Source organism: Pirellula sp. SH-Sr6A (assembly GCF_001610875.1).
Classification (GTDB): Bacteria; Planctomycetota; Planctomycetia; order Pirellulales; family Pirellulaceae; genus JBKCUI01.
Genome location: NZ_CP011272.1, coordinates 3,621,575 through 3,736,917, shown reverse-complemented (window position 1 = coordinate 3,736,917; position 115,343 = coordinate 3,621,575). Strand labels below are relative to the sequence as shown.

Below are 115,343 nucleotides of genomic sequence, written 5' to 3'. Positions count from 1 at the left end.
GAGTTCGCGGTTCGTATTCGCTGAGCTGCCCTAGCAGTTCATCGATGCTCGCTTTGTCCTGCAACACCGGCTTGAGCAGCGGCTTGTTCTTGTACACCAAGCGGTAAAGGCGACCGTGAACGTGATCTCGATTCGGGTCCCGTTGCGAATACTGCATGTGCCCGATCAAGGCGTTGCACCAATCTCCGAACCACAGGGCCCCATCCGGACCGATCTGAGGATCCACAGGCCGGAAGAAGTTGTCGGTGGAAGCGATCAAGTCATCGACGCGTTCGCCCGTGAAACCCGCTCCTTCCGATTCATCGCGAACGTTGAAGCGAGGAAGTCCGTGCAGATTGATCACACATGCGTAAATAAATTGCCCCTGGACTTCATCCGGAAACTGTCGTGTGAACAAGAAATCGTTCCCGACTGCGGGACGAATGCCTTGATTGTCGAAATTGGGACGAAGCGTCTTGCGGGAATTGACGGCGAATCCAGAAAGAGGGCTGGTCCAATGCTGCTGCGCATTGGTTCCGTCCCCGATCGTTCCCATCCCCCATTTATCAAACACCATGCACCATGGATTTCCATAACCGGGCGTACGGAAATGCCGAACTTTCCACGACTTGGGATCGACAACATATGCCCCGGACGGTCCTTTGTTTCGGAAAGGTCCCCAAGGTGTCTCCATCGTGGTGGACATGGAAACGCCCTCGAGCATGTACAACAACCCACCGTGAGACCATTCCCAAGCACCCACGGTGTGGTGGGTGTCATCGGTCGCAATTCCATCGATGACTTGCGTGGCCTCGTCCGCTTTGTCGTCACCATCGGTGTCGCGCAGAAGAATGATGCGAGGTTGATCGACCACGAGCACTCCGTCTTCATGGAATTCAAATCCGGTCGGACAGATGAGTTTGTCGTAGAAGGTCTTGCAGACGTCCGCTTTTCCATCTTTATCGGTATCTTCAAAGATAAGAATCTTATCGCCTGGCTTCGCAGATCCTGGTAGCCATTGCGGATAGTTGATCATGCACGAAACCCAGAGCCGACCCTTTTTGTCGAACATCATCTGCGTTGGATTGGCCAACTCGGGGAAATCTTTTTCGGAAGCAAAGAGTTGCACCTCGAACCCTTCAGGCACCTTCATCTGCTTGATCGACTCTTCCGGAGTCGGATAAACCAAAGTCTTAGGTTCTCGCATCTGACGGAAACCGTCATCTCGGGTTCCGAACATGGTCTCGGGGATAAAGACCTCGCCCGTCTTCGAATCGTCTGGTTGCTCGGCCACTTTCTTGCCAGCGACGATATCCCAGATGTATTGGTCGCGAACTCCCACCATCTTGCGGATCTTCTGGAATTCTTTGGGGAAGGTCTCAGTGTCCCAGGTGCGACGACCTCCATACACATACCAACCGTTGAGCATTCGGTAGTCTTGGAGGTGAAGCCATGACTTGTCGTTCACCCATTTTCGCGTGTTGTGGAATTCCGACACATCGGTGCCCGTGGGATGTGGGGTCGCGAAGAGTTGAGAGTCTATTTCCTTGGCCAACAATCGGTCGCCACGTTCGTTGACGTGCAGCGTGTTGATGGTGTACTGCAGATCTGGCTCTTCTCCAAAGGCCTTCAAACTAGGGGTATAAACGTCGACGAACGGCAGGCCCAGCTCCTTAGCAACCTGTTGCACCGCCGTGGCATACTTCGCCAATACAGGATTGTTCTTGCTCGAATCGGGTAAATGGACATTCTTCGATTGCTCCATCGCGATCGGCGAAACCAATACAAATCTCGCTTCACGATCCTTCTTCGAGAACTTGCTCTTCGTCTTTGCGATCCATTCGCGGTATTTATCCTTGAAGCTCTCGAGCTGTGGATCCGATCCTCCCACAAAATGTTCGTTCATTCCAAAGAAGCAAATGAAGAGTTCAGGACCAAACTCTTCCATCGGATCGTCGACCTTCGTGTAGTCATCGGGGCGTTGCTGTAGCCCTACTTCATCTCCAGGCCAAGAGAAATTGCGAACCACCAGTTGCTTGTGGGGAAATCGAGTATGCAACAACGTCTCGAAGTATCCGAACAAATTCATACGTTCGCCGAGCGAACTGCCGACAAACGCAATCCGTTCTCCTTGCCGCGGCTCGAAGGAAGCAGGTGACTGAGACGATGGGGCCGTGTTGGTCGATGTCAATCGGAACTTCCATTCGGGAGATCCTGGAGGATCTTTCTGTGTCGGCGATTTACCCAGCCCGTAATCTTCGGCGTTCCGGTTCAAGGATTGCCAATACGTCTTATCGTTGATGAATCCATAAAAAGTCGGTTGGAACGGATCGACAAAGTCCACGTTCGTCTTCTCGGGTACATCTTTTCCCGTCAAAAAGAGCGAGGCATTGATGACGAGCCGGCGCAGATCTTCGTTCAAGAAATCGATCGATGCCCCTCCGGTGGTGCAGAACGCTTTTCCAGTCCCGGCGCCGTTCGGCCGCTGATATTCACGAACCCATGCGAAGGGTTGCATCGGATCGTTGATAGAGCCCGCCACATTTGAAGACGATGGATCGAGTGACTCGGTAACCGCGGCTCGCATCAGAATCTCGTCGGTGTTTTGCAAATGGATCACACCATAGACGTCCGAAGGGCAAAAGATATTCTGCACGGATCGCAAAATGGGGTGCGATTTCTGCTCGGGAACCACGACACCCCGCGCCCCCTGCACTTTGTGCTTGCCATGGTGGCTAACCCAAGTTTCCCCGAGAATCTTCAGTCCGAAGTCATTGTATGCCAAGCCTCCAAAGTCACCTTTGCCTTGGAACGCATGCGTTGCCGTTCGAAAACCGATGACAGGCTTGCCGGCGTTCAAATAATGGGTGATGTGTTTCGCCTGCTCACTATCAGGATTGCGAAATCGCGTCCCAATAATCATCAGGTCGGCATCGGCCAAGGCGTCGAGCCCTCGGAGACCGCGCGGATTATTAGCATCGATATAGTTCGCCCCATCCGGTCCCCATGCAAAGAGGATCGTGCATCGGTAACCGTACCGCTGGCTGAGGATTTTCCCCAACATCGGCATCGATTCCTCGGTTCGATACTCTTCGTCGCCTGCGATCAAGACGACATGTTTGCCATTGGCTTTACCATCGGCTGGCTCGAGGACCAGTTTGTCGGCCGCTTGCAGCAAACCCGTTGCATAAAGACTTGGGATTAGCCCGACCAAGGCGACCCAAAGGAACGAAAGAAGCTGTTTCATGGACTCTTCAGCGTGGTAGAGAGGTTGTGAGGCTTAAACGGAGGGGGGCCCGGTTCGCGGACCGCGTCTCAAGTATAGTCCAAAAGCGGGGGAAGGTTGAACGGTTCATCTCGACAAATTCATAGGGAGATCTTCCCCCCAAAAAAGCGAACGCCTCGCAAGGATTGCTCCCTGCGAGGCGTTTTCAACGCTGCAGTGGGGAAACGATCACTGAGCGTTTCGCTTACTCGGTCGTCTGAACCGTAATCGCCATAACGATCGGTGCAGAGACGTCATTCCCTTTGATCAACTCCAATTTGGCCAGCGGATCTTTCGAACGCGGCTTGATCGAGAGGTACCGAAGCTGCCGCCCATTCAAATTGAAGGCGAACTCGCTCTGGGGAACGTCGACCCGCTGGATATAGTCGGCAAAGTGCTCACCGTTGATCAGTTCGTGATCCTCGGTCTTTCCATCTTCGTAAGTCAGCCGAACGATCAGCGATTTGCTCCCCTTGGCGGAGGCAGGGTAGGACCATCCGCCGATGCCGCTGAGCATATGGATGGCGACTGCAGACGTCTTGCACGGAAGCTCCACTCGCTTGGGCATCTTCGGCGCCATGTTGCCATAAGGGCCGTAGAGCATGATCGCATTCGGTTTGGTACCGCGCTGGGGATCAACCAGCGTGAATGGAATATCTTTAAACGTCTTCACTCCCCAATCTCGGAAGACCAGACGTTCGGACATACCCGATTCGTCGAAGAACATCCCCTTGGTCGTGATGGAGGTCGCTACCGTATCGATTCCGAGTGGAACGTACTTGCCTTTGCTCGTGAGGAACTCGAGCAAGTCTCGCATCTCCACCTTGGTCATCTGATTCTCAAATCCCTCGGGCATCAAGCTCTTTTGAGAGGCGATGAGCTGATCGATGTCTTCGCGGAGGACAACTTCCTTCTTCGCCTGCGAGTTGATGATCTCGAGTGACGTCTTGCTTTCACCTGCCAACATCCCGGTGACGATCGTGTCATCCACCGTTCGAATGCTGTAGGTTCGGAAGTTTCCTTCGACGCTCCGACTGGGGTCGAGAATATGAACAAGCAATTCTTCTTTCGGATGGACTGCCATCCCGGTCAAGTTGGGACCGATCTGAACGCCCATGGTTCCATGAACATGGCACAGCGCGCAATGCTTGGCATACATCGCCTTGCCGTTCTCCAAATCTCCTTGCTCATGGGTGATCTCCATCCAAGATTCGACGACCTTCTGGCGATCGGCATTCATCGCCAGTCCCTTCGACTTGAGAAGCTCGTTCGCACGCGTTCGAATCGATTCGGTGGGATGGTCTCGAAGCGCCTGCTTCTGATCCAATTGAAAATCATTCCACGAAAGGGAACCAGTATCGATCAGATCGAGCAGTTCATTGGTGGTCTGCGGGCGAGCCAAGAGCAATCGAATCGCATTGCGGCGAAACTCGGGAGGCATCCCATTGCTCTTGGTCATCAGTAGCTTGGCGAGCCCATCGACCTTCACCGTCGCAAAACTCTGCATGATGCCTTCGACCAAATCCGGGCTGCTCTGGGCAGAAAGGGCCTCCAGCAACTTCGTCACCAACTCGGTGCTGTCGGATTGAAGCACCATGGCTTGTTTCGCAGCCGCGATCCGCGCTGGGATAGGACGTTCCGAATCGATTGCCGCGGTCGCCAGCTCTCCTACGATCTGAGCGAGGGCATCGGCGATCTCTTGAATCCCCGCGTTATTGGCCAACATCAGGACTTGGCTCTTCACTTCCACAGGAACCTCGGACTTAAGCCATACGCCGGCAATCTTGTCTCCCAGTCCTGCTGGCGCTTTGAATTCGTACTCGCGTGGCCACCCCTTGGCAATTCCCGACACGATCGCGCCGGCAACCTCCATTTGCGATGGGGATTCACCCAGAATGGCAAAAGCCTCTGGGGACATGCGGGATCGGGACGCGTGTTCCGCGACGATGGATATCCGTGCCAGAGCTTCCGCGGATTGCGGCTCCTTGGTCGCCAACAACTTCGGAAGAACTTCTTTCCAGTGAACGCTCGCTGCGCTGGTCCAGGCGTCCAGGAGCCACGTATCGGCTCGTTGGGAGCCCGAAAGCGATGCGAGTCGACTCGGGTTCGCGAGCGCGGCGATGACACGAGGCTCGGTCGCGTCGCTATCTGCTACTTTCAACAACGCGGTCAGGCGGACTTGTGGATCCTCATCGAACAACAAATTCTTGTCCGCAATCGTCTTCAACGAGGCCAACGAATCTTGAGCCGTTTGCACGCCATTGCGACGGACCGCGGGGCTCGGATGCTCGACAGCGGCCGCCGTTGGCAGCGCGCTCCCGATGCCTTGCAATACCCATAACGCGTGGATCGCCCCCACATTCAAACCCACGGAATCGATCGATTTGTCTTGGATCAACCCGTTGAGAGCTTGAAGAGTCGTATCACTCAAAGAACCCTTTTCGATGAGCAGTCGCTGTGCGGCGCGCCGCCAAAGAAAATTGGGATGCTTCAATGCCGCGACCAACTGCGATTCATTGTTGGGATCCAACCCATCGCGCACCAGTGCATCGGATTGTTCCAGCAACGCTTTGTCCAATCCATCCTTCCCTTCGTAAACCACGCGGTAGATACGAGCATGTTTCTTGTCTCGCAATTCGCTTTCGTAGGCATTTCCACGCCCCGTCTTGAATCCTTGCGGGGTAGGGTTGTGTTGAACGATGAAGTTATACCAATCGATGACCCAAACGTTTCCATCGGGACCGATCTCTGCCATGGTGGGAGAAGCCCATTCGTCCACGCTCGCGACGAGATTGAACGGGCTGGTGCTCTTGTACCCCGCACCGTCCCTATTCAGAACGAAGGAGCCGACAAGGTGTCCGGTCGGTTCGCATACGAACGCCAAACGATTCCACCATTCCTTTGGATAATTGCGAGCGGTGTAAAGCGAGTGCCCCGCACCGGCGGTGTAACCGTCGAAGTAGTCGACCTGTCGTACCTTGGGGGTGATCGCTTGGAATTTAAAAGTATCCGCAATGGTCTTGAGGACCTCTGGAGACCATCCATTGACTCGCTCGTAATAGCGATTAGAGATGGGCATGAAGTTGCTAGGATTGCCGTTGGCCGTAGAGCCAAAAATCAGCCCTTCTTCGCTGATTCCAATCCCCCAGGTGTTGTTGTTCGTCGAGCGAACGAACTCCAATTTGGAGACGCGAATGCTGTGCTGATCGAATCGACTGGATCGTTCGAGCGTGTTCTTACCCTCTTTCATGGCGAAGACAGGAGCGGTGTCGTCCGATGCACCTGCCTTGACAGCGAATCGCCAGAACCCTTGACGGAATCCTTGCTGGCGCTCTCCGTTGATCACAGGACGCGAGTCGTTGTAACCCTGCATGCCCCAGATCCAGTTATCGAGTCCATATTGAAAATTGCTGACACCCCCGTGGGTATCTCCCATCGCCCAACCGGTGATCAGTTCTTGTCGGAAGTCGGCCACATCATCCCCATCGGTATCCTTGAGGTACACCGTCGTCGTTCCGTCTTGGACAATCGCCCCTCCTCGATAGCAGACGATGGCGGTCGGGATGCTAAGGCCCGATGCGAAGACCGTGAACTTGTCCGCCACCCCATCGCGGTCGGTATCCTCGCAGATGCGAATGCGATCCCGTCCCTTGCCTACCGGCTGAAGCTCATTGGGGTAATCGATCGTTTCACAAAGCCACAATCGTCCACGGTGATCCCAGTTCATGGCCAACGCTTTTCCGGCGAGCCCCGCAAAGCTCGATCGCTTGCTACCACCCAACGAATCGTCCTCGCAAGCCCACAAACGGAGCGAGAAGTCGACAGGCGTCGAATAACGCTTGACCGATTCCACTGCTAGGAGCGGGTTCTGCATTTCGCTGAGGATGGTATCCCCCTCGCCTGATCGCTGGCGACCTCGGTAGTTGGGAATCGCATTCCCGACATTCGAATAGGTGAAGGGTGGCAGATCCTTCGAGATCTCGGTCATCTTGGGAACGGTGAATCGACTCGCATCTCGGAACGGAGCGACCTTCTCAGGCGACTTCTTGGCCGCCCATCGGATTCCCCTTTCCAAGAGATTGACGAATCCTGGTTGGCTCCAAGTGTCCATATTGTGGCCCCAAGCGGTGTAGAAAACCCGCCCTTTGCCTTGGGTGCGAACCCATGTCCAAGGTTCTTCGGTGGTGCCGGGAGCCAATCGTCCCTGCCGCCGTGCTTCCAGTACGACACGCCCCTCGGGATTGTGTTTGTGGTGGACGTAGGTCTCATCCCAACTTTCGAACCCGTCGTACCCCTTCATCAGTTCATGATCGGGTGCAACCATGACGGTTCGGAACCGTTCGCCACCGTGCTCTTTGAATTGAGCTCCGGTCAAGGCAATCAATTTGGGCGAGTTCAAAAAACAGTAGGAAGCGCAGTGGACAGGGACATACGCACCACCGTTCTCGACGTACTCGAGCAGTGCAGCCTCTTGTTCCGGCGACACTTCGTTGATATTGGCATACACCATCAACGCATCCAAACCACTCAGTTTTTCTTTCGAAAGAGCACTGGACACATCCTCCGTGTACTCGATCGCAATCCCGTTCTTTTGAAGGGGCTCTTTTATGGCTCGGTAGAAATCAGAAGGACGGTGGTGCCCCCGATCGCCCAACAACAGGACTCGGACCGACTCCTGCGAAAAGAGGGGAGCCTTCAGTCCAACGAGGATGCAAAGAGATAACAATCCGTTCAGGACCGTTCTCCATGCGATAACCCCTTGCTGCGGGGCCATGCCGTATGGTTTTTGAATGATAGAACTCATAGTTCTCGATAGGGCTGCGGTGATAGATGGGAAGGAAGGAAAGGTTCTAGAGCAAACGAACGGTCGTTTGCCAGATGCTGGCTACTGGAGGGTGAACGCGGGGAGCCGGACGATTTGCCCGCCCGCTACGGCGCTTTCGTGGGCGCAGATGCCGACGCAGGTCCAGTTGGCACTGGTGACTGCGTTGGGCCATGGGTCCCGATTTTCTACCAATGAGCTGATAAATTCGTGGACCAAATGGGGGTGAGAACCGCCATGCCCTCCCCCTTGAATAAACGACAAGTGGTCTGCGTCTTGAATCGATTTGGTAAAGGCTCGGATCGGTTCGGGGAGCAAGTGCGCATAGTCGGGCACCACGACTTCGCTCGCAATCTCGTGCTCCGGAAGCTTCGCCGTGTGGAGAATGTGATTCTTCCCTTCCACGAGCGACCACTCGAAACTCTTTTTGGTACCGTAGACGTCGAAGCTTTCGCGGTACTGCCGCGCGGTATCAAACAGGAATCGCCAAATGTGGGCGGCGATGTCGGAATCCTTGATCTTGATATGGCAGGTTTCGACGGCGAACTTGTTGCCGGACTTCTTTGCCAACTCGTCTCGAATCGTTCCGGAACCGAAACAGGAAACATACTCTGCACGACCGTTGACCAATCCTAGAACCGGCGAGACGACGTGCGTCGCATAGTGCATGGGGATCATCCGCTCCCAGTACTCCGGCCAACCCTCCATGTCCTGCGGATGACTTGCCGACATATACTGAATCTTTCCAAGCTCCCCTTTCTGGAACATTTCTTTGATGAACAAGAACTCGCGGCTGTAGACGACCGTTTCGGCCATCATGTATTTCTTACCTGTGTCTGCGACCAATTGGCAGATCTTGTCGCAATCTTCGATGTTGGTTGCCATGGGGACGGTGCACATCACATGCTTCCCCGCCTGAAGCGCCCGCATGCTCATCCATGCGTGATCGGGAATCGGAGAATTGATGTGTACGAAATCGATCTCGGGATCTTCCAGGACTTTGTCGAAGTCGGTGTAGCGCTTAGCGATTCCAAACTTGTCCCCCGCCTCGTGCAGTTCGTGCTCGTTTCGGCGGCAAATCGCAGCGACATTCGCATGGGGATGACGCTGGTAGATAGGAATGAACTCGGAGCCAAATCCGAGACCAACCATGGCGACATTGAACTTCTTAGACACGTCTTTTACCTGAGATGCTTGGAAAGGAACGAGGGGGAACAACAACCCCCTACGGCAGCGAGAATTCCATTAACGCGACCCAAGCGCGCCCAGTTTCCCGCTGTAGAGTTCTAAATCTTGGATCAAACCCGGACTTTGGACTATGATAAAATGCGCAAAAAAATTGAGGTATTTTACAAATGGCCAAACGGCGAAAAACGGTAGCGCTCCTGATCGAGACGTCGAATGCGTACGCGCGGGGGATCCTGGAAGGCATTGTCGAGTACCAGCGGACGCGGGATCAGTGGTCGGTCTACCTCCCCGAACTGGAGCGAGGGGCCAGCCCGCCGGATTGGCTGAGCGATTGGAAAGGAGACGGGGTGATCGCGCGCATCGAGACCGAGGCGATCGCGGCGGCGGTCTCGCAATTGCAAGTCCCGACGATCGATGTGAGCGCTGCTCGACGCGTGCCGAACATCCCTTGGGTTGAAACCGACGACGTTCGCGTTGCCGATCTCGCGTTCGAGCATTTGCGAGAACGGGGATTCCGGCACTTCGCATTCTGCGGACCCAGGGGCTTCAATTGGGCTCTGTGGCGCGGCGAGCAATTCGAACGGCGTTGTATCGATGCTGGTCTGGATATCTCGGTTCACTGGACGGAATTCCGATCGCAATCGCAGTTCGCGAAGTCTGTTTCTCGCAAATCACCCGAGTCCCCGATGGACCACTGGCTCGATTCCCTTCCCAAACCGGTTGGTCTCTTTTGCGCATTCGACATCCAAGCCCAAATCGTATTAGACCATTGTCGCAATCTGGGGATTCAAGTCCCCGAACAAATTGCCGTGATCGGAGTGGACAACGATCCGATCGTCTGCAATCTGGCTCACCCGTCTATTACCAGTGTCATCCCCGACGCGCGCGGCGCAGGGCAACGAGCCGCCGAACTCCTCGATGCTTGGATGCAACGCTGCCCACGCCGAAACACCAAAGGCCCTCCGAAATCGCTCCCCGAATCGATCTTGCTCAAACCTCTCGGTATCGAATCTAGACAATCCACCGATGCGACGGCCGTATCGAGCCCGGACATCGCCGCAGCAGTTCGGTTCATCCGAGACCATGCCTGCGATGGAATCGATGTCAGCCATGTCCTCCAACACATTCCGCTGTCCCGCCGAAAACTGGAATACCAATTTGTCGAAGCAACCGGGACCACTCCCCACGAAATGATCGCGCGCGTTCGCATGGAACGGGCGCGACGTTTGCTTCAAGAAACCGATCTACCCTTAGAGGAAATCGCAAATCGCTGCGGGTTCGAACACCCGGAGTACATGAACGTCGTCTTCAAACGACGTTACCAAATCACCCCGGGACGCTTTCGTAAACAACAAATGACCTAGGCATGCAAACTTGCCAATGCCCACGAACGACCACCCGCTATCGAATGTCGTAACACCAGAGTGAACCGGCGTCAAAGACGAGCAGCTTGCCATCGGAAATGGCTGGATAGGTCCAAGCCTTCGATTGCCCACGCTCGGGTGCATTGGGTGGCGTGGCCTTTCCGAGCAATTTGTAAGAGGTGGGGTTGGCTTCCACGACGGCGATGTCGTTGTTCTCTCCATGCAAGTAAAGCTTTCCATCTGCGTAGCAAATCGAACTCGCTCCAATGCTGCGCTCCTGCCATTGAATCTCGCCCGTCGAATACTTCACACAAAGAATCGTGGGACCTGAAGTTCCATAGAGATAGTCCCCCACCAGGACCGCCCCCCCCATGCCGGTCGGCAAGGTCTTGCTGAAGTAAACCTCCTTGGCTTCCGTCGCGCCACGGGTGATCGCAGCGACCGAACCGCCCACTCGACTGGCGCCGGTATAAACAAAATTGCCGCTGACTACCGGGGTCTGAACATTGGCCGCTTGATCGGCCGTTTTCTTATAACGCCAGAGGAACTTCCCCGTCTTCGCGTCGATGCCCGCCACCCCCTTGGAAAGGAACAAAACATATTGCGGAACTCCGTCGATTTCCGCTCGGATCGGAGAGGAGTAACTGGCTTCGTCCCCTTCCTCGGTCGCGCACTTCCAAATCAACTCCCCTGTCCCTTTATTCAGTGCAACGACTGTTGCATCCGGGCCACCGGGCGAACAGATAAGCTGATCGCCGTCGATGAGAGGGGATTCCGTATAAGCCCACGATCCAGGCTTGCCACCCAAATCCCGTTGGAGGTTCTTGGTCCAAAGAACCGTGCCCCGCTTGGCATCCAAACAAGCGAGGTCTCCGTCGGATCCCAGTGCATAGATGCGATCCCCATCGATGGTCGGAGTCGAGCGGCTCCCTGGATATTGCGGACCGCGATTGGGTCCGACCTTACCCAGCTTGGTTTTCCATTGCACCTTCCCATCCGCCATGGAGATTGCAATCGCCTCTTCTGCTTCCAAGCCCTGATTGGTGATCAGATAGGCGAGCCCACCCGCAATCGAAGGAGAGGAGTAGCCGCTCCCCAGTTGGGTCGCCTGCCACAGCAGCTTCGGACCCTCTGCTGGCCATTGATTCGCGAGCCCCTTCTCATTCGATTTACCGTCTCGATGGTTACCCCGAAACTGAGTCCAATCGGCAGCCGTAGCCATCGACCCGTTTGCAATGGCAAGTAGCGTTCCAACGGCAATTGTCCGTGCAAGCATTGATTTCATCAATCCATCCTCATCAGAGAAGTTCGAAGCGGCGGTCGCCCCCCATCTTATCAAATCTTCGCGATCGATACGCGAACATCCGGCTATTGGGTGGCAGAGGCTCATGCACCTGTCTAAACTCAAGAAACGAGCGCCCCCATCCCTCCCCTCTCTACAAACCATCCCCCCATGCTCCACCGCCGAATCTTGCTGGGCGCTGCCCCCCTTACCGCCTTCGCTCTCTCCACCGATTGCTTGCTCCGTGCCCAAGACCAACAGCCAGCCGCGGGCAATCCCACGCAGAACTCAGGTCCGGTGATCGCGAGCCCGCCTGTGGTACAGCATCGAACCCCAACCGGATTCACGGTGGTCTTTCAAGTCAAAGCGTTGGCGACAGGTTGGGTGGAGTGGGGCACCACACCGGACAAATTGGATCGCCGTGCCATTGGACAACATCACGGACTGAAGACCGCATCTGACCTCGCGCTTGCCATCCATGTTAACCATGGTTCAGAACTTGCTGATGCACCGATCTACTATCGCCTGCACGCGGTCCCTTTGCGAGTGGTGGATCGAAACGTGCAATACGGGGAAGAGGACATCGGTACAGTTCATTGTTTAAGAGCGTTCCCCAACAATCCGGATCGTGTCCACATTGCGGTGGTAAACGATACGCATGAGAACGCGAAGACAATTGCAAAACTTTGCGAGAGGATCGAATCGCATGATCCCGATTGGTTGATCTGGAATGGCGACACCTGCAACGATTTCCACCCGGGTAAGGATGTAGCTTCCATCCTGCTAGGGCCGGGGAAAACGGGTGATAAGGACGGCGGTGGCTGGGCCTCATCCCGCCCGCTGATCTTTGTCCCCGGCAATCACGATGTCCGAGGGAGACTCGCCCACCAATTGCAGACTTGTTTGCCCGGATGGCCCTATGGAGCCGGTGGGAGCACGCTTCACACACCCTATTGTTCGCTCCATCGGATCGGCCCGATGGCCATGGTGACGCTCGATACAGGGGAAGATAAACCGGATGCGCATCCAACGTTCCAAGGAACAGCGGCCTACGAACCGTACCGCGATCAGCAAGGGGCTTGGCTCGCCAATGCAGTGAAGGAGAAGGAATTCGCGACGGCTCCCTACCGTTTGGCGATCTGCCATATCCCGCTGCGCGGGCTTCCGGGCCAAAACGATGGCACTTCGATGGAAGGCTATGCGTACTACTCTGGATTCGGTGCGAAAGCTTGGATGCCAACGCTGGTCGATGCCAAGGTGCAGGCTATCGTCAGCGGGCATATGCATAGCACCCGCCTCGATGTCGCCGTCGATGGACTGCCCTCACAAATCGTGATGGGAGGGCCACAAATGGAAATCGCAACGCTGACGCGCATCGTAGGGGACAAGAACTCCCTGTCGATCATTGTCGAGAACTTGGACGGAAAAGAAATGGTCCGCCAGGATCTCAAGCCCGCTTTGAGTTAGAAGGACGGGCTGAATGAAAAAAGAAAAGAGTATGCCGCTTCGAGAACGGCATACTCTGATTTGGTGAGAACGCCGTTTGGAAAACGGCCACAGCGGAAGATTACTTGATCTTGCTGGCGTTGCCGGCTTGGCCGAAGGCGATCATGCGGTCCATGCAGACTTGCTTCATCGCCGTGCGTGCTGGCTTCAAGTAATCGCGAGGATCGAATTTATCGGGATGCTCTGCGAGAACCTTGCGAATCGCACCGGTTATGGCCATTCGGCAGTCGGTGTCGACGTTGATTTTGCGGACGCCGCTCTTGATCCCCCGTTGGATTTCCTCGACGGGAACACCCCACGTTTGCTTCATCGATCCACCGTACTTGTTGATGATGTCCTGCAGTTCTTGAGGAACGCTGCTGGAACCGTGCATGACCAAATGGGTATTCGGAATCTTGGCATGGATCGCCTCGATGCGGGACATCGCCAACACTTCGCCGTCCGGTTTGCGGGTGAACTTGTATGCACCATGGCTGGTACCGATCGCAACAGCGAGGGCATCGACATTGGTTTCTGCAACGAAGCGGGCTGCTTCATCTGGATCGGTGAGTAGTTGGTCATGGCTAAGAACCCCTTCGGCGCCGTGTCCATCCTCGGCTTCGCCACCTCCTGTTTCCAAGGAACCGAGACAACCCAACTCACCTTCTACCGAAACGTTGCGAGCATGCGCCATCTTGACCACTTCTTTGGTCACGTTGACGTTGTACTCATAGGAAGCAGGAGTCTTGCCGTCTTCCATCAGCGAGCCATCCATCATCACGGAGGTGAATCCGTTTTCGATCGCGGAGAGACAGGTCGCTGGAGAATTGCCGTGATCTTGGTGCATGACAATCGGAATCTCTGGGTAGAGCTCGACTGCCGCGAGCATCAAATGTCGCAGGAACGCATCTTGTGAGTACGACCGTGCACCGCGCGACGCTTGGATGATGACTGGGGAGTTCGTTTCCTTGGCCGCTTCCATGATGGATTGGATCTGTTCCATGTTGTTCACATTGAAAGCAGCGACGCCGTATCCATTCTCGGCTGCGTGATCGAGGACTTTGCGAAGGGGAACGAGAGCCATACCAGTGTCTCCGAGAGGAATACCAGAAAAATACGGATGCTTGCAGCCTGTAAGCCGCCGAAACGACCGATGTGTCCTGCAAACGGGAGGTGAAATCCTCCATTCAATGGCGTAGGATTATGCGTTCGATCATCGGGTCCGACAATCCATATTTCCTTTGAAATCCCGTATCCCTCATGGACAACGACTTCCGTCAACCGATCCGCAGCGTTACCAAAATGCAGCCGCTCGATAGTTATTTGAGCGGTAGCTGGGAAGCGCTCGGTGCAGGTGCGCCGGTACTAGTCGCCTTATCACAACTTAGCAGCGAGTCTATGGTGAAATTATCTTCCGCAGAGTTACCATCAGTGGATTCTCTATTGCCGGAAGCGAAAGCCATCCTCGTCGCAGCTCGGGATCGCGGGGTGATCGAACTCAAGGCGCTGAATACGGCTTTCGAAGCTCCTTCGCGTCTCTTGGCGGTCTACATCGAAGTGGATGAAACGCAAACCATCGCTTTTCGCGACCCAAATGTCCCTGAAGTAACTGTCCGTTTCCTGGAAGGATTCCGCCAGCTCTGCGCATTAGGGCTGGTCATGCACCATATTTACCGCGATTTTTCTCTGACGAGTCGCGGATTCGACCTATCACGTACCATCAACCAGGAAGAGGTTCAGCCATGGATCGACAAAGGGACCGAGTTCGGTCTTCACGATTAGGCTTGCTGCTGGCCGGATTCACGCTCTTCCTCTCGACAACCCTATTCCTAGGCTGGCGCTGGTGGAAACAGGCGACGACCGGCGACGTGGTCACATCCATTCCCTCCGATACGCCGTCCAGCCACCAGACCCAAATAATCCATTCAGGGCGCGACACGATCGTCTCTCCCATCGTGGCAGATGTCGATAACGCGGGACACCAAACACTCTCCAACGAGCGCCCCGTGGAGAATCACGCCCTAGACGAAGTCCTCGAACTGGCGCGCACCGCACTGGCTCGCCATCGCGAGAAACACCACGACTACACTGCTAACTTGATCAAGACGGAGCGGATCGGCAAGAACCTCGCTCCAACCACCAAGATGTCGATGAAACTGAGATACCGCGAACTCATTCCGGAACGGAATCTCCGCGGTGTCGATGTCTACTTTCGATTCTTGGAACCCAAAGCCCAAGCGGGGCGAGAGGTGATCTATGCGCCCAACAAGTACAACGGGATGCTCAAAGCCCACGAGTCGGGTCTTCTCGGCCTCCTGACAGTCGAACTCTCCCCGAATAGTCAGCTCGCGATGCGAGGCAATCGTTACCCCATCACGGAAGTGGGGATCGAAAAACTGATCATCAAACTGGTCGAGAAAGGGGAACGAGATCGACTGCGAGGAGAATGCGAAGTCCGGCGCTCCGTCGATCAGCAAGTCGAAGGGCGCCCGTGCGAACTGATCGAAGTAATCCATCCCGAACGACGCTTCATGCAGAACGGTCGAGCGGAAGATCACGAATTCTACAAAGCGAAAATCTGGTTCGATCAAGACGAATTGGTACCGATCAAATACGCCAGCTATCTGTGGCCCCGCGAAGAAGGAGGCGATCCCCTGCTAGAAGAGGAGTACACTTACTCCGAACTTCAGTTCAATGTCGGCCTCTCCGATTTGGATTTTGATATCGAAAACCCAGACTACCGCTTTCCTTGATCGAATAGCCCACCGCCGGCATCCTCGCTATACGTGCGGATGTATTTCTTGACGGAGTACTTGCTCGCGGTCGATTCGCTGGTCATGTACCGAACCTTTCCAAAAATCGGTCGCTCGGGCCCCCATGCTCGATCGTAACGCCCGAGCACCCAAAAGATTCCACTATAGGAGTTCGGGTTTCGGCCATCCAACGCGTACTTGTTGTTGAGCTCAATCATGATGCGAAGCGCCTCCTGCGGTGACTCGCTCCAGTGGAGAATCTTTTTGCCCCAGAGCATGCGCAAGTAATTGTGGATGCGTCCCTCCCGGACCAATTGCCTCTGGGCTGCATTCCAAAGAGGATCATGAGTCGCTCCCTTTTCGAATTGCTCCAAATCGTAGACGTTCTCACGTCGATCGCTCGCGTGATCGGCCAAAGTTGCGAGAGCCCACTCCGGTAGCGATTCGTAACGCATGTAATGAGGTTCGCGCACACACATGTTGAAACCTATCTCGCGCCAAGTCATCAACTGATCCATAAACGCTTCGGCATCCGTCCCCATATTCCAAAAGCCCTCCATCTTCCCGTTCGGTTTGGAAAGCTTGCTGGTCGACCAATCCGTCTGCTTGGCAATTGCCAAAAAGACTTCATGAGGGCTGATGTTCCCGAAGTGCAAATAGGGCGATAGCCAGCTCGATCCCGCCTTCTCCGGTTCGTTGCGATCTTCTGCGTACGTCGAAAGCCGCCTGCGCACAAACCGATCCAACACCTTGCGAGCCTCGACTTCACCTCCAGGTTCGCCAGTCGGGGCAACAGCATGATCGATTGGAAGTCCTCCCACGTCGATCCGTTCCAAATCTTCCAGCGAACCGCGATCCAACTTCAACCCATACCGCTCGGCCCATGAACGAGGAAGTTCCGGTAACTTCGCCGATTCCAAATAACGCAGCGGATCTTCAAGCGGAAAAACGGGAAATGTCTCCGACACCACTTTTTGCATCGCGCGACGATAGGAGTGGGCCACCGTGAAAGTCCGATCCATCTCCCGCATCGGAACAATCGTGTTCGAATCGACAATCTCCATCAAACAAGGAACTCGCGGAGCGACCATCCGAAACATAGTCGGATGGAAGAAGCACGGAAAATCATCGCTGACCAGAACACATGCTCGCTTCGACAATGCTTCGATGAGCCCGCGACCCTGATTGGCCACGGGCTCGACATAAGAACAGTAGGATGCGTTCGACGCGATGACTGCGCGAGCGGTATCCCGCATGCTATCGACGATAAAACGATGAAACCGATCGCTGGCCCAACGGTAATGGCATCGCAGGGCATCGAAGACCAGCAATGGTTTTCCCAACCGATTGGCCCACTCGACTCCCCGTTGGAGCGCAAAATTGTACCGGGTTCTTCGAAACGCGGTCATCCAATAAAGAACGTAGTCCCCCTCAGACGGGACGTCCGATGCGAGGACCGGATTCCGATTAGCGGGGAAAATGCGAATCGCAGGAATGGTGTCGGATAACGGCATAACTAAGAAGGAGTGGGAGGTAATGCACCGGGTCAGCTATTAGAATAATGACCGGTCGTCAATGATACTCCCGCCAACTACCATCTATGCCATCGCTCCTTCGACTCATTGTCTGTTTCGCCCTCTTCTCCATTCCCGTTCCTGCTTTGGCACAATCCCCGGATCGGGCCGCGAAAACACCTTTGCGAAGGGCTCACGAATTAACCGGTTGGAAAGTGAAAACCAAGGGAACGGAAGTTTGGCATTCCATCGATACAAATAATTCGTGGGAAGCGACCCTCGGGGATTCGTTCGATGGCATGGCAACCTACGAAATCCAGCTACCTGCCCTAGAGCCTCTTCACCAGACCGGTCGCCTGCTCCTGCACTTCGAAACGGTCGCCACCCATGCAGTTATTCGGCTGAACGGCGAGCCTATCGGTGAACACCTCGGGGGCTGGACACCCTTCCGGATCGATATCACCGAACGTTACCAACCCAACGCCGTTCTAACCGTCGAGGTCGATGAAAAAGTAGGACATAACACGCAGGGCTTCCTACCAATCTTCATTCCACATTTCGGTGGGATCTGGAAACCGGTCTCGCTCATTCAAACCACGGGTCCTGCTTTCCTGGATGACCTCACTCTTTTCGCTGGCGGATGGACCGACGAGTCGCTGACCGTGAGAACTTCGGTGCAAGGCATTGATAATAACGCTGCGATCTGGGAGGTCGGACTGAAGGAATTGGGCTACGACGACGAACAGACTGAGTGGCAGGATCTCTCGTCGCAAGAAATGCAGGTGGAGTTTCGACGAACGCGGCCGGCTTCGGATCCGTGGACGAAGTGGTCACCGCAAACGCCCGTTCAATATCCCTTTGAAGTGCTCCTAAGAGAAAAAAAATCGCAACGCATGATCGATCGCTATCGCTTTCAGAGCGCGATCCGGCGTGTCGAAACGAGAGGGAGAGAGATTTACCTCAACGGTGAGCCCATGATCCTGCGCGGCGTTTTGAACTGGGGATATGCCCCACCTCGCCTCTGCCCCACATCGGATGAAACATGGATGCGACGGGAGCTTCAGTTCGCGAAGGAACGAGGATTCAACATGATGAAGTTTTGCCTTTGGGTACCACCCAAGCGTTACTTCGAGCTATGCGATGAGATGGGCATGTTGGCTTGGATGGAATACCCTACCTGGCATCCAAAACTCACCAAAGAGTTTCTGACTCCGCTGGTCCAGGAATATGAAGAGTTTTTCGCCTACGATCGCAATCATCCGTCGGTCATCCTCCGAAGCTTGACCTGCGAGACGGGTCATTCGGCGGATATCGATGTTGTGCGGGAGTTATACGATTCCGCGCACCGCGCGATCCCCAGCGCGATCATCGAAGACGATAGCAGCTGGATCGGTTGGCACCGCGTACACGACATTTACGATGACCATCCCTACGGAAACAACCATACGTGGAAACAGACCCTGCAGCGATTGGAAGATCACATCGCGCAGCGCGACCCCAAACCGCTGGTTCTCGGAGAAGCGATCGCGGCCGACACGTGGTTTTCAAAACCAAAGTCTGCACCGATGCCTGAAATGCCACACCTACTTTTGTCCGCCGGCCAGCTCGAACCCGCCATCCAACGCATGGAGAACTATCTCGGGGAGAGATTCGACCCGACCTCCTCCTTTTCCTATGCGATGGAGATGCGGAAATTTCAAATCGAGCGGTACCGCTTTCAAATGCCGCGCCAAGGATATACCGTCAGCGTGATTCGCGATTTCCCGTTCGCCTCCATGGGCTTGATCGACTTCTTCGATCGGCCCAAATCCACTCCGGACGATTGGAGTTGGCACCGCGATCGCGCCATCGCGTGGGAAACCGAGCAAGACCGAAGAAGCTTTCGAACCTCTGGGCCCATTTCCGGCAAGGTGCATTTTCTAGAAACGCGAGGCGAAACCGGCGTGGCGACGATGGAGTTTGGAGAGAAGACATTCCAACTACCCATCGTTCCGGAGCCTGAACGGCCGGAAACCACACCCATCACCTCCGCCGATGCGCTTCGCCAGGCAGGGATGACGACGATTGCGTGGTCCATCGATCCCAACGCGGTTCCCGACGATCGGCGGGAACCGATTTCCAAAAAAGCCTTTTCGGTTCGCTGGGTCGCGGGACCTCGTTCCGATCGTCCCATTGCGTCCAACACTTGGAATCTGTGGCTCATCGATAGCGAATCGATCATCCCCTCGTCCGCGCGGGGGTATCGACACCGCAGTGCTAACGGTGTACGGCTTGGAGATCGGCTCGATACGTTCTTCGCAGGTGCATGGAGTTCGGACACTCCTACCGCCGGGGTCACGGTCGCTCGACGGCTCGATAGGGAGTTGCTGGCTTGGGTTCGCAACGGTGGCAAACTGGTGTTGCTCCCCGATGGTGGAGTCGGTTCGTTGATCACATCCGATCACTGGTTCCTGCGAGGAGCACCCGCGGTCAGTCGCACGCATGTGGGGGACGAATCGCTCGCGCGCATGGCTGCCGACTTGCAGTCGATGGATCTGGGTGGCCCCGTTCTCCGCACTCCCGATTACTTGGACGAAGTCGAGTCTTGGGCATTGCTGTGGGATAACCACGACATCGCTGAAGTGCGGATCCACGCCCAATGTTGGGGAGCGAAGGTCGGCCAAGGCCAGATGTGGGTAAGTACGATGGCCTATTCTCCTGAACGAGGTGCTGCTTGCGAACGTTGGATCGAGCAAGGAGTGAAGGCGTTGATCGAAAGCAGGTTCGAGCGCGCCTTGTCGGCGGAAACCATCGCCCGGTTCGAGTTCGACTTGGAAAACCCTCAAGTCGAGTTGAAGCGAAAGGGCTGGACCTTTAAACCGGACCCTAAGAACGAGGGGCTCGCAAAGCGTTGGCACATCGACATCGATGCCAATGCGGCACCGGAGAAGATCGAAATTGCTAAGCAATGGGACTCACAAGGCTATGGAGGCCTCGATGGGTGGGCTTGGTACGTCCAGCGATTGGCGATCCCCGAGGATGCACGATACGTCGTCTTCACCGGAGTCGACGATCTTTTTGAGGTCTATGTCGATGGCGTTCTTTGCGGTGGCGGTGGAGATCGCGAGACCAAACAAACCGCCTTCGAGCAAACCATCGCCGTCCCGTTACCTCCCGAGCGCAAGGAGACAGTTACCATGGCGATTCGCGTGGAAGACTGGCAAGGAGCTGGGGGTGTCTTCCGCCCCGTTTACCTTACCAAACAACCTCCTCCATCCAAGCCCTCGCTGTTGCGCCGCGAAGTTGCCAGCGAGGCTGTCCAGAGGGCCGATTGATCCAAGGCTTACGGTTTCTGGCGATAGATCACAGCATTCTTGGTAGCGCGACCCACAGCGACGATTTCCAGTTTGCGATCCCCGTCCAGATCGGCCAGGACCAAATCCTCGACGGCCACCTGCCCTGGCTCGATCGCTTGGCGAACCCATTGGCCATTGACGGCGCGATCGTAGACGCGGACACCGCATCGGTGGGGCAAGTCCTCGTCGCGCACCCCGATGACAATTTCTTCTTCAGGATCGTTATCGAAATTACCGCATGCGACCGCATGTCCCCACTTCAGCTCCCGATCGATGACTTGGCGCGGCCAGGGAGCATGGGTTGAGGATTCCTTCCACTGAAAGGAGGCTGGCTGTTCGTACACGACGACTTGATTGCCATGCCAAGGCTCAATGGTGGCGATGAAGTGACGATTCTCGGGACCGCTACCTAGCCGAACCTCGCTCGCACCGCGGGCAGGGGCGGCAGCTTCATGACCCGCGCCGAGTCGCACGCTGGACAGTGAACCATCGGAGTGTTGGGAAAGCCAATGCACGCCTTCGAAGCTCGCGGTGAGAAGATCTTCTTTGGCCGCGTCCCATGGGCTTGGGAAGGGATGAATATTGTGCATCACCGTGAAGGATTTGGTCAGGATGGATGAGGACCATGCGACCGCGCTGTTCGAACGCTTGACGTAGAATCGAGTCAACTCGACTCCTTGGTCGTCGAATCCAGGTGGTTGGGAGTTTCGACCTTTGAGAGGTGCGACGACCAGTTCGGCTGCAGCATCCCCATCCAGGTCGAGCCATTGCATCCGATGGATGGTGGGAAACGTGGACTCAATCGGGTGATGTTTCCAGGGAGCGCGCGGATCGGCGGGAGATTCCAACCATCCCACTGCTCCGCCTGAACGCGTGTTGTTCGGTTGCCAATCGGTGCCCACGGCGAAGTCGATGTCGCCATCCCCATCGATATCGTGAGGGGCGAAACAAACGTTGTCCGCTTTGGCTTGCGGGGTCGCGTGGATCACATGCACGCGCCAGTCGGGTGCTTCCAGCCAAAGGAACCGTTTGGAGTCGGCAATCGCGATATCGAGCTTCCCGTCACCGGAAATGTCGAGACAGCGGACGGCATAACCGACGGTGAGTTCCACCGGGAGGACTTTCGCCTCCCAATCCGCTGCCTGAAGGAGCGTGACGGGAGAAATCGCCGCCGGAAACATCATCAGTGCGAGGAAGCGAGACAGGGTTCGAACGCGGGGAAGTAGATCGCTCATAGGATGCTGCTCCGATCATTGGGTGGTTAAATCACATTGAGAGACACTTAAAGGCGACCCAATGCTGATTGTGAGGAAAGGGAGAGACGCGGACCGTCGGGGAGGGGTCATTGTAAAGTCTAATGCTAACAAGTTGTTACAAGACAAAGATGATGCAAACACCCCGTCTTAACACCCTCAAAGCGCGTCGAAGCCTTCGAGAGCGCTGGAAAAAAAGCGACTGAATTTCACGTAGATTTCAATAGAATTCAACATCCGAGTTGCTCCAAAGGGGGAGTCTTTTATATTTGAAGAGATAGCGTGATGGAACTTGGCTAGGGTCGAGCAGCAAACCCTTTCGACGAAATGTTGGAGGTTGGGGTGGCAAAAATCAGCGTAGCAGGCGTTGCTGCCGAGGACATATTGAACTGTCTCCCGGAAGGGGTCGCGATGATCGGCTCGGACATGTCGATCTTATGGGCGAACCAGTGCTTTGAGCAGTGGACCGGGGGTGTCAGTCGCACGGGCGAGAACTTCTACTCGGCGCTCGCGAACCCCGAGTTGATGGGGACCGAGGCGTGTCCGCTTCAAACCTGTTTCTTGAGCGGCAATCAAGCCACTTCGACATTCCAAACCCAGACCGGTCATTACTACCATGTGCACGCGGCCCCTTTGCACAATACCGCGGCCGGGGCATCGAAGACCGAAAAGGTGGTGGTAACTCTCAGCGATGTCACCGAAGAGATCTTGCAAGAGCAGAAGCTTGCCGCGATCCACCAAGCCGGGGCAAAGCTTACCGATTTGAAACCGGACGAAATCTTTTTGATGGATGTCGATCAGCGCATCGAGCTCTTGAAAGACAATATCCGCCACTACACGCAGGACTTGCTCAATGTCGAAGTGATCGAGATCCGATTGCTGGAACAGACCACAGGGGACTTGATTCCTCTTCTATCGGTGGGGATCGATCAGATCGCCGCAGACCGTCGGTTGATGGCGAGCCCTCAAGGGAACGGCGTAACCGGTTACGTGGCTGCGAGTGGCCACAGCTATCTTTGCCGGGACACGACGAAAGACCCGATGTACTTGGAGGCATTCAAAGGGGCCCGAAGCTCGCTGACCGTGCCTATTCTGTTGCACGACACTGTCATCGGAACGATCAATGTCGAGAGCCCAAAACTCGACTCCTTCTCCTTGAGCGATCAACAGTTCTTGGAGATCTTCGCACGCGATGTCGCCGTAGCGTTGAATACACTCGAGCTCCTTGTCGCCCAGCGAAACGACGCCGCCCATCAGAGCTTTGAAGCGATCCATGCGGCGATTGCGTTGCCGATCGATGCGCTACTACTCGATGCAGTCCACTTGATGGAGAAGTATATCGGGCACGACCCCGATACCGTCCTGCGGTTGCGAAGTGTATTGTCCAAGGCGCGCTCGGTTCGAAAGTCGATCCAGTCGATTGGCCAATCGATGGCACCTGCCGATGTGAGCCCCGTCGGAGGACCCACGATCGAGGGATACGCCAAATTGCGTGGCAAGCGAATTCTCGTTGTCGATGCCGACGAGCAAGTCCTACTGCAGGCTCACGCGTTGCTGGAACGGTATGGTTGCGTAGTTGAAACAGCCCACTGCGGCGATGAAGCGGTCGCCATGGTCAAAGCCGGACTCGACGAACCCTATCAGCTCATCATCGCCGACATCAAGCTTCCGGACTACTCCGGCTACCAGCTCATGATCCGATTGCAAAAGCTCATGGAGCATGTGCCGATGGCACTCATGACGGGATTTGGTTACGATCCTGGTCATTCCATCGTCAAAGCGAGACAGGCCGGATTGCATCCGAAAGCCATTCTGTATAAACCGTTCCGCTTGGAACAGTTGTTGTTTGTCACGGAAACTCTCATCGATTATCGGCCGGAACCTAGCAGCGCTCCTACGGAACCACCCGCAGAGAGTGCTTAAGCAGGTGGTAGTGGCCGGAGCATCGGTGGTGGAGCCTCCAGCCTTCTGCAGGAATAGGTCGCATCACGGATGATGGGATTGCTCGCAACACTCATGCTACTGGCGATTGCGGCAATCGGACATGCCGGTTTGGTGGTGACCTCCTACAACGTCTTGAACTCCACCGGACTCCGACGCGTGACGATCAAGCGGTTGGAGAAAGGAATCTTGCTTCTCGGAATCGCCATTCCCGCAGCCATCCTCGCATGGGAAATCTACTGCGGTGACTTTCTGATTCGATGGTACGATTTCGGATCGTGGCAGGGTATCAGCAAGGTTTACGCTGGGCTCGTTGCCGTCTTCGCATTAGTGATGGCCCCCTTTTGGTTAGAAGCGAGACCGCAATTCGCGCAGGCCCACCATCGTGAATCGACCCAGGAACGAGTCCTTTGGAAAGATCGCGATCCCCATGGCAAGCTGATACGGGGACGGAAGTTTGCGAGGATGGCAAAGCTCCCTCGCAACGAGATCGCATGGACGGAAGCCAACGTCAAGAGACTGCAGCTCGAGGGATTGCCACCGGACTTGATTGGACTTCGTATCGCTCACTTGTCCGACATTCACCTCACCGGGCAGATGACCCATCGCTACTACCACCGCGCGTTCGATTGGATTCAATCCAAGCGTCCTGAGTTGATCGTCATCGCCGGAGATATCGTCGATTACGCGCACGCTCTCGACGACATGGAGGGCGTTTTGGGAGGTCTCGAGGCACCTTTGGGGAAACTGTTTGTTTTGGGTAACCACGACAAACGCTTGGCGGATCCATCGCAGGTCTGCGAGAGAATGGACCGATTGGGATGGATCGATGTAGGCTGCAGAATCCATCGAGTCCAGCGAGGCAACACGACCTTGCGACTGGTGGGAAACGAGCGCCCATGGTTTCAAAGAACCGACCCAAGGCACCGAGATTCCGAGGCGAGGGGAACATCGCCCACTGAGAACGAATGGGTCATCGGGGTCTCCCACTCACCAGATCAATTTCAATGGGGCGTCCAGATGGGGTGCCGATTGTTGTTATGCGGTCATACCCACGGTGGCCAAATTCGATTCCCTGCCATCGGACCTGTGGTCGCACCAAGTTGGTATGGGAGTCGATATGCGTCCGGCGTTTTTGAGATCTCCGAGACGCTCATGCACGTCAGTCGAGGGCTTTCGGGTGTCCACCCTTACCGGTGGGGATGCCCCCCCGAAGTGAGTATCCTCGAGCTTCATCGCGATTCATCCGCTCACGGCAACGTGGCGGGATCTTAACAATCGTTCTCGATTACCAAATCCGCAGATTCCGACCTAGTCCGTTCTGAACCGGTACGCACGTAGTGGGTGTATCGGTTGATAGGAATCCCATTCACGCGATGCGGTAAATCGCCATGGAAAATAGTATCGCGAGATGAAGAACTCCAGAATCAGATCGCGATATACTCAGCTAGCGTGCCGCTTCGAACACGGATAACCCATGACGAAAAGTATGCGTACTCAACCAATGTGAAAAAAAGCCATGAGTGATCAGACTTGGGTGATACAAACGGAAGATCTTCAAATCGGGACCGTATTGAGCTTCGATTTGCTAGACTCCAACGGCAACGTATTGCACAAGTCGGGAATGCCGATCAGCGAGAGGCTCAAAGAAAGATTGGCCGCGATCGGGATCACCTCGGTGACGATCAAAGGGGCGTCCGAAGCGACGCCATCGCGCGTGGAGTCCGTGCTCAACAACGCGTTTGATCCAGCCATCTTGCAAGCGGTTCACGAATCCATCTCGAAAGCCGAGCTCGCGGTCGTCAACGCGATTGAAAAACTGGCGAGGAAAGAATCGGTCGATGCGGACGAGGTCGCGCAGGGTGTCGAATCCTTCATCGACACAGCCGGGAAAGACTTGGCCGCTGCATTATCGACCTTGACTACCCATCGACCTGTGGAGAATGCGGAATCCATCCAACGCCTTGCCGATCGGAGTGCCAAACTTTCGCTCCTCGGGGTCGTCACCTGCCTGAGCCAAGGTCAGTCGAGCCAATTCGCACTGGAAGTGGGTATGACCGGCCTGTTGCACGACTGCAGCTTGATCTTTTATCCGAAACTGCTCAACCACAACGGTCTCGATGCCCTCGAAGGAGAGGATCTCGAGTCCTATCGACGCCACCCGATCGAGTCGGCGGAATTGCTTCAAAATTCCCCAGGGATCCCCGAACGTGTCCTCAAAGCCATCGCGCAAGTGCACGAGCAGGCCGACGGCTCCGGATTTCCAAACGGTCTTCGACTCAACGAAACGTTGTACCAAGCCGTGATCTTGAACATCGCCGACGCCTATTTGTCGCTCACCGATTCCTCAGCAGCCCGCCGATTCGTCCAATCCGACGCCATCGTCTATCTGATCAACCATTCGGCCAAGGGAAAATTCTGTCCCAAAACCATCCAGTCCATGATGCGAGGGATGTCGATTTACCCGATCGGCACAATTGTCTTGCTGGATGACCAGACCAGAGCCGTCGTCGTCCGGAGCAACGTCGAAAGCCCAATGAAACCGATAGTCCGGACGCTCAACGCGGCCCAGCAACGGATTGACCTTCTTCAGAGCAATCGTTCCATCAGCGGACCGTACGTCGACGACACAACCGGCTTTCAACGGGTTCGAAAAACCGAGTTGAACAAAATCTTCTGGCGGCTCGATACCCTTCCAGCTACCGCCTGATCGCCCGTTCGGCACCACCCGATTCCATTCTCAACACGCGGTCCCATTCTCGTCCACCTCTGGGATTCTCCGCGAAACCCGCCCCATTGGGGGGGGACGCAGCCCTACCGGATCGGCGGACTTTTGCAATAATAGGACGGTTTCCAAGATCCCAAAACCTTTGATCCAGGAAACGCTATGGAAGACAAGCTCGCTTACAAAGGCATTACCTTTGACGACGTTCTGCTGGAGCCCCGCTTCTCGGAAGTGCTCCCCTCGGGTGTCGATGTAAGCACGCAGCTGACCGCCCGCATCCGGCTGCAAATCCCATTTCTTTCCTCCCCGATGGATACCGTCACCGAAAGCGAGATGGCAATCGCGCTTGGCAAAGTAGGTGGCTTGGGGGTTATCCACAAGAACATGAGCATCGAGGCTCAAGCGGAAGAAGTGACCAAAGTCAAACGTTCCGCGAATGGCATCATTCCCGACCCCGTCACCCTGCTCCCGACCGAAAGCGTGTCGCAAGCCCAGGATTTGATGCGAAAACAGAACGTGTCGGGCATCCCAATCATAGAGAAAGACGGCAAATTGGTCGGAATTCTCACCCGCCGGGACTTAAAGTTTCTCGAGTCTTCCGAGCTTCCCATTTCTGCTGTCATGACCAAAGAGAATCTGGTTACGGCGCAGGGGAATGTAACGCTTGCGGAAGCTGAGCGAATTTTAACGGATAAAAAGGTGGAGAAACTTTTGCTGGTTGACGATGAATACAAACTGACGGGGATGATCACGATCAAAGACATCGACATGATCAAAAGCTACCCAAATGCTTGCAAAGACGAGCAGGGTAGGCTTCGAGTCGGTGCGGCGATCGGGGTGTTCGACCTGGAGCGAGCCGAGCAGCTGATTCACCGAGGTGTGGATGTGCTGATCGTCGATAGTGCTCACGGTCACTCCTCCAACGTGATCGAAACCGTCAAACAGCTGAAGCGTCAGTGGAACATCGATGTCATCGCCGGCAACGTAGCGACCTACGAAGGCGGAAAAGACTTGATGAACGCTGGAGCGGACGCCGTCAAAGTAGGGATCGGACCAGGATCCATATGCACGACGAGAGTGATATCAGGCGTAGGTGTCCCGCAAATCACCGCCATTTATCAAACCACGAAGGCTTGCGAGAAAGCAGGCATACCGACGATCGCAGACGGTGGAATTCGCTATAGCGGCGACATCACCAAAGCGATTGCCGCAGGAGCCTCCTGCGTCATGATCGGGAGCTTGTTCGCAGGTCTAGCCGAGAGCCCAGGACGAACCATCCTCTACCAAGGCCGAACCTTCAAGGCCTACCGGGGAATGGGATCGCTGGGAGCGATGGTCAAAGGTTCGAGCGAACGCTACCGACAAGGTAGCCAGGATCAGCTGTCCAAGCTGGTGCCGGAAGGCGTCGAAGGACGTGTTCCGTTCAAAGGGCCCTTGGCCGACTACGTTTACCAATTGGTTGGCGGACTTCGCGCTGGCATGGGGTACTGCGGTACCCAAACCATCGCGGAGCTACGCAAGGATGCACGTTTCATACAGGTTTCGGCCGCAACGGTCCGCGAGAATCACCCTCATGACATCGCCATCACGCAGGAAGCACCCAACTACAGCTCGGATGTCTCCCACTCAGGGGACAACTAGCCTTCGCCATTCCGGTCATCGCGAATGGATTCGCGTTGCCCTTCTCGGTGCGATCCCTTTCGGATTGGCCCTCTCCAACCAGTCCTCCGCCCAACAACCTCCTGCTTGGTCTCCGCAACCTTATGCGAGACCAGCCGCATCCGCAGATACCACTCCTGCGAACAGCCTTCGAAGCGGCAACGCCGCCGAAGCCAACGCTGTCGCCCGCTGGCGCAAAGTCGAAAAGGGACCAGCACAAAAGCCTGCTTCCTACTCGCAATCGCTCGCGCCGCAAACCAACGCAGCCGCTCCACAACCCTCGCTCCAATCGATTCCCGAGTCGGAACTGCAATCGACCTCGTTCAAACCAGTCGCACGTCGCCAACCGGTCACCCCAGCAAATCGTATCACCGATCAAGCGATCCAGCCCGCTTCCACCCACGCTGCCGCGACCAACCGACGCGCACAAGGCGTCCGTTTGGCCACTTACCAGGACGCGGCACCAACACAAGATTTGCTCTCGCTGCCGCCTGCTCCTCAAGGCTTACCGTCGGCCCCATCGAATCCACTCCCTTCCCTAGACTCGGAACCGCAATCTCTCTTGCCAAAACAAGAAACTGCACCGATGCCGATGCCATTGCAATCCCCCTCGGATCGCAGCTTGCGAGGGAACGACCTGAGCTTGGGATCGGACAACGCGACGTCGCAGCCGTTCGTACGTCCTTCGTCTCGTGCCATGGCCGATTGCGATTCCCTTCGCCAAGCTCTGTCGGCATCGGATATCACGAAAATCAGCGTGGATACCTCTCCCACTTTCGTCGAGGGATACAAGAATGAACGAGCCACCAACTCCAAGGATGCTTTCATCCAGCAGGCACCTCAACGACCTTGGTATAGCCTAGCGGGCGAAGTGGTCGCGGAAGGCCGATTGGTGGACCTTGCGTATGGATCGGTCGTCATCGAACAAAACGATGGAACACGCTCCACCTTCCTGCTCAATCGATTGAGCGACGCCGATCAAATCTACGTCGCAGAAGCTTGGGGTATCCCAGCGACCTGCTCTCTCAACGACACCTCGCTGGATCCACGCAATTTCATCGCAACCACCATGACTTGGAAAGCATCCGGGGCTTGCCACAAACCGCTGTACTTCGAAGAGGTGCAGCTGGAGCGATACGGACACGAATGGGGCCCCTGGGCACAGCCAGCGATCTCTAGCTTGAATTTCTTCAAGAACGTTGCAGTCCTGCCTTACAAGATGGGAATCCACCCGATGAACGAATGCCAGTACTCGCTCGGCTACTACCGACCAGGTTCCTGCGCACCCTGGACCGTCGGACCTGTCCCCATCAGCTTGCGAGGCGCCGCGGTTCAAGCCGCTGCGGTTACCGGCGCAGTCTTCGCACTGCCATAAGCCGCATACAAAGATTCAAGAAGCGATAGACGGTGACGTTGCTGACACGATTGACCGCAATGCCACAGCGGACGGAATAAAAAGTAAAGAGCCGATGGTGGGCTGGGGGGCACACCATCGGCTCTGTCTTTTACGGCCCTGTCTTTTAACAACAGGATGCACCGAATCTACGATTCGAGAAACGGCTGGGTCAGCGATTCGTAGGTAGCTTTATCTGCGAGCTTGCCAAAGGGAACTGCGAAGAGCGCACCCGCATTCTTTGTGTCGGCTTGCCGTTCCGCCGGCATGTGCTCCACGGCGGTGGTGATGATCAGCCACAGCGAATCCTGCGAATCGACGAACCATTGCGGGCAAGTCGCTTGAGGGCTCGCAGGGGTTCGCCACTCCGCCACCACCGCTTGATCCTTCAATCGGACTTGAATGGTCCGACCAAACGCCGCCGGGTTGGGGTTGTAAAGCGAAATGATGACACTCTCCCCATCGAGACTCATGGTCATTCCATCCGGGAACGCTGGATCGCTCGTTAAATCGACCACCTTCGATTCCGAAACGATCTTCCCTGCCTCGGTGTCGATGCGATAGCGAACGACCGACTTCGTCGGCGTGTCGATATCGAGCAAGTCGACCCAACCATCCCCTTTGCCCGCAATGCACTTTCCATTGCTGCAAATCTGATCGCCCCGAAGCTTGAACAGACGACGATCGGCGCCTCGCCAAAAGTAAAGCCCCGCCTTCTTGGTGGTGAACTCCAAATCCTTGCACCCGAACAGGAGATTGCCATCCCAGGTCAGTCCATCATTGATGATGGTACCGGACACATCGGCATCGATGTCATCGGCCAAGGGGGTCATAGACCCGTCCTGGGGATGATAGATCCCAACCGTTCGTTCGCAGCCGACGACGAAGTTTCCACGATCGGTTCGGAATGCAAACCCGGGACGCCCCGGCAACGGATAGCTTCGATTCGTGCGGGTCGCTAGATCAAAGACCTCAATCGATCCCACGCGACTCTCGGCCCCATGCTGGATCGCAACCCATGAGAACTGATCCGGACCAAAGGGATACGGCCCCTCGGGAAGAAACCGAAGAGCCGCGTCCGCTGGTAGGTAAAGTAATGTTGCTTCGCTCATTATGCCTTTTCAAAAGCCGAATCGAATGCGCGACCGCTCGGTGCAAAATCCAAATTCTTGACGAAGCGAGCTGCTTCGGCGGCACCAAATTCGCGGTCCATCCCGCTATCTTCCCACTCCACCGAGAGAGGTCCGTTGTAACCGATGTCGTTGAGCGCACGGATGATTTCTTCAAAATTCACACTGCCACGCCCTGGGCTTCGGAAATCCCATCCGCGACGTGGATCGCCAAAGTTCAAGTGACTGCAGAGGATACCCGATCGACCATTCAACTTGGTCGTCGCATCCTTCACGTGCACGTGATAGATCCGATCCGGAAACGCGCGGATGAACTCGACCGGATCCACCCCTTGCCAAATCAAGTGACTGGGGTCGAAGTTGAATCCGAACTCCGGTCGATTGTCCAACGCTTCAAGCGCCATCTTCGCCGAATAAATGTCAAACGCAATTTCGGTCGGGTGCACTTCCAAGGCGAATCGAACACCATTCTTTGCAAACTCGTCCAAGATAGGATGGAATCGCGTCGCAAGAAGCTTAAACCCATCGTCGATCATCGACTGCGGAACAGGTGGAAAGGAGTAGTTCAAGTGCCAGATGGAAGAACCGGTGAAACCATTGACAACTCCCACGCCAAACTTCTTGGCGGCGCGAGCCGTTGCCTTTAGCTCCTCACAAGCTCGCTCGTTCACCCCTGCAGGATTCCCATCTCCCCAAACGTAAGGTGGCAAAATCGACTTGTGACGAATGTCGATGGTGTCCAAGACCGCTTGGCCGACCAAGTGGGCGCTGATGGCATGGCATTGCAAACCAAGACTATCCAGGAATGCTCGTTTGTTGTCGCAATAGGATGGGTCCGAGTTGGCTTTGTCCACTTCGAAGTGATCGCCCCAGCAAGCAAGCTCGATCCCGTCGTATCCGAAGTCCTTGGTGAGCTGAGCCATCTTGGAAAGAGGGAGGTCGGCCCATTGGCCTGTGAACAAGGTGGCAGGTCTAGCCATGCTTGGAATTTCTCCATGTGTTGAGTTGAGAGGCCGGATGATGGCCCCCCAGGATACCAAGTAGCCAGCGCAAGTACAGGTAGCTGAAGCGGGAGTTCCGGATCGGGGAAACCTCGCGTCGAGCCTAGATTCCGGGCCGAGTGACGACATGGATTCCTCACGCAGAAAAGGTATCCTTTACTCGACCGCTGTCGTCTCAGCGAACTCCTTCGATTGCTCCCTTCTCGGTCGTTCTCGCAGAAAGCTTATGGTCCCGCACCATGCGATTGGATTCCCTCACTCTACGCACGATCCCAGGTACCGAGTGTCCGGCAGAGCTATGGGATCTTCGATTCGCCGTTCTGCGTGAACCGCTCGGAGGAAACCCAGCCTCGGCTCGATTTGTGGGGGACGACCTAGCGACGACCCAGCATTTCACCGCGTGGCACGAGGACCGAATGGTCGGCTGCGCGAGCCTGATGCTTTCCACGACCCTAATACCACCCGATCTCCCCCCTCATTCGGGGGTTTGGTACCAATTGCGAGGCATGGCGGTCTCCGACGCTGTCCAAGGCTCCGGGGTGGGACGCACCCTGCTCCAAGCAATCGACGCGTGGAGCGCCCCCAATCCCGCTATCCGGCTTTGGTGCAATGCCCGTGAAGAAGCGATCGATTTCTATCGGAAGAACGGATGGCAGGAAATCGGCGAGATTTTCTCCATACCAAACGTAGGGCCCCATTTGCGAATGGTCCGTAAAAAATCGACCTGAAAACCATTTCGCAGCCTAGAATATCTTCAAAGCCCTTGCACTGGCGGCACCCTTCAACCCCTTAACGTTTCATGAATCAGGCGATCCTATCGAGTATCGGCACCACCAAGGCGCTACCCGCGTCGGATGTTGTCTTGTTCGATGGCCAATGCAACTTCTGCCGCCGACAGACCGACCACCTCCGACGGTTCGACGGAAAGAATCGCCTCCGCTTCGTCTCCTTGCACGACCCTTGCGTGGCGGTCGATTATCCAGACCTCACCCACGAAATGCTCATGGAGCAGATGTGGGTTGTCGCTCCCGATGGACGACGTTTCGGTGGCGCCGACGCACTGCGATACCTTTCCCGGCGTCTGCCACTCCTCTGGCCAATCGCTCCCATCCTCCACCTCCCTTTCTCCATGCCCGTCTGGCGATGGCTCTACCGCCAGATCGCCAAACGACGTTATCGCATCGCGGGCAAAAATTGTGATGAGGGTGGTACGTGCTCGCTTCATCGATGAAGCCGATGCGTGATGAACTCGAGGCCCTGGCTGCTTCGGCCGGATTCCCTCTCTTTGGAATCGCCAACGCACGTGAATCGGAATCCTTCTCCAACCTCCGAAGCTGGATCGAGCAGGGATACCACGGCACGATGCATTACCTCGACGACCGACTCGACGCGTATCGCCACCCGAGATCCGTCCTCGAAAACTGCCGCTCCATCGTGATGCTAGGGATGCCCTACGCCTCCCATCCCGATACTCGCCGTCGCAAACATCCCGCCCCTACTACTCCGCCAACGGATCTGCTAGGTGCAACGAATTGTTCTGAACTTCGCGAACTTCCGACTGGGTTGGATGCTCGAATCGGGAATTATGCCATGGGGGAAGTCGACTACCACGATTTCATTCGAAGTCGACTCAATACCATTGTGAAAAAAATGGAAGCTTCGGCACCCGGGAGCAAATGGCGAGGCGTTGTGGATACCGCCCCCCTGTTAGAACGCGATTACGCACGATTGGCTGGGTTGGGTTGGATTGGGAAGAACACATTGCTCCTGCATCGCGAATGGGGAAGCTACTTCTTTCTCGCGGCCCTGCTCACCGATCTGGAATTACCAACAGATGAGCCGATGCAGACAAACCATTGCGGCTCTTGTCGAGCTTGCTTGGATGTCTGCCCTACCCACGCGTTCGTCGAACCCCATGTCCTCGACGCCTCGCGATGCATCAGCTATTTGACGATCGAACATCGAGGCCCCATCGAACCGACGCTCCGCGAATCGATGGGGAACTGGATCTTTGGTTGCGATCTCTGCCAAATCGTCTGCCCATGGAATCGCAAAAGGATCGACGATCACCTCCCGGAATTCCATCCGATCCACCAAGAGAGCCGCAACTCCCTTCGCCATTGGTTGAGTTTGGACGAAGAATCCTTTCGCCAACTCTACCGAACGACCCCCTTCTGGCGAACCAAACTGAGAGGAATGCAACGCAATGCGTTGATCGCCGCTGGAAACGGCAATCGGTCCGATTTGATCGACCTCATCGAACGACATGCTCAAAGCGAGGATCCCGTGGTGAGCGACGCCGCGCAATGGGCTCGCAACCGAATCACCGATCCAATGCCTCCCCCTGCACGCAACGGCTAGGATTACAATACCAGCTGTCGGACTCCCTCCCACCCACCCTACCATTTCGTCGAGACACCATCGTGAAGAGCCTTCGCCGTTCCCGATTCGTAATCCTGGCCGCCCTCGCCGCCTCTTGCTCATTCGCATCACCATTTGCCGTCCAAGCCGCAGATCCCATTCCGCTGGCTGATTCGATTCCGCTCCAAGATCTGGATGGTCATTTCCCTTTCCAACCACCCGAATCCTTGGAAGCTTGGAACACGCGACGCACCGAGGTCTTGGAACAACTGGCTGTCTCGCAAGGCCTATTGCCAAAGCCGACTCTTGCTCCGGTGAAACCTGTTGTTCACGGCTTGCAAGAACTCGATGGCTACGCGACTGCCAAGGTCTATTTCGAAAGCCTTCCTGGGTTCTATGTCACGGGTACCCTTTATCTCCCACGCGATGGAAAACCAGCGGACACGAAAAGGCCAGGCATTCTCTGTCCTCACGGACACTGGGACAATGGCCGGTTCTATCACGCTTCCGACGCGGAACTAAAGACCTCCTTGGCAACCGGCGCGGAACGATTCGAATCCGCCGCGCGGAACCCGATGCAGGCGCGCTGCGTGCAACTGGCGCGAATGGGGTGTGTGGTCTATCAGTACGACATGGTCGGCTACGCAGATAGCCAACAGATATCGTTCGACCGAGCCCACCGCTACGGGGTCAAAGACGCGAACCCGGAAGTCGCGGCGGGCCAGTGGCTCCTCTACAGCCCCCGCGCCGAAGGGTTGATGCAAAGTACCATGGCGCTGCAGACAATCAATTCGCTCCAAGCATTCGAGTTCCTCGCAAACCGCGACGATATCGACGCCAAGAAGATTGCCATCACCGGAGCCAGCGGCGGTGGAACCCAATCCTTCATCGCTGCCGCCCTCGAACCGAGGATCGCAGCCGCCTTCCCCGCCGTCATGGTGAGTACCTCCATGCAGGGTGGATGCACCTGCGAGAACGCTTGCCTGCTTCGCGTCGGAACCGGCAATGTAGAAATCGCAGCCACCATCGCCCCACGCCCACTCGGCTTGACCGCTGCCAACGACTGGACAAAGAACATGGAACAAGATGGCTTTCCGGAGCTTCAAAAAGTCTATGGGCTGTTCAACGCCAAGAAACAAGTCGAGCTGCACCCCTTCATCCATTTCCCACACAACTACAACCACACCGCGAGGGTGAAGATGTATGGCTTTATCAACCGCGCCTTCCAACTCGGCCTAGAAGAACCCATTCTGGAACGAGACTTTGACTTGCAACGAGCCGAACAATTGACAGTGTGGGACAGCGAACACCCCAAACCCGAAGCCGGTCTCGGATTCGAAGCCAAACTGCTGGCAAGCTGGGCCACCGATGTAGCTGCCAAAATCGAAAAGGATCCCACGATCGCATCGAAAGGTTGGAAGGTCCTGCTGAAACCATCACTAAGCTTGGCAAAGGATCTGCAATCGAACGTGGAAGGTGAAACCCTTACCGTTCGCAATCGCGAGAAAACAGAAGTGGCTCGAGGCCGCATCCCCCAAGGCTGGAACAAGCCGATTCGAATGACAGGACTCACCGAAGGAACTGCCCAAGCGGGAACGCTGCAGGTCGCAGATCCCAACGGATTGGAACTGGTCGAGAACCAGCAATCGGTCGTCAAGAATCCACGCCCCGCCGCGGCTTATACCTTTGGCTACAACCCAACCCTCATGCAACGACGCGTGGGAACGGCGGTCGCAGCGTTGAAAGCGTTGCAGGCCAAAGGGGCCATCGCGTCCCAAGTCATCTTGGAAGGGAAAGGAGACGATGCCGTGCTCGTCCAACTCGTGAAGAAGGCCGTACCGGATTTGGTGCGAGAAGTGCGAACGATCGAGCCAACCTCACCGGACAACATCGGCTCCATTCGCCACCCCGCCTTCGTCCCCGGCATGCTCCTCTACAAACCTTGATCGTCACTTCGTAACAGGGGTCATGGCGTAAGCTTCTGTTTCAATCGACGCTGTAGATCTTTCAACTCCTCGAGAGAAAAGAGGCACCCGGGATCGGGTGTCGTGATCCCTTTTTCTATGGATTCGATGACATTCGGCAAATCGATACTCTGCGTCATCAGGAGAGCTTTGGCAACCTGCGGACGAGTGTCTTGCTCCGAACGCCGCGTATCTAGTCCACCTCCCATAACACGCGAATGCCCGAACGTCTCCAATCGTTCCAAATGGATGACGACGGCTTTGGCTGTTTCCCGGGGGTTTTCTTCCGCGTATCGCTCAAACGCCTCGAACAATTGTTTTTCTCGCTCAGCACCGAGAATGTGAGTTGGTTCCAGCAAACCGAGGAGAATAGAAATCTTGGGCAATCTATCGAGAGCCCTACTAAATACAAATGCCTCCCAAGCAGAAATGGGACTGCGGCCAAGACTCACGCCGCGATAGTTGGGGTTGCTAACTCCTCCCATCCCACCTTTTAACTGCTGTGAAATGTGTTCACCATTGACAATCACGTCATCCGCTAACTTCGTCAATCGTTCTGCAAGCTCAACGACCTGGGTATCCTCGGCAAGACTCCTACCGAGAACATCCAATACCATTACTCGTTGCAAGGTAATACTATGAGAAAGCGGATCATCGAGAAGCGTCTCCCTGCTAAACCACTTAGACATAGATGATTCCAGTCGTTTCGCTTTTTCCCGCCCGTCTTGGGTCTTAACGAGTTCCTGAACGAATTCCGGAAATGTCCATTGAACGCGCGTTCCAGGTTGTCCCACAGCTTCACTTTCGAATCGACCTAGGAGAAGAAAGCAGGCCGAAACGCTTTGCTTGTTGCCAGTTTCGAACTCTTCGATCATGGCCGTCAGCCCCGGTTCTGGGAGAAAACCACCGTAGACGTCTGCTAGTTCCGTCATGAACCATCCAGAATGATGCGCAGGAACTCCCGATTGTGGACGGCCAGAAATGACTAGCCCGCCCAGTTGCCTAGCGGGCAACAAACATAACCGAGCGGCTGTCGCTTTCTCTGCATCGGTTTCGGCGAGCCGTTGGAGGGCCTGCATTGCTTGCGCAATCGATGCAACATCTCTTTCCTTCTGCAGAATCACCTTCCATTCATCAAACGTTTTACCTTGATAGAATCTTTCCGAGGAAAGGACTTCCCCATCGGGCGTAGACAGGAGCTCGTTCGTGTTGCGGTGGATAGTGACAATCTTTCTATCCCCTCGCATCAAGAAGACTTTCGAATCACTAAGCACCAAGCCATCGTTTTCAACGCCGGATAGCTCGATGCGGTACACGCCGCTTTGCAGCCTCAGCGACTTGGCACTTTGTTCGACACGCATCGATTCGATCACTTTGTCTTCCTGAGAAACTCTCACGCTGACCCCTGGCTCATCCGATTCAATGATCAAAGTACCTTGATCGGTCGCGATCGTGAGGTAGATCCCTGCCAAAAAGGCTAGGGGCGCCATTCCCGCTACGATCCATTTAGGCCAACGAGGTTTCCGGCCATTCGCTCGGCTCTCCACCGTGACATCTTTAGCACTCGAATTGGGTGGACGCGAACCAGAGTAAAGGAGACCACTCGGTTCCCCCTCGCCTCTCTCTTTTGTTTGCATAGCCATTCGAATCAAGCCCTTTGGTGCGGAATCATCGCAGAACGGTGTGAGCGATTTAGCCACCTCCAACGCAGACTTCGGGCGGATCGCAGGATCGTGACTCAACATCCGATCGAGAAGTTGAACCAATTCGTCAGGCAAGTCGTTTCTAACCGTTGCGATCGAAGGACACGGACCGTTGCTGATGATCTGAACAGCCATCGCGAAATTCTTAGTCTTCCCATGGGGGGGACGTCCTGTCAGCAATCGAAAGAGCGTGGCACCGAGACTGTAGAGATCGGCTCGCCAATCCACGCTGCTAGCATCCTTCAACTGCTCCGGCGCCATATAGGGAAGCGTTCCCATCAAGTGCCCCACAGTTGTCAATCGTTCATCGGCTGCCAGCGGGGAATCGCCCGACAAGACGAGACCTAGATCAAGCAATTTAACAACACCTGCGCGAGTCAAGAAGAGATTCGAAGGCTTGATGTCGCGATGTGTCATACCCAGAGAATGAATAGCATCGAGCCCTAAAGCCGCCTGTCGAATCAATTCGCAGGAGGTACGGAGAGGAAGTTCCCCCATCCGGCGGCACACTTGACTCAGGTCCGCGCCATCGAGGTATTCCATGACTAAATAATGCCATGGACCATCTTCCCCAGCATCGATGGCCCGAACGACATGCGGATGCTCCAGAGCTGCAACGGAAGTCATCTCGCGATTGAATCGGTCTAGCCATCCCGGCTGAAGCGACTTTTCACGAGGCAAGAGTTTGATCGCGGCCATCCGCTTCAATCTCCGATGTTCGGCCATATAGACCGATCCCATGCCACCTGCCCCAATCCAGTTCAACAGTCGATAGGGACCTAACGTCGCGATGGGAAGCATGGATTTGGAGTGGGATTTCCCAAGCGTCGATGCTTGTAGAAGCAAACTCCCCATCACCGCCTGGCATTCGGGTTCGTGATCGTAAAGGGGTGCTTCAGCCCCATGCAAGGCACGCTTCACCCAATGGCTGGGCTCTTCCTGGCTAAGGGTCTCCGCAGCCCGCGTGCAGTGGTCACAGGTTTCGACATGCTCCAGCGCCTCGGTAAAGCGATCTGCTGGAAGACGCCCTGCAAGCAAATCGGCGAGCGCCTCGGTTTTTAAGCACGGGACTTGGTTTGCGATCATGTTCATGTTCTCGTAGTATAGAATTTTGCAATGCTCCGGTGTGCTGCTTGGGACGAGCCCCAAAAGACCGGATACAAGCTCATCGGAAACGTTGGACACTCCAAGAAAGCCAATCGCATGCCCACTACCGATACCCCGAGTTGGGAGACTGCCTCACCGAGCTTGATCGGACGTGCTGTCGCCGGCGATAACGAAGCTTGGCAGCGTCTCATTCAGATCTACGGACCGCTTATTTACACGTGGAGCCGACGTAACGGTTTGATGCCCCAGGACGCCGCAGACGTTACACAAGAAACTTTATCCGCAGTCGCATTGCGAATCGGCAGTTTTGACTCGTCTCGACCCGATGCAACCTTTCGAGGTTGGCTATGGACTATCGCTCGCAACAAAACAGCCGACTGGATCCGTGGCGCCCCAGATCGATTGGGTGCATGCGGAGGTAGCACGAACGTAGCGCGATTGAATCAAATTATGGACGAAGACGATTACTCTAAATCGTACGAAGGGTCCCATGCCTCCGGAGAGATCGCTGCGGATCGGAAAGCGGTACTGGGTCGCGCGATCGCGCTGATTCGGAACCATTTCGAACCGAACACTTGGCAAGCATTCTGGCGGACGACCGTCGATGGTCAATCACCCGAGTCGGTCGCTGAGGAACTTTCCCTATCCCGTTGGGCTGTTTACAAGGCCCGCTCGCGCGTCCTCCATCGACTGCGTACCGAACTGGAAGGCTTAGAGAATATGGACGGAGGAGACGAGTGAAATAAGTCGTGGATGTCGTTCTCGGAGCGAAAGCGGACAACACTCTTCTAAAGAGAGGATCGAGAACGGCGGGACCAAAACCGGCTAGGCTGTTGCGGGACGGTCGCGGCCGAGGATGACGAGGCACATGTCGTCTTCTTGGTCGCACCCTATGATGTGCTTCTTAACGTGCGAAACGATCTCGTTCCCCGTCGCGGCAATGCTGCCCCCGTTCTGCCGAACTTGTTGCCGTACCCGATCGATCGAATATTGAACACCCGCTGCATTGGGGGCCTCGAATATCCCGTCGGTGTACAATGTGAGCGACTCGCCCGGCTGAAGCTCGATCTCTGCCGATTCAAATTCCAAGCCTGGAATAATTCCCAAGGGTGGACCACCCACGCTCTCGCCCGGTTCCTGAATTTCCTTCTTGCTGGTCAGCAAAATTGGAGGCATATGACCCGCGATCACAATGGTCGCTTTGTGGGCCGCATAATCCAACACGACCGCAGTCATGGTGATGAATCGCTCGGCTTCCAACGCCGTGATGCGATCGTTCAGCGTCGCGACCGCCCGCCGAGGATCGTCGATGGTGGCGAAAGCAAACCGGGTCTCCGCCGATAACTTGGCCATGAACATCGCCGCAGCCACTCCATGCCCTACCACGTCTGCCATGACCACTGCCAATCGCTGATTGGAGAGCTCGATGTAATCGAAGTAGTCCCCACCTATCTGATTGGCAGGATTGTAGAACTGATAAAAGGAATATCCTGGTATCTCCGGCGAATGCCTCGGCAAGAAAGCCAACTGAACCTGCCTCGCCAACTCCAAATCCTGCTCAACCAACTTCTGTGCAACGACTTGTTCGTGCAGTTGCGCATTCTCGATTGCGATTCCCGCTTGATTGGCGACCCCGACCAAAATCTCAAGGTCCTTGTTTTCGAACCCACCCTTTTGTTGGATGGTGTCGATCTGGATGGCCCCGAGAGGTTCCCCCTCGCTATTCAAAAGGGGGGCGACGATCATCGAACGGATCCGAAAATCGGCAATGCTCTGGCTCATTTCGAATCGAGAATCGGAGCCCGCATCGAGCGAGATCACCGCCTCGCGCTTTTGCATTACTTCGCGAAGGACCGTGCGGGAGACGCGGACCATCTCTTCTTGATCAGGGCGCCGTGTTTTCACCCATCGAGGGGTCAGTTGGCCCTGGTCATCCTTCAAGATGATGAATCCGCGGTCCGCTTGGATGAAGATATTGAAGAGGGAATCAAGCACCTTGGGCAACACCTCGTCGAGCGAGACCGCCTTGCCCAAATTCTTCATGATCTCCAAAACAGCCGATAATTTGGCCTCGGGTGATGCGTTGATCTGAACACCGAAATGACTGCCGCGAACGTCGAGTTTGGCCGTGACCGAACGGCTCGAAGGAGCCTCCTCGCCATCGTCCACCATCATGATTCCCAACGCCGAACTTTCCGTACCCCCAACGGACAGCTCGGAGGCTTGGCCGTCCTCATGAAAGGTGAGCTCGATGTCGCAAATGCGGATCGAATCCCCTTCGACCAACTGGGTGGTGTCGCCGATCAATCGACCGTTTACGAAGGTGCCGTTCCGACTCTTCAAGTCCTCGAGGGCATAACCGACTCCGGAGCGAATCAGTTTCGCGTGCTGCCGGGAAACCGAGCCGCTCTCCAAGACGATATCGCAGTCAGGATGCCGACCGAGTACGTATTGATTTGCATCGAGATTGTATCGGCGGCCCATCGCCGGACCGGTGACTGCATCCAAATAAGGCATATTCGAAGCAAAGACAGGGTGAGGTAAAATACGATCGTCGCGGACGGTCTTATCTTATTCGAAATTCAAGAGAAGGGACGATTCGAACCAAAGATTACTTGAACATCGCAAAGGCGCGAGGTGTCGCGCATCGACCACGCTGCGTTCGAATAATGAGCTCGCTCCGCAAAAGAAACGGCTCGACTTCATCCTCGAGCGTATCGGACGACACGCTCATCGTATGCCCCAACGCCTCAACACCCGCCGGACCGCCATGGAACACGCGAATCAAGGTCTCTAGATACCGGCGATCCTGCCGATCCAACCCGATCCCGTCGATCCCCATCATCTCCAACGCTTTGCCTGTCACACCCTTGGTGACGACTCCATCGGATTTGCTCATGGCGTAATCCCGTACCCACAGGAAGCGATTGTTCGCAATGCGGGGAGTACCCCGCGCTCGGCGCGCGATCTCTTCCGCCGCGTCCGGCCGCAGCTCGACTCGAAGCTTCTTGGCGTTGCGCATCAAGATCTCGACTAAATCTTCGACGTCGTAGTAACCGAGATGCTGCCGAATATGAAAGCGATCCCGAAGCGGTCCGCTAAGCATCCCGGCCCGCGTCGTCGCACCGATCAAAGTAAACGGCTGCAACGCCAAATTCAACGTTCTCGCATTGACCCCTTCTCCCACGACGATGTCGATGCGAAAGTCCTCCATGGCTGTGTAGAGGAACTCCTCCACGGGCTTGGGCAAACGATGGATCTCGTCGATGAAGAGGACGGAACCTCGCTCCAAATTCGTGAGGTAGGGAATCAGTTCCTTCGGCGCCTTGAGACTCGGCCCGGTCGTCATTTCCACATGAACCCCCATCTCGCGAGGGATGCATGTCGCAAACGTGGTCTTGCCCAGCCCCGGAGGGCCATCAAAAAGAATATGTCCCAACTGCTCACCGCGTTTCTTCGCGGCATCGATCGCAATATGCAGGACATCCATGACTTCGGTCTGCCCGACCATGTCCGCAATGCGTTTGGGACGCAGAATCGTATCGTTGTCGGACGCCGGAACATTACCCTGCCCCGAAACGCCCAACCCGATGCCGTTATCGTCGAGCCCCTCCGACTCCGAATCGTAGTCTTCGTCTGGCGACATCGATGATCCCTTTGCAGATGGAGGAGCGATGGGTGTACCGCGGGCGACGGGGGGAATGCCACCTATGTCCGAACGTTTCGCGGCGCTGGCCTTGCCACGTCCGGATGCCGGTTCGACATCACCCTCCGTCAGTTTTCGCTCTCGTACCATCCTATCGACCATCCCTCCGTGTCGCCTGTGCCTGCCAACCGAATCGTACCCCCTTCACCGGGGCTACCGCCCAGCGGCGGGTAGCTGATGGCAAGGCCGAGATCCGGATTATTGTCCTTGGCCTCTGGAGAATCCAGGCTTGCCGTCGAAATTGAAAAGACCTTCCATCTTCACGAACTCGACGCCCGCTTTGAGAATGCGATCCATCAAAGCAGTGATGGCTTTGTGCTCGACCGCTCCCGGAGTCCCTTCTGGAATTTGGAATCGGCATCGGTAGACGTCGACGAGGAATGTCTCTTCCATTCCGCCTGGCCATACCTTCATTCCGCGGTTGCTGAGCATCTCGAGAACCAACCCGTCCGCCTCGCAAGGCTTCAGCTTGGCCGCAAGCTCATCGGGCTTGCCCGTGAACGCGCAGAACACGTCCGCACCGACCAGTTCTCGCTTCTCTTGCGATCGCACATAGGGTGGTCGGCTGGTCAGTGGCTTCGAAGGTGCCTTCGAATAGTCGACCGCCTTGAGGACTTCTGGTTTCTTGCCAATTCGGTCCACGACCGCTTGGGCAAACTCCTTGGTTCCAACCTTTTGCTTGGAAACCTTGTCGTCGAAGATGTCATACGTATGGATGCCGTCTTCGATCGTCTTGAGCCACGCGTTGTGAGCCAACTCGGCTACCGACGCTTGCCCGATGTGGACGAGCATCTGAACCGCGCCTAAGAAAAGTCCGGAGGGGTTGGCCAAATTCTGACCGGCGCGGCGAGGTGCCGAACCGTGGATCGCTTCGAACATCGCACAACCGTCGCCAATGTTCGCACTACCTGCCAATCCAACCGAACCTGCAATCTGGGCCGCGACGTCCGAGAGAATATCGCCGTACAAGTTCGGCATGACGACCACGTCGAAAACTTCCGGTGTATCGGCCAGCTTGGCGGCACCGATGTCGACGATCCAATGCTCGTTCTCGATGTCGGGATACTCCGCCGCGATCTCGTCAAAGATCTTATGAAAGAGACCGTCGGTCAGCTTCATGATGTTGTCTTTGGTGAAGCAAGTCACCTTTTTGCGACCGTAAGCCCGCGCGTACTCGAACGCATAGCGAACGATCTTCTCGGAGCCAGGTCGGCTTATGAGCTTCAGACACTGCATAACGTCGATCGTATGACGGTGCTCGATCCCCGCGTACAAGTCCTCTTCGTTTTCCCGGACGATGACAACATCCATCTTCGGATGCTTGGTCTCGACAAACGGTGCGTAGCTCAAGCAAGGACGGACGTTGGCATAAAGCCCGAATGCCTTGCGCGTCGTCACGTTCAACGACTTGAACCCGCCACCCTGCGGCGTCGTGATCGGAGCCTTCAAGAAAACCTTGGTCTCTCGCAAACTTTGAAACGCGTTGGGCTCGATCCCCGCCAAGTTACCTTTGAGGTATTGCTTTTCACCGATCTCGATCGTTTGGATATCGAGCTGTGCTCCCGCCTCTTGGATTATTTGCAGGGTCGCCGCCATGATCTCGGGACCGATTCCATCACCGTGCGCGACTGTAATTGGTGTTGCCATATCTATTGAGCAGTACAAGGGTTGGGGTGGGAGGGAAGGTCCGTCGAAGGTCCCGTGCTATCGCGCGCGACCGGACGGATGCAGGATGCGCATCGCCAAAGCGACACGCATCGTAGCAGAAGAAGGAGAAATCCTATTCAGGATCCCCCAAACCAGCAACTCGCCACTCCGCGCTGTTGCAGGTTTTCAGGCGGTTTTTTCGATCCAGCGGGCCTTAAATGCTTCGTAATCCGCCCGCGTGTCGATCCCGCGATGGGACGCCGGAATGACGCCGACCACCATTTTGTGCCCCGCCTGCAGAAACCGCAGCTGCTCGAGCTTCTCGGTCTGCTCGATCGGACTCGGAGGCAATTGACCCAACCCCATCAGAAAATCTCGGCGGTACGCGTAGATGCCAATATGCTGGAAGAACAAAGGAGAGACACGATCCAACATGGCATCCTCCCAATCCCTCGGATGCGGAATCGGAGATCGACTGAAATACATCGCCGTTCCATCGTGCTGACACACCACTTTCACACAAGCCGGATCGAGCAAATTCTCGCGAGTACGGATCGGCGTGGACAAGGTCGCGACCGAGGCGTGCGGATTGGCAATCAACAATTGCATCAACTGATCGATGGCCCCCCCAGAAATCTCCGGCTCATCCCCCTGCACATTGACGAAAACATCCACGTCGGGCATCTGGGCCGCCACCTCCGCAATCCGATCGGTGCCGCTCTGGGCATCGACATCGGTCATGATCGCATGGCCGCCAAAGGCCTCCACGACCGCCTGGGTTCGAGGGTGATCCACGGCGATGGTGATGCCACTGGGCAGTTTTGCCGCGCCGCACGCTCGGTAGGTATGCTCCAAAACCGACATACCTGTTTCCGCCAACAGAAGCTTCTCCGGCAACCGCGACGACGCCAGCCTCGCGGGAATGACAATCCGACCTATCATCCTTGATTCTCCGATCTACCAATCCTGCCAAATTGCCGCGACGGGTGCGTTGCCGCTAAGGAATCGATGCCGCGAAGGTTTAGTTGGGACCGTCGTACTTGGTGAAAATCATACGCCCCGCTTGCGTTTGCAACGTGCTGGTGACCACCACGCCAATGGTCTGGTTCAATCGGTCGCGACCACCTTCTACCACCACCATGGTCCCGTCGTCCAAATACCCGATTCCTTGATCCTGCCCCTCCCCGGGCTTTACAACCCGAATCTGAAAACCCTCGCCGGGCAAGAATTGGGGCCGAAGGGAACTGGCGATTTGGTTCAAGTCAATCACGGGGACATTGTGCAGCTTGGCCACTTTGTTCAAGTTGAAATCGCCCGTGACAAGCTTGCCGTCCAGATGCTTTGCCAACAAAACAAGCTTCATGTCGACGGGTTGGCCTGCGAACTCCGGCAATTCCCGGTCGTACATCATGAAGTCCAACTTCTCGCTGGCTCGAAGCCGATTGAGAATATCCAATCCGCGACGCCCACGAACCCGCCGCAGTTTGTCCGAACTATCGGCGATATTCTGAAGCTCCAGCAAAACGAAACGGGGCATCACCAACTGACTATCGAGAATCCCCGTATCGGCCAACTCGGCCAGTCGGCCATCGATGATACTGCTGGTATCCAAAATCAAAGGCTTCATACCCTTGAGGTCCCGCGAAAACTCGACATAGGGAACCACGAAACGGAAGTCATCCTTGGTTTGCAACAACAGACTGATACAGATGTAACACAGAACCGTCAAAATGCCCAAGTTGATATAGTCTTTGAACCGGTTTTCTAACAGAAACGGCGTGAGGGCGACCGTGAGCAAGTAAGACAGCATCAATCCGATCAACAAGCCAAAATAGATGGCCGAGATGACCTCGATCCGCTTGCGGGGAAACAGCATGTCGATGGCGACAACCCCGAAAGCGACAATCAATACCCCGCTGAAAACCAAAAACGGGGTCAGCGATCCAAAGCCGTCGAAGTCCTGGGATTGAGCCCAAATGGTCCCCACCCCACCCGCGACGATAATGAAAATAATTCGCAATGCCAACACGGCGACCGCGTCGGCGATCGGTGCTTTTTTGTTTCGGTCTGCGGCTGGTTCGAACCTAGTGGTGTCCATGAATCGCTAACGAAAGGGCGTTACCGTTTGGAGAGGATGGGGAAACGGAAAGGTGTCGGGCATTCCACGGGGCAAATCGCAATTCCACTCCCGCTGAACTGGGCGGTCCCAATCCCTGACCAACTCCCCCTAGCGAACTGCTCTGTGGAAGACGCATCCGGCCTCTTCTCAGTTCAACTGTACGTCATCATAACGAAAAAATACGGTCCGAATACTCAAATAGTTGCTCGGGATCCCTCGGCAATTCCTCCCGCTGCCACCCCATTGTGATGGCAATGCCCGAAAATCCGATTACCGATAAATATCCGATAAAGAGGCGATCCAGTCTTTGATCTCTTTCCGGGCCGACTCGGGCTCGATCAACTCAGCATCCTTCCCCAATGCCATGACCCTGGGAATGATCTCTAGATCCTGATAGGCCGGAACACTCAATATGCAAGTCCCATCAGGAAGCGTCTCGACCCGTTGCCCAGAATGCCAAGGCTCCTCCTGTATCCATCGGGCAGCCCGCGTCGATAGCTTGATTTTGTACGTCACGGGGTCTTCACCGCGGAAAATCCCAACGCTCTGGCCGAGGTGGGCCTCCAAATCGACCTCTTCGTTGTAGCGATACCACCGGTCCAAAGCCGTCGCTTTCGAAAATCGATCCAGCTTCCAGTGCCTCAATCGATCCTCGGGGTCCTTGTCGACGTCTCGCCCCTCCTCCATCGCAATCACATAAATGCTCCCTTGGTACAACGCCAATCCATACGGCTCCAGGAACCTCGTGGAAATCGGCTTGCCAATCGACTCGTATTCGGCCTCGACAATCCGATGCTCCGAAATCGCTCGATTGACGGTTTTGAGGATCCCCTGCTGCTTCTCGTAGGTTTTCGCGGGAACCCCCAGCACCCGGAGCGTTCGCCGGTACTTCTGATAATGCTCCCATACCCCGGCCGGCAACTGCTCCCGGATCTTGTTCCAAAACGCCTCGATCCCTTGCCAAAACGGCGTCCCAACCAAAGGCAACATCAAGTCCCGTCCCATCGATAACGCGATGAGCTCGCTCGCATTGATCGTGATACGGTGCAACCCCTTGTCAACACGACTGAGCTTCCAAACCTTACCCGTGTCCAAATCCTCCGTGACGATATTCATACCCGCCACTTGCAAGGCCTCCAAATCCCGCCGAATGCTGCGGACATGCAAGGAGGTCAAACCCAACTCCTCCACCACCGCGTCTCTCAGCTCTTCCAAGCTGCTGCCGTATCGTCTCCGCTCCAAGATCTGAATGATCTTGTGCTGGCGAATCAGTTGTTCGTTGCGAGCCACCGTTGCGAGTCCGTTCTTGGTTGGTAAGGATTGATCGGGCCCATTCTTACGAAGCACACGGGGCGGAACAAGCCGCATTGACTACGAACACGAATCCAACAAAACACCCGCTTCGCTTCTTCGCCCCCGCTTCCCATCCCATTTCCATCGCAATTCGCACGCTGCCGCTATACTGGACGCGTTGCGAATCGCGCATTCCCTCCTCGGGACTACCCCTCTTTTTCCGCACGAGACTGAATGACTCGACAATTCTTATGAACCTCCCACCCATCCTGCGATCACTTGCTAGCATTCTCTCCCTGCTCTGCGCGTCATGGACCTTCCTCCTAGCGGCCTGCCTGAATGGACAGGAGTCCCGTCGGCAGACTCTTCCCCAACCTCCCGTCGAAGCCATTTTCTCGGGTCCCCAGCCAGGAGAACCTGCCGAAGGCTTCGAGGTCCTGGGCGCCTTGCCTCCCCTGGAAAATCAAAAATTCGACTTCCTGGCTCGAGCTAAAGATAAGCCGCTGTTGCTGATCTTCATCCACGACTTCAATCGCCAATCGATCGGTTTCACTCGCATTCTGGCAAACTACGCTGCGTCGCGCGCCGCCGATGGACTTCAAACGGGCATCGTCTGGCTCGACGACGATACCACGAATGCCACGGCAACCATTCGTCGTAGCCAGCATGCTTTCCCAAAGAATTTCCCCGTTGGTATCTCCCTCGATGGCCGCGAAGGCCCGGGCTCGTACGGTCTGAATCGCAAAGCGACCTTGACGATCCTCCTTCTCGAAAAAAACCAAACCATTGCCAACCACGCGTTGATCCAACCCAGCTTGCAAGCCGACCTTCCCAAAGTCCTTCAATCCATCGTCGCCAAAATCGGAGGCAAGGTACCGGCGCTAGAATCGCTCGAAGGCATGCCCCGTATGGAACGGACTTCTTCCGACGCAACCAAGGAACCCCCTTCCCTCCGCCCATGGCTTGAACCTGTGATTCGCCGCGACGCGAGCGATGAAAGCATCGTCGAAGCGGCAACCAAACTCGAGACCTTTCTCCAGGACAACCCCGCAGCCCAAAAGGAAATAGGACGCATCACCACCACCATCCTCAATGCAGGACAAATAGAAAACTACGGCACCCCGAAAACCCAATCCTACTTCCGCAAGTGGGCAACGCAGTATGGCCCAAAACAGAACGACAAAAAACCAATCGATGCACCAAATCGATGAAACTCAACGGGATGCAAGGCATGGGACTGCAATCGCTTCGGTAACTGTCTGCCTTGGCCTGTTCGTCGTCTCAGCTCTCTTTCCACCCCTAACGCAAGCCGACGATCGATCCGATCCTGGTGAGGCACTCGAATCCTCCGCAGAGGAATCAGGCCAAACGCCAGGATTTCGAGACCAGATCGTCCCACTCCTCACCAAACTCGGGTGCAACGCGGGGTCCTGCCACGGTGCCGCCGCAGGTCGGGGCGGAATGGCGCTCTCTCTTTTCGGCTCGCGCCCCGATTCCGACTATGCGACCATCGTGATCGATCTGCAGGGACGGAGGGTGCATCGTGTTGTTCCAGAAAAGAGCCTTCTGCTGGCTAAGCCATCGGGATTGCTCGATCACGAAGGTGGCGTTCTGATTGACCAAGGAGACGAAGCTTGGCGTGCAATCGAAGCCTGGATGAAGGCAGGATGTCCAGACGACGAAGCTGCGTCTCTACAATCGCTGGAACTCGAATTCCAAGATGACTCCGAACCCCTTACCTATCGCGTGGTCGCAACGGATGAACTTGGGAAGAAACGGGACGTCACCCCCTTCGCGGCTCTCCAAGCGGACCAACCCGATGCTGTCGAGATCGATCGCCGTCACCATACAGTTCATTTCCGACAACACGGAATCCATTCCCTCTTCGCACGCTATCGCGATCAAGTCGCGGTTCGACAACGAGCGATCCCATTCTCGGAACAAATCGATGCACCCCATTCGAGCATCATCCCTTCGAGCCAGCAACCAACCGACGAGGGACACGCGGTCGATCGTTTGATCAACGAACGCCTCCAACAGCTGCATCTCCCACCCATCGAACCGACCGACGAGCCTTCCTTCCTCCGCCGCGTCTATCTAGATCTACTCGGCCGAGCTCCCACCCTCTCGGAATGCGACGCTTACTTGAGGTCGTCGAACCCGACCCCTCGAAGCCAACTTGTCGACACGCTTCTGGCAAGCGACGAGTTCGCGCAGTACCAAGTCTTTCGCTGGGCACGACGACTCGGCGTCCGCTCGCTTCCGAACGAACCAGACGCATTCCAATCGCACATTCGATGGCTCGATCAGAAAATCCGTGACGACGCACCCATTCCAGAGATGGCCACGGAACTGGTGCTCGCGCTAGGAGACGCTCGCGAGGTGGGAGCCACCCACTTCACACGTTCCTACCCCGATCCCAAAGCCAGAGCAGACGCCTTCGGTCGTTTCTTCCTAGGTATCCAACTCTCCTGCGCCCAGTGCCACGACCATCCACTCGATCGATGGACCCAAGACGATTTTCATGGACTCGCTGCCATCTTTGCGAAGACACTACCCGCGCCGATCGTGAAATGGGACCCAGCGGGTCAGATCATCCATCAAGACACCAAACAACCCGCTGCACCGAAGATTCCCGGTCAACCAGATCTCCTCGCCAACGATGACCCGCGACTGCCGCTCGCGGATTGGCTGAAATCGGAGAATCGATTGATGGCCAAGGCGCAAGTCAATTGGATTTGGAGCGAGTTGATGGGTCGCGGACTCGTCGAACCCGTCGACGCGATATCCCCGCTCGCACCTGGCAATCACCCTGAACTCCTCGAACATCTGACGGATTATTTCCTCCAACAGGAATGCCGGGCAAGACCCCTGATTCGGTATATTCTCAACAGCCGGACCTACGCGCGACGCGCTCGATCCGCGGAGGAGACGATCCTCACGGAACGCTTCCTCGCCCGGGCCGCCCCACGCCCGTTGGGCGCTGAATCCTACATGCTTGCGATCGCCAGATTGCAACAGCACTATGCTACTCCAGCGCACGATCTTCCGCCTGCCCTGGTTGCGACGCCGGCCCAAAACCCTTACGCAGACTGGATCGACGGAAATCTTCGATCGAGCTCCCTTGAAATCCTCGGACGATGCATTCGCCCTGAAGCTTGCGGAAATTCATCTCGTACCGAGTCGACCCTGCGTCGCGAGCTGCACCTGCTGAACAGTCCGCTCCTGGATAACGCCATCCAAACCATCGCAGACAGATGGCAGCTTCGACGGGACGAACAAGTCCCGTTGCGGGAGATTGTCGACGAATTCCATCGACTCGCCGTACAACGCCCTATGACCGATTCCGATTGGTCCGAATGGTCCAACGAATTGTTTCATTCCGACACCCAAGAAGAACGTCGGCGATGGGAAGATTTTCTATGGTCCATGTTGGTCAGCCAAGCCTTTCGAACCCGTTGAGGAAGCATCGCATGCAATCGCGAGATCCCTACTCCATCCGTTCCCGCCCACAACCGCTCTCACGCCGTGGGCTGATCCAATCCGCTGCGGCCTGGGTTCACTTCGGAGCTTTGGGGCTGGGAACCTTCAACTCCCTGTCTTCGAGCCGAGTCGATGCGTCTTCGAGCCGAGTCGATGCGGGTACGACAAGCTCGATGCCCGCTGCGAAGTCGAAGCCAGCCAAATCCTGCATTCTCCTTTGGCTCGACGGAGGTCCAAGCCATTTGGAGATGTTCGATCCAAAACCGGAAGCACCGGTCGAAGTCCGAGGCGATTATCAGGCGATCGCCACCAATGTCCCGGGTATCCGAATTGGGGAGTGGTTACCTAGAACAAGCGCGGTTTGCGACAAGCTCGCCATCCTCCGCTCAGTCACTTCGCCGTTAGGAGAACACGGTCTCGCCAACCGCTACCTTTTGACCGGCTACAAACCTGCAGCAGTAGAATATCCCTGCTACGGCTCGGTGCTTCAGCATTTGCGTGGCCAGCCCGGCCAACTCCCCTCTCACATCGCTATTCCAGAGATTCGATCGGTCGGCTCGGGCTTTCTCGGGAGCCATGCGGAACCGTTTGCAACGGGTGGAGATCCAGCCCAAGCCGGCTTTCAAGTGCGCGATTTGGCTCTCCCGAAACCGATCACCCTCGAGCGTCTCGATCGCCGGCACCGATTCTTGCAGCGACTAGAAAGCGATTTCACGAACCATAGCGAGAACGGAGAAGCGATCCCCCCTGCCATGCGGGAGGCATTTGCACTCATGCAATCCCCCTCCACCCAACAGGCCTTCAATCTTTCCCAAGAACCCCAAAAAACACGCGAGCGATACGGGCTTCGAACGTTCGGCCAGAGCTGCCTGCTCGCGAGACGACTGGTGCAACAAGGTGTTTCCTTTGTGACGGTGCAATATCCAGGCTGGGACACCCATGAGAACCTACGGCTCTCTCTGCGAGATGGATATAGCGGTGCCAAGGAGGGAGTCGGATTGATACCCACGTTTGATCAAGCATACTCGGCGCTGATCGAAGACCTCGATCAATCCGGTTTGCTCGATGAAACACTGGTCGTGGTCATGGGAGAATTCGGTCGCACACCCAAACTGAACACACGGGGCGGAAGAGACCATTGGCCTCGCGTCTTCAGCGTCGTCATGGCGGGTGGGGGTATCCGAGGGGGACAAACCGTTGGGGAGAGCGATCGAATCGGCGAGAGCCCGCGATCCCATCCCATCACTCCCGCCGATCTGGCTTATTCGATCTACAGATTGCTCGGAGTCGACCCCGATCAGGAACTGAACACACCTGAAGGACGTCCCATTCCGTTGGTACAAGGTGGAAAATGGATTCCCCAACTCACTTAATGTCCGTCGCTAACCTATCGAGTAGCATCCAACGCTACCGAAAGAGCCTGCTCGTGCTCATAGCACTTTGGTGCATCGCCTGGTTCGCACCGCTCAGTTGGGGAACGGACGGCGACGCTCCAACCTGGAGAGGGATCGCAATTCCGCGCGCCGGAAACCTACCCTTCGTTGCCGTCGAACAGATGAGCGAGAGCGGTCTGTTACTCTTGGCGTCCGAGGCAGGACTGTTCGAGTGGCAAGCCCCGAGTGCTATCCCTCAGGTCGCTTCTACACCAATCCATGCGCTGAAACCTTCCCAAATCCAAACACGTGTCGAGCGAGTATTCGACCTGAAACGGAACGCGACGGGAGAACTGCTAGCCATCGCCGGCGGGATCCCAGGAGAGTCAGGCTCCATGGAGGTTTGGAGACTTCCCGATCGCACCCTTCTCCGGCGATGGGAAATACCCCATGATGTGATCTATGAAGTCGCTTGGGCGCCGGACAGCAAACGATTGGCTGCGGCATGTGCCGATGGGATTTGCATCGCCGATGACCTGGAATGCGGTGCGACGTCTGCGCGTTATACGGGACATTCCTCTGCGGCTACCACTGTTACATTTTTGCAAGATGGTCAAACGGTCGCCTCGGGTGCGATTGATCAAACGATCCATTTATGGAACTCCATGACCGGTGATGGGATGCGAGTTTTGGACAATCACACCGCACCTGTTCGGCAGCTACTGCTTGGCCCCCCATCGACCGATCCCATGAGAGGAACGATTCTTTCTGCGAGCGAAGACCGAACGGTTCGACTCTGGCAGCCTCAGCTTGGACGGCTCGTCCGATTTACCAAGCTGCCGAGCAGTGTCAGCGCCCTGGAGAGGGGCTTGCCCTCCCCCTCCGGATCGCGATCGATCGAATCCACGCACCTGATCGTGGGTTGCGATGACGGATCCCTGCATCGCATCGATCTCCCATGGATGAAATCTGTGCAAATCGATGCACCGAACTTAGGACGGGTCTATAAGCTGCTTCGATTCGCTCCGAACTCGCCCCAGCATTCCAACCGTTTCTTGATCATGCTCGCCTCGAATGGGGCCGCTATTCTCGAATGAGTTCGCTTGAAGCTGGACAGGGATCAAGCGTCGACGACGATGTTCCCATCCGGGACGCAAACGCATGGCAGGATCTCATTGGGTTTGAGCGGATACTGAGGCTTTCGTGTGTAACGGACTTTTCCTTCGAGCAATCGGACGGCGCAGCTGCCGCAGGCACCCGTCCTACAGCCACTGTTCATGGGAATGTCCGTCTTGATGGCAAACCCAAGCAAGCTCGGGAACGCGGTCGCGAACTCTTCGAGGCGATTGGATTGCCGAAAGTGGACCGAGCAAGGAACGAATTCCTTCTTATCCCGATTGGTAGAGGGAGACGATTCATTGGCCGGCGCATGAAACAACTCAAAGTAGATATTCTCGTTCGCGATCCCCGCGTCAAGCAAACCAGTCCGCATGCCGTGTAGCCAGGTTTCCGGACCACACAAATAAACATCTGTCGCGTCGAGTGCGTCGATCCCTTCGCAAAGATCTGCCGCCCTGAACTTTCCTTCTTGGATCGCGTTGTCCTCCTCGCCTTTCACTCCCCGCGGAAAGCGAGTGAGGAAAAGCCGAATTCGCAGGTCGTCAGGAAAATCGGCAAATCGATGCGCAAACGACAGCAGGTACTCAGCAAAGGGGGCATGATCGACGTCCCGGAACTGGGCAAACAAGCGAATCGATCCATGCGGCCTCTGCATGGCTTGCTGCAACATCGGGATCATGGGAGTGACTCCCACCCCAGCGCTGGCAAACACGACATGACGCGCCGTGCAACTCTGGAGTGTAAAGGCTCCCGATGGCCCACGGACCCGGAGTCGATCTCCCACAACAACGGAGTCATGGAGCCAGCGACTCACGCTCGTCTCGCGGTCACTCGCACGCTTCACCGTGATGCGCCAGTATCCAGCCCTCGCTTCTTCCGAAAGCGAATAACAACGGCACTCCGGTACTTCCCCGCGACCGCACGGGCGTTCCAGCAAGACGTGTTGCCCTGGCAGGAAGGCTGGGAGTGGCTCCCCTCCTTGTTCGATCAAATAAAACGACCGCGTGTCGGTCGACTCCTGATCGATTCGAACGACTTGCACATCGAACCATCGCGCTTCCTGCTGGCGCAGCGAGAGATCGTGGAAACTCTGGTGCAAGGTCATGGCCAGCTCGGTCTGTCGTAGCTGAAGCTGACTCGCCTCGTCCGCCTCGCGACGCCATCGCTCCTTGACCAATCTTCGAACGCTACGGGTTACCTGATAGAAGAAGATCGCCACGACCGCAGCAACCGCAGCGATTGCTAGCTTCTCCAGTGTGAATGTAAAGGGGCTCATATCCACTCACCCCTCGGTTGAACTGTCGCAGTTCCGACAGAAAAATTGCGAGGAAAGTCAAAGTTTCTCAAGCCATAAACTCTTTACCGTCCCATCCCATTTCACCAAAATAAAAAGGATCCGCTTGCTAGCGTTTGCTCGAGTTGGGCTAGGAAGCTGCCGTTGTTCCACAACGGCCTCTTCCTCGCACTCCTCGTCATGGCAACTTGAAGCCCGCCCACGTTGCACGGATCGAATCGCTTCTGGCGCCGCCGCGGCTTGCCTGTCGTATCGAGCGCTTCGTGGCTAGTTGTCCCTAAGTCAGAGGAGTTGCGAGGAGTGGAAAATCCGGAGATACCAGCGTTCGACGAAACGACCAGCCCCGAAGTGAAGCTGGAGCGATGTCAGGCGATTATCGATTATCGATTTCGCGATCCTTCCGTGTTGATGTCCGCTTTGACCCACTCTAGCGTCGCATCGACTCGAACCCAATCCAACGAACGGATGGAGTTCTTGGGGGATTCCATTCTCGGCATGGTTGTCTGCGATTGTCTCTTTCGCAGCTATCCCGATTACTTGGAAGGAGAATTGACCAAGATCAAATCGGTGGTTGTCTCGCGTCGCGTCTGCGCTAAGATTTCGAGGCAACTCAGGCTCGACGAATGCTTGGTCGTCGGACGCGGAATGATGAAGTCCGCAATGCCTCGTTCGCTTCTCAGCGATGTCTTTGAAGCGATCGTGGCGGCCATTTTCATCGACGGGGGCTTGGAGTCTGCTCGCAAATTTATATTGACCCACATCGAGCCTGAAATTCGGCTCGCTGCGGACGGCCATCATGGAGGAAACTTCAAATCCTCCTTGCAGCAAATCGCTCAGAAGGACCTTAAAGGGACTCCGGTGTATCGGCTTGTTGACGAACATGGTCCCGATCATAGCAAGCAGTTTCAGGTTGTTGCGGAAATCACAGGCAAGCGATTCGCGCCGGCTTGGGGACGCAACAAAAAAGAAGCGGAACAAAGAGCTGCCGGAAACGCGCTCGCGCAACTGAGAGGAGAAGACGCCCCCTTCACGTCCATGTAGGGAAAGGTCGATAGCCTTCGAACGAATATAGGCTTTTGACATACGGAGGCTAATACCGACCGCGACACCGAGGGAGTGAAGATGAGATCGCGAAACGAGAGGCGAATCGGCCAGATCGAGTGGCTCGAATCCCGTTTACCATTGGCAGCGGAAGGCTCGGTCTATCCACTCTCCCAACCCTACGACACATCGGGGCTCGGAGGACAAGTTTCCGCGGTCGTTCAGTGGGGGGACGGGAGCAGCTCGGCAGGCACCATCGCCTCGCAACCAGCGCTGAGCCCTCTTCGCTTTCGCTTTGATTACTCGACCGACACCACCGGCTTTTTTGCGGATAGCGCACGGCGACAGACGCTGCAACGGGTGGCGGATTCGATCACTTCGAAGTGGAGCGATTCGCTGCAGGCCATACAACCCAGCAGCGGGAATCAGTGGACAGCGAAGTTTCAGAATCCCACGACGGGCGCAAGCGATTCACGCACCAACCTGTCCATCGCGGCCAACGAAATCTTGGTCTTTGTCGGAGCTCGACCGCTGGGAGCTCCCCTCGCCATTGCCAATCGCGGCGGGTTCTCCGTCTCCGCCACTTCGCAAGCGTTCGTCGATTCCGTGCGCCATCGTGGACAAGTAGGCGCCGTTGCGACCCCTCCCACCGACTTCGGCCCCTGGGGAGGTTCACTGGTATTCGACCCTACCGATACTTGGCATTTCGGTTTGACCACAGAGGGCCTTGATAGCAACGAATTCGACTTCGCGTCCGTCGCCTCCCACGAACTGCTCCACATGCTTGGCTTCGGCCTCAGCGCCAGTTTCGATGCAAAATTGACTCCGGCCGGATTTGTAGGATCCAACGCGGTTGCGATCGCGGGTGTCAACCCAATCCCGATGCAGGATGGGGATCATTTCGCCAACTCCCTCGTCAGCGGCGGACAACAGACACTCCTGTCGGCGTCGGTCACCGGAGGTCAGCGCAAACTTCCCACGCGTCTGGATCTCGCGGCGTTGCAGGACGTCGGCTGGCAATTGAACGTCCCTCGCGTCGACCTCACGGCCAATCATGTCTATGGAGACAACGGTTCCCTATCTGGTAGCGTTCTTCTTCGAGGATCTTGGTACGGAGAAAAAGTCTATCCCTTTTCCGTCACCAACACGAACGTCCCCCCCACGCTCGAACAACCCGCTGCCCCGAACACTCCAGTTGGTGTACCGATCTCCCTACCAAACCTTGGAGTCTTTTCCGACCCAGGATTTGGGATGCCCAATGCCCCGATACCCAGCACAGAACGATTCTCCTACACCATCGACTGGGGGGATGGATCGCCCGTCGAAGGAGGAGCTGCCACCATCACGGCGCTCGGTTCTCCTGGAACGCTCACCCGAGGAAGATTCGGCGGTCAACACACCTACAATCGCATAGGAACCTTTACCGGAACCATCGCAGTCGAAGATGACGACGGCGGGCGAGCCACGCGCACGTTCACCGTTCAAGTCACCGCGCCGCCATCGCTTACCCTTCGAGTTGACAAATCGTCGATACCCGAAAATGCAGGAGCCAATGCGGCGACCCTCACCATTGAGCGAGTTGGATTCCCGCTCAACACCCCTCTGTCCGTTCGACTTCTGAGCAGCGACACCACCGAAATCACTCTGCCTGAGTCGGTGACCATTCCCGCCGGAGCGACTTCGGTGCAAGCACCCGTTCAGGCCATCAACGATAGCTTGCTAGACGGAAATATCACCGTGCAAGTAAGAGGGGAGGCGGGAACCTTTGTGAGCAATTCACTGCCCGTCGTCGTCACCGACCACGAGACCCTGCAATTGTCAGCAACGCGCACCCGCTTTCGCGAAAACGAAGGAGCAGGTGTTTCCATCCTGACCGTATCGCGGTCGAACACCGATACTCAGCAAGCGATCACCGTGGCGCTGACCAGCTCCGATACGTCCGAGTTAACGCTGCCGACCGGTGTGACCATTCCTGCCGGCCAGTCCTCTGTGAATGTCGGTATCACGGCCGTGGACGATAATCTCTTTGACGGTTTGCAAAACGTACAACTAAGCGTCTCGGAACCACGCTATGTTGGCGCGTCCCTGGCAATGGCGGTGGAGGATTACCAACCCCTGCAACTGGTCCTGCAAGGCAAACAGCAGCTGAACGAAGACATCCCCTCCGAACGATCGGGAAACGTGATTCTCCGCGTGCGGTCTCCTGCACCTGCAGGGGGTGTCACCATCGCATTATCCGTAGATCGCCCCTCGGAGCTTACGGTCCCCTCCTCTGTGCAAATTCCTGCGGGGGCGACGCAGATCGCTGTGCCGATTCAAACCATCGATGACTTCGTTGTGGAAGGGACGCGGACGGTCCGGATTTCGGCGTCGGGCCCCGGAGTGATTGCTTCCGTCTTGGACATTTTGATCGCGGAGGAAGACCAACCTTTCTGGACCAATGTTGGGGACGAGTTCGATGTAAACGACGACGGATCGATTGATCCCCTGGATGCATTGGCCGTCATCAACGCGATCAACAACGGAGGCTCCCGTATCCTTCGCCCCGACCGCGACTTGGCCCTCGATTTCGTCGACGTCAACATGGACGGCTCCCTCGATCCGCTCGATGCGCTCGCGATGACAAACTTTCTCAATCGCGCCCGCTAAGGGGGCGGGCATCGAACTTCATGCAATCTTCATCTCCCCGTTACTTTTTATTTGCCTAGCATCTATACTATTGTCACTCCTCTCGCATTACATCTTGGATCGATCATCACGAGGAGACTTCTATGAAAGCGGCATTTGCGTTCCGTTGGATGGCAGCTTGGGCATTGGTACACTTCCTTCTGACTCCCCAGCTTCGCGCGGGCATCACCGTTAGCGACCTGAACTCGACCTACACGCAAGACTTCAACACGCTGGTCTCAACCGGCACAACCGCGGTTGCTTGGTCCAACAATCTCACCTTGCCAGGTTGGTCTCTCTTCAATTCCACAAACGCTGCAGTCCCCACGTATCTCCCGGGTACGGGCAGCACCACTACCGGTAGTTTTTACAGCTTTGGAGCGACCGGTTCGTCCGAACGAGCCCTTGGCAGCACCGGTTCCGGTGGCACTTATTTCGGCAGCCCAGCGACGGGAAGTGTCGCGGGTTACATAGCCGTTCAATTCGAAAATCAAACAGGCTCGACGATCGACTCCTTCACCCTCGGCTTCGCAGGGGAACAGTGGAGAAATGGCGGAAACGCGACCGCTCAGACGATGGTCTTCGAATATGGATTCGGGGCTGCCTTCGACACCGTCGCAGCGTGGAATGCTCCCGGTTCGAACTTCGACTTCACCTCTCCAGTAGCCACAGCCTCGGCAGCCGCAGTGGACGGAAATATCGGCGGCCGCGTCGAAGGCTTGGGCGGGACCATCGCCGGACTGAATTGGTCGACGGGCGATTCGCTGTGGCTTCGCTGGATCGAACGAAACGATGCTGGCAACGATCACGGATTGGGAGTCGATGATCTTTCGTTCAGCGTCTCCGCGGTTCCCGAACCCAGCTCGATGCTTTTGCTGGGATGTTTTGGAATGGCGGGCGGCGCATGGGGATGGCGAAAGAGATGCGTCCGAAAAGCCGATGCATCCTAAGTCCGATACCGCGTGGATGGTCGCATACTCGTGAAGCTGCCCCCGGGACAGCTCCATCGGACGTTCACATCCGCGTGAGCGAGTCGGCCAACAACTCCATCGGCAGGCCCACAACGTTGGTCGGGCTGCCGGCCCGCAAGTGGATCCAGTCGGGGCCGTCTTGGAATCCAAACGCACCCGCCTTCCCCACCCACTGATCGGTATCGAGGTAGGCTTCCAAATCGGAGTCGCCGATTGCATCCATCCATAGCTTGGAGACATCGACGCGCACGATGCGATTCGCCGACTCCTTATCCCACAAGCATAGGCCGCTGTAAACCGAATGCTCGCGGCCTCGGAGCCGGCGCAGCATTTCGCGCGCATGCTCTCGATTTTCAGGCTTCCCCAGAACGATCCCCACGCATTCCGCCACCGTATCGCAACCGAGAACCAATCCTCGATCTAGCTTGTCAATCACGTTGGCCGCTTTCTGGTATGCCAACCTCGCGACCAGTTCAGGAGGCGTCTCGCGAGAACAGATTCCGCACTCCGCCGTGGGATCGGGCTCAACGACGGTGAATGCATAGCCATATCGATCCAGCAGTTCGCGTCGTCGGGGTGAGCTGCTCGCCAAAATCAAAGGTCGCGTATCGGCGACGAAACCAATCGGTGGGGCAAACAAACTCATAGACTTCTCTGCTTCGAGATCCGAGTGAACAGGAACCAAAACGGGATCGAATCAAAACGGGTTGGAACACGGGTTGGAACACGGGCAGCCCTCGGACGTTGGCGCGCTGAGGGCAGCACGCAAGGCGACTCTGCCAAGCATTTCGGATATCATCTTCGCAACGCGCCCACCGCAGCTCCCACTTGCCCCCAGTCTCTCCCATGACAGCGTCAACGTCAACGAACGAAGCACCTCGTCGATCGGTCCTCGCCCTCTTTTCCCACCCCGACGACATCGAGTTCGTCGCGGCCGGAACACTCCTGCGCTTGCGAACGATCGGTTGGGAAATTCACTACATGAACATCGCCAACGGATGCTGCGGCTCGAACGAAACCGACCGCACGACCACGGCCCAAATCCGCCTGAGAGAGGCAGAGCAGTCGGCTGCGATTCTTGGAGCGACCTTTTATCCACCAATCTGCGACGACCTCGATGTCTTTTACAACCGAGAAAATCTTGCCAAAGTCGCCGCCGTCGTTCGCCGCGCGCAACCCTCGATCGTCCTCACGCATGCCCGACACGATTACATGGAAGATCATATGGAGGCCTGCCGTCTGGCCGTAACCGCCGCCTTCACCCGCTCGGTTCCCAACTACCAAACCGATCCTCAACATCCACCCGTCGATGGCGACATCGCTCTCTACCATGCCCAACCGCACGGCAATCGAACTCCCGATAACCGCCTTGCCATCCCCACCTATGTCGTTTCAATCGACGAAGTGATGGAAACGAAGCTGGCCATGCTGCAATGCCACCAATCGCAACAAAATTGGCTAGCCAGCACACAGAAAATGAATTCCTACCTTCAAACCATGCTGGATTTGAACGCCGAAGTCGCCCAGATCACCCATTCGCCATCGCATTACGCCGAAGGGTGGAACAAACACTTGCACCTAGGCTATGGCCCGCAGGATTGGGATCCTTTGCTCGAGATCGCTACCGCCACCAATCCACAATCACTCTCCTAAAGAAATTGGGAGAGAGGACCTCCTCGGGCGGCCATTGCATCCACTTTCGCACTCACGTCGGGGTCCTCCACCAAGGGAGGGGCATGATGAGGCTTGATCCTCGCATCGATCACGAGCGGGCCGCGGCACCCCCAGTGCTTGAAGTCCGTAAAGGCGTGCACCCCGTCGATATCGATCGCGGGATTACTTCGAGTAAAGGTTACCCAAAGCCAGTTCTTCAACGATTTGGAGGCGAACTCGCAGTCTTCGGTCAACACCAACAACGGTACGCCTTCCCCGCTCTGCGATTCCCAGGACTCATCGAGGCTCTCCGCCAGGGATCGCAGCGATAGCCCCTGACGAACCTGCAATGCAACCACACCTGGCAAGGCAAGTTTCGCAGATAGAACCGTGTCGGGGAGCTTGGGAATCTGCGTCGCGTCTTGGAGCAAGCTACGTTTCTTTGCCCCCGTCGCCGCGATGACGACCTTCGAGCCCTGATTGAATCCCTCCCCGCTATAGTCGAGCGTATCCATCGTGGTGCGAGTCTGAAAATGCAGATCCCGCGACCAGTCGACGCGTTCGAGCATATGCTGAAAGAAGGAGGCAATATCGTGAATATCTAACTCCGGTGCATCTATTTGATTTGCTATCCACAAATACTTCGCAAGGGATAACTGCCCTTGCCCGAGAATAGCGTTGGCCTGCGTCAGCAACTCTTGCGGACGATCGGGTCGTCGATAAGGGGTGTAGCGTTCACTGCCGATCGCCAACAACAGAGGATGCACTCCCGCAGCATCGACAGCGTGAACCCCCTTTACGCCGGGCAACACAGTCGGAATGACATCGCCCGTCAACTCGTGAATGAGTTCCCCGAACGTCGTGTCCTCCTGCGGTGGACGCCCGACCACCGTAAATGGCCAGATGGCCCCGGGTCGGTGCGACACGCGTTCGACTCGCATCAACGGGAATTCATGCACATTTGCGTAGTAACCCAAGTGGTCCCCGAATGGACCTTCCGGCTTCGTTCTCTCCGGATCGATCGTGCCCGTGATCATGAAATCGGCGTCCGCATAGATAGGGGCATGCGAGGGATGCGTGACCATCGGGATGCGATGGCCCGCCAGGGCGCCCGCGAATGTCAACTCGCTAAGGCCCTCGGGAAGAGGCATGACGGCTGCGAGAGTCATCGCTGGCGTCCCTCCTACCGTGATCGTGACTCGAAACGGCTTGCCCGCTGCCATCGCAGCTTGATGATGGACACCAATCCCTCGGTGCAACTGGTAATGAAGCCCTATCTCGCGGTCCTTTTCGTATACGTTCCCCGACAGCTGGATGCGATACATTCCTAGATTGGCCTTCATGAGACTCGTCTCGATCCCCATGCTGAGAACCTGGGGCAACGTGACAAAGGCCCCTCCGTCTCGCGGCCACGAGACCAGCTGAGGCAGTTCACTCAAGGGGAGGGAATGCGCGAGCACGGGCCCGGATCGGACCGGCTTGGGGAGCATCGACCAAGCCGTCCAGGGAGCCGACGCGTAGCGAAACGGATTCTTAAACAAAGCTGTCGGATCGATCTTGAGCTCGATCGCGCGCCGGACCCGATCGATCGTCTTGCGAAACAGAAATCTGGCTTGTTCGAGCGAACCAAAAAGATTGCTCGCCATGGGGAAGCGAGAACCGACGACGTTGCTAAACAAGAGAGCGGGACCTCCCCGTTCATAGACCCGTCGCTGGATCTCCGCCATCTCTAAATGAGGGGAGACCGGGTCGGTGATCTCGATCAGCCGTCCATGCTTTTGAAGATCCACGACCACATCGCGGGTACTACGGTGATTCATAACGAGTGACTCGCGAAGGATGACACATAAGTTCGATTCATGAAGCGGAAAGGATCAGTCCTTCCGCAATAGTGAAAATGGCCGTAAAATTCCGGGCTTTCCTGCTGGGCCCCGAAAGCCGCAACCGCGATGCAATACCAGCACCGGGAAAACCGAGAACTACTCCGAACATCCGACGCCGACGAACGCTCGATAACAGAAACCATGGAAAAACGACTTTATAACTTCTCTGCCGGCCCGGCTGTACTGCCAGTTCCTGTGTTGGAACGCATTCGGGACGAAATGCTCTGCCTCCCCGGTTGCGGCGCTTCGGTCATGGAGATTTCGCACCGGAGCAAGCAATTCATCGCCATCCAGGACGCGGCGAAAGAACGGTTGACCCGTTTGCTCAACATCCCCGCCGAGTACGACGTTCTGTTCCTGCAAGGGGGATCGCGACTCCAGTTCTCGATGATCCCCATGAACCTTCTGCGTGGACAAATAGGTCCCGCCCAGTACGTATTGACCGGGTCTTGGGGCAAGTACGCACTGGCCGAAGCGAAAAAGGAAGGCGCCACGGAAGTCCTCTACGACGCCGCCGCTACCAACTACGACCGGTTGCCGAACGACGGAGAACTGAAGATTTCGCCGGATGCAGCCTACGTCCACATCACCAGCAACGAGACTATCCAGGGAGTTCAATTCCCAAATGATCTCACCTCCCCTGCCCCCTTGGTCTGCGATTCCTCGTCCGATTTCTTGTACCGCCCGGTCGATATTCAAAAGTATGGTTTGATGTACGCCTGCGCTCAAAAGAACGCCGGCCCCGCGGGGGTCACCGTCGTCGTTATCCGCCGCGATTTACTCGCCCGTTCGTCGGACCAATTGCCCGGCTACCTCAACTACAACAACCACTCGAAGGAAGGCTCCATGTGGAATACGCCTCCTACCTTCGCGGTCTATGTCCTGGGATTGGTCGCAGAATGGGTGGAATCGACCATCGGTGGACTCGATGCCATGTACGCACATAACCAAAAGAAGGCCAAACTGGTCTACGATGCGCTCGATGCATCTCCCTCCATCTACTTGGGACACGCTCGCAAAGAGGATCGATCCCTGATGAACGTTACTTTCCGGTTCCCCACCGAAGAACTCGAAAAAGCGTTCCTCGATGGCGCCAAAGCCCATCGACTCGATTCGCTCAAAGGTCACCGCAGCGTGGGCGGCATCCGAGCCAGCATCTACAACGCGATGCCTATGGAGGGCGCTCAAACGCTCGCTGATTACATGCGAGACTTCGCATCGAAGCACGCGTAGAGACTGCAATCATCCAGAGCGACCAATCTCGCGGTCGCTCTTCTCCTTCACGACTTGAATTGAATCCGACTGCTAACCAGAAAACCTCCCATGACCTATCGCATTCTTGTTCTCGATCCGATTGCACAAGAAGGATTTGATTTGCTCAATGCCGAACCTGGTTTTGAGTACGAAGTCCGAACCGGGCTCAAGGGTGAGGAACTGCGAAAGTCTCTCAACGAGTTCGATGGGGCCATCGTTCGGTCCGGTGTGAAAATCACCGCAGAATCGCTCGAGGGAAACAAGCGTCTGCGCGCGATCGTCCGAGCGGGAGTTGGTACCGATAACATCGACAAGAATGCCGCAACGCGTCTCGGTATCGTCGTGATGAACACCCCCGCAGGCAATACACTCAGTACCGCCGAACACACCTTTGCACTGATGTTGGCGCTTTCACGCTCGGTGGCTCCTGCCTACCAAAGCCTCATCGAAGGTCGCTGGGATCGCAAGTCCTTCATGGGAACCCAGCTTGCCGACAAGTCGCTGGGAGTGATCGGGATGGGACGCATCGGTCGCGAAGTCGCATTGCGAGCCCTGGCATTCGGTATGCGAGTCATCGCATTCGACCCGTTCCTCTCCGATGAACAGGCCGTCAAACTGGGTATCGAAAAGGTAAATACCGTCCAAGACATTTTGCCCAAAGTGGATTACTTGACAGTCCACACTCCCCTCACCGACGAAACCAAGTACATCGTCAATCGAAAGCAGCTGCACCTTCTCAAAAAAGGAATTCGGTTGGTGAACTGCGCTCGCGGAGGAATCTACGAGGAGGCAGCCCTCGTCGAAGGACTTCAACAAGGGATCATCGCTGGGGTAGCGCTCGACGTATTCGAAGAAGAACCTTGCTCGAAGAGCCCGCTATTCGGTATGCCCGGGGTCGTTTGCACCCCGCACTTGGGAGCAAGCACGGAAGAAGCACAGACCCAAGTCGCGATCGAGGGGATTCAACTCTTGATCAACTTCTTTAAAACCGGGGAGATTCGACACGCAGTCAATGTCGCCGCGCTCGACCCCAAAACGTTGGAATCCCTCCGTGGAAATCTAGACGCCGCCTATCGATTGGGACTTCTCATGGCGCAGTGGCACGAAGGAAGCATCAGTTCGTGCCAGCTCAATTATCGCGGCGAAGTTGCGGACAAAGACACCAAACTCCTCACCGCCGCCTTCTGTGCCGGACTCCTCGAGCGAGCTATGTCCGAGGACGTCAATATCATCAATGCGGAAATGCTCCTTCGCGAACGAGGAATCGAGCTCACCGAGAACCGCAATCGCGACCTCGGAGCCTTTACCTCGTCGATTTCCGCAGAAGTCTATGGCAGTGGCCAGCGACTCAAAGCAGGAGTTACCGTCTTCGGAAACAATATGCCCCGATTGATATCGGTCGATGACTATCGACTCGAAGCGTATCTCGATGGGCATATGCTCTTCTTCACCCACACCGATGTTCCCGGAATCATCGGCCGGGTCGGTACCGTGTTTGGCCAACATCAAGTCAACATCGGGCAGATGTCGGTCGGACGGGCGAGCCACCAGCCGGGCGGGCACGCGATCGGCGTACTCAACCTCGATGGTGTACCACCTAAGATTGCACTGGAACAGCTTCTCGCGATTCAATCCATCGAGAAGGTGCAACTGATCGAACTACCGGGACTCGGCGCCCTTCCTGCTTGGCTCCAAAACTAACCGCTCTGGCGTTAGCCGCACCTTCCGATGGTTCTCGGATAGTCCCTAAATAGCTCGGGTCAACTGCTCGAGCCGATGGCGAGAATCGGTGAGGAGTTTGTCGTAGCCGTAATGCTCGACATCTTCACCGACGAGTTCGACTTCGTAGTAGCCTTTGTAGCCGCACGATTCCAGCGAATGGATCATCGAACCGATGGGCAGCCGACCATCGCCGAGCATGCAACGGTTTTGTTCACCCATCGGTGCACTTCGAGCATCACCCAATTGCACCAATCGAACCAGAGGCACGATGGCGGGGAGCCAATCGATGACGTTTTCGTCTTGACCGAGATGATAACTATCAAAGACGATCCCCAAGTTCGGAGCCGCGATCTTGGCAATCACATCGAGCGTATCTGGAATGGACGTGAGGAAAGTAAAGTCCTGCGCGCAGCCGATGTGCATCGGTTCCACAGCCAGCTGAATACAGACCGCTGATGCTGCCTCGGACAACTCCTTCAATGCCTGGGTGAGCAACCTCTTGGCATGATTGCGAGTGTGACCCGATCGACTCCCAGCAAGGATCACCAGCGAGTCCGCTTTGAGCAAGGCAGCCGTCTCGATCGCATCGAGCGCATCGTGCATGGAGTCACGGAACGAACGGCCATCATGCCCTGTAAAGCCACCTGCCCAGTTCAACGACGAGACACGCATGTTTTGCTCTGCGAGAAACTCGGCCCCCTTGGATTCCCCATAGTCCGCCAGCTTCATTCGCCAGACACCCATCGCCTGGTAACCGTGGTCGCGATAGCGAAGAACATCTTCCTCGAAACTCCAGCGGAAGGTGGAGACCTCCGCAACAGAGAGGCGAGTTGTCCAGTCGTGTGCCATGCGGTCGTGAATCGAAAAGGGAAGAAGAGTACCGAACCTTTCGAAGGAGGGGGAGCAAGTATGCACAGCTTTGAGCGAAAGTAAAGCAGGGACAACGAAGTTCCGGAGTTCTCGCGACAGGGGGTTCCCACATGGTCGATTATCAATCAGCAATAGCTAGCATCGACCACTGCCATTGTGTCAATTTTCGTTTCGCATAGTTGCGTGGGGTGTCGGTGAGGGATACATTGCAGAAAGCTTGCACGCTTTGGCTAGCGAGCCAGATTGCTTGACTAGGATGAGCAGTTACACCGTGACACTTGCATCTTGATTTAGAGCGATTCCTCTCCGCCATTTCCAATTGCATGGAGCTTATGTATGGCTGCGAACACAACGGACTCCTACACGTCCCGCGCCCCTTATGGACGTCAGACGATCGCATTGATCGACTTGGCGATCTGTGATGACACGAACACACCCGATGTCACGCGCATCGATGGTGCATTGCGGCGATTGGATGGGCTGACTCTGCTGGAATGGTGCGTGCGGCGATTGGCCGAATCGACTCTTATCGACACCATCGCTGTCACCGGTCCGATTCAATATCGCAATCGTATTTCCCAAGCAGGCCTTTGCCATGCTCGCTGGATCCCTAGCGTCCATGCCAGCCCCACCGAAAGGGCGTTAGAGGTCGCCGAACGTTTCACCGCCGAGTGGATCGTTTTTGCGAGCCCCTTGTGCCCCTTCACCGACCCGACACTGCTGGATCGATTGGTGTCCCGAGGCTGGGCAAATCCTGAAGCGGACTTCGTCGGTTTCATGACTCCTTCTCAGCCGAGCTTCTCCCTCCAAACACTAGGGCTCGTCGGCGAAATGTGCGCTGCACGGGCCTTGAGCAAACTGCGAGACGCCAATTTGCATCGCGAACCATGCGATGTCCCTGCGGTCATTCGACGCAACCCGGAATTGTTCCAATCGAAGTGGATCCCCCTCCCAGAAGCCTTGTCCAAAGGCGGGCTTCGATTCCGACTCGATTCGGCCGCAGATCGCGACCGCGCGGCCTTCTTCCTCGAAGCCGCCGGCGAAGATCTCTGCTGGCAACGGCTCGCGCAGGTAGCCGAACGAATCTCTTAGCTCGAGCCTTGCTCGATGCAAAAAGCCGCAGTGAATTCCAACGAAAACGGTGAGAGCGGGGTGCCGCTCCATCGACATCCGCGGGCCAAGTTGTAAAACTGACGCCTTCGTTACATTTCGTTATTGCGGTTGCTAGATAGGTCTGAGTGCATGCGTCCTTATCATGTCTGCGGTTTGGGAAACGCGATTGTCGATATTTTTATTGAAGTCACCGATGCAGAGTTCGCGTCTCTCCAGTTCGAGCGAGGTACCATGCGGCTCGTCGAAGCGGACGAGCAAAAGCAATTGCTCGACAAACTTTCCACCAAGGAACATGAGCTTCGATTGGTCAGCGGAGGCTCGGTAGCCAATTCGATCATCGGACTATCGCAATTGGGAGGACGAGGCGCCTTCATCGGCTGCGTCGGCGATGATCGATACGGTCTTCACTACGCCGAAGAGTTTAACGATCTAAAAATCAATATTGGCAACCCGATCGTCGTCGGCGAACCAACCGGCACCTGCCTTGCCCTCATCACCCCTGATGCCGAACGGACCATGCGTACGTGCTTGGCCGTCTCTAGCCACTTGGCCGCAAAACATGTCGACGCTGGACGTATCGCCGATTCAGAATGGCTCTTCATCGAAGGCTACGTGTTTGCCAACCCAGCAACCGGCCAACATGCCATCCGCGAAGCTATCCAATGCGCCAAAGCATCGGGAACCAAGATCGCGATCACTTGCTCGGATGCCTTCGTTCCACAAGTCTTCGGCGAGGCGTTGCATGAAGCTCTGAAGAGCTGCGACTTGTTCTTCTGCAATGCCCCCGAAGCGATGGCAGTCACGCAATCCACCAGCAGCGCGGCCGCGTTCGAACGGCTGAAACAATTGGTCCCCCACTGCGTGGTAACCGATGGCCCACACGGAGCCTTCGTCCACTACGAAGGAGAGGAAACGCACGTCCCCGCCTTCGCTTGCCAACCCAAAGATCTAACAGGAGCAGGGGACATGTTCGCCGGTGCGTTTTTGTATGGCGTAACCCACGGTTACTCCCCAGCCATCGCCGCTCGTGGAGCCAACTACATGTGCATGAACGTCATCGGCCAAGTCGGTGCGCGACTCGCAACCGATGCACCCACCCTTTGGCAAGAAGCCCTAGAAGACTATCGAGCTGACGACGTAGGGGGCTAAGGACTGATTCGCACACGCGACGGCAGCGGCCCGCTCAAAATCCTTCTACCCTCGGAGCTAGCGTACCGGGGTTCCCGCTATTCTTCATCCAACGTCCTAGCACGTCCCAACGCAAAATCAAACTCACTCAGCGCCGGGACCATCATGGCTGCGGTGGCGAACGCATAAGAAATCGCGACGGTTAAAAACACCGTCATCTCCTGATCGCGCAGCAAGAAACTAGTGATGGCGAAGAACGTCAAAAACGGCAACAGGAACGAACTGAGCGTGATCGCTGGTGATGGATTCCGCGATCCCAAAGCCAGATACAGACCTGTCCCCCCTCCGAGAATAATGAACAAGAACGGCGCCAGCTGACGCCCGAACGACCCGCGAAACATCAGCATGATCAGCATGCAAACCGCGATACCGAGAAAAAGGAAAAAGACGGTCCCCAAGCTCGTGCCAATGGCGACGCGGCTCTGCGAATAAATCATCCCGCAATGAATCCCTAACATTGCGACAAATATATTCATGACCAGCAAGGTCACGACTGTGAACAACAAATTCTCCGTCGTGAGCCCCCCCTGCGACCAAAGGAACAGGCAGAGAGCCAGCGGCGCGAGCACCATCTCGCGCGTCACGTACAACACCCCCACCATCTTCCCCAAAAGAAAGTTGGCAGGTGTGATCTCGGTGACGAGGAGCAAGTCTAGCGCTCCCCCGTCCCGCTCGTTCGTAATCGAGTTGACTGCCAATGCGTTGACCAGGATGAGCGACAATACAAAGAAGGGAGCCAGTAGCGAAACCGACGCGGGAACCAATTCTTCTTGGTAGGTCGTGGATACCAACGCGGCACCGCTATCGACCATGCGATACAGGCCCATTCCGATCACCACGGCAAACAGCAAGTACGCCGCTTTGACAAAAACGATCTTGCGGCCATACGCCCAAGTCTTCATTTCGCGCCACAAGATCGGATTGTTCCAGACCGTTCGAGGGGCTCGACTCTTCCAAGCCTTCACGACACGCTCCGTCGTTGCACCTTGCAAAAACTCTGGCGCAACATCTGGTTCCGAAAATTCAGACGCATGACTGACAGGGCGTCGTTCACGCGATGGGTTCCAAACGCGAAGCATGACGATGGAGATAAAGAGCCAGAGAACTCCTAGCCCGAGAATCACCCCACCGGACCACCAAGCATTGTTCCAATTCGCCCCTTCCAGAATGGCTTGCGTGGCAACCGGCTGGCATATATCGAGCACCGCGCGGAGCGGGCTGAAGAGCATGGCAAACCGGGCGGGAAGGACTGAAATCCAGCCTGATGCCACAAGCTCCCCGAGGCCGAGCCAAAATGCGAGGAGAAGCGCGGTCACTGCAAGGGCTTGGAATGTCTTCTCGCGCCAAAAAGCGATCGTAGCTCCAAGCGTCGCACTGGCGAACAAGGCTGCAGCGGTTACCCAACTGCACGCGACGACTTGCTCGACCGAAACACCCCCGAGAAGCAGCACCATAAACAGTACTGGGAGAGAAGCGAAGAATGCGTTGAAGGACGCCAAGAGTCCCGCGCCGACTTTCCCCAGCACCACCTCCGCATTCGTGAGAGACGTCATCAACAACAAGATGATCGTCTGTTTGTCCTTTTCGTGACTGACCGCCGTCGTCCCAGCCAGCGCCGCCGTGAACATAAGCACTAGGAGCTGGAAGGGTGCGATGAGCTGAAAGATGAGGACGCCAAAGCGCGCGAGATCGCCCGGGTTTTGAACCGGCTGAATCCCAGCCAGCAGCAACCAAGTCGTGCAAATGATGCCGAAGGTCATCAGCGCGAAGACCACTCGGCTGACATAGTGACGGCTCCGCCTAGGAAGCGTCGCTGTTTCTCTTTGAAATATGGGACCGATCATGCTTACCGAGTGTAATGCGAAGGGGTGCGGCAGGCCATCGGTCGAAGAAATCTTCAAAGAAAATACAGATCTTCCCGCGAAAACTTCCCAGTTGTCAGATTTCCGTCATGCACTGCAAGCGTTCGTGCCGAACTTTACCAAAAAATACGTTCAAACCGCAGAGGCGTTCATGAGTTATCTCCGCTACTGGAAACTGAAGACGAATCCCTTCGGCGCTCCACAGTCCTTCCGCGATATTTTCTTGGCTGGTTCCGTCGAGGAAGCATTGGCCCGAGGAGACTTTTTAGTCGCTCAACGGAAAAAGCTGGGCCTAGTCGTGGGCCCGAGCGGTGTGGGTAAAAGCACACTGCTTCAGCATTTGGTGCACTCTCGTGTGTTTCAAACGACCAACGAGCACCCATGCCTGCTCCGATTGCTCGGGCAAACTCCCTTCGATCTCACCTGCCAAGCCCTTGAGCAACTTGACCCGGATAGCCCAATCGGTGTCGGTTCCATCGAGCAAAACGTGTTGCGCATTAGCGACATGGTGATGAGCTTGAGAACCGTTGGTCATCACACCATCCTCGTTTTCGACGAAACAAGCGCCATCACCGAGGCCCAACTCGAACTCTTTGCGAGGCTTTCCCGTATTCCTGGTGTGACCAGCCTTTTGAGCTTGGACGAAGAATCCCTGGTCGATCTGCCTCGATGGGTAATCGAGCAAAGCGATCTCCGGATGGACTTGCCCCCGTGGGATCTGGGACTGGTCGCTGAGTACTTTGAGTTAACCATCTCCGCTGTGGGAGGGGATCCCGAGATTTTCGATGCACAGTCGATCACTCGAATCCAAGAATTAGCAGAAGGAATACCACGTCGGATCGCTCAAATCGCCGACCTAGCGCTCGTTTCGGGGGCTGTAAGGCGAAAAAAGCAGGTCAACGTTGAAATTGTCGAGGATGTTTGTAACGAATTCACCCTAACGATCGGTTCGAATTTTCCGGTTTTCTGGGACGGTCAGCAATTGAATGCTTGAATTCTCAAGCAAGAATTGAAGTAGGAAACGAGTCGAAGTCTCCCGGAGGCGGATTTGCAATGCAAAACCATTCCACCTTAAAGGCTTCCGTACGGTGCGATTCACGTCCGCATGAAAGCTCGCTGTGAGAGCAGCCTGTCCAAGTGAACTTTTCCTTTTCCTAAGATGTCGGTATCGTCTGTACATCAGGAAACCATCCGCGAGGGGGGCGAGAGCCATGGGCACCAACGACAAAAAAGTCTTCTCGATCGAACAAGCCAGAGCGATGCTTCCTCTGCTGCGGCTGATCGTCACGGATATCGCTCTGTCGCACCGAGAATTGACGGAGAGGAAATCCAATCTCCGCCGAATGCTCCGCCGGCACGACGGCAAAGCACGCTTCCAGATATACGACGCTGAAATCACCGAGATCCAAGAGGACTTGAAAAATGAGTCGTCGCACCTTGATGACTATGTCAGCGAACTGGAAGGTCTGGGAGTGATTCTCCGCTCCGCACACGACGGAATCGTCGACTTCCCCGCCGTCATCGACGATACGCCTGCTTTCTACACATGGCAGATGGATCAACCAGACGTCGTCGATTTCCATTGGGCCGCCGAATCGACGGCCGATCGCAAACCGATTTACGGTTGATCTGCCGGCCTTTGTTTCTCATTGAGTTCCTGCATAATGGGGCTTTCGTTTGAAGCCTTCAGTGCCGGAACTTCTCATGGCCACCATCCCCAGCGTCATCCCGCAACGCCCCATCACTGGCATCTCCGCCGTGCTGCTGCCGTTTAAACCGACCGGTGAAATCGACTTCGACTCCTACGCAAACGGCCTGGAACGAACTTGGCGATCGGGACTTACACCCGCCGTCAACATGGACACCGGCTTTGCCAATCTCCTGTCCCGCTCCTCGCGCCACGAGGTCTTGGCATTTGTTCAGCAGCATGCCACAGGTAGATCTTTTGTGGCGGGAACATTCGTTCAAGATCTCGAGGGCGATCTTCTCTCGAACTATCTCAACGAAAGCGATCGCATCGAGACCGCCGGAGGCATCCCGATTTTGTTCCAATCCACGGGGCTTGCACAACTCGATGCACCGAAGCGCATGGCCCTTTACGAAAAAGTCTGCGCGGAGCGAAAGGAAGTCATCGGATTCGAGCTAGGGAAAATGTTTGTCCCGTTTGGCGAAATCTATGACCTCGGTTTCTTCACCGAATGGATTCAGTTGCCGACCTTGACCGGCATAAAGCACTCGTCTCTATCTCGCGATCTGGAATGGCAACGCCTGGAGATACGCAATCGCGTCCGACCCGACTTCAAAATCTATACCGGCAATGATCTAGCCATCGATATGGTGCAGTGGGGCAGCGATTATTTGCTCGGGCTTTCCGCGTTCTACCCCGAGGCCTTCGCCAAACGGGATCGCTATTGGCTCGAAGGGGACCGGCGTTTTTATGAAATCAATGACTGGTTGCAGTACTTAGGATTCCTCGCATTTCGAAATCCCGTCCCAGCCTACAAACACAACTGCGCGATGTTTTTGCAAATGCGAGGAGTCATCGCCAGCGACACGCAACCCAAAGGTGCCTCGCTCCGACCCGAATCGGACCGCGAACTCTTGCGAGGGATTCTTCAACGATTGGATGAATGGGTGTCATGAGGCGATTTGAGCATGTGCGCCACAAGCCACCGACAGAACTTGCGCAGCCGCGCGAGTTAGTTCTCGTCCTAGCCCCGATGCGGAGCAATGTGAACTTGAGCCGCATCGTACGTCTCGCGGGCTGCGCTGGAATCACAAAAATCATTCAATGTGGCCCCGGACGCGTGGATCGAGAAATTGCGCGCGATGCCGTCGAAGTGGTCGAGATTGTGCAACGCCGCTCGCTCGCACCGACCCTAGAGCATCTTGCCACAGAAGGCTATCAACGGGTTGGATTGGAGCAGACGACCCACTCGGAGTGTCTCTATACATTCCCCTTTGTTCCCAAAACCGCGCTGGTCATTGGCAGCGAACGGGAAGGACTCTCCCAAGAAGAACTGGATCGTCTCGACCGAGTCGTGGAGATCCCCGTTTATGGCCGTCCCTATTCCTACAATGTTGCGACCGCTACCACGATGGCGGTCTATGAATTTTGTCGACAGTACCCCGGATCGTGAATTCACTCCGGATCATCCCACTATCCATCGCCAACCCCTACATAATCGCGAGCTCTCAATGAATAGCAAAATTTGGATCATCGGTATTGGCGACGATGGCGCTGCAGGGTTAACCAAACAAGCCTCCGACCTCATTCACTCCGCTTCGCTCCTCATCGGCTCGGCACTTCTTCTCGAGAAGTTTCCCGAATACCAAGGATCCCGTGAAACCGTAGGCGGTGATTTGGACCGCCTAGCAAACATCGTGGATCGCGCGTCCGGCCTTACGGTAGTGCTTGCCAGCGGTGACCCTTTGTTTTACGGCACCGCAAGATTCCTTTGCGATCGCCTAGGAAAAGATCGCTTTGAAGTCCTTCCGCACGTGAGCAGCATGCAGTTGGCGTTCGCGCGAGTCAAAGAAAGCTGGGACGAAGCTTACTTGACCAACGTTGCATCCCAACCGATCGAACGAGTCGTCGAACGAATCCGTTCCGCAGAGAAAGTCGGAGTCTTCACCTCCGAAGAAATTCCACCAGCTCGGCTGGCCGAAATTCTGATGGCCAAAGGTATCGGTTACTTCACCGCCTACGTTTGCGAAAACTTGGGTTCACCCGACGAACGGGTCACCCGCTGCAAACTGTCGGATATCGTGAACCAAAAGTTCTCTCCTCTCAATGTGATGGTTCTGGTTCGCCAAAAAGGTGTACCAGACCAACCAGCCGAATCCTCACGCATTCGGTTGTTCGGCAATCCCGATGAAGTCTTTCGACAGGCGAAACCAAAACGGGAATTGGTCACTCCATGCGAAGTCCGATCCATCGCGCTAAGCGAAATGAAACTGCGCGAGACTTCGATCATCTGGGACATCGGTGCAGGGAGTGGTTCAGTCTCGATCGAGGCTGCCCAAATTGCTCGGCATGGCAAAGCGTACGCGATCGAGATGGACCCCGAAGACTACGAACTGATCTTGGAGAACGCAGCCCGGTTCGGCGTGGAAAACGTCGTCCCTGTCCTCGGTGAAGCACCGACAGCTTGGCAAAATCTGCCTGACCCAGAAGCCATTTTCGTAGGCGGCACGGGTCGGGCCGTAACCGATTTGGTCGAGCAGGCTTGGCCGCGATTGCAATCAGGAGGCTGCCTCGTTGCGAACATGATGAGCTTGGACAACGTGGTGGCGCTCCAACAGTTGCTCACACACAAATTGGCGGTCGAACCCCAGCTTTGGATGATCCAAATCTCGCGAGGCAATTGCCAAATGGAACGCCTGCGATTGGAAGCCGCCAATCCGACATTCCTGGTCAAAGCGACAAAAGGGTAAGGGCGGCTCACACATCGAGGGCGGGCCATGTCGTCGAACTCGGTTCGACCTTCCCAGCATGCAGAGCCTCCGCGAACAGATTTTCTGATATTGCCATCTCGCCTAGTTCTAAGGTGTTGGCAATTCGAACCACCTTCGCTGTGCGAACGTCCTCGATGGGAAGGGATGCGAGCATGGCCTCGATCGCTTCCCGATCGGTGTCCATCGCAATAGGAATCTTGGCGCTTTGGGGAGTGAGGGCAGTCAATGCGTTCCGTACCGTCTTCTCTCGGTCGAGCTTGCTGAGCAACCGGCTGTTGACGACGTCGGCCATTCCGATTCCGATCGCATTTCCGTGCGTCGCATCGGTTAGATCTCGGACGTAGATCCTCTTTACAAACGGTCTCCGCTCATCCGGTGGAAGGGGGAGGCTACTATACCCGTGGATACTTCGCTGGGTGACGTTCGGATCAAGGCCCGCTCCGCTGATGTCCTTGCCAATGCGATCAATGATCAGCAAATCGATTGTGTCGAAGGGCAACGTGGGCATCATGACCTTGGCTTTTGCCAACAGTTCCCGTTCACGATCTACCATCTCGTCCGCTTGGACGGAATGGATCTCCACCGTTTGATGCCACTCCCCTTCAAGCAAACCAATCCCACCCAGAAGCCGAGTATGACGACGCATATGGTCTGCAATGCTTAGCAGAGCTGGTTCGTATCCGAGACGCATCGCGGCCAAGTGAAAGCGAGTGGCACCCACCTGCTTCCCCAATCCCACCACACTCATCTTCACCAATCCACTTCCTAGACTACCGAAGAAGTCCGTATGCGGTTTGATACGATTCACGAGCAAGATGCCATCGGCTCGCAGGGCTTCCGAGGAGCAAACCACCGCGATGCCTTGCGAAGTGCCTCCGATTTCTTCGACCTCCATGGAGCACCGGATCTCGCACCCCATCGTCTCTTCGGTGATGCCATAGCTGGCCAACACTTCGCGCTGTCCTGCATCGGTCCCCCCACCATGGCTCCCCATTGCCGGAAAGAGAAACGGCTCAGCCCGCCAAGATCGAAGTGTCTTGATCACTGTCCAGATGTGTTCCCGATATCCAGTGATCCCTCGACTTCCGACACCGATGGCAATGCGGCTGCCTTCCTGAATCTGCGATCGAAACGACGCGAGCGACGCGGGGATGATCGAGACAAAGTCTGCGTCGGGCCGTTTTGGAAACGTTTGCTGAACCGGAATCAAGTCGGGTAGTTGCATCATATTCGATGGAGGCATTGGAGTACGTTGGCAATTTCACTTGGATCCGGTGGAGAGATAGGATTGGATAGGCTGCTGGGACTTCGAAAGGAACCGTGGAGTTGGGTGCAACCCGTTGCTTTTAAAATCATCTCCGCATTGTGCGATCCAATCCCTCCCGCAGGTAGAATCTCGATCAAGCAGAGCGATTGCAATGCGTGGAGAGTTGCAAGTCCTTCCGAGGCTTTGTCGGGCCCACCGCTGGTAAGAATTCGAGTGTAACCGGTCGAGCTCAGTCTTATCGCCGCCGCGATCGGGTCTGTGACGACGTCGAACGCGCGATGTACCACCAACTCTCGTCCCGAAAACCGACCTGCAATCGATTCTAAAAAATCCCAATCGAGATCTTCCCATGCGTCGCTTGAACGCGGCCCGATGGCTCCCACGGCGATTCCATGAACGCCCCGTTCCAAAAAGGCTTCGCATTGACGAAGCATCTCTTTCCGCTCCGCCATTGTGTAAACAAAATGACCAGGCCGACAGCGTATCAACGCAATCACAGGCACCTCAGCCATGTTCAAAATATCGGACAACCTCTCGAGCGACGGAGTGATCCCTCCCACGCCAAGCTGCTCGCTGAGTTCGATGCGGGTTGCACCGGCCTTCATAGCAATTTCCGCCCCTTGCGCATCCTCGACGCAGACTTCTAATTGAATCCTTGCTTCGTTTTCTTCCTGCATCCAAGTGTTCCGATACCGATCGATGGCAACAAGCACTACAATACAGCATTCATCGCATGGACGAGATTCGCGCGGTGATGCAAACGTCTGCTTCCGCTCCCTTTCCAACAACCATGAACACGAGCAACCCTGCAACGCATTGGATTCTACGCGAACCGTTTTTGGACCAAGCCGAAGATGTCGGGTTTGTTCCAGAAAAGATCACAGCTGGAACGGGTCGGTTTGCAGTGCAATTCAGCTCGATCGGTGGCGGAAAATCGATGGGGATGGAACTGTTATCGGTCGATACCGGTGCATTGCGGGTCATTTTCCTGCCCGATCGTGGGATGGGGATTTGGAAATGCGAAGCCTCCAATACCGACTTCGGTTGGAACAGCCCTATTGATGGCCCTGTCCACCCTAGCCTCGTCCCTGTCCTCGACCCATCTGGTATCGGCTGGCTCGAAGGGTTTGATGAGTTGTTGGTCCGATGCGGATTGCACAGTAATGGGGCACCCGATTTCGATCCCCAAGGGAATTTGAAATATCCCCTGCATGGTCGAATCGCGAATGTGCCGGCGAAGAAGATCGAAGTCGCTGTCGATGTGGAAAATGGAACTATGGATATTGTCGCGACGGTGCGCGAAGCGAGATTCCTCATCTACTCCCTTGAATTGCAGTGCCGATATCGTCTCCGGGTTAATAGTCCGGTAATCGAAGTTACGGATACCGTCACCAATCTCCGAAGCACTCCGACAACAATGCAAATGCTCTACCACATCAATCTGGGGCAGCCAGTTGTTCAAGCCGGGACGACCATCGATGCGGCCTACAAAACACTCTGCCCACGCGACGCGAGAGCTGCCGAAGGACTAGAAACCTGGGCCCGTTGCGAAGGCCCGACCGAAGGCTTTGCGGAACAAGTGTATTTCTTGAACGCAGCTTGCGATTCGGCTAGTTGGTCCGAAGCCCTCTTGGCTACGGAAGATCGCCGTCGCGGCTTTGCTGTCCACTTCGACACTCGCGCGCTGCCTTACCTCAACGTCTGGAAAAACACGGCAGCAGTCGAAGATGGATACGTCGTCGGACTGGAGCCCGCCACGGGATTCCCGAACCCACGAACCTTTGAAGAGCAACAAAACAGACTCGTTACTCTCTCCGGAGGGGAATCGAAAACGTTTCGACTCAAGCTTCAACCATTGCTCAACGAAGCGGATGTCCAGCAATCGATTCATCGCATTCAGTCGTTGCAACCCGACAACGCTACGATCCACGCGACTCCACTAAAGGATTGGTGTCGCGAGTAACACACAGCCAGATTCGATACGGCCAGATTCGATACGGCCACCCGGAGGATATGGGCACTGCCCTATCTTCGGCTTGCCGGTGACCTGGGCTTGCTAGCCATCGCCCCCTTCGACTTGAGCAACTCAGGCGTCGACTGGAGGATCTCTTGGTAGCGTGCTTGGTACAGCCCGATCGCCCTCGTTGCGTGCCCACGCGGGCCGATCGGCCATTTATGCTCCTTCTTGTCGTAAATATGCGATAGAAGGAAATCGATGCTCTTCTGCACACGTGGCTGATTGATCTCGCTATCAGGCAACGTGTACATCAGCCATTCCAACATGTGACCTGTCGTTTGCACTTTGCGTTCATCGTTGGGTTCATTCCCACGACCTTCGTACCAAGAAGTGCTAAAGCTTCCATCCGGATTTTGAAGCGTCCACGTATAGTCGACGTAGTTGCGGACGAACTGATCAGCGCGGGCAAATTGACCATTGATGGGCTGCCCCTGCATGCTTCGCTGCCGGACCGAAAAAGAGAATCCCATAAGCCGGTGCGTTCCCCCGCACGCCGCGCCGACGACCGGTTGAGCCAACTCCTCTTGTATCAATTTCGAAATACTCCAAATTCGGCCATCGTTTGCTCGCCACTGCTTATTGGAATCCAAGTAATACGAAAACCCGATGAGCTTGAACGTTAGCTCCGATCGCTCCTTGCAAGTTGCCATTTCGTAACGAACGAGATCCTCCACCTTGAACTTATTCGCACCGATCTGAATGGGGTAGTCGAGTGGGACATTCGATTGCGCTAAGATCGCGAGAAACTGTCCTTCATGTCCCTGAACCCCGGCGCCGACGTTTGGAACAAACCCCCGTCCGCGCGGTGTGAACATCCTCTGCGTTCGACAAGTTCCATTGTGACACATCCACCCGATCGCGTTGACTCGATTGTTACCATGTAGCAATTCGTAGTCCGGTCCGAATGCCAGCAGGGCATGCATGACCGCCCAAGGTGAACGGACCGACGTCGATTCCGGATGGCTCAAATAAAAGCTCAAGCATTCGTTGCACTTGGAAAGTCGAGCCGCTTCGGTGGCATCCAGAACCGGAGCCGCAACGACAGGAGGAACTTCCTTCCCCAGCCGATTCGGATCATCGATCACGATTTCCCGTTGATGCTTGCCCGGCTTCGACGCGAGAAGCGCATCGACGCCTTGATCCTCTTTGCCGTTTTGAGCAGCGGGAACATCGATAGCAGGTTCTTCCTGTCGGCGCTCTTCATCGAGCTCCGTGATCGACCTCTTCCCCGTCGCTATCGGGGCAGGGGCTGTCGACTCCTCCGTTCCCTGGATTGGACCTTCGGCGCCGTCCGCTGCCCCGGCACCTGCGTCGATCTCAGAGAGCGCGAGCGGAATCCGGACTGGCCGGGGACGCTTCGGAACCTCTTCGTTGGCCGGTGGTTCGATTCCAGATGGTACGCTCGCCAACTCGCGAACATCTTCCACCCTTTGAAGATCAACCGGTGGCAATCCCGGATCGACTTCCAAATCCATTGGCTCCTCGACCGCGACCGTTTCTGCGGCGAGGGATTTCTCCCCCAGCACGGCCATCGTAGGGCTATCGATCGCCGAATCCACTGCTCCCGTCGCCACCGACTTGGACGGCACAGTTTGGACCGGATCGACCGTCTGCGGTGCGAGCCAAACCAAGAACGGAGACGCGTGGATATGGGCAACATTTGCTAGCTGCCAGATGAGCGGAACTTGCTCAGCGGAAGGCTGGATCGGTGCAACGTTTTGCTTTTTATTTGCCATCTCCGGAGCGGACGGAGCTGGCGCATTCGAGGGCCGTCCAATCAATAGCGGAGTGCGATCCCCCTTCGATTCAGCCGGCATGGCAACGGGTACATCGTCACTACCATCCTCGCCGAATAGCAGGATTGGCTTTGGTTCATCGGATGGAATGGACGGTGTTCGCAATCGTGGCCTGTCGGAACTCCCCCCACCTCCGGTCTGTCCCTGGAGATGGTTCGATCCTGCAACGAGAGTTCCCAGGACAAAGCCACCCACAGTGGCTGATCGAATGCGCCGTCGCAGCATATTTTTGCCATCGTTACGAGTACCAGAATCCGATGCCTTCACAGAGAGTATCGGCGCCGAGCGACGAAACTATCCAAACATAAAAATGGAAATAATGGCTACAGTTTGCCAAACCATCCCGTACTCAATCACTTTGATAGCAAAAGGTCGAACACCGCTAGGGAATCGCCAAGCCTGGTTTAGCATGTCCTCCTGAATGTGCTACAGTTACGAGGTAGATGGAAGAACTCGGCAACCGGTCGCTCGCGCGACTACGGCTGATCAATCAGTCGATAGCACCCGAAAGAGAAATCGTCGATGCACGTAGAGATCGCACAATTCCTTCGCTTCCTCGACGTGGAACGCAACGCCTCCGATCTGACCATCAAATCGTACCGCGAAGATTTGATCGACATGGCCGACTTTCTCTCCGACGACGGCTCCAAAAAGCTCAAGCCCTCGGATGTAACACCGGTGGATCTCCGAGGCTATGTATCCGCCTTGCACGATGCAGGTTACGCCAAAACGAGCATCGCTCGAAAGCTAGCATCGCTGCGCAGCTTTTACAAATTTGCGATGCGGCAGGGCTTTGCGGAGAGCAATCCCGCCCAACCCCTCCGCAATCCAAGGGGACAAAGGAAACTGCCTCATTTCCTCACCGGCGAAGAGATCGAGCAACTTCTGAACGCCCCCAGCGCCACCGATGCGATGGGGAGACGGGACCGAGCTATTCTCGAAGTCATGTACAGCGCCGGTCTCCGGGTCAGCGAAGTGGTCGGGATGAACGATCGCGATATCGATTTCGAAGAGGGAGTTGTCCGTGTGCGTGGAAAAGGTCGGAAAGAACGCTTTGGAGCCATCGGTAAATTCGCGGCCAGAGCATTGAAAGAGTATTTTTCCGTCCGCCAGCGATCCAAAACGGAGGAAGAGGGAAAAGAGAAAGCGACCTTCGTCAACAAATTCGGGAATCGTCTCACCACCCGCAGCGTTGCGAGAATGCTTGAAAAGTACATCACGGAATGCGGGCTCGATACTCGCACCACCCCTCACACCCTTCGCCACAGTTTCGCCACCCATTTGCTCGATCGAGGGGCCGATATTCGCAGCGTTCAGGAAATGCTTGGCCACAAGAGCTTAGGCACCACTCAAATCTACACGCACGTCAGCACCTCGAGCATCCGGCAAGCCTACTTGAAGGCTCACCCACGCGCCAAGAAAGCTCAATAGCGAGGCGGAGGGGGCTCCGGTCCAGGCCCCAGTTCAGGCCCCAGTTCAGGCCCCAGTTCAGGCACCAGTTCAGGCACCAGTTCAGGCACCAGTTCAGGCACCAGTTCAGGCACCGGTTCAGTCCCAGCCAAAGGCCTAGGTCCCGACCCAGGTCCGGGGCCCGGTCCCGACCCAGGTCTCGGGCGCATCTCCATGTTCTGACGGCGCTCGCGCGTTCGATCGACCCATTGCTGGATTTCGCGAGGTCCCATTCTTGGATCTCGCGTGCGAACCAAATCGACGGCTCGATCGCGATATTCTTTGGATTTCTCAGCGCTCGCTTCCAAGTCGGACAATCGAATGAGAATATCGACCAAATTGCCGACATAGATCGGTACATCGCTGTAACGATCGACCAAGCTCTGTTGGATGGCGAGAGCCTGCTCCAACAACTCTTGCCCCCGCTTATTGCGTCCCATTCCAAGCGGAGGAGGACGAACCGCGTCGCTCAGACGAACCAGCGTCATGGCCTTCAAAGACAAATAGGCGGGGTTGGCTGGATTCTCGCTGATCAACTTCTCACTGATTTCCAGCGCGCGAGGCAAGGGCGAGGATTCCATAGAACGGAATGGCCCGACGAGCACCAGCGTCTCCGCCAACTCATAAAGATACTTGTTGGAGTTGGGATAATCCTTGACCAGGGTTTCTAAAAGAGCGATCGATTGCTCGAGCGCACTTTCCGCTGCCGCGCGATCCCCGCGTTGGCGTTCGATTCGGACTTCGTCTCGCAACGCATGCGCGAGCGCCAATCGGTAGGAGGTGTTCCCAGCATCCTCCTGAACCAGCCCTTCCAGAAGTCGCAGGGCTTCGCGATTCAATTCACTTTCTTTGCGCTGACGCAATTCCCCCATAGGACCGGGTGGAGGTCCTTCACCATTGGGTGGACGAAAACCGGGAGGTCCTCCTCCCAGCGGCCCAAACATGCGCCCCCTCCCCTGCATCGGTGCTCGCGACGCGAGCGTTCCCACACTATTTAGGAGCCTAGCCAAATCGAATCGTCCGGCCGGCGATGCTGCGTACTCGGCGTTGGACTCTAGCATCGTTCTCGCTTGGTCAAAATACTGCAATGCGGGAACCATTCTGCGTTGCATCGCGGTGGTGAGCATCAAAGAGTGAAACACTTCCGCTTGGGAATGAATCGCCTCAAACAATGGCAGTTCGGGGCCGTCATTCGGTGCATCGGCTTGCTTCATCAATGCCTGAAATTCGGTCAGTGCCTGTTGATAGGACTGCTCTGCCTCCGGGAGTTTTCCCAGTCGGAATTGTAGATCCCCCACTCGCTTGCGAGCTGAAGCTGTTTCCAAGCGAAGATCTTTGGCGTTCTGCTGACTCAGCTTCTCAAAGTAACCAAGAAGCGACTCCAGTAGCATCACATCGGCTTGGCTTAGGGCAGCCTCGCTCACCTCAAAGGAATCATCGTTTTCCGATTCGATATCCGATGCAATCGTGCTTCCACGAGCCGAAATGTTGGCGATGATCTGATCGAACGCTTGCATGGCGAGCTGCAAATTGCCTTCGGCCCGAGCTTTTTCTCGCTGCTCATTCTCGAGGGCTTGCGTTTTTTCCCGCAGCGTGTCGCCTGCCTCCTCGTACAGTTCACGGATTTGTTCCAACGACTGTTGCTGGACGTGGTTGGTATAAGCCAGAATTCCCGCGATCGCCAGCAACATACTGGCAGACAGTGCGAGCAACGAGGCGATTGCCGGATTGCGCCGGCTCCACCGAACCAAACTTTCCCATCGCGTCGCTTTGCGGGCCAGAATAGGACGATCCTCCAGGAACCGTCTCAAGTCGACTTCCAACGCGCTGGCGGAAGCATAGCGATCCTTCGGTTCCAACGCGCACGCTTTCAATGCGATCGTCTCCAGGTCTCGAGGGATGCTCGGGTTGATGGCTCTTAGGCTGGGAAGCGTCGAATAGACCTTCGGATCTAACAATCGCTGCTTGGGAGATTCGAAAGCGGGGCGAAGAGCGAGCAACTCAAAGAGACAGAGCCCAAGACTGTAGATGTCGATTCGATGATCCCCCTTCCCTGCGATTTGTTCTGGGGCCATGTATCGAAGCGTCCCAAGCAATTCCCCCGTTCGCGTCGCGATGTCGGTATCCACCCTCCGTGCCAACCCAAAATCGGTGATCCAAACAATACCATCGCGATCGAGAATCAAATTGGCGGGCTTGATATCCCGATGCAACACTTTTTGACGGTGTGCGTAGTCCAAGGCGTTGGCAACGTCACCGACCAAGCGTGCAACATTGCGAAAATATTCTCGAGAGAGAGTAGAGTCCATTTCCTTGGGAGATGCCGTGCTCTCGGGTGCACGAATCGGTTCGGTAGCCTCTACGCCGATTGGTAGCGTACCATCGGTACCTAACGTCGGATCTTTCGGTTCCGCACTGCTCGAGATCGGGTGCGACCCGCGATGGCGAGAGGAGGAGAGCAGCATCCTAACCGCGTGTGCCGTTGTGAATCGATGCGAATCGAGGTAGCCCGAATTGGGAGAGCGATGAACGAGACAATCGATCAATTGGTCGAGCGGAACACCGTCGATCAGTTGCATTGCATAGTAGTGGACACCTTGGTCCTGCCCGCTCCCATAAACTTGAACAATATTCGTATGGTGCAAACCCGCGACCGACTCCGCTTCGCGTTGAAACCGGTTACGATTCTGCTCGGTGTCGGAGATCATCGCGTTGATCACCTTCAATGCGACTCGTCGATTGAGCGAACGCTGCACAGCCTCGTAGACAATCCCCATCCCCCCTCGACCCAGCTCCCGAACAATTCGAAAGTCCCCCAATTGCTTGGGCGGTCTCATCGACTGCATCGCTTGCTGAGCTGCGTGCAGGGATGAAACCCTTTCGACGGCTTCGATCGGCTCCAGCACACTGCGCAAGACCTCTGCATATTGCGGGAATCGCGTCACATACTCATCGATCGAGGGGTGCTCCCCATTGCGAAGTCGGTCTGCGAATTCCTCCGCTAAAACGTCGACGGGGTGGCGGGTGGTATCGCTATCGAACGCAGATGGATCGTTCATGGTGACTGCTTCGATATAGATTTCATGATCTCACCCAGCTTCACCATCGCACGGACATAGCGATTGCTCGCGGCGGTCGAGGAAAGCCCCAACATCTCGGCGACCTCCTGATTGTTGAGTTGTTCAAAGTGCCGCATCGCCAGCACCTCTCGGTCGGTTTCGTTCATGGAATCGAGCGCTCGACGCAGCTGTTCGAACTCCTCATGACGTGACGCCGCAACACTGGGGGATGTGCAATCGTCCATCAAAACGCGAGCGATCGATAAACTGCTGGTCTGCCCGTGGGGCTGAGATGGCCGCATCACCTCCCGATGTACATCCCGCTTGTCACTGAAATGCGCTCGCTGCATATCGATCATCGTTTGCAAAGTCTTCTGCCTCAGCCAAACAAACCACGAAACAGGAACTCCCTCGATGTATTCGTCGATTCGCTTCGAAACTTGCAAGAACGCTTCCTGTAAAACGTCTGCGGGATCGATCCTAGCTCGTACGTTGGGATCCATTCGAAACTGGACAATCCGTTCCAGCTTCGAAACTTGCTCCCCCCACAATTGCACCAACGCCTCACCCCCCCCTTTGCGAAGGCGAACGCGTTCCACATCGCATGGCGATGTATCTTGGGAATTCCCGTCGCATTGGGAGCTCGGGATCGGTTCGGGAGGGAAAGCATCCATAGGTTCTGTCGATTGATCACTGATTTGCGGTTCGGTTGTTCAACCCGAAACTAAGATCCATGCACCGCTTGAATCCAAAATTACGGCTGATTCCCCTATCGTACCACTTTCCACCAAAAATCTTTCTCGAGCATGTGGATAGCCCAGCCGCCAATTCGGTATTCCAACCCATCACCCCCCGAATCAAAACTCTCCTCCTAAGGAATCGGAACATGAACCGCAAACTCTGGGCCCTGGCGCTGTCAGCATTGGCGCTCCCACAACCCCTCCTCGCTCAAGAAAACGACGACCGCCCCAACCGCCGAGGTGAAAACCGCGATCGACCGGAAGGCCGCCCCGGAGACGAAGGTCCTCGCGAAGAAGGCCGACGCCGCGGTCCCCCACCAGGCGAAGCAGAACGAGGGCGCGGCGAACGCGGACCTGAAGGTCGTGGCCCCGGTGAAGGTCGCGGACGCGGGCCAGAAGGACGCGGGCCAGAAGGACGCGGGCCAGAAGGACGCGGGCCAGAAGGACGTGGGCCAGAAGGTCGTGGGCCTGGACGCCCACCCGAGGGTCGACCCGGTCCAGGCGGGCCAGGGTTCCCTGGCGGACCCGGACCTGGAGGAATGGGAGCAGGCGCGTTCATGCGAATGATGCCCGTCCTCGCCGCCTTGGACGCAGACTCCGATGGAGAACTCTCCGCATCCGAAATCGAAAATGCTTCGAAAGCTCTCCACCGACTCGATAAAAACGGCGACGGCAAACTAACCCTCGATGAAATGCGTCCAGATCCCAGGGCGATGGCGAATGCGATGGGACGTCAGGGTGACGGCGAAGGTCCTATGGGCCCGCAAGGTGGCCCCGCTCTCATGCTCCGCATGTTCAAATCACGCGATGCAAACGATGACGGCAAACTGAGCGGCGATGAGATTCCCGAACCCATGCGTGACCGAATGGAACGGATCGATCAAAACGGAGATGGCGCCATTTCACGCGATGAAGTCGAACGTGCCACGGAAATGTTTCGCGATCGGATAGGTGGCCCCGGTGCGGGTCGCGGTCCTGATCGCGGAGGGAGCGAAGGTCCTGTTCGCCCGCGACGCCCTAGCGACGACGACCGATCATAGCGTCCCAAGCGTTTGAACGACCCATTGCACCGGAGAATGCTTTCGATGATACAGCCCTTCTCTTTCCCACGAGCGACGGTTACTTTTGCCAGACCGTCGCTCGCCACTCTATCGATTGCCTTTCTTGCGTCGATTGGATCGGTATCGCTGAGCGATACGACTTGGGGCCAAAACACGGAGGCACCTCCCGAAACTTCGATGGAATCGCTTTCCCCAGAAGCGATTTCATTCTTCGAATCCAAGATTCGACCAGTATTGATCGAACACTGCTACCGATGCCATTCGAGCGATGGTCAAGCGATTCGCGGAGGGCTCTCGTTGGATCACCGAGACGCGATCCTAGCCGGTGGGGAATCCGGCCCCGCCATCGTTCCACATCATCTCGACGAAAGCGTCCTCTGGGATGCAATCAACCACCGCGGTATGCGCATGCCCCCCAATGCGAAACTCTCCGCAAACATTATCGAAGACTTCAAGACTTGGATCGAAATGGGAGCCCCCGACCCTCGCATTCAAACCGGGGTGAAGATTCAGTCGCAAGTCACGGCGGAGGACATCGAAAAGGGAAGATCGTTCTGGTCGTTCCAAAAACCAACCAAACCGCCGGTACCTACTCCCAACCTTCAAGAATGGCCGAAAAGCGACGTCGATCGATTCATTGCTGCAACTTGGGACAAACACGATCTCAAACCGGCCATGGACACTTCGGCGAACACCCTCGTTCGCCGCCTCTACGTCGACTTGATTGGATTCCTTCCCGACGCATCGGCTGTTCAAGCTTTCGAAATGGCGTATGAAAAGTCTCCCGATGATGCCGTTTCGAAGACCGTGGATGCACTTCTCGCGAAACCCGAGTTCGGCGAACGATGGGGACGCCATTGGCTCGATGTGGCTCGCTATGCCGAGTCAACCGGAAAAGAGGTCGATGCGACCTTTCCATACGCATGGAGATATCGAGATTTTGTTATCGATTCGTTCCAGCAAGACAAACCGTATGACCACTTCGTTCGCCAACAAGTGGCAGGGGATCTCCTCCCCGCACCGACCGACGAAGTCTGGGCGGAAAATCTCATCGCAACCGGCTTCTTGGCTATCGGTCCGAAGTCCCTGTCGGAACAAAACCCACGCCAATTCAAAGCGGATCTAGTCGACGAGCAAATCGATGCGACGACGCGTGTCATCCTCGGTGTCTCTGTCGCATGCGCGCGATGCCATGATCACAAATTCGATCCGATCACACAGGAAGACTATTACGCCCTCGCCGGACTCTTTCAAAGCACGGAGACATGCTTTGGAGGTTCCCGAAGTCTTCGGAATCGCCAACCTAGCCGTCTCATCGAGCTGCCGATCGACGATCTGGGACCCGATGCCAAACCAATCGCCTCCAGCGAACTGGCCAAGATGAAGGAGCAGCTATCGCAACTCGAAATAGACCTTGTCGAGGCTCGAAGAGCACAACGACAACCTAATGCACCGACTAATCCTCGCAATCGATTCCTCAACGCCGCGATCCTGGACCAAGCCGTCTCGCAACTCAACCAACAAATCCTTTCGTACGACTCCAACGGCAAACCCCTGACGCTCGCCATGGGAGTCCAAGACTCCGAACGCATCAGCAATGCCAGACTGTTAGCCCGAGGAGAAATCGACAAACCCGCTCAGGAGGTACCTCGAGGATTCGTCTCGGTTCTCTCCCCACAGCCAGCGTCCCTCTCCCACAAAACGTCGGGGCGACTGGAATTCGCGCAGTGGCTCACCTCCCGCGAAAATCCGCTGACTGCCCGCGTCATGGTCAATCGCATTTGGCAGCATCTGATCGGAAAAGCCTTGGTGCGAGAAACCGATAATTTTGGATTGTCAGGCCCTCCTCCGAGCCATCCCGAGTTACTCGATTACTTGGCCGTTGAATTCATGGATCACAATTGGTCGATCCAACATGTGATTCGCACCATTGCCAATTCGCGAGTCTATCGTCTGTCATCGCAATACGACCCTACGCATCTGGAAGCCGATCCTAACAACCTTTATGTTGCCAGAGCCAATCCACGTAGACTCGATGCGGAAGCCCTTCGAGACTCCATTCTTGCAATTAGCCGACAGTTGGATCCGCGCCGGCCGCGAGGATCGATCATCGCAACATGGGGGCAAACCATACTCGGACCCAACGGCCCCGCCATGATTCCACCGGAGGCACTTCGCGCAATCCTGTCGGACTCCCCCGAGGCGATCGGAAGTCTGCTCCGCCCCCTCTTTGGCATTCGTAATAATTCGCAACCATTTGATGCACCGACGTATTACCGCAGCATTTACTTACCGATCGCACGAAACAGCCTCCCTCGTGCATTGGATCTATTCGATTTCGCTGAACCGAGCTTGATCGTGGGAGAGCGAGAATCATCCAATACGCCCGAACAAGCTCTCTATTTGATGAACAGTCCCTTCATACTCGAACAAAGCGATGCACTCGCTCGCGTTTTGATGCAGTCCCAAAGCAATCCGATTACTCGGATCGAGCAAGCCTTCCTGGAAGTATACGGTCGAAAAGCAAATGAAGGAGAAAGGAACGCGGCATTGGCGTTCTATCGTAGTGCTGTGCAAGGCGAAGGGGACCAACCGTCCGACGTTCGATCCTTTCAGGCACTAAGCCAACTTTGCCAAGCCCTCTTTGGCTCTGCGGAGTTCCGTTACATCCCTTGATGTATCCTTCGATTTTTTTGTGAGACATCCCCGGCGTAAACACGAATCCACGCAGCCCGTTCTCCTTCACCCGCTTTCGGTAATGGAACCATGATCTACTCCCGACGTGAAATTCTCCAATCCGCCTCCGCCGGCTTCGGATTCCTTGCGTTCTCCGGACTCTCGACGCTACAGGCTCAGCAATCGGGTGAAGGCAATCCCCTGGCCCCCAAAGCGTCTCACTTTCCTGCGAAAGCAAAGCGAGTGATCTTTCTCTGCATGCAAGGTGGCCCGTCGCACGTCGACACCTTCGATTACAAACCGGAACTTGGCAAGTCCAACGAGCGTAGCGGACGTCCAGGATTCAGCCCACTGCTCGCATCCCCATGGTCCTTTCAGCAGCAAGGAAAAAGCGGGTTATGGATTTCCGAGTTGTTCCCCGAGTTGGGAAAGCACGCGGATTCTCTTTGCTTGATCCGCTCGATGCACTGCGATCAACCGATTCATACTCGAGCCATGACTCAAATGCACACAGGGACCGCCCAATTTGTTCGCCCCTCACTGGGAGCTTGGACGCTCTATGGACTAGGGACAGAAAACGAGAGCATGCCGGGATTCATCGCTCTCAATCCCCCTGCAGCTTCAGCACAGAATTTCGGCAGCTCCTTTCTCCCCGCCATTTACAGCGGAACGAAAATTGGCCGGTCCCAAGGCCGAGGAGCCGCCATGCTGCGCGATCGAAACAACAATACAACTCCCCCCATTCCGGATATGACCAACACCCGGCTGGCTAAAAAGGAGCAACGCCTGCAACTCAATTTCTTACAAGAGCTCAATCGTCAGAAACTGGAACGGGAGGTTGTGCAGCCGGAGGTCGAAGGGCTGATCGAGTCCTACGAGCTTGCGTTCCGTATGCAAGACGTTGTACCGAAGTTGATGGATATCCAAGATGAATCTGCGAAGACACTAGCTCTCTATGGTATTGATGAACGGGACACGGACGGCTTCGGTCGCCAATGCTTGATGGCACGACGATTCATCGAGTCCGGCGTTCGCTTCGTGGAAGTGACTCATGGAAATTGGGATCATCATCAACGTCTTTCGACCCAACTGCCCCAAAACTGCCGAGAGATCGACAAACCGATCGCCGGCCTTCTCGAAGACCTGAAACAACGCGGGCTCCTGGATGAAACCCTCGTAATCTGGGGTGGAGAATTCGGACGAACCCCGGATGCCCAAAACGGCGACGGCCGTGACCATAACCACAAAGGTTACACGACTTGGATGGCTGGTGGAGGTGTCCGCGGAGGCTTCAGCTATGGCGCCACCGACGAGTTGGGATACCAGGCGGTAGAGGACAAGTGCCATATCCACGATTGGCATGCCACCATCCTCCATCTCCTGGGCCTCGATCACGAGCGATTGACGTACCGCTACGCCGGACGCAACTTCCGCTTGACCGATGTCCACGGCCAAGTTCTCCAAAAGATCCTAGCCTAACCGTCGCCCCCTAACCCTATCATGTCGAACGTTCGTCCGTTGTCGAACGGTCGTCCTCGACCGTTTCAGCGCTTTAGACCACCACTCTATCCACCAAACCACCTCTCCCTCCAAGCTCTCTAGCCAATCGCCCGGGGGGAAGATTCTTAATTGGCGCGGCGCGTTAGGCGATCCTGATCTGTTGAGGACAACAGATCGACATGTCGAACGGTCGTCTCTTTTGTCCTGAAAGGACTTGAGACATTAGCCGGGGGTTGAGCGATTAGCGACACCCCCGGTGGATGTAACAAGGTCAACGCATCCCGTCGGGATGCAAGACGAATCTTTAATCCCTTCGGGATAAGACAATGTATGGGACGCAACCCGGGGGTGTCGCTGCGCTCAACCCCCCGGCTACAAGCTTCGATCCTTTCAGGATCTTTGGCGCGGACGAACGACCGCTCGCTTCGCAACGCTCTCGCCGGTATCGTTTCTCCTAAACGTCGTCTGAAGAAACAACCGGCTGGACAGAACCGGGGGGAAAGATTCTTAACTGGCGCGATGCGTTAGGCGATGCTGATCTGTTGAGGACAACAGATCGACAATGTCGAACGGTCGTCCTCGACCGTTTCCGCGCTTTAGACCACCACTCTATCGACCAAACCACTTCTCCCCCCAAGTTCTCTAGCCAATCGCCCGGGGGAAAGATTCCTAGCTGGCGCGGCGCGTCAGGCGATCCAGATCTGTTGAGGACAACAGATCGACATGTCGAACGGTCGTCCTCGACCGTTTCCGCGCTTTAGACCACCACTCTATCGACCAAACCACTTCTCCCCCCAAGTTCTCTAGCCAATCGCCCGGGGGAAAGATTCTTAACTGGCGCGGCGCGTTAGGCGATCCTGATCTGTTGAGGACAACAGATCGACATGTTGAACGGTCGTCCTCGACCGTTTCAGCGCTATAGATCACCACTCTATCGACCAAACCACTTCTCCCCCCATGCTCTCTAGCCAATCGCCCGGGGGAAAGATTCTTAACTGGCGCGGCGCGATAGGCGATCCTGATCTGTTGAGGACAACAGATCGACATGTCGTACGGTCTTTTCTTTTGTCCTGAAAGGACTTGAGCCATTAGCCGGGGGTTGAGCGTAAGCGACACCCCCGGTGGGTGTACCAAGGTCAACGCATCCCGAAGGGATGCAAGACGGATCTTTAATCCCTTCGGGATAAGAGAGGGTATGGGACGCAACCCGGGGGTGTCGCTGCGCTCAACCCCCCGGCTACAAGCTTCGATCCTTTCAGGATCTTTGGCGCGGACGAACGACCGCTCGATTCGCATTGCTATCCTTGGCGCGGACGAACGACCGCTCGCTTCGCAACGCTCTCGCCGGTATCGTTTCTCCTAAACGTCGTCTGAAGAAACAACCGGCTGGACAGAACCGGGGGGAAAGATTCTTAACTGGCGCGATGCGTTAGGCGATGCTGATCTGTTGAGGACAACAGATCGACAATGTCGAACGGTCGTCCTCGTCCGTTTCCTCGCTTTAGACCACCACTCTATCGACCAAACCACCTCTACCTCCAAGCTCTCTAGCCAATCGCCCGGGGGAAAGATTCTTAACTGGCGCGGCGCGTTAGGCGATCCTGATCTGTTGAGGACAACAGATCGACATGTTGAACGGTCGTCCTCGACCGTTTCAGCGCTATAGATCACCACTCTATCGACCAAACCACTTCTCCCCCCAAGCTCTCTAGCCAATCGCCTGAGGGGAAAGATTCTTAACTGGCGCGGTGCGTCAGGCGATCCAGATCTATTGAGGACAACAGATCGACAATTGCCGACAGATCCACAATGGAAGACAGCAGATCAAAAATACATCGTCCAACCGCAGGCTATTCTCATCGCGAATCGGTTGCACTATCGGTTTAGTTGATCCGACGCAATGAGGGCCGTTCTTTGGAAGATCCGATGCTTTTGATAGTAGCTCTCACCGCCTCTGCCTTCTGTCGGCTGAACTTCTTGGGAAAGTTCAACTCCCCTTGCTCGAACATCGCCGCCGTTTCGCTTAAGTGCGGGATGACCCGCTGTGCGTGTTCACCGTACATCGTCAGGATCTCAAGAATCTCGGGCGTCCGCTTCTCGCTGGCCCAAGGATTTTGAGTTCGCAAATAATCAGCACACGCTTGGATTCCTTCTTCGATGTGATGGGTAGCGAGCACTTTCAAACCATTTAAACGCACACCATCGGCAAACATCTCTCCGCTGGGTGCCGGCTTTTCGATCGCTTCGAGGATGGCTGGTAGGAGTGGTTGAAGATCTTCGTAGCGAAGGCGATTGTAGATGGAGCTGATTTCGCTTCGGGCACGACCATCTTGGTTTCGCAGGCCGCTTGCAATCGCCAACCGTAACTGATCACGATCCACGCCTTCCATCGCATTCGGGACGCGAAGCATTTCATCGAATATCGCGAGAGAAACAAATCTCTGCTCCATGCCCCGCGGATCCTCGGGTGATGGAACACGATCGATCATTCCTAGCAAATCGGGAAGCGCGGCTATCGCGGGTTTTCCAATCTTGGATAGTGCAGAGGCAGCGCAAACGCGGAGCCACATATTGTCATGCTTCAGTGCAAGCTGGAGCGTGGGGACTGCTTCTGCAGCCCTGCCTCGCAGTTTCTCGAACGCGACGCAGGCTCCCATTCGAGCCTCGATGGAGCCCGATTCCAGAAGCGCGATCATCGCGGAAACGGGGGGCGACTTTCGTTTGGCAAGGGCCATGGCGGCCCGCTCACGCACGATTGGCGACCATGAGCCAAGACGTGATAAAAGGTCTTGATCGTCCAATCGATCATAGGCTGTGTTACGGTCCTTATTATCCCAACCGCGCCCATCGGCGATAAGACTTTCTGCTCTGTGAAGCGAAATCTGCGGCACATTCCTCGCCCCTTTGCCTGTGATCGTAATCTTCTTACGAGGCAGCGAGTATGCGAGTAAGTAAGCGCCGGTCGCATCCCAACCTTGGTAGCTATCGAAACTGGGTTCGGGGGGGCCTTGATGGGCAAATGATCCACCCCATCGTCGAGCCAGATCGTGGTACCAAGCACCAAACTCCTTCGTCCATGCCCCTGTGGCATTGGGGCCTGCCTGCGCAATGGCAGGTAGAGACCACAGGATATTGAAGTAGTTGCCGGTGTGACCACAATCCCGTTCCCCACTATGCGAGGCTACTGCCATCCGGGTAAAAAAGTCTGCGCTGCCGGTTTCACCGAGTAAATGAAATAGGACGGCCGCCATACCACATTTACCGTTGTCCTCATGCGTCTCCATCCAAGCGGCATGGTCGCCGTAAGGCACCGCTCCTTTGCCCGCATAGAATCGTAAAAGTCTCGCGCTGCGATCAATAGCCTCCGTGACTTCGCTGTGGTTCACACCAGCTTCTCGAGCGAGAACCATTCCGATCGTGAGGGGTAATCCCGGTGAATTCATCATCCCGTAGCCTCGCAGCCGACCATCAGGGAGTGCAAAGGTGTGCCCCCAAGAGCCAACGGCACTTTGACCGCTCGCAGCCTCTCTGGCCAATCGTCGCAACCCGGGAAGGAAGGAGTTATCTCCTGTGGCCTGGGTGTATTCGGCCAAGAAAATCATAACGTAGCCATAATACCAGGTACGAAAGTCTTCCCGGGTAAAGCTCGCAGCCCACGATGCCTCTCGCTGAAGTAGCCGTTGATAAGCCGGTTCACCACTGGCTAACAGAGCCAGTGCATTCAAGGAACGCGGGATAGGATCCGTGGAGCTCGAGTAACCAGGGGCTGACATCCGAGCTTCAAGCGACTTCAACCCTCGTAGAAGTATTTGCTCGGATTTCGAGCAATCATATGGAGCGGTCGTACTAAAGCTTCCTAAGATCGGAAGCTTCAATTCGACGTCATCGACTGTGCCATTTCGCCATCGTAACAGAGCAAGTCGTCCACCACCCGCCTCAGACTCAGCCCATGTAATCGCTTTTCCAACCTCTGTTCGAGGGTCGTACGAAAATGGTTTGCCCCCGACCCCCAGAATCACATCGCCTACCGCAAGAGCGCCGTCAGCAGGAGAGTTCTCTTCCACCTTGGTAATTGCAATCTGCCTCGCATCAGTCGTGACCAGCTTGTCGCAATACATCCACCCACGCAAGCCTGTTGGGCCAAGATTCCAATCGTGCTTGGATTCTGGAGGTATGACCTCCCCTTTGGTGAGGTCCGGAATCGTGAGTGGCGTTTTGTCGGCCGCATAGGACGCGCACGAGGTGAGACAAAACCAAGCCAGAGAAAATCCAACTATCAATCGAAATAAAGTCATGGGGATAGAGCGATTCGTTGTGGTGATTACTGTCTGCGGCGTTCAAGGATCAAGAAATAAGGCGCGTTGAGAATGAAAACAAAACGAGACGAATATATCCAACGTGGATACATCCGTCTCGGATCGGTTGCATCGAGCTTGAGGATAAACTCTGAGAGCTACACTTGTCTGGTTCTCCAATTCACTACATCGGAACGAAGGGCGGAATCTCTCCGTCGTACTTAATGTCATAGTCGAACGTGATGCCACCTTCGACGACGTTCAAATTGAACTCGGGGTTGCTCGCCGCGTCCTCGTTGAATTTCTTGGGCAAGTAGTTTTTCATGGACTCGCCACGATAGATGGATAACTGAACCACACAGGAGCCCAAGACCACACCGGATTGCGTCGTGAGAAACTCTGCACGGTAACGCCCCTGCGCATCGGTCATCCCGATGGAAGGTCTGACCTTGGCTTCGGGGACAAATTGAACTTCGATCCCTTCGACCGGCTTTCCGTTGATGGTAATCGTTCCGGTAACCGAAGCGGTCGGAATCCGGTTAGCACACCCGGAGAGTGCTCCAAACAGAAGCAACGCACAACACGATAGAGCGAATGAGGCTGGACGAAACAAGAGAATTCTCCAAGGGATGCGAACGCGAATGGATAAAAATAAAGTGGTGGTGGAACATTGAGTGCGGGTTAAAAACCTTCAGTGGGATAACCGTCTTCACGGTGAGCCAGCTTCTGGAAGACACCCCATTGGCTTCGATCAGTCGCGTGCCACTTGAATTCGATCGTATCGCTGATGAAATGAACGGATCCATCTGCCAAAACAAAGTTCGCTCCACCTGGATGCAAGCTGCTGAAGGAAAAGACCGTCGCTTGGGTTTGCGTCGGGACGGGATTGATCACGTACTGCGCGGATCCCATCACACGTTTCGCATGAGCCCCGTTGCCGATGGACTTCGGAGTGCCCAGCCAGGTTACTTGATCATTAGTGGCAATCTTCACCGCTCGTTCTCCCGCGAGGATGGTGTTACTGGTTCCGTCGGTGATGTTCCTAAAGCCTCTTTCGTCCTTGTAGCCACATACTCCACCTGTATCTCCCTGCAAGGCACCCCCGTTGGTAGTCACACCGATGCAAGCGATGTAGTTGGATCGGCCGATCCCCTCATTTCGGTTGTACATCTGAGACACAGGATCGCTGAAGGTTGTCATAATGCTGACTTGCTCTGCACCGCTTGGACAAATGAAGCTGGGCAACGGAGTGCTGGTGGCTCGGACGAAGTCATGGAATTGCGCGGGATACGCGGAGATCGGCGCGCTCCCGGGGATACCGGAACAACCGATGATGATCTCTTGTAGTTTGAATCGATCTACACCCAATGCTTGGTACACGTTGCCTTGTTCCATGTAAGGCATCAACATGACTGCCCATCCCCAATCGGGGTTTTGATTCTCTGGAGCGGAAGCGGTCGCCCCCCCTGGAAGGGAGTCGTAATAGCCAGCAGGAAGTTTGCGCATGGCGGATTCGCGATTGTGAAACGCGAGTCCCAACTGCTTCAGATTGTTCGAGCATTGCATCCGACGCGCCGCCTCCCGTGCTGCTTGCACCGCCGGCAGCAGCAATCCGACCAACACGCCGATAATGGAAATCACAACCAGCAATTCAACCAACGTAAAGCCCGAAGATTTTTTCATTATGCACCTGGGATCTAATAAACCAGTATTTCATAAAAGTTCGCTCGTTACATCGACGAGGACGAAGACTCGGAAATTCCGAGTCTGCCTTATTCTCTACGGCTTGTTCTGCGTGCGTCTTGGCGGACTCTTCATGAGAAATTGTTTTTTTGCGCACAGCCCCAAATGCTTGCGTTCCCTGTGCGCAAGCATTCATTAGCACATTTGACACATATTGCAGAATGGGTGTCAAAACGCGCACAACGAACATTGCGAGCGATCCGCCCGATGCGATGGTGCGTTGTCTTCGCGGTCATGCAGAACAGCGAGTCATGCTCCCTGCACGTCAAGCGTTCTTAGTTGTTCACTGTCTCCATCCGCTTTTCGAATCGGAATCGAACCATGATCGAAGAGATTTCCAGTGACTGGTCCTTGGACTTGTTGGTACGAAACCAATTACTCCATTCGAAAGAAGCAGCAGTGGGGACGGGTTTCATGGCTGGCCAGAATCCATCATCCCTTCCTCCGAGTGTCAGGTTCACGCAGAATTCTCCTTTGCTTGTGAAGAGCGGGACCTTTGCAACCAGAATCCATTGTTCATTTTCTAGTCGAAACAAATCACGATCGAATCGAGCCAACTCCCAACCTCTCGACTTGTGGTTCGAGACACTCACAAACTCAAGACGCAAGTGTTCCTCCTCCCAGGATGCAGGAGGTCCCGGCGGAAGAAAAAGCTCGTTGGTATCGCGTGGGAGTCGAATTTCCCAGATGACATCGATCGGTTGTCCGTCGAGTTCTGGGATGCGGTCGACACCCGAATAAGCTGCCAGGAGTACCAACAAGAGAATGACGCCCTCAGCGGCTAAAGACGCCACCCATTGACTCGACCAGTGCGTACTGAACGTATGGTGCGCGATGCGACCTGCGATCATCGAAACGATCAAACCGCATAGTGCCCCGAGCAAAGTCAATCCGATAACAAAGTATCCCGAGCCCCCCTCAAAACTGGAGATGCGATACCACTTCACGCATAGGAGGGCAATTCCAAACATTCCTCCACCGCCCACCATAGAACCCAAGATTCCAACCAACACGGTAGTAAGCCAACTCATCGAAACCGGTCCTCTATTGCAATGGGGGGCGCGAGCAGCTCTAGCGCATGGCAAGGAGTCAGTCGAGTCAAAACATCGTTGGTCATACCATCCCACGGTCCTAGTTTCGCTTCCCGGCAGACGAATCTCAATTGCGCGAGATCGCTACTGAGCAGAATCGCCACTTGTGTCTCGGAAAAGCGGGGCTCTCGGTAGATTTCAAGCAGGGAGAGAATGACCAACGAACTGACTTGGTTCTCGATGCTGGCCCGCTTGCTCTGCAACGCCGACTCCATCGCATCGCGAGCGTACGCAAAGGCTCGGCCCATCTCCGAAGGTTTCCAAGAATGGTACGGGGGCAGAAGTGATCGAACGACCACATCGTGAAGTGTTTGTCCTTCTCCATCGCGCGCGATCGATTCCAACCCATCGCAAAATTCGCATGCAATGGATCTTTCGTCACCGGCGAACAGGGAGAGGGTAACTCGACGAAGAAATCGGCATGCCAGAAGCGTTTGGGCAAAGTAGGGAAGAGATCGAATCGGATCCGAAAACGGCAGCTCGGCTTTCGTCATGACCGTTCCCTCCGATCCGCGTTTCGGATCCCTTGATGTTCGATGATGCAGACTCCTTCTTGATTCCACCGACAGCTCTGTGATAACCGCGCCGAGTACTCGAGGGATGTATTGTACGCTCTCCAATCCAGGTCGCATCGCTATTTGCACCGTCGGCAATCCTTTGCTCGGCATTCCATTATTGAACGCATGTCCGAGGCAGGTGTCCGAGGCTACCCGTGCAATCGATTTCATTCGGTCGTCGAGCACGTGTCGAACGGAGCCCCGTCGACTTCGGCCATACGCGACACAGGAGCGATTACAATGCTGACGAATGAATCGGTCCGTATACCGATTCTCTGCGCAAAGCTTTTCACTGGATCCAAGTCCATGACTCCCAATCCTCTCAAGCACGCTTCGTGGGTTCGCAATGTTCTATCTCTCACGGCGGTGGTATGTCTCGCGCTCCTATTGGACCGAGCCGACGCATCAGAGGCCAAACTCCCGAATATTGTGCTCATTTTTGCAGACGATTTGGGCTATGGTGATCTCGGTTGTTTCGGATCCAAGACGATTCGCACACCCCATCTCGATCGGTTGGCAGAACAAGGGCGCAAGTTCACGAATTTTATGGTCGCATCGCCCGTGTGTACCCCTTCGCGCGCGGCGTTACTAACCGCGTGCTATCCGAAGCGAGTGGGCATGCACCAACATGTGTTGTTTCCTACTTCGACGAAGGGACTCAACCCGACCGAGCATACCATCGCCGACCACCTCAAGACTCAGGGGTACGCCACCGCTTGCATCGGAAAATGGCACTTGGGGCACCATCCCGAGGTGTTGCCGACCGCTCAAGGCTTCGATACGTATTTTGGGATTCCTTATTCGAACGATATGAACTACCCAGACAACAAAGCGAAGCCGCAGGGTGGGGCTGGCGGCATGGACGCGTTATGGACAGATCCTGAATCGGCGCTCACCAAGTGGAAGACTCCGCTATTCGAGAATGAAAAGATCGTCGAATTGCCGGTTGATCAGCGTACCGTAACACGGCGCTACACCCAAAAAGCGATCGACTTTGTGAAGGCCAACCGCGATCGACCCTTCTTTGTCTATCTGCCTCACTCGATGCCTCATATCCCTCTTTATGTTCCCGACGATGTTCGCGATCCCGACCCCAAACGCGCGTACATCAACACGATCGAACATATCGATACTGAAATTGGGCGATTGCTTCAAACTCTCGATGAAACGGGTGTGTCGGAAAACACCTTCGTCATCTTCACGAGCGACAATGGCCCTTGGCTCCCCTTCAAGCATCATGGCGGTTCTGCGGGCCCACTACGCGATGGAAAAGGGACGACCTTCGAAGGTGGACAGCGAGTCCCTTGCTTGATCCGGGGGCCCGGAATCCCACCGGGAACAGTATGCGATGCGCTGACAGGCACGATCGATGTGCTTCCAACGATCGCCGCGATCATCGGATCTCCCTTGCCGAGTGATCGAAAGATCGATGGTATGGACGTCTCGACCCTTTGGATGGGAACCGATACTAGGTCTCCTCGCGAAGAATTTGTCTACTACACCGCTCAGGGCGAGGTCGAGGGTATTCGCCAGGGTGATTGGAAGCTTCTGGTTAAGAAACCTGCACCACCGAATCAACAAGCAAAGCAGACTCCAAACTCGGACAAAAAATCGCAAGATCCGCAAATCTTGCTCTTCGACTTATCGAAGGATCTAGGCGAGCAATCCAATCAATGGAAATCGCAGCCCGAGATCGTGAACCGTCTCCGTGCAAGACTGGAAGAGATCGATGCCGAAATCACTCAGAACGCACGAGCGCCTTGGGTCAAGCCATGAGATAGGTTGCTACGATTGGATGTTTGTCGCGTGCGGTGAAAGCATATTCCTGGCAAGAAGATGGGGGCAAGAATATATTTCTTGCTCTTCATTTTCTTGCCACCATCTTCTTGCCCGATGACTCGTTCTATGCCAATTACCTGCGGGATGCGCATTGAACCGTTGACTACCGAAGAGTTTGCATCACTCGATTACCGCGTGATGAGTTGTGCCTACGCCACCCAAAACCAACTAGGCAGATTGGCTGATGAGTGAATTTATGGAGCATTCTTTGGGCTCCAGCTCGAAAGAACAGGGCTGACTTGTCGCCAGCAGGTTCCAATTGGTGTTGCGCATAGCACGTTTCATCAGACATATTATCTGGATGCCGTCATTGATTCCCGCGGAGTTTACGAACTAAAGACAGTTTCAGAAATGACTGGCGAGCATGTTTCGCAGTTAATGATTTACCTCCATCTACTCGATCTCCCTCGCGGTAAACTGATCAACTTCCGATCGACGAAAGTTGATTCTCGGTTCGTTAATGCACCGCTTTCCCCTTCAACACGCAGAGCATTTTTCGTCGATCGACGAAAAATACACGGAGCGGACCATCTGGTTGATGTATTCATCGATATTCATCAAGATCTTGGAACAGGTTTGTCGCTATCGCTCTACCAAGAGGTCGCAGTTCACTTGCTAAGCGGCGAAGAGTCCGTCGTCGCGATGATCCCGCTAACCGAGGGTGATACGATTTAGGTAATCAACGCTTCTAACTTGCTAAATCAACAGAGGCATTTCATACAACCTGTTTTCAAGACAGCACAGATCAATATGAACGGCATCTTCAATGTCTTCGACGACGGAGCCCCCTCGATGCGACCCACTGGGTTAACATCAATACGAAGTGCGTGACCTTCAAAACAGTATTTCGGGACAGGTGAAGACTCTTCATGCTCTTGCCCCCATCTTCTTGCCATATAGGTCGGAACCCCAGGGCAGAGCGATGTTGAAGCAAGCCGTCGTCGAATGCGCTGAAACGTCTCTTACACCTTGATCTTGCGTAGTTTGCTCTTCCAAAGACTTTTCACACCGGAGACTTTGGCGGACACGTGGCCGCTGGCCTTTCCCTTTTTCTTGACGAAAAAGTCTTTGTCGTTCACGAGAGCTTGAACATATTTGTCGATGTACTTTTCGGGGGACTTCTTGAGATTCTCGTCGGTCTTCATCAGCTCCTCGAGTTTCGATTCGAGGAAGTCGATGATCTGCGAAAGCTTTTTGGGGTTTACGCTGACTGCATCGTTACTGGACGCCAACTGGCTTGCGGTATCGGATGCACGAACAACGGTGAGTTCCGCGATATCGCGAGCCGAGAGTGTGTAATCCTTGGTCGTCATGCGTTCGAGCCGCTGGCGAGTTGATGCGAGATAATCTTGCTCGAAGTCCTGCGAGGTGTTGGTGGTAAACGTATCGGTCGCATTCTTGAGGCTCGTCAGCAGTTTCTTTCCTTCGGTTTTGGGATCCGCGTTCGTATCGAACTTCTGACACTCGGCGGAGACGGTCCTTACCAATTCGCGGATGCGATCGGTGGCGAATTGAGGGGGAAGGTCGGAGTTGCTCAGCTCCTTCTCAATCAACTTGGTAACGAGAGGTTTAAGTCTCTCCAAGAGTTTTTTGTCTTCGGGATCGAGCTGCAAACAGCTCACGTTCCAAACGGGTACGCCATCCTGCGAGCTGGATTGGAAACTGTGAGAGAGAATTCCCTTTGCGAATGTAAATTCCTTTTCGATAAACTCCCAAATCTTCTCGGCGTTGTAAACCTTAGGGGACGCAAACAGCTTGTCTGGTGAATTGGCGATCGTCCGATTCTTGACTCCTAGATTGTCATCGAGATCGGGCGAGAGGAGATCGTTGTCCGTACAACGATCCTCCACATCTTTGGCGAAGACATCCATGTAATGCTTCGACAATTTCGGGTACATCTTTTGGACGAGCGGTAGCCCCAGTTCGGCGATGGCTTGGCTGATCCCAACGATCAATTCCACCTGCATATTTTCTCCGCCAGATAATAAACGACCGGGAAGCTGCAGTTCCTTTTGATAGGTAGTGAGGCGGGCGGAAACCAAGAGAACGACGCGTTGCTCCTCTTCGGTCATGGCGAGGTGCGAAGCGTTTCGAACATCCTCCTCGAAAGCGGTGACGTACGTTTGCGACTTCTGCGGGTCGGTCTGGCCGTTTCCTGGCCCTTTGGGGACTGGAATTGCATCGTTGTCGTAAGTGATGGCGGCCGCGTGATGCGTCAACTCGTGGATGAGAGTTCCTTTTACCGAATCGAGCCAAAAGCCTTTGCCCTGGGCTTTGCCTTCATTCTGTTTCGCCCCAAAGTTCAGGCGATTGCCAAATGGCATGTAATTGCCTTGTCCGCCACCACCGGCGGGCCCTGAACCATTGGAAGCGTTGATCCGGAGGGCCGACTCGCCGAAACGGTTGGGGTCTGTCTTTCGCGGTCCTGATCCGCTTCGCGCTGCGACTTCCAGAACAGGTCGGAGCACCGGATCGTCGTACAACTCTTGGTAGATCTGCTCGAGAAACTCTTCGGGGATTGCTTCGGGGTCATCCACGTTCGTCATCCACTTGAGCATCTCGACGACCGATACGGGTTTGCCAGGGCCATCGGAATCGAGATCGGGAAAGGCGTTATAGAACTCCTGTTCGCATTTCCCTTCGCCGATATCACTCTTCAGAACCGAATACATGAACGGAGTCATGCCCGTCTCGTCGGCCGAGTTGAAGAAGACCTTGTGAGGACTGGCCAGCATCTCTTTTGTCGGTGCCGCCAGGCCGTTCTCGGCAGCTAGCATTAGCGGAGTTCGCCCGCCCTTATCTCGCTCTGACGAGACTGCACCCATCGTTTGGATGAGATAAGCAGCCATGGGGCCGTCGTCGATACCCGCTGAGCATTGGATGTGGAGCACATTCCGGTCCTGAGGGCCTTTGATCGTCAGGTCTGCTCCTTTTGACACGAGGGCTTGAAGGGTACTGAGATGTCCACCTTCAGCGGCGGCGTGAATGGCGGCGCTCCCGCGGAGCTTCTGATTGAGAATCGGATCATTCAGCGCCAATTGATTGACCTCGGCGGTCTCGCCGTGGTAGCAAGCGGTGATGAGTTGATCGAGGTTTCCTGGACGGCACGCTTTGGCAGCAGCAAAAGTCGGATCCTGCGAGAGCTTGGTCAAAAGCGTTTCCATGCTTTTGAGAGGCCCAGAATTTTCGTTGCTCTTGGAGGTCGTGTACTGCAAATTGCGAAGAATATGGACTGGAGTGTCTCCGCGATTGTTCTCTAGATTGATCGTCGCGCCCGCGTCAATCAACTCTGTGAAAACCTCCTCGTACAAGCGATGGACGTTCGACGCCATATTGGACGCGGCCAAGTGTACGGCCGTATTCCCGTCTGCGTTGCGATGGTCGGGCTTCATGCCCCGCGCTAGCAACTCTTTGGTCAAGTTCGGATTCTTACTCTGAGCGGCTGCGTGTAGCAAGCTCGTTCCCTCAGGTAGATCGATGGCCCCGACTTTCGAGATCGATTCCAAGAGAATCCGATCATCCGGAATCGACTTCAAAATTCGAAGAGCCTCGTCTCCCTTCCCAGACTCGATGGCTTGCTTTAGCTGCTTGACCGCATCGATGTACTCTGTGGGTCCTTCCGCGGCGGCGAGAATCGTGGCGTCGGCATCGGTACCTCCCAGCGCAGCCTCACCCTTTTGAATCTGGTCCGAAACCCGTTTCGCCGCGTCCTCCGCGAGCTGAATCGCCTTCGCTGGATCGATCGCCCCAAGCATCGTTCCGATCTTTCGCGTCAGTTTGTCGGCGGCTTTGCGAATGTTCTCGCACCGGCTCTTGACTGCGTTGGCGTCACCTTTGAACGCATCCGGATTCGCCTTGAATACGGCATCCATGAACGCTTCGTAATACGCCTGTTCCGATTCGGTTCGCATCTTGCGAGAGTTGTTCTCCTTGCTCACGCCGATCTCACCCGAATCCTTGTCGATCTTCAACGCTGGAATACCCAGCATCTGGCTGAGACCGGGAAAGCCTCCCTCGTCGGTATTGTTGTGAGCACTGCCCGCCAAGAGAAGGAACTTGCCATTTCCTTTTTCTCTCTGAACGACCTTCGCAGCGGTATCGTTGAAGGCCGCGACACGACGGTCTTCGGTCAAGGGATGACGCTGCGTCGCTTTGGCTTGGTAGCTGTCGAGACCCACCACGCGAATGTTCTTGGCCTTCGCCTCATTGAGCATCGTTCGAAGTGGTTTGTGGTTGGGGTTCTTATCGGTAAAGGGCTTGTCGAGTTTGGAGATGGCCTTTTCCAAAACCGGATCCATCGGCTGACCGCCCAAATAGTCGTCCAGCATCTGCTGCTGTTCTTGCCAGAAGTGTTCGATGAACAATGTGGTCACACCGGACTGTTGCAGTGCGTCCATGTTCTCCGTCAAGAACTCGGGGCCTTGAGGCGATCCGTGGTTGTCATCCAAGCAGATTCCAGGTTGTGACCCGTTCCCTCCGAACACCGCAGTAACGACTTCATCACCGGTCGTAGCACCCTGCAGATCGATCGGAATCTGCGGATCGTTGTAGGCTTGGTCTCCCAAATCCCGTTGATCGCGGAGCGAATCGCGGAACGCGTCCTCATACTCTTTCACGACCCTCGGTGTCGCATATTCTCGGAAGATGTCCTGGAGCGGTCGCTCGTCATTGGGATCCCTCGCGACGGTCTGGCGTACGACCGACATGGCGGTGGCAAATCGGTCGAGAAACTCCTTGAACCCACAACCGATTTCGATGCGTAGTGAGTTATCGTCGAAATCGAGAATGGGAGGACCGTTGTAACCGGTACTTTGCAAATCGTTCTGCAGAGCTTGTTTGACTTGGTTGTACTGCTGTAGCGACTGTTGCCGTAGATTTGCGATCGCCTGTTGCGTCTGCGGAATCGCGGTTTTAGGTCTTCTGGCGGCATGCTCCTCCATCAGGTCATCGTATTGATCCTGGGAAAGCGGGGCTCGCTGCGAAGGTGGCGGATACACAAACATGCCCGTCCGATCGTCAATCCTCACGTTTTCCAGTTCGTCCAAGGCTTGTAGTTCAAGCAGTTGTTGTTGAAGGCGAATCAGTTCTTTGGAAACGTCGAGCTGAAAATTGGGATTGTTGAGCGGCAAGGTCTATCTCCTGAGCGATGCGAGTGCGCATACCCGTTGTCGGGGGGTGAAGCTTTGTTAATTACGCTTGGTGGGCAGCGGGGATCTGGGTTTGTATTTTGGACAGCGGTGCGTTGAGCGTCGCGCGAATCGGAACGCTTCGATAAGGGTTCTCCTCGACGAGAGCGATCAGTTCGTCTTCCGTAAGATAGGTCTGGTAGTTTCGAACAATCGCGGTTAAACGAACGAAAATCGGTGGCCGGGCTGACGGTTCTGCCGAGTAGAGTTCATCGAGCGTGTCCCCCAGCCCTTCGTTCAAGCGTGAGAGAACCTTTTCAAGCTTGGCGACCGCGGTTGCCATGTCATCTCCCTCTTCCGATTCCGCTTCCTGTTCTTCATCGGGATCGTTGAGAATCTCTTTCGCGAGCTCGTCGAGTTGCTTCTTGACCGCTTGTTTAGCCGCATTCCATTCCAGCTTGATCTTGGCAAACTCCACTGCGGAACCTTCGGTCTTGGGGCCTCCCTCCGCAGCTTGTTGGAGCAGTCGCTCGACTTCGTCCAACGCTCGATGCGCTGGCTCAAAATCCTTGTTGCGAGCGTACACGCCAGCTTCGCTCGCGGCTGCACCGATCCGCTCACCGATCGCCGAAGGATTCGCTTTTGCCTGTTGAATACCAGGCATCAGGAGCTTCAGCCTCGCCATGAAAGCAGCAGCGGGATCTACCTGGTCTTTTGTCGGCTGAGCGTTCTGATCTACAACGGATGCCGCATTCACTCCCAAGCTTTCTAAGAGAGCCTCCAATGCATCGAGTTTTCCTGCAGCATCGTCGTTCGGCTCCTGCTCCAGTAGCTTTCCGATCAAAAGACACAATTCGTTGATCTCATCGGCTCGCTGCGGGTGGGATTCGCAGGCTTGAAGGGCCGCCCCTTGCAATCGGAGAAAGCGTGCCACGAGGGGATCGTCTTCGTCCAGGGCCAGCGGGGCGACATCGACGATCTCGAAGTAGGGTTTGCACTTCAAGTCAGCCGCTTCGTCAAGAAAGCCCTTGAGGACCGTGGACTTCACCGGAGCGCTTTCGAATCCATCAGCGCGGGCCAGCACAAAGCGAATGTCCTGCCCCCTTCCGTCGACGATTCCAAAATAGAACTGACCCTTCCCCGACTCCTTCGCTTCCTTCTTGCGCTTTTCGACATTCCCCTTTTTGTAGACGACCAAACTAACAATGTTGGTCCCTTTGCAGATCATGGCAAATTTGCGAGGCTTTCCCTTTTTGACTTCTTCGAGATAGCTGATCGACTCTGGACTCATAGCCGGGGAAGCGGAATCGGCTTTGCTCATGCGAGACTTTCCTTGAATTGAAGGAGCTAACGAAAGGCGTTCTAAGACTCGCGACATGACTCGAAAGCCTAGCGACCGTTGCTGAGGTGCTTAAGTCGCCATGATAAAGGAAATTAACCGAAGCTCGATTCCTCTTGACCTGCAATTCGAGAGATTCGTAGTCTCTTTCCTTCGCGTCCGGTGTCTAACTCGGTTCGAGTCCGCCCAACGTTCCCGTGCTGGTGCCGAACGAATCGGTTTCGATGCCCAGCCGTTGTAGCATGTTGACGTACAGATTGCACAAAGGGGGAGGGTCGTTGGCATCGAAGGCCAAATGCTGACCATGCCGGAACCCACCACCTGCGACGAGCACGGGCAGGTTTTTCGTAGAGTGACTGCTGCCATCGCCGAGATTGCTGCCGAGGAAGACGGTCGTGCGATCGAGCAAGCTGTTTCCCTCCTCTTGCGATTGCATGAGCTTGGCGAGCAAGTCGCGCACGGTCTTCATCGTTTCCAGTTCGACGATCTTCAGTTGTTGCAGTTTGCTCGGATCCTTGCCATGGTGGGAGAGATCGTGATGCCCTAGTGACACACCTTCGATGGGTGGCGCGAAGCTGGAGCCAGCTAGCATGATGGTGATCAGTCGCGTTGAATCGGTCTGAATTGCGAGATGACTAAGATCGAATAACAGACGCGTGCGGCCGATAAGGTCGGCGGCGTTGGGGATGTCTTTAGGGGGCTCGACGTTCACCTTGGGCTTGGGCTTCCTCGACCAACTTCCATCGATGACCATTCGTTGCTCGAGATCGCGAACGCTGGAAAGATACTCATCTAGTTTTTCCCTGTCTTCACTACCAAGGCCCGAACGGAGCGACTTGGCTTGATCGCTAACGTCATCGAGAATGCTTCTTCCATCTTCGAGGCGACGCATCTGCTCTTGCACATCTTCCGCCTTGCCCTCCAAGAACAGACGTGCGAAGACTCGGGAGGGCGAATTGTCCGCGGCGATCAGCGCGCCGCTTCGAGTCCACGACAACCCTCCAGAGCCTTCACCGGATAACGAGAGACTGGGGAATCGAGTCTGCGTCCCAATGTGATCGGCAGCGAACTGGTCGAGCGAGATCGTATTGCGAAAGCCTGGTCGCCCTGCACCGGGAGCGCCCGTGAGAAAGCTGGCCGACGCTTGATGCGCAAAACTAGATCCCATGCCGGCATGCGATAACCCAGAGACGACCGTGAACTCGTCTCGATACTCTTTGAGAATGTCGAGGTAGGGAGAAAGTGCATAGTCTCTACCCGTTTGCGAGGGGAAGAAATTGTCCGGATGCAATCCGAGTGGGGCGCAAATGCAGATCATCCGGCGCGGTGGTTGATGGGCGATGGATGCTGCCGAAGCCGTTCTCGTTGTATGATCCGAGAAGACGCTGAGCCAGGGGAGTGCCAATGAAACACCCGTTGTGCGAATGAAGGTACGGCGATAAAGGTTCATAATTGGATTCTCATTCGCAAAATTCTACTTGCTCTGAAATAGCGGGCTCTGCACGATCTCATGGATCAACGCTTTGAATCCATAGCCCTTATCCCGGACCCGGCGGACAATGTCTTCGACCGGCGGTTTGTCTGTGTGAGAGGGTGCTGCCCCCGTGCTATAAGCTAACAGCTTTTCAGCCAGGTTGCGGGCAAGCTGGTCCTTGTCCTCGAGGATGATTCGTTTGTATTCGTCAATGTTGCGAAAGGGCCGACCATCGGGCAACGTATCGGCCGGATCCACAGGGGGACCGTTCCAGTAGCGAACCCGACGTCCATCGACGACTCTCGGTTCGCCGGTGGCGCGGTAGTGATCGCGCCAACCTCCGATTACATCGAAGTTTTCGAGCGCGAAGCCGGGGGGATCAATCTTGCGATGACAGCTGGCGCAACTCTCGACATCCCGGTGCTTGGCAAGTTGCTCACGGATGGTCGTGGCACCCCGGATGTCGGGCTCGATCGCTTCCACATCCAAAGGAGGCTTCGGCGGCGGCGTGCCAAGAATTCGTTCCAGCACCCAGGCACCCCGAATGATTGGGGATGTGGTCGTTCCGTTGGCCGTGACTTTCAACACGCTCCCCATCGTGAGGAGTCCACCGCGATGACTATCTTTAGGTAAACTCACCTTGCGCATTTCCATCCCTTCGACACCAGGAATCCGATAATGCTTTGCCAAGCGTTCGTTGAGGAAAGTAAAGCCTGAGCTAACGAATTGAGTCAGAGACAGGTCCTGCTTAAGCACCTCGTTGAAGAACATTGACGTCTCTTTCAACATGGAAGTCTTGAGGATGTCGTCGTACTCGGGGTAGAGAGTACCATCGGGCAGCGTCGCGTCGATCGCGCGGAGACTGAGCCATTGCCCGGTGAAGTTGGTATTGAAGGCTTTGGCCTTTGGATCTCGCACCAAGCGCTCGACCTGTTCACGAAGCACATCGGGCTCATGGAGTTTGTTGTCGGCGGCAAGCTGAAAAAGCTCCTCATCGGGCATCGAACTCCACAGGAAATACGAAAGACGGCTAGCTAGCGCAAAGTCATTGAGCTTGGTCGGTTGTTCGCGAAGAAACAAGAAATCAGGCGAAACCAATATGCCACGTAGTCCCACTCGCATGGCTTGCTCGAAGCTATAGTTTTGGTCTAGCTTCGATTTCACCCTCGCCATGAAAGGTCGAATATCGTCGTCGCTGACGGGGCGACGAAAGGCGCGACGTGCGAACTCGCGAAGAATGCGTTCCGCGTCGACCATGGGCTGCTGGGAGACGACTTCGAATCGCTGTGACGAAACGCGAGTCTGCTTCAGTTCGCCGAAGATCGCTTTGTGACTGGGAGGGGGCCAAGACTCCAGAATGGGCCCTTCTACATCAACCCATTGAATCACCAGTCCAGGGCCCGTGTATTTGTCGGCACCAATTTTTTCGACTGTCGGTGGTAGTGCAGGTAAGCCTTCGGCGAGGATACGGATGCGGTTCTCTGGTTCAAGCTGCTCGGTGAATTCGACCACGGTGGGTGTATCGGCGGGTACCGCAAAGTAATCGATAAGTCGCTCCTCGGTTACTTCTTTGAGCGTACCGGCCGTGACGCGAAACGCGATCGGTTTGCCTTCGCTTTGGAACCCGTAGCCCGAGATACGGAAACGATACTTGCCCCGCACATGACTCCGGAAGTTCCACATGGTTACGCGAATGTTCGCCGACTCCCAAGTTGCGAAGATGGCCACGCCGTCATCCGTGTGTCGGTAAACACTTCCTGCGGCTTTGACCGATTTCTCTTCTCGAATGTCGAATCGCTTCTTCTGAATCCACGGCTGAGGCTCGTTCGCAATGGCCTCGTCGAGGACTCGATCCGCAGCATCGAGATAGTTGCGCATCAAAACCGATGACGTATGCAAGAGTTCTGCATTGTTATCGAAACCGCTGGTCGATGTGTCGAGCGGCAACAGGTCTGCCAAATCGACCTCGACGTGGAGCAAGTCGCGCAAGGTGTTCGCGTACTCCGCGCGATTCAACCGCCGCATCACCACGCGTCCCTCTTTTTGCCTGCGTGCAAGCTCTGCGGATTCGGCCTGCGTACCGATCCAGTCGATGACGTTTTTCAAGTCCCCTTCGAAGGGACGAGGCTCCTCTTTAGGGGGCATGGTCCCGTGCTGGAGTTGCTCCAAAACCATCAACCACTTCTCGCGGTTCTGTCTGTCCTGGAAGTCATCTGTCAAGCGAGCGACGGAAAAGTCACCTTCCGCTTCAGCTCCCGCGTGGCAATGCTCACAATGTCGACTGAACAACAACTTGGCGGGCGATTCCTCCTGAGCTGCGAAGCTGTTTGCAGAGACACATGCCAAAACTCCGCAAGCAATCGCGCGCAGTAAAGATCTCGCCGGAAACCTGGCGCGGACCACCGGCAAAGAGGGTGAAGTTGTCATCGAAAGCGATTCCGTGAAAGCCCAGGAAAGGAATGTCAATCGCGTGGCATACATTATTGCATGAACTCAGCCCGCATTGTAACTCGCCAGTACATCTGATTCGATTCTCGCTCGCGCCGAGAATCGAATCCCGTGCAATCAGCTTATGTGCCGCGCTCGCTGCCCCCACAAATGCTCGAATACCACATAACCCGTTTCACTAAAACCGAGGTGTCGATAGCTTTCGCGTGCGGTTTTGTTTTCTTGCTCCATGTAGAGGCGGATGCCACAGCAATCCACATCCGCTTCGCCAAGCTTCTTTATGTGTTCAAAGAGAGCGCGGAACACGCCCCTGCCCCGAAACTCGGGATGCACATAGACGCTCTGAATCCACCAAATTTCACCGTCTCTCCAGTCACTCCATTCGAATGTGTGCGCGGCTTGCCCAACGACTCGACCGTCGATCTCAGCCACAAAGTACCTTCCCCTATGGGGTTGCGTAACGAAGCGTCTCACTCCGTTGGTTACCGTCGAAGGATCCAGCTCCCGTCCTTCGGTTTCCCGGCAAAGCGCAATGTTGTAATGGGCAATGGTCTCCACATCGCTAGGTAAAGCCTGTCTGATCTCCATCATATCTTCCTTATCAGTATTCAAAACTAGGGAACACTAATCTCCACTAATCAAACACTGATCTTGAAGGCAGCATGGCACCGTGTGGGCATCTGCGGAATCAGATCCAACTCAAAGACATTTTCCACCGATCTTGCCTCATTAATGTTCGATTAGCGACGATTAGTGTTCCCAATTGACTTCCTTCGTCCTGACATGCAGATCATCAACGATGAACCGTTTCCATTCAAGCTCCCTCTTCTTGCCAAAGTTGATCAGGTATCCCACCTTTTTTCTTGCGATCCGCATATAGTTGAATAGCTGAGCTTCATGGTCCGAGCAAAGTTCCTTCAGAGCTTTTAACTCAACCACAATCTCGCCGAACACCAAAAGATCAGGTCGATATTTAGGTGAAAGCCGATGCCCCTTAAAAAAGACATTCAACTCCGCATGAGCAGCGAACGGAATTCTTCGTAGGCCGAGTTCAACTTCGAGTGCGGCCTGGTAAACATCTTCTGCCATTCCATACCCAAGTTCGTTATAGACTTCAAATGCCGCGCCCATCACTTCGTATCCCTCTTGTTTGAACATTACGGTTTTCCTCCTCAGAGCAGAACATCGGGAACTCTAATAACCGCTGATCAAAGCCTAATCTTAAAGGATGCATTGAAGCGCATGGGCATCTGCCGAACCTCTTTCTTCATTAGTGTTCGATTAGCGACGATTAGTGTTCCCCATTGGCCTCCACTCTTCAGACATGTAGATCATCAACGATGACCGTTGCCTCCTTGTCGGAACATCATTGATGTTGCCCCCAGATTCGAAAGTTCAGGCACACTAATATCCACTAATCAAACACTAATGTTAAGTGTTCGCAGTGAAGCGTGAGGGGATCTGCGAGATCGGGTCCAACGCATAGGAGTTTGCTATCAATGTTGCCTCATCAGTTCTAGATTCGCTTCGGCAAAAGCTTTGCCCATTTGTGCAAAGATCTTCGCACTTCCAAAGTAGTGATAACCGCCATTCGAAGCACCTTGAAGAATCTCCTTGTCTTGAGCGGAAAGAACTTGCTCTAAAGCAAGGTCGAGCTTCGCTTGTTCCTCCTTGGTGATACCCTCAATCCAAGCATCAATCGCACCGTAACGTACTGGCGAATTTGGCGAGTATTGGTCATTGGCGTAAACCGCCAAAACATTTATCCCCTTCTTCAAATGTTGCTTCTGCTGCTCGTCGAGCAAGATCGATCTGTATTGCGGATCATCCTTCCACCATATGTAAGTGTGAATTTTGTGGCCATTCAAATAAACATGAAACCCTTGTCTCGCTAGAATCGCGATGCGATAGGAGTCGTAGTCAAGGTTATCCACTTCAAATTTGGAACGCATCAGCAGGAATTCCTCTCGCCCCCAATTTGATGGATACTTGTCCAACGTGACCCCACTGTGCTTCCAAACGCCTTTGCCTATCGGTGCCTTACCTACAGTCCAATTGCGGTCATCGAACTCAGGCACGTACCAATTCTCCATGCCTTCGGGGAGTGCGATGTCTCGGAAACGCCTATCGGTGAACTCCTCCAGCTTATCCTTCGCTTCGTTTGCATCTACCGTGATGAAACTCCAGCTTCGATCCGCCGGCGACGGCTTGCCAATCGGTTTCCAAAACGTATCCCACTTCCGTCCCGAATCGAGCGTTCCGTCTGCGTTCAAGGTGTGAGCCGTGCCAACGATTTGGTTGTATTCGTCCCGCTTAGGTACCGCGGCTTCGATGGCTTGATCCCAGAAAGGGGCTGTGTCTACCGCAACCACATTTCCCCCGAGTTCGGGTATGGCAGCGGGAGCGGCCATGGCTTTGCGGAAGTGAACGTGCTTTTCACCGTCCACTCCGAGCACGCCGATGACATATGGCATCTTCGGAGCAGAAAGGTCTTTACGCACGTCGCGAATGAAGTGAGTTAAGAGGCGCGAGTATTCGTCGTACTCTCCGTTCGGATAGGTCTGGCCGTCAACGAGGTCGTTAAATCCTTGAAGCCATACGAACCCTGCAAGTTCGTAGCCCTTGCTAGGATCATAGGCGGGACAAACACGAGCTGGATCTGCCAGTACCTTTTTCACATGCTCGATCATCATGCGGTAAAACACACCTGATGCGGCATCTTTGTCTTCCTGCCATTTCTTTCGGTCCTCCAGTTTGGGGATGCCATGGGCTCCTTGCGGGTGCTTATCCCACGCATCTTGCGTTTTCTTGGGTAGCTTATAAGGCCCTGCGCTGGGGGGACGAAATTCCGTATGGAGCGACCTACCCCCCCAAGCAGTCTTGATGATCAAGATAGGCTGCTTCAGCTCTTTCTCCATGAAGATGCCGAAGGTGAACTCTGGCCCAATCTTGCCACCGATCTTGGTGGGTTGATCTCCGCGCGCACCAAAGCCTGCGGTCAATTTCCCAAAGCCTTCGCCATTCGCGCTACCGTCATAAGGACCTGTCAGATAAGACATCCAGACCTTGTCGCACACTCGAGGTGTTCCATCCGGATTGCGCATCTCCTTGAGCAGCGGTGCCGTGACAGGATCTTTGCCGATGTAGTCAAAGGTTCGGATTTCAGCATGTCCCTCCATATTCGATTGGCCTGCAAGGATAAACACCTTGAGCGGCTGGGCGAAGCAGCTTGGAGAGACCAAGCCCAGAAGCATGGCTGTGGTGACCATCACTAGAGGTCGGATTCTGATTGCCATTGATTGCTTGAAGCCCTGCTTTCTGAGATTTGTTTGAAAGGGTATTCGATCAAGATCTTCAATCGGGCCCCCGGCCCGTCCCCATTCTAAAACCGGCAATGGATACTTCCTTGCACGCCGAGAGTCATTTCTCGTCAAAGTGCGCACAATGGACAGCCCTGTCGATTGGTACTATCCTGGCTAAGTCCAGCCTACCCCTCTCTACGCTGGCGGCGTGCGATGAAACATCCTTAACTCCAATTCTTTGGATTCATTCGATGAGCCTATTGTTGTTTCGATTCCTTGCGATTTTCGGAATTGCGACCCTTCTTCAGCTGTCTTCATCAGGCTCATTCGCCTGTGGCCAAGAACGATCATCGGGACAAACGCCGGAACTCTCGATTGATTCCATCTTCCAGAACAAGGACTTCGTTGGAGAGACATTCGTAGGCCAATGGGAGACCGATAGCAATGGATTTGAGCGAATCAAAAAAGACGTCGAGACAGGAAGTGCGTCGATTGTTCGTATCGACCTCACTGCCGCTTCGGTGGAGACCGTTTTGGTATCGTGTGAGATGCTTACACCCGCAGCGGCAGAGAAACCATTGAACTTGGACTCATACCAATGGTCTCATGACAAAACCAAGCTAC

The 115,343-nt window shown here is 55.4% G+C and carries 79 protein-coding genes (2 of these 79 running past the window's edge); 41 read left to right on the top strand and 38 right to left on the bottom strand.

The window, feature by feature from the left end; all coding sequences use genetic code 11:
* From VN12_RS14405 to VN12_RS14395, 3 genes are all read right to left on the bottom strand, one after another.
* Window positions 1-3,226: the 5' portion of a PVC-type heme-binding CxxCH protein gene (locus tag VN12_RS14405; RefSeq protein ID WP_146677480.1), read on the bottom strand. The gene continues 1,529 nt to the left of window position 1, outside the view; 3,226 of the gene's 4,755 nt are visible here — the first part of the coding sequence; its start codon is at window positions 3,224-3,226; the stop codon falls past the left edge of the window.
* A gap of 223 nt (window positions 3,227-3,449) precedes the next feature.
* Entirely contained in the window at window positions 3,450-8,048 is a 4,599-nt protein-coding gene (locus VN12_RS14400) for a PVC-type heme-binding CxxCH protein (protein ID WP_240491156.1), read from the bottom strand.
* 81 nt (window positions 8,049-8,129) lie between these two features.
* Entirely contained in the window at window positions 8,130-9,218 is a 1,089-nt protein-coding gene (locus tag VN12_RS14395; RefSeq protein ID WP_146679940.1) for a Gfo/Idh/MocA family protein, read from the bottom strand.
* Window positions 9,219-9,421: 203 nt separating this feature from the next.
* Between VN12_RS14395 and VN12_RS14390 the strand changes: the two genes are divergently transcribed.
* The gene (locus VN12_RS14390; protein ID WP_146677479.1) at window positions 9,422-10,618 is read left to right on the top strand and encodes a xylose operon transcription regulator XylR; all 1,197 of its coding nucleotides are present in this window, start codon (window positions 9,422-9,424) and stop codon (window positions 10,616-10,618) included.
* Between the two features lie 37 nt (window positions 10,619-10,655).
* On the opposite strand, the gene VN12_RS14385 is transcribed toward VN12_RS14390, so the two are convergent.
* Entirely contained in the window at window positions 10,656-11,903 is a 1,248-nt protein-coding gene (locus VN12_RS14385; protein ID WP_205855048.1) for a PQQ-binding-like beta-propeller repeat protein, read from the bottom strand.
* A gap of 168 nt (window positions 11,904-12,071) precedes the next feature.
* Here VN12_RS14385 and VN12_RS14380 point away from each other — a divergent pair, with 168 nt between their 5' ends.
* Complete coding sequence (locus tag VN12_RS14380; RefSeq protein ID WP_146677477.1) at window positions 12,072-13,367, top strand: metallophosphoesterase family protein; 1,296 nt, start codon at window positions 12,072-12,074, stop codon at window positions 13,365-13,367.
* A gap of 100 nt (window positions 13,368-13,467) precedes the next feature.
* On the opposite strand, the gene fba is transcribed toward VN12_RS14380, so the two are convergent.
* Window positions 13,468-14,469, bottom strand: a complete 1,002-nt coding sequence (fba, locus tag VN12_RS14375; RefSeq protein WP_146677476.1) for a class II fructose-bisphosphate aldolase — start codon at window positions 14,467-14,469, stop codon at window positions 13,468-13,470.
* Window positions 14,470-14,645: 176 nt separating this feature from the next.
* Here fba and VN12_RS14370 point away from each other — a divergent pair, with 176 nt between their 5' ends.
* Together VN12_RS14370 and VN12_RS14365 are read left to right on the top strand one after the other, a co-directional pair.
* The gene (locus tag VN12_RS14370; RefSeq protein WP_146677475.1) at window positions 14,646-15,167 is read left to right on the top strand and encodes a hypothetical protein; all 522 of its coding nucleotides are present in this window, start codon (window positions 14,646-14,648) and stop codon (window positions 15,165-15,167) included.
* On the top strand, window positions 15,128-16,138 hold the full coding sequence (locus VN12_RS14365; protein ID WP_146677474.1) for a DUF1571 domain-containing protein: 1,011 nt from the start codon (window positions 15,128-15,130) through the stop codon (window positions 16,136-16,138). The genes VN12_RS14370 and VN12_RS14365 overlap by 40 nt, the downstream gene beginning before the upstream one ends.
* Here the strand turns inward: VN12_RS14365 and VN12_RS14360 are convergent.
* On the bottom strand, window positions 16,123-17,652 hold the full coding sequence (locus VN12_RS14360) for an FAD-binding domain-containing protein (protein ID WP_146677473.1): 1,530 nt from the start codon (window positions 17,650-17,652) through the stop codon (window positions 16,123-16,125). The two genes, VN12_RS14365 and VN12_RS14360, sit on opposite strands and share 16 nt — an antisense overlap.
* An 86-nt stretch (window positions 17,653-17,738) precedes the next feature.
* On the opposite strand from VN12_RS14360, the gene VN12_RS14355 reads away from it, so the two are divergent.
* Window positions 17,739-20,966: a glycoside hydrolase family 2 TIM barrel-domain containing protein gene (locus tag VN12_RS14355; RefSeq protein ID WP_146677472.1), complete on the top strand. Its 3,228-nt coding sequence runs from the start codon at window positions 17,739-17,741 to the stop codon at window positions 20,964-20,966.
* 8 nt (window positions 20,967-20,974) lie between these two features.
* Here VN12_RS14355 and VN12_RS14350 read toward each other — a convergent pair whose 3' ends face one another.
* Window positions 20,975-22,222, bottom strand: coding sequence for a VCBS repeat-containing protein (locus tag VN12_RS14350; protein WP_146677471.1), 1,248 nt, complete (start codon window positions 22,220-22,222; stop codon window positions 20,975-20,977).
* Window positions 22,223-22,582: 360 nt separating this feature from the next.
* Between VN12_RS14350 and VN12_RS14345 the strand changes: the two genes are divergently transcribed.
* The 5 genes from VN12_RS14345 (at window position 22,583) to VN12_RS14325 (ending at window position 29,940) form a co-directional block, all read left to right on the top strand.
* Window positions 22,583-24,163, top strand: a complete 1,581-nt coding sequence (locus VN12_RS14345) for a response regulator (protein WP_240491155.1) — start codon at window positions 22,583-22,585, stop codon at window positions 24,161-24,163.
* Window positions 24,164-24,241: 78 nt separating this feature from the next.
* A complete protein-coding gene (locus VN12_RS14340) occupies window positions 24,242-25,456 on the top strand; it encodes a metallophosphoesterase (RefSeq protein ID WP_168164412.1) in 1,215 nt (404 codons plus the stop codon).
* 244 nt (window positions 25,457-25,700) lie between these two features.
* Complete coding sequence (locus tag VN12_RS14335) at window positions 25,701-26,891, top strand: HD-GYP domain-containing protein (protein ID WP_146677468.1); 1,191 nt, start codon at window positions 25,701-25,703, stop codon at window positions 26,889-26,891.
* Window positions 26,892-27,068: 177 nt separating this feature from the next.
* Entirely contained in the window at window positions 27,069-28,547 is a 1,479-nt protein-coding gene (gene guaB / locus VN12_RS14330; protein WP_146677467.1) for an IMP dehydrogenase, read from the top strand.
* Complete coding sequence (locus VN12_RS14325) at window positions 28,522-29,940, top strand: hypothetical protein (protein ID WP_146677466.1); 1,419 nt, start codon at window positions 28,522-28,524, stop codon at window positions 29,938-29,940. The genes guaB and VN12_RS14325 overlap by 26 nt, the downstream gene beginning before the upstream one ends.
* A 167-nt stretch (window positions 29,941-30,107) precedes the next feature.
* On the opposite strand, the gene VN12_RS14320 is transcribed toward VN12_RS14325, so the two are convergent.
* Both VN12_RS14320 and VN12_RS14315 read right to left on the bottom strand, forming a co-directional pair.
* Entirely contained in the window at window positions 30,108-31,070 is a 963-nt protein-coding gene (locus tag VN12_RS14320) for an SMP-30/gluconolactonase/LRE family protein (RefSeq protein ID WP_146677465.1), read from the bottom strand.
* On the bottom strand, window positions 31,070-32,068 hold the full coding sequence (locus VN12_RS14315) for a sugar phosphate isomerase/epimerase family protein (protein WP_146677464.1): 999 nt from the start codon (window positions 32,066-32,068) through the stop codon (window positions 31,070-31,072). Before VN12_RS14315 ends, VN12_RS14320 begins: the two co-directional genes overlap by 1 nt.
* Window positions 32,069-32,328: 260 nt before the next feature.
* Here VN12_RS14315 and VN12_RS14310 point away from each other — a divergent pair, with 260 nt between their 5' ends.
* The 4 genes from VN12_RS14310 (at window position 32,329) to VN12_RS14295 (ending at window position 36,396) form a co-directional block, all read left to right on the top strand.
* Window positions 32,329-32,817 (top strand): GNAT family N-acetyltransferase, encoded by a 489-nt coding sequence (locus VN12_RS14310; RefSeq protein WP_146677463.1) that lies wholly within the window; start codon window positions 32,329-32,331, stop codon window positions 32,815-32,817.
* Between the two features lie 71 nt (window positions 32,818-32,888).
* The gene (locus tag VN12_RS14305) at window positions 32,889-33,320 is read left to right on the top strand and encodes a thiol-disulfide oxidoreductase DCC family protein (RefSeq protein ID WP_146677462.1); all 432 of its coding nucleotides are present in this window, start codon (window positions 32,889-32,891) and stop codon (window positions 33,318-33,320) included.
* Window positions 33,321-33,325: 5 nt separating this feature from the next.
* Entirely contained in the window at window positions 33,326-34,450 is a 1,125-nt protein-coding gene (gene queG, locus VN12_RS14300; protein WP_168164411.1) for a tRNA epoxyqueuosine(34) reductase QueG, read from the top strand.
* Window positions 34,451-34,512: 62 nt separating this feature from the next.
* A complete protein-coding gene (locus VN12_RS14295) occupies window positions 34,513-36,396 on the top strand; it encodes an alpha/beta hydrolase family protein (RefSeq protein WP_168164410.1) in 1,884 nt (627 codons plus the stop codon).
* 20 nt (window positions 36,397-36,416) lie between these two features.
* Here the strand turns inward: VN12_RS14295 and VN12_RS14290 are convergent, their stop codons facing one another.
* On the bottom strand, window positions 36,417-39,203 hold the full coding sequence (locus tag VN12_RS14290) for a serine/threonine protein kinase (protein ID WP_168164409.1): 2,787 nt from the start codon (window positions 39,201-39,203) through the stop codon (window positions 36,417-36,419).
* Between the two features lie 30 nt (window positions 39,204-39,233).
* Here VN12_RS14290 and VN12_RS14285 point away from each other — a divergent pair, with 30 nt between their 5' ends.
* Window positions 39,234-39,965: an RNA polymerase sigma factor gene (locus VN12_RS14285; RefSeq protein WP_240491154.1), complete on the top strand. Its 732-nt coding sequence runs from the start codon at window positions 39,234-39,236 to the stop codon at window positions 39,963-39,965.
* Window positions 39,966-40,049: 84 nt separating this feature from the next.
* On the opposite strand, the gene VN12_RS14280 is transcribed toward VN12_RS14285, so the two are convergent.
* The 6 genes from VN12_RS14280 to VN12_RS14255 form a co-directional block, all read right to left on the bottom strand.
* Window positions 40,050-41,741, bottom strand: coding sequence for a SpoIIE family protein phosphatase (locus VN12_RS14280; protein WP_146677458.1), 1,692 nt, complete (start codon window positions 41,739-41,741; stop codon window positions 40,050-40,052).
* 94 nt (window positions 41,742-41,835) lie between these two features.
* On the bottom strand, window positions 41,836-42,870 hold the full coding sequence (ruvB, locus tag VN12_RS14275; RefSeq protein WP_146679938.1) for a Holliday junction branch migration DNA helicase RuvB: 1,035 nt from the start codon (window positions 42,868-42,870) through the stop codon (window positions 41,836-41,838).
* Between the two features lie 258 nt (window positions 42,871-43,128).
* On the bottom strand, window positions 43,129-44,577 hold the full coding sequence (locus VN12_RS14270; RefSeq protein WP_146677457.1) for an NADP-dependent isocitrate dehydrogenase: 1,449 nt from the start codon (window positions 44,575-44,577) through the stop codon (window positions 43,129-43,131).
* Between the two features lie 186 nt (window positions 44,578-44,763).
* On the bottom strand, window positions 44,764-45,519 hold the full coding sequence (gene kdsB / locus VN12_RS14265; RefSeq protein WP_146677456.1) for a 3-deoxy-manno-octulosonate cytidylyltransferase: 756 nt from the start codon (window positions 45,517-45,519) through the stop codon (window positions 44,764-44,766).
* Window positions 45,520-45,598: 79 nt separating this feature from the next.
* Window positions 45,599-46,675, bottom strand: a complete 1,077-nt coding sequence (locus tag VN12_RS14260) for a PIN/TRAM domain-containing protein (RefSeq protein WP_240491152.1) — start codon at window positions 46,673-46,675, stop codon at window positions 45,599-45,601.
* Between the two features lie 291 nt (window positions 46,676-46,966).
* Entirely contained in the window at window positions 46,967-47,986 is a 1,020-nt protein-coding gene (locus tag VN12_RS14255) for a helix-turn-helix transcriptional regulator (RefSeq protein ID WP_146677455.1), read from the bottom strand.
* A 254-nt stretch (window positions 47,987-48,240) separates the two neighbouring features.
* Between VN12_RS14255 and VN12_RS14250 the strand changes: the two genes are divergently transcribed.
* From VN12_RS14250 to VN12_RS14235, 4 genes are read left to right on the top strand one after another with little or no spacing between them, the layout of a single operon-like run.
* Complete coding sequence (locus tag VN12_RS14250; protein ID WP_146677454.1) at window positions 48,241-49,200, top strand: hypothetical protein; 960 nt, start codon at window positions 48,241-48,243, stop codon at window positions 49,198-49,200.
* Entirely contained in the window at window positions 49,184-51,451 is a 2,268-nt protein-coding gene (locus VN12_RS14245; RefSeq protein WP_205855047.1) for a DUF1549 domain-containing protein, read from the top strand. Before VN12_RS14250 ends, VN12_RS14245 begins: the two co-directional genes overlap by 17 nt.
* Before the next feature lie 11 nt (window positions 51,452-51,462).
* The gene (locus tag VN12_RS14240) at window positions 51,463-52,845 is read left to right on the top strand and encodes a DUF1501 domain-containing protein (RefSeq protein ID WP_168164408.1); all 1,383 of its coding nucleotides are present in this window, start codon (window positions 51,463-51,465) and stop codon (window positions 52,843-52,845) included.
* Window positions 52,845-53,942 (top strand): WD40 repeat domain-containing protein, encoded by a 1,098-nt coding sequence (locus VN12_RS14235; protein ID WP_168164407.1) that lies wholly within the window; start codon window positions 52,845-52,847, stop codon window positions 53,940-53,942. The genes VN12_RS14240 and VN12_RS14235 overlap by 1 nt, the downstream gene beginning before the upstream one ends.
* A gap of 23 nt (window positions 53,943-53,965) precedes the next feature.
* Here VN12_RS14235 and VN12_RS14230 read toward each other — a convergent pair whose 3' ends face one another.
* Window positions 53,966-55,240, bottom strand: a complete 1,275-nt coding sequence (locus tag VN12_RS14230; RefSeq protein ID WP_146677450.1) for a 2Fe-2S iron-sulfur cluster-binding protein — start codon at window positions 55,238-55,240, stop codon at window positions 53,966-53,968.
* Window positions 55,241-55,558: 318 nt separating this feature from the next.
* Between VN12_RS14230 and rnc the strand changes: the two genes are divergently transcribed.
* The 3 genes from rnc to VN12_RS14215 all read left to right on the top strand — a co-directional run bounded on the left by rnc (window position 55,559) and on the right by VN12_RS14215 (window position 59,916).
* Window positions 55,559-56,299 (top strand): ribonuclease III, encoded by a 741-nt coding sequence (rnc, locus tag VN12_RS14225; RefSeq protein WP_240491151.1) that lies wholly within the window; start codon window positions 55,559-55,561, stop codon window positions 56,297-56,299.
* 81 nt (window positions 56,300-56,380) lie between these two features.
* Window positions 56,381-58,948 carry a dockerin type I domain-containing protein gene (locus tag VN12_RS14220; protein ID WP_146677449.1) on the top strand — a complete coding sequence of 856 codons (2,568 nt, stop codon included), beginning with the start codon at window positions 56,381-56,383 and terminating at the stop codon, window positions 58,946-58,948.
* Window positions 58,949-59,070: 122 nt separating this feature from the next.
* On the top strand, window positions 59,071-59,916 hold the full coding sequence (locus VN12_RS14215; protein WP_146677448.1) for a PEP-CTERM sorting domain-containing protein: 846 nt from the start codon (window positions 59,071-59,073) through the stop codon (window positions 59,914-59,916).
* Between the two features lie 64 nt (window positions 59,917-59,980).
* Here VN12_RS14215 and VN12_RS14210 read toward each other — a convergent pair whose 3' ends face one another.
* The gene (locus VN12_RS14210; protein ID WP_146677447.1) at window positions 59,981-60,583 is read right to left on the bottom strand and encodes a Maf family protein; all 603 of its coding nucleotides are present in this window, start codon (window positions 60,581-60,583) and stop codon (window positions 59,981-59,983) included.
* Between the two features lie 200 nt (window positions 60,584-60,783).
* Between VN12_RS14210 and VN12_RS14205 the strand changes: the two genes are divergently transcribed.
* The gene (locus VN12_RS14205) at window positions 60,784-61,590 is read left to right on the top strand and encodes a PIG-L deacetylase family protein (RefSeq protein WP_146677446.1); all 807 of its coding nucleotides are present in this window, start codon (window positions 60,784-60,786) and stop codon (window positions 61,588-61,590) included.
* Here the strand turns inward: VN12_RS14205 and VN12_RS14200 are convergent.
* Window positions 61,587-63,410 (bottom strand): UbiD family decarboxylase, encoded by a 1,824-nt coding sequence (locus tag VN12_RS14200; protein WP_146677445.1) that lies wholly within the window; start codon window positions 63,408-63,410, stop codon window positions 61,587-61,589. The genes VN12_RS14205 and VN12_RS14200 overlap by 4 nt on opposite strands.
* 204 nt (window positions 63,411-63,614) lie before the next feature.
* Between VN12_RS14200 and serC the strand changes: the two genes are divergently transcribed.
* Both serC and serA read left to right on the top strand, forming a co-directional pair.
* Entirely contained in the window at window positions 63,615-64,706 is a 1,092-nt protein-coding gene (serC, locus tag VN12_RS14195; RefSeq protein WP_146677444.1) for a 3-phosphoserine/phosphohydroxythreonine transaminase, read from the top strand.
* A 90-nt stretch (window positions 64,707-64,796) separates the two neighbouring features.
* Window positions 64,797-66,428, top strand: a complete 1,632-nt coding sequence (gene serA / locus VN12_RS14190; protein ID WP_146677443.1) for a phosphoglycerate dehydrogenase — start codon at window positions 64,797-64,799, stop codon at window positions 66,426-66,428.
* Between the two features lie 45 nt (window positions 66,429-66,473).
* Here the strand turns inward: serA and VN12_RS14185 are convergent, their stop codons facing one another.
* Window positions 66,474-67,298 carry a sugar phosphate isomerase/epimerase family protein gene (locus VN12_RS14185; protein WP_146677442.1) on the bottom strand — a complete coding sequence of 275 codons (825 nt, stop codon included), beginning with the start codon at window positions 67,296-67,298 and terminating at the stop codon, window positions 66,474-66,476.
* A gap of 357 nt (window positions 67,299-67,655) precedes the next feature.
* Between VN12_RS14185 and VN12_RS14180 the strand changes: the two genes are divergently transcribed.
* Together VN12_RS14180 and VN12_RS14175 are read left to right on the top strand one after the other, a co-directional pair.
* Window positions 67,656-68,411 (top strand): cytidylyltransferase domain-containing protein, encoded by a 756-nt coding sequence (locus VN12_RS14180; RefSeq protein ID WP_146677441.1) that lies wholly within the window; start codon window positions 67,656-67,658, stop codon window positions 68,409-68,411.
* Window positions 68,412-68,561: 150 nt separating this feature from the next.
* A complete protein-coding gene (locus VN12_RS14175; protein WP_146677440.1) occupies window positions 68,562-69,581 on the top strand; it encodes an adenosine kinase in 1,020 nt (339 codons plus the stop codon).
* A gap of 77 nt (window positions 69,582-69,658) precedes the next feature.
* On the opposite strand, the gene VN12_RS14170 is transcribed toward VN12_RS14175, so the two are convergent.
* On the bottom strand, window positions 69,659-71,464 hold the full coding sequence (locus VN12_RS14170) for an ABC transporter permease subunit (protein ID WP_146677439.1): 1,806 nt from the start codon (window positions 71,462-71,464) through the stop codon (window positions 69,659-69,661).
* Here VN12_RS14170 and VN12_RS14165 point away from each other — a divergent pair.
* The 5 genes from VN12_RS14165 to cbiE all read left to right on the top strand — a co-directional run bounded on the left by VN12_RS14165 (window position 71,463) and on the right by cbiE (window position 75,919).
* Window positions 71,463-72,476: an AAA family ATPase gene (locus VN12_RS14165; RefSeq protein WP_146677438.1), complete on the top strand. Its 1,014-nt coding sequence runs from the start codon at window positions 71,463-71,465 to the stop codon at window positions 72,474-72,476. The two genes, VN12_RS14170 and VN12_RS14165, sit on opposite strands and share 2 nt — an antisense overlap.
* A 217-nt stretch (window positions 72,477-72,693) precedes the next feature.
* Entirely contained in the window at window positions 72,694-73,110 is a 417-nt protein-coding gene (locus tag VN12_RS14160) for a DUF2203 domain-containing protein (RefSeq protein WP_146677437.1), read from the top strand.
* 76 nt (window positions 73,111-73,186) lie between these two features.
* Window positions 73,187-74,125, top strand: a complete 939-nt coding sequence (locus VN12_RS14155) for a dihydrodipicolinate synthase family protein (RefSeq protein ID WP_146677436.1) — start codon at window positions 73,187-73,189, stop codon at window positions 74,123-74,125.
* Window positions 74,122-74,622, top strand: coding sequence for an RNA methyltransferase (locus VN12_RS14150; protein ID WP_146677435.1), 501 nt, complete (start codon window positions 74,122-74,124; stop codon window positions 74,620-74,622). The genes VN12_RS14155 and VN12_RS14150 overlap by 4 nt, the downstream gene beginning before the upstream one ends.
* 58 nt (window positions 74,623-74,680) lie before the next feature.
* A complete protein-coding gene (cbiE, locus tag VN12_RS14145) occupies window positions 74,681-75,919 on the top strand; it encodes a precorrin-6y C5,15-methyltransferase (decarboxylating) subunit CbiE (RefSeq protein ID WP_146677434.1) in 1,239 nt (412 codons plus the stop codon).
* A gap of 7 nt (window positions 75,920-75,926) precedes the next feature.
* On the opposite strand, the gene VN12_RS14140 is transcribed toward cbiE, so the two are convergent.
* Entirely contained in the window at window positions 75,927-77,168 is a 1,242-nt protein-coding gene (locus VN12_RS14140; protein ID WP_146677433.1) for a hypothetical protein, read from the bottom strand.
* Complete coding sequence (locus VN12_RS14135) at window positions 77,165-77,884, bottom strand: copper homeostasis protein CutC (protein WP_146677432.1); 720 nt, start codon at window positions 77,882-77,884, stop codon at window positions 77,165-77,167. The genes VN12_RS14140 and VN12_RS14135 overlap by 4 nt, the downstream gene beginning before the upstream one ends.
* Before the next feature lie 56 nt (window positions 77,885-77,940).
* Between VN12_RS14135 and VN12_RS14130 the strand changes: the two genes are divergently transcribed.
* On the top strand, window positions 77,941-79,170 hold the full coding sequence (locus VN12_RS14130) for an aldose 1-epimerase family protein (protein ID WP_146677431.1): 1,230 nt from the start codon (window positions 77,941-77,943) through the stop codon (window positions 79,168-79,170).
* Between the two features lie 62 nt (window positions 79,171-79,232).
* Here VN12_RS14130 and VN12_RS14125 read toward each other — a convergent pair whose 3' ends face one another.
* A complete protein-coding gene (locus tag VN12_RS14125; RefSeq protein ID WP_146677430.1) occupies window positions 79,233-81,245 on the bottom strand; it encodes a hypothetical protein in 2,013 nt (670 codons plus the stop codon).
* A gap of 297 nt (window positions 81,246-81,542) precedes the next feature.
* Here VN12_RS14125 and xerC point away from each other — a divergent pair, with 297 nt between their 5' ends.
* Window positions 81,543-82,451, top strand: a complete 909-nt coding sequence (xerC, locus tag VN12_RS14120) for a tyrosine recombinase XerC (protein WP_146677429.1) — start codon at window positions 81,543-81,545, stop codon at window positions 82,449-82,451.
* Here xerC and VN12_RS25840 read toward each other — a convergent pair.
* A complete protein-coding gene (locus VN12_RS25840) occupies window positions 82,445-85,528 on the bottom strand; it encodes a serine/threonine-protein kinase (protein WP_168164406.1) in 3,084 nt (1,027 codons plus the stop codon). The two genes, xerC and VN12_RS25840, sit on opposite strands and share 7 nt — an antisense overlap.
* Window positions 85,525-86,202 (bottom strand): sigma-70 family RNA polymerase sigma factor, encoded by a 678-nt coding sequence (locus tag VN12_RS14110; protein ID WP_146677428.1) that lies wholly within the window; start codon window positions 86,200-86,202, stop codon window positions 85,525-85,527. Before VN12_RS14110 ends, VN12_RS25840 begins: the two co-directional genes overlap by 4 nt.
* A 306-nt stretch (window positions 86,203-86,508) precedes the next feature.
* Between VN12_RS14110 and VN12_RS25835 the strand changes: the two genes are divergently transcribed.
* From VN12_RS25835 to VN12_RS14090, 4 genes are all read left to right on the top strand, one after another.
* Window positions 86,509-86,835, top strand: coding sequence for a hypothetical protein (locus VN12_RS25835; protein WP_168164405.1), 327 nt, complete (start codon window positions 86,509-86,511; stop codon window positions 86,833-86,835).
* Entirely contained in the window at window positions 86,826-87,308 is a 483-nt protein-coding gene (locus VN12_RS14100; RefSeq protein ID WP_168164404.1) for an EF-hand domain-containing protein, read from the top strand. Before VN12_RS25835 ends, VN12_RS14100 begins: the two co-directional genes overlap by 10 nt.
* A 45-nt stretch (window positions 87,309-87,353) precedes the next feature.
* Window positions 87,354-90,005 carry a PSD1 and planctomycete cytochrome C domain-containing protein gene (locus tag VN12_RS14095; protein ID WP_240491150.1) on the top strand — a complete coding sequence of 884 codons (2,652 nt, stop codon included), beginning with the start codon at window positions 87,354-87,356 and terminating at the stop codon, window positions 90,003-90,005.
* Window positions 90,006-90,095: 90 nt separating this feature from the next.
* The gene (locus tag VN12_RS14090) at window positions 90,096-91,484 is read left to right on the top strand and encodes a DUF1501 domain-containing protein (RefSeq protein WP_146677426.1); all 1,389 of its coding nucleotides are present in this window, start codon (window positions 90,096-90,098) and stop codon (window positions 91,482-91,484) included.
* 1,904 nt (window positions 91,485-93,388) lie between these two features.
* Here the strand turns inward: VN12_RS14090 and VN12_RS14085 are convergent.
* The 5 genes from VN12_RS14085 to VN12_RS14065 all read right to left on the bottom strand — a co-directional run bounded on the left by VN12_RS14085 (window position 93,389) and on the right by VN12_RS14065 (window position 99,128).
* Window positions 93,389-95,800, bottom strand: a complete 2,412-nt coding sequence (locus VN12_RS14085) for a DUF6288 domain-containing protein (protein ID WP_146677425.1) — start codon at window positions 95,798-95,800, stop codon at window positions 93,389-93,391.
* A 184-nt stretch (window positions 95,801-95,984) separates the two neighbouring features.
* The gene (locus tag VN12_RS14080) at window positions 95,985-96,413 is read right to left on the bottom strand and encodes an Ig-like domain-containing protein (RefSeq protein WP_146677424.1); all 429 of its coding nucleotides are present in this window, start codon (window positions 96,411-96,413) and stop codon (window positions 95,985-95,987) included.
* A gap of 68 nt (window positions 96,414-96,481) precedes the next feature.
* Window positions 96,482-97,483, bottom strand: a complete 1,002-nt coding sequence (locus VN12_RS14075; protein WP_146679934.1) for a DUF1559 domain-containing protein — start codon at window positions 97,481-97,483, stop codon at window positions 96,482-96,484.
* A gap of 335 nt (window positions 97,484-97,818) precedes the next feature.
* On the bottom strand, window positions 97,819-98,574 hold the full coding sequence (locus VN12_RS14070; RefSeq protein WP_146677423.1) for a GlsB/YeaQ/YmgE family stress response membrane protein: 756 nt from the start codon (window positions 98,572-98,574) through the stop codon (window positions 97,819-97,821).
* The gene (locus VN12_RS14065; protein ID WP_146677422.1) at window positions 98,571-99,128 is read right to left on the bottom strand and encodes a hypothetical protein; all 558 of its coding nucleotides are present in this window, start codon (window positions 99,126-99,128) and stop codon (window positions 98,571-98,573) included. Before VN12_RS14065 ends, VN12_RS14070 begins: the two co-directional genes overlap by 4 nt.
* 303 nt (window positions 99,129-99,431) lie before the next feature.
* Between VN12_RS14065 and VN12_RS14060 the strand changes: the two genes are divergently transcribed.
* Window positions 99,432-100,967, top strand: coding sequence for a sulfatase (locus tag VN12_RS14060; RefSeq protein WP_240491149.1), 1,536 nt, complete (start codon window positions 99,432-99,434; stop codon window positions 100,965-100,967).
* A gap of 255 nt (window positions 100,968-101,222) precedes the next feature.
* Window positions 101,223-101,705 (top strand): GxxExxY protein, encoded by a 483-nt coding sequence (locus tag VN12_RS14055; RefSeq protein ID WP_146677421.1) that lies wholly within the window; start codon window positions 101,223-101,225, stop codon window positions 101,703-101,705.
* 287 nt (window positions 101,706-101,992) lie between these two features.
* Here VN12_RS14055 and VN12_RS14050 read toward each other — a convergent pair whose 3' ends face one another.
* From VN12_RS14050 to VN12_RS14020, 7 genes are all read right to left on the bottom strand, one after another.
* Window positions 101,993-106,159 carry an ankyrin repeat domain-containing protein gene (locus VN12_RS14050; RefSeq protein ID WP_146677420.1) on the bottom strand — a complete coding sequence of 1,389 codons (4,167 nt, stop codon included), beginning with the start codon at window positions 106,157-106,159 and terminating at the stop codon, window positions 101,993-101,995.
* Between the two features lie 61 nt (window positions 106,160-106,220).
* Window positions 106,221-107,477 (bottom strand): hypothetical protein, encoded by a 1,257-nt coding sequence (locus VN12_RS14045; protein WP_146677419.1) that lies wholly within the window; start codon window positions 107,475-107,477, stop codon window positions 106,221-106,223.
* A gap of 184 nt (window positions 107,478-107,661) precedes the next feature.
* Window positions 107,662-108,945, bottom strand: a complete 1,284-nt coding sequence (locus VN12_RS14040; RefSeq protein ID WP_146677418.1) for a DUF1552 domain-containing protein — start codon at window positions 108,943-108,945, stop codon at window positions 107,662-107,664.
* A 24-nt stretch (window positions 108,946-108,969) separates the two neighbouring features.
* The gene (locus VN12_RS14035; RefSeq protein WP_168164403.1) at window positions 108,970-111,396 is read right to left on the bottom strand and encodes a DUF1592 domain-containing protein; all 2,427 of its coding nucleotides are present in this window, start codon (window positions 111,394-111,396) and stop codon (window positions 108,970-108,972) included.
* 138 nt (window positions 111,397-111,534) lie between these two features.
* A complete protein-coding gene (locus tag VN12_RS14030) occupies window positions 111,535-112,008 on the bottom strand; it encodes a GNAT family N-acetyltransferase (protein ID WP_205855046.1) in 474 nt (157 codons plus the stop codon).
* 159 nt (window positions 112,009-112,167) lie between these two features.
* Window positions 112,168-112,575 (bottom strand): GxxExxY protein, encoded by a 408-nt coding sequence (locus tag VN12_RS14025; RefSeq protein ID WP_146677416.1) that lies wholly within the window; start codon window positions 112,573-112,575, stop codon window positions 112,168-112,170.
* A 338-nt stretch (window positions 112,576-112,913) separates the two neighbouring features.
* Complete coding sequence (locus VN12_RS14020) at window positions 112,914-114,713, bottom strand: sialate O-acetylesterase (RefSeq protein ID WP_205855045.1); 1,800 nt, start codon at window positions 114,711-114,713, stop codon at window positions 112,914-112,916.
* 257 nt (window positions 114,714-114,970) lie between these two features.
* Here VN12_RS14020 and VN12_RS14015 point away from each other — a divergent pair, with 257 nt between their 5' ends.
* Window positions 114,971-115,343 carry the 5' portion of a S9 family peptidase gene (locus tag VN12_RS14015; RefSeq protein WP_168164402.1) on the top strand. Its footprint extends 1,907 nt past the window's final position, so only the first 373 of its 2,280 coding nucleotides appear in the window; its start codon is at window positions 114,971-114,973; its stop codon lies beyond the right edge, outside the window.

Coding starts and splice junctions, on each gene's coding strand:
- VN12_RS14290 (WP_168164409.1), bottom strand. CDS start 39,203: ATGATCGCAAACCAAGTCCCGTGCTTAAAAACCGAGGCGCTCGCCGAT.
- serC (WP_146677444.1), top strand. CDS start 63,615: ATGGAAAAACGACTTTATAACTTCTCTGCCGGCCCGGCTGTACTGCCA.
- VN12_RS14110 (WP_146677428.1), bottom strand. CDS start 86,202: ATGGATGCTTTCCCTCCCGAACCGATCCCGAGCTCCCAATGCGACGGG.
- VN12_RS25840 (WP_168164406.1), bottom strand. CDS start 85,528: ATGAACGATCCATCTGCGTTCGATAGCGATACCACCCGCCACCCCGTC.
- VN12_RS14245 (WP_205855047.1), top strand. CDS start 49,184: ATGCACCAAATCGATGAAACTCAACGGGATGCAAGGCATGGGACTGCA.
- VN12_RS14400 (WP_240491156.1), bottom strand. CDS start 8,048: ATGAGTTCTATCATTCAAAAACCATACGGCATGGCCCCGCAGCAAGGG.
- kdsB (WP_146677456.1), bottom strand. CDS start 45,519: ATGATAGGTCGGATTGTCATTCCCGCGAGGCTGGCGTCGTCGCGGTTG.
- guaB (WP_146677467.1), top strand. CDS start 27,069: ATGGAAGACAAGCTCGCTTACAAAGGCATTACCTTTGACGACGTTCTG.
- VN12_RS14160 (WP_146677437.1), top strand. CDS start 72,694: ATGGGCACCAACGACAAAAAAGTCTTCTCGATCGAACAAGCCAGAGCG.
- VN12_RS14285 (WP_240491154.1), top strand. CDS start 39,234: ATGCTCCGGTGTGCTGCTTGGGACGAGCCCCAAAAGACCGGATACAAG.
- VN12_RS14020 (WP_205855045.1), bottom strand. CDS start 114,713: ATGGCAATCAGAATCCGACCTCTAGTGATGGTCACCACAGCCATGCTT.
- VN12_RS14135 (WP_146677432.1), bottom strand. CDS start 77,884: ATGCAGGAAGAAAACGAAGCAAGGATTCAATTAGAAGTCTGCGTCGAG.
- VN12_RS14310 (WP_146677463.1), top strand. CDS start 32,329: ATGCGATTGGATTCCCTCACTCTACGCACGATCCCAGGTACCGAGTGT.
- VN12_RS14365 (WP_146677474.1), top strand. CDS start 15,128: ATGGATCGACAAAGGGACCGAGTTCGGTCTTCACGATTAGGCTTGCTG.
- VN12_RS14315 (WP_146677464.1), bottom strand. CDS start 32,068: ATGGCTAGACCTGCCACCTTGTTCACAGGCCAATGGGCCGACCTCCCT.
- VN12_RS14385 (WP_205855048.1), bottom strand. CDS start 11,903: ATGAAATCAATGCTTGCACGGACAATTGCCGTTGGAACGCTACTTGCC.
- cbiE (WP_146677434.1), top strand. CDS start 74,681: ATGAATAGCAAAATTTGGATCATCGGTATTGGCGACGATGGCGCTGCA.
- VN12_RS14040 (WP_146677418.1), bottom strand. CDS start 108,945: ATGAACCTTTATCGCCGTACCTTCATTCGCACAACGGGTGTTTCATTG.
- VN12_RS14325 (WP_146677466.1), top strand. CDS start 28,522: ATGTCTCCCACTCAGGGGACAACTAGCCTTCGCCATTCCGGTCATCGC.
- VN12_RS14355 (WP_146677472.1), top strand. CDS start 17,739: ATGCCATCGCTCCTTCGACTCATTGTCTGTTTCGCCCTCTTCTCCATT.
- VN12_RS14270 (WP_146677457.1), bottom strand. CDS start 44,577: ATGGCAACACCAATTACAGTCGCGCACGGTGATGGAATCGGTCCCGAG.
- VN12_RS14165 (WP_146677438.1), top strand. CDS start 71,463: ATGCTTACCGAGTGTAATGCGAAGGGGTGCGGCAGGCCATCGGTCGAA.
- VN12_RS14250 (WP_146677454.1), top strand. CDS start 48,241: ATGAACCTCCCACCCATCCTGCGATCACTTGCTAGCATTCTCTCCCTG.
- VN12_RS14155 (WP_146677436.1), top strand. CDS start 73,187: ATGGCCACCATCCCCAGCGTCATCCCGCAACGCCCCATCACTGGCATC.
- VN12_RS14035 (WP_168164403.1), bottom strand. CDS start 111,396: ATGACAACTTCACCCTCTTTGCCGGTGGTCCGCGCCAGGTTTCCGGCG.
- VN12_RS14280 (WP_146677458.1), bottom strand. CDS start 41,741: ATGCCTTATTTGGATGCAGTCACCGGTCCGGCGATGGGCCGCCGATAC.
- VN12_RS14025 (WP_146677416.1), bottom strand. CDS start 112,575: ATGTTCAAACAAGAGGGATACGAAGTGATGGGCGCGGCATTTGAAGTC.
- VN12_RS14370 (WP_146677475.1), top strand. CDS start 14,646: ATGGACAACGACTTCCGTCAACCGATCCGCAGCGTTACCAAAATGCAG.
- VN12_RS14045 (WP_146677419.1), bottom strand. CDS start 107,477: ATGAGCAAAGCCGATTCCGCTTCCCCGGCTATGAGTCCAGAGTCGATC.
- VN12_RS14125 (WP_146677430.1), bottom strand. CDS start 81,245: ATGCTGCGACGGCGCATTCGATCAGCCACTGTGGGTGGCTTTGTCCTG.
- fba (WP_146677476.1), bottom strand. CDS start 14,469: ATGGCTCTCGTTCCCCTTCGCAAAGTCCTCGATCACGCAGCCGAGAAT.
- VN12_RS14075 (WP_146679934.1), bottom strand. CDS start 97,483: ATGAAAAAATCTTCGGGCTTTACGTTGGTTGAATTGCTGGTTGTGATT.
- VN12_RS14215 (WP_146677448.1), top strand. CDS start 59,071: ATGAAAGCGGCATTTGCGTTCCGTTGGATGGCAGCTTGGGCATTGGTA.
- serA (WP_146677443.1), top strand. CDS start 64,797: ATGACCTATCGCATTCTTGTTCTCGATCCGATTGCACAAGAAGGATTT.
- VN12_RS14205 (WP_146677446.1), top strand. CDS start 60,784: ATGACAGCGTCAACGTCAACGAACGAAGCACCTCGTCGATCGGTCCTC.
- VN12_RS14305 (WP_146677462.1), top strand. CDS start 32,889: ATGAATCAGGCGATCCTATCGAGTATCGGCACCACCAAGGCGCTACCC.
- VN12_RS14380 (WP_146677477.1), top strand. CDS start 12,072: ATGCTCCACCGCCGAATCTTGCTGGGCGCTGCCCCCCTTACCGCCTTC.
- VN12_RS14130 (WP_146677431.1), top strand. CDS start 77,941: ATGGACGAGATTCGCGCGGTGATGCAAACGTCTGCTTCCGCTCCCTTT.
- VN12_RS14100 (WP_168164404.1), top strand. CDS start 86,826: ATGCGAATGATGCCCGTCCTCGCCGCCTTGGACGCAGACTCCGATGGA.
- VN12_RS14140 (WP_146677433.1), bottom strand. CDS start 77,168: ATGATGCAACTACCCGACTTGATTCCGGTTCAGCAAACGTTTCCAAAA.
- VN12_RS14090 (WP_146677426.1), top strand. CDS start 90,096: ATGATCTACTCCCGACGTGAAATTCTCCAATCCGCCTCCGCCGGCTTC.
- VN12_RS14335 (WP_146677468.1), top strand. CDS start 25,701: ATGAGTGATCAGACTTGGGTGATACAAACGGAAGATCTTCAAATCGGG.
- VN12_RS14175 (WP_146677440.1), top strand. CDS start 68,562: ATGCGTCCTTATCATGTCTGCGGTTTGGGAAACGCGATTGTCGATATT.
- VN12_RS14065 (WP_146677422.1), bottom strand. CDS start 99,128: ATGACGAAAGCCGAGCTGCCGTTTTCGGATCCGATTCGATCTCTTCCC.
- VN12_RS14240 (WP_168164408.1), top strand. CDS start 51,463: ATGCAATCGCGAGATCCCTACTCCATCCGTTCCCGCCCACAACCGCTC.
- VN12_RS14220 (WP_146677449.1), top strand. CDS start 56,381: ATGAGATCGCGAAACGAGAGGCGAATCGGCCAGATCGAGTGGCTCGAA.
- VN12_RS14060 (WP_240491149.1), top strand. CDS start 99,432: ATGCTGACGAATGAATCGGTCCGTATACCGATTCTCTGCGCAAAGCTT.
- VN12_RS14185 (WP_146677442.1), bottom strand. CDS start 67,298: ATGGCACACGACTGGACAACTCGCCTCTCTGTTGCGGAGGTCTCCACC.
- VN12_RS14030 (WP_205855046.1), bottom strand. CDS start 112,008: ATGATGGAGATCAGACAGGCTTTACCTAGCGATGTGGAGACCATTGCC.
- ruvB (WP_146679938.1), bottom strand. CDS start 42,870: ATGTCGCCAGACGAAGACTACGATTCGGAGTCGGAGGGGCTCGACGAT.
- xerC (WP_146677429.1), top strand. CDS start 81,543: ATGCACGTAGAGATCGCACAATTCCTTCGCTTCCTCGACGTGGAACGC.
- VN12_RS14395 (WP_146679940.1), bottom strand. CDS start 9,218: ATGGTTGGTCTCGGATTTGGCTCCGAGTTCATTCCTATCTACCAGCGT.
- VN12_RS14200 (WP_146677445.1), bottom strand. CDS start 63,410: ATGAATCACCGTAGTACCCGCGATGTGGTCGTGGATCTTCAAAAGCAT.
- VN12_RS14180 (WP_146677441.1), top strand. CDS start 67,656: ATGGCTGCGAACACAACGGACTCCTACACGTCCCGCGCCCCTTATGGA.
- VN12_RS14070 (WP_146677423.1), bottom strand. CDS start 98,574: ATGAGTTGGCTTACTACCGTGTTGGTTGGAATCTTGGGTTCTATGGTG.
- VN12_RS14320 (WP_146677465.1), bottom strand. CDS start 31,070: ATGAGCGAAGCAACATTACTTTACCTACCAGCGGACGCGGCTCTTCGG.
- VN12_RS14360 (WP_146677473.1), bottom strand. CDS start 17,652: ATGCCGTTATCCGACACCATTCCTGCGATTCGCATTTTCCCCGCTAAT.
- VN12_RS14230 (WP_146677450.1), bottom strand. CDS start 55,240: ATGAGCCCCTTTACATTCACACTGGAGAAGCTAGCAATCGCTGCGGTT.
- VN12_RS14095 (WP_240491150.1), top strand. CDS start 87,354: ATGATACAGCCCTTCTCTTTCCCACGAGCGACGGTTACTTTTGCCAGA.
- VN12_RS14170 (WP_146677439.1), bottom strand. CDS start 71,464: ATGATCGGTCCCATATTTCAAAGAGAAACAGCGACGCTTCCTAGGCGG.
- VN12_RS14260 (WP_240491152.1), bottom strand. CDS start 46,675: ATGGACACCACTAGGTTCGAACCAGCCGCAGACCGAAACAAAAAAGCA.
- VN12_RS14235 (WP_168164407.1), top strand. CDS start 52,845: ATGTCCGTCGCTAACCTATCGAGTAGCATCCAACGCTACCGAAAGAGC.
- VN12_RS14210 (WP_146677447.1), bottom strand. CDS start 60,583: ATGAGTTTGTTTGCCCCACCGATTGGTTTCGTCGCCGATACGCGACCT.
- VN12_RS14150 (WP_146677435.1), top strand. CDS start 74,122: ATGAGGCGATTTGAGCATGTGCGCCACAAGCCACCGACAGAACTTGCG.
- VN12_RS14085 (WP_146677425.1), bottom strand. CDS start 95,800: ATGACTTTATTTCGATTGATAGTTGGATTTTCTCTGGCTTGGTTTTGT.
- queG (WP_168164411.1), top strand. CDS start 33,326: ATGCGTGATGAACTCGAGGCCCTGGCTGCTTCGGCCGGATTCCCTCTC.
- VN12_RS14350 (WP_146677471.1), bottom strand. CDS start 22,222: ATGAGCGATCTACTTCCCCGCGTTCGAACCCTGTCTCGCTTCCTCGCA.
- VN12_RS14390 (WP_146677479.1), top strand. CDS start 9,422: ATGGCCAAACGGCGAAAAACGGTAGCGCTCCTGATCGAGACGTCGAAT.